General features: G+C 57.8%; 99 protein-coding genes, 1 pseudogene and 1 riboswitch (1 of these 101 running past the window's edge). Of the genes and pseudogenes, 47 read left to right on the plus strand and 53 right to left on the minus strand.

Annotated elements, in window-relative coordinates; genetic code table 11:
- The first annotated feature begins 806 nt into the window (after positions 1–806).
- From dppA to Q1L34_RS01120, 12 genes and pseudogenes are all read left to right on the plus strand, one after another.
- Complete coding sequence (gene dppA / locus Q1L34_RS01065) at positions 807–2,414, plus strand: dipeptide ABC transporter periplasmic-binding protein DppA (protein ID WP_004868766.1); 1,608 nt, start codon at positions 807–809, stop codon at positions 2,412–2,414.
- A 106-nt stretch (positions 2,415–2,520) separates the two neighbouring features.
- Positions 2,521–3,540 carry a dipeptide ABC transporter permease DppB gene (gene dppB / locus Q1L34_RS01070; protein WP_004868763.1) on the plus strand — a complete coding sequence of 340 codons (1,020 nt, stop codon included), beginning with the start codon at positions 2,521–2,523 and terminating at the stop codon, positions 3,538–3,540.
- A 9-nt stretch (positions 3,541–3,549) separates the two neighbouring features.
- On the plus strand, positions 3,550–4,452 hold the full coding sequence (gene dppC / locus Q1L34_RS01075) for a dipeptide ABC transporter permease DppC (RefSeq protein WP_015585547.1): 903 nt from the start codon (positions 3,550–3,552) through the stop codon (positions 4,450–4,452).
- 10 nt (positions 4,453–4,462) lie between these two features.
- Positions 4,463–5,446: a dipeptide ABC transporter ATP-binding protein gene (gene dppD, locus Q1L34_RS01080; RefSeq protein WP_015585548.1), complete on the plus strand. Its 984-nt coding sequence runs from the start codon at positions 4,463–4,465 to the stop codon at positions 5,444–5,446.
- Positions 5,443–6,456, plus strand: a complete 1,014-nt coding sequence (gene dppF / locus Q1L34_RS01085; RefSeq protein WP_004868756.1) for a dipeptide ABC transporter ATP-binding subunit DppF — start codon at positions 5,443–5,445, stop codon at positions 6,454–6,456. The genes dppD and dppF overlap by 4 nt, the downstream gene beginning before the upstream one ends.
- 496 nt (positions 6,457–6,952) lie before the next feature.
- On the plus strand, positions 6,953–7,621 hold the full coding sequence (bcsO, locus tag Q1L34_RS01090; protein ID WP_137056226.1) for a cellulose biosynthesis protein BcsO: 669 nt from the start codon (positions 6,953–6,955) through the stop codon (positions 7,619–7,621).
- 1 nt (position 7,622) lies between these two features.
- Positions 7,623–8,415 (plus strand): annotated as a pseudogene (locus Q1L34_RS01095) (cellulose synthase operon protein YhjQ/BcsQ).
- 19 nt (positions 8,416–8,434) lie between these two features.
- Positions 8,435–10,546, plus strand: a complete 2,112-nt coding sequence (bcsA, locus tag Q1L34_RS01100; RefSeq protein ID WP_004868748.1) for a UDP-forming cellulose synthase catalytic subunit — start codon at positions 8,435–8,437, stop codon at positions 10,544–10,546.
- Entirely contained in the window at positions 10,543–13,026 is a 2,484-nt protein-coding gene (gene bcsB, locus Q1L34_RS01105) for a cellulose biosynthesis cyclic di-GMP-binding regulatory protein BcsB (protein WP_104896407.1), read from the plus strand. Before bcsA (Q1L34_RS01100) ends, bcsB (Q1L34_RS01105) begins: the two co-directional genes overlap by 4 nt.
- Complete coding sequence (locus tag Q1L34_RS01110; protein ID WP_192226477.1) at positions 13,023–17,075, plus strand: cellulose biosynthesis protein BcsC; 4,053 nt, start codon at positions 13,023–13,025, stop codon at positions 17,073–17,075. The genes bcsB (Q1L34_RS01105) and Q1L34_RS01110 overlap by 4 nt, the downstream gene beginning before the upstream one ends.
- Complete coding sequence (bcsD, locus tag Q1L34_RS01115; protein WP_160873410.1) at positions 17,075–17,551, plus strand: cellulose biosynthesis protein BcsD; 477 nt, start codon at positions 17,075–17,077, stop codon at positions 17,549–17,551. The genes Q1L34_RS01110 and bcsD overlap by 1 nt, the downstream gene beginning before the upstream one ends.
- Positions 17,552–17,562: 11 nt before the next feature.
- Positions 17,563–18,555 (plus strand): family 8 glycosyl hydrolase, encoded by a 993-nt coding sequence (locus tag Q1L34_RS01120; RefSeq protein WP_015585553.1) that lies wholly within the window; start codon positions 17,563–17,565, stop codon positions 18,553–18,555.
- Between the two features lie 59 nt (positions 18,556–18,614).
- Here Q1L34_RS01120 and map read toward each other — a convergent pair whose 3' ends face one another.
- From map to bcsE, 5 genes are all read right to left on the minus strand, one after another.
- Entirely contained in the window at positions 18,615–19,394 is a 780-nt protein-coding gene (map, locus tag Q1L34_RS01125; RefSeq protein WP_004868737.1) for a type I methionyl aminopeptidase, read from the minus strand.
- On the minus strand, positions 19,375–19,593 hold the full coding sequence (locus Q1L34_RS01130; protein ID WP_004868736.1) for a ParD-like family protein: 219 nt from the start codon (positions 19,591–19,593) through the stop codon (positions 19,375–19,377). The genes map and Q1L34_RS01130 overlap by 20 nt, the downstream gene beginning before the upstream one ends.
- A gap of 210 nt (positions 19,594–19,803) precedes the next feature.
- Complete coding sequence (bcsG, locus tag Q1L34_RS01135) at positions 19,804–21,474, minus strand: cellulose biosynthesis protein BcsG (RefSeq protein WP_100663192.1); 1,671 nt, start codon at positions 21,472–21,474, stop codon at positions 19,804–19,806.
- On the minus strand, positions 21,471–21,668 hold the full coding sequence (gene bcsF, locus Q1L34_RS01140; protein ID WP_004868733.1) for a cellulose biosynthesis protein BcsF: 198 nt from the start codon (positions 21,666–21,668) through the stop codon (positions 21,471–21,473). The genes bcsG and bcsF overlap by 4 nt, the downstream gene beginning before the upstream one ends.
- Positions 21,665–23,221, minus strand: a complete 1,557-nt coding sequence (bcsE, locus tag Q1L34_RS01145; RefSeq protein WP_048022840.1) for a cellulose biosynthesis protein BcsE — start codon at positions 23,219–23,221, stop codon at positions 21,665–21,667. Before bcsE ends, bcsF begins: the two co-directional genes overlap by 4 nt.
- A 170-nt stretch (positions 23,222–23,391) precedes the next feature.
- Here bcsE and bcsR point away from each other — a divergent pair, with 170 nt between their 5' ends.
- From bcsR to Q1L34_RS01190, 9 genes are all read left to right on the plus strand, one after another.
- Positions 23,392–23,580: a cellulose biosynthesis protein BcsR gene (gene bcsR / locus Q1L34_RS01150; protein WP_004868728.1), complete on the plus strand. Its 189-nt coding sequence runs from the start codon at positions 23,392–23,394 to the stop codon at positions 23,578–23,580.
- A gap of 11 nt (positions 23,581–23,591) precedes the next feature.
- Positions 23,592–24,329 (plus strand): cellulose biosynthesis protein BcsQ, encoded by a 738-nt coding sequence (gene bcsQ / locus Q1L34_RS01155; protein ID WP_004868727.1) that lies wholly within the window; start codon positions 23,592–23,594, stop codon positions 24,327–24,329.
- On the plus strand, positions 24,326–26,944 hold the full coding sequence (gene bcsA / locus Q1L34_RS01160) for a UDP-forming cellulose synthase catalytic subunit (protein WP_004868725.1): 2,619 nt from the start codon (positions 24,326–24,328) through the stop codon (positions 26,942–26,944). The genes bcsQ and bcsA (Q1L34_RS01160) overlap by 4 nt, the downstream gene beginning before the upstream one ends.
- Before the next feature lie 10 nt (positions 26,945–26,954).
- Positions 26,955–29,318 (plus strand): cellulose biosynthesis cyclic di-GMP-binding regulatory protein BcsB, encoded by a 2,364-nt coding sequence (bcsB, locus tag Q1L34_RS01165; protein WP_327204334.1) that lies wholly within the window; start codon positions 26,955–26,957, stop codon positions 29,316–29,318.
- Between the two features lie 3 nt (positions 29,319–29,321).
- Complete coding sequence (gene bcsZ, locus Q1L34_RS01170) at positions 29,322–30,431, plus strand: cellulose synthase complex periplasmic endoglucanase BcsZ (RefSeq protein ID WP_327204335.1); 1,110 nt, start codon at positions 29,322–29,324, stop codon at positions 30,429–30,431.
- Positions 30,413–33,892 (plus strand): cellulose synthase complex outer membrane protein BcsC, encoded by a 3,480-nt coding sequence (bcsC, locus tag Q1L34_RS01175; RefSeq protein WP_032718367.1) that lies wholly within the window; start codon positions 30,413–30,415, stop codon positions 33,890–33,892. Before bcsZ ends, bcsC begins: the two co-directional genes overlap by 19 nt.
- Before the next feature lie 308 nt (positions 33,893–34,200).
- Positions 34,201–36,210 (plus strand): biofilm formation regulator HmsP, encoded by a 2,010-nt coding sequence (hmsP, locus tag Q1L34_RS01180; protein WP_004868715.1) that lies wholly within the window; start codon positions 34,201–34,203, stop codon positions 36,208–36,210.
- 157 nt (positions 36,211–36,367) lie between these two features.
- Positions 36,368–37,654 (plus strand): dicarboxylate/amino acid:cation symporter, encoded by a 1,287-nt coding sequence (locus tag Q1L34_RS01185; RefSeq protein WP_004868713.1) that lies wholly within the window; start codon positions 36,368–36,370, stop codon positions 37,652–37,654.
- 220 nt (positions 37,655–37,874) lie between these two features.
- Positions 37,875–39,368 (plus strand): M16 family metallopeptidase, encoded by a 1,494-nt coding sequence (locus Q1L34_RS01190; protein ID WP_004868711.1) that lies wholly within the window; start codon positions 37,875–37,877, stop codon positions 39,366–39,368.
- Positions 39,369–39,420: 52 nt separating this feature from the next.
- On the opposite strand, the gene kdgK is transcribed toward Q1L34_RS01190, so the two are convergent.
- On the minus strand, positions 39,421–40,350 hold the full coding sequence (gene kdgK / locus Q1L34_RS01195) for a 2-dehydro-3-deoxygluconokinase (RefSeq protein ID WP_015585562.1): 930 nt from the start codon (positions 40,348–40,350) through the stop codon (positions 39,421–39,423).
- 194 nt (positions 40,351–40,544) lie between these two features.
- Between kdgK and Q1L34_RS01200 the strand changes: the two genes are divergently transcribed.
- The gene (locus Q1L34_RS01200; RefSeq protein WP_327204336.1) at positions 40,545–42,596 is read left to right on the plus strand and encodes an AsmA family protein; all 2,052 of its coding nucleotides are present in this window, start codon (positions 40,545–40,547) and stop codon (positions 42,594–42,596) included.
- Between the two features lie 47 nt (positions 42,597–42,643).
- Here Q1L34_RS01200 and Q1L34_RS01205 read toward each other — a convergent pair whose 3' ends face one another.
- The 3 genes from Q1L34_RS01205 to Q1L34_RS01215 all read right to left on the minus strand — a co-directional run bounded on the left by Q1L34_RS01205 (position 42,644) and on the right by Q1L34_RS01215 (position 46,288).
- Positions 42,644–43,966: an MFS transporter gene (locus Q1L34_RS01205; RefSeq protein WP_004868705.1), complete on the minus strand. Its 1,323-nt coding sequence runs from the start codon at positions 43,964–43,966 to the stop codon at positions 42,644–42,646.
- Positions 43,967–44,236: 270 nt separating this feature from the next.
- Positions 44,237–45,268 carry an inner membrane protein YhjD gene (gene yhjD / locus Q1L34_RS01210; RefSeq protein ID WP_004868703.1) on the minus strand — a complete coding sequence of 344 codons (1,032 nt, stop codon included), beginning with the start codon at positions 45,266–45,268 and terminating at the stop codon, positions 44,237–44,239.
- Between the two features lie 120 nt (positions 45,269–45,388).
- The gene (locus Q1L34_RS01215) at positions 45,389–46,288 is read right to left on the minus strand and encodes a LysR family transcriptional regulator (protein WP_327204337.1); all 900 of its coding nucleotides are present in this window, start codon (positions 46,286–46,288) and stop codon (positions 45,389–45,391) included.
- Between the two features lie 119 nt (positions 46,289–46,407).
- On the opposite strand from Q1L34_RS01215, the gene Q1L34_RS01220 reads away from it, so the two are divergent.
- Positions 46,408–47,166 (plus strand): SDR family NAD(P)-dependent oxidoreductase, encoded by a 759-nt coding sequence (locus tag Q1L34_RS01220; protein WP_004868698.1) that lies wholly within the window; start codon positions 46,408–46,410, stop codon positions 47,164–47,166.
- Between the two features lie 42 nt (positions 47,167–47,208).
- On the opposite strand, the gene Q1L34_RS01225 is transcribed toward Q1L34_RS01220, so the two are convergent.
- The 3 genes from Q1L34_RS01225 to Q1L34_RS01235 all read right to left on the minus strand — a co-directional run bounded on the left by Q1L34_RS01225 (position 47,209) and on the right by Q1L34_RS01235 (position 50,866).
- Positions 47,209–47,748: a GNAT family N-acetyltransferase gene (locus Q1L34_RS01225; RefSeq protein WP_004868697.1), complete on the minus strand. Its 540-nt coding sequence runs from the start codon at positions 47,746–47,748 to the stop codon at positions 47,209–47,211.
- A 68-nt stretch (positions 47,749–47,816) separates the two neighbouring features.
- On the minus strand, positions 47,817–49,469 hold the full coding sequence (locus tag Q1L34_RS01230) for an alpha,alpha-trehalase (protein WP_004868695.1): 1,653 nt from the start codon (positions 49,467–49,469) through the stop codon (positions 47,817–47,819).
- A 248-nt stretch (positions 49,470–49,717) separates the two neighbouring features.
- Positions 49,718–50,866, minus strand: a complete 1,149-nt coding sequence (locus tag Q1L34_RS01235; RefSeq protein ID WP_004868693.1) for an iron-containing alcohol dehydrogenase — start codon at positions 50,864–50,866, stop codon at positions 49,718–49,720.
- Positions 50,867–50,988: 122 nt separating this feature from the next.
- Here Q1L34_RS01235 and Q1L34_RS01240 point away from each other — a divergent pair, with 122 nt between their 5' ends.
- Both Q1L34_RS01240 and Q1L34_RS01245 read left to right on the plus strand, forming a co-directional pair.
- Positions 50,989–51,612: a glutathione S-transferase family protein gene (locus Q1L34_RS01240; RefSeq protein ID WP_069476371.1), complete on the plus strand. Its 624-nt coding sequence runs from the start codon at positions 50,989–50,991 to the stop codon at positions 51,610–51,612.
- A 213-nt stretch (positions 51,613–51,825) separates the two neighbouring features.
- Positions 51,826–52,959 (plus strand): serine hydrolase domain-containing protein, encoded by a 1,134-nt coding sequence (locus Q1L34_RS01245; RefSeq protein ID WP_015585565.1) that lies wholly within the window; start codon positions 51,826–51,828, stop codon positions 52,957–52,959.
- Positions 52,960–52,978: 19 nt separating this feature from the next.
- Here Q1L34_RS01245 and gorA read toward each other — a convergent pair whose 3' ends face one another.
- Positions 52,979–54,331, minus strand: a complete 1,353-nt coding sequence (gorA, locus tag Q1L34_RS01250; protein ID WP_004868688.1) for a glutathione-disulfide reductase — start codon at positions 54,329–54,331, stop codon at positions 52,979–52,981.
- A gap of 97 nt (positions 54,332–54,428) precedes the next feature.
- Positions 54,429–55,271 carry a 23S rRNA (adenine(2030)-N(6))-methyltransferase RlmJ gene (locus Q1L34_RS01255; protein WP_004868687.1) on the minus strand — a complete coding sequence of 281 codons (843 nt, stop codon included), beginning with the start codon at positions 55,269–55,271 and terminating at the stop codon, positions 54,429–54,431.
- 193 nt (positions 55,272–55,464) lie between these two features.
- Between Q1L34_RS01255 and Q1L34_RS01260 the strand changes: the two genes are divergently transcribed.
- The 3 genes from Q1L34_RS01260 (at position 55,465) to rsmJ (ending at position 60,065) form a co-directional block, all read left to right on the plus strand.
- On the plus strand, positions 55,465–56,736 hold the full coding sequence (locus tag Q1L34_RS01260) for an acid phosphatase (protein WP_032718363.1): 1,272 nt from the start codon (positions 55,465–55,467) through the stop codon (positions 56,734–56,736).
- A 401-nt stretch (positions 56,737–57,137) separates the two neighbouring features.
- Positions 57,138–59,180: an oligopeptidase A gene (gene prlC / locus Q1L34_RS01265; protein ID WP_004868682.1), complete on the plus strand. Its 2,043-nt coding sequence runs from the start codon at positions 57,138–57,140 to the stop codon at positions 59,178–59,180.
- A 132-nt stretch (positions 59,181–59,312) separates the two neighbouring features.
- Positions 59,313–60,065, plus strand: coding sequence for a 16S rRNA (guanine(1516)-N(2))-methyltransferase RsmJ (gene rsmJ / locus Q1L34_RS01270; protein WP_015585567.1), 753 nt, complete (start codon positions 59,313–59,315; stop codon positions 60,063–60,065).
- Between the two features lie 105 nt (positions 60,066–60,170).
- Here rsmJ and Q1L34_RS01275 read toward each other — a convergent pair whose 3' ends face one another.
- Positions 60,171–61,373, minus strand: a complete 1,203-nt coding sequence (locus Q1L34_RS01275; protein WP_004868678.1) for an NAD(P)/FAD-dependent oxidoreductase — start codon at positions 61,371–61,373, stop codon at positions 60,171–60,173.
- A 232-nt stretch (positions 61,374–61,605) separates the two neighbouring features.
- Between Q1L34_RS01275 and Q1L34_RS01280 the strand changes: the two genes are divergently transcribed.
- Positions 61,606–62,109, plus strand: coding sequence for an RrF2 family transcriptional regulator (locus Q1L34_RS01280; RefSeq protein ID WP_004868676.1), 504 nt, complete (start codon positions 61,606–61,608; stop codon positions 62,107–62,109).
- A gap of 36 nt (positions 62,110–62,145) precedes the next feature.
- On the opposite strand, the gene dtpB is transcribed toward Q1L34_RS01280, so the two are convergent.
- Positions 62,146–63,618: a dipeptide/tripeptide permease DtpB gene (gene dtpB / locus Q1L34_RS01285; protein WP_004868674.1), complete on the minus strand. Its 1,473-nt coding sequence runs from the start codon at positions 63,616–63,618 to the stop codon at positions 62,146–62,148.
- A gap of 320 nt (positions 63,619–63,938) precedes the next feature.
- Positions 63,939–64,376, minus strand: coding sequence for a universal stress protein UspA (gene uspA, locus Q1L34_RS01290; protein WP_004126268.1), 438 nt, complete (start codon positions 64,374–64,376; stop codon positions 63,939–63,941).
- A gap of 379 nt (positions 64,377–64,755) precedes the next feature.
- Here uspA and uspB point away from each other — a divergent pair, with 379 nt between their 5' ends.
- Positions 64,756–65,091: a universal stress protein UspB gene (gene uspB / locus Q1L34_RS01295; RefSeq protein ID WP_004868671.1), complete on the plus strand. Its 336-nt coding sequence runs from the start codon at positions 64,756–64,758 to the stop codon at positions 65,089–65,091.
- Positions 65,092–65,134: 43 nt separating this feature from the next.
- Here the strand turns inward: uspB and Q1L34_RS01300 are convergent, their stop codons facing one another.
- The 3 genes from Q1L34_RS01300 to pitA form a co-directional block, all read right to left on the minus strand.
- The gene (locus Q1L34_RS01300; RefSeq protein WP_327204338.1) at positions 65,135–65,542 is read right to left on the minus strand and encodes a hypothetical protein; all 408 of its coding nucleotides are present in this window, start codon (positions 65,540–65,542) and stop codon (positions 65,135–65,137) included.
- Complete coding sequence (locus Q1L34_RS01305; protein WP_327208712.1) at positions 65,520–65,687, minus strand: RNA-binding protein; 168 nt, start codon at positions 65,685–65,687, stop codon at positions 65,520–65,522. Before Q1L34_RS01305 ends, Q1L34_RS01300 begins: the two co-directional genes overlap by 23 nt.
- A gap of 395 nt (positions 65,688–66,082) precedes the next feature.
- The gene (pitA, locus tag Q1L34_RS01310; RefSeq protein WP_004868665.1) at positions 66,083–67,582 is read right to left on the minus strand and encodes an inorganic phosphate transporter PitA; all 1,500 of its coding nucleotides are present in this window, start codon (positions 67,580–67,582) and stop codon (positions 66,083–66,085) included.
- Positions 67,583–67,812: 230 nt separating this feature from the next.
- Here pitA and Q1L34_RS01315 point away from each other — a divergent pair, with 230 nt between their 5' ends.
- Positions 67,813–69,006 (plus strand): BaiN/RdsA family NAD(P)/FAD-dependent oxidoreductase, encoded by a 1,194-nt coding sequence (locus tag Q1L34_RS01315; RefSeq protein ID WP_015585571.1) that lies wholly within the window; start codon positions 67,813–67,815, stop codon positions 69,004–69,006.
- Between the two features lie 43 nt (positions 69,007–69,049).
- Here the strand turns inward: Q1L34_RS01315 and Q1L34_RS01320 are convergent, their stop codons facing one another.
- The 8 genes from Q1L34_RS01320 to Q1L34_RS01355 all read right to left on the minus strand — a co-directional run bounded on the left by Q1L34_RS01320 (position 69,050) and on the right by Q1L34_RS01355 (position 76,797).
- Positions 69,050–70,063 (minus strand): magnesium transporter, encoded by a 1,014-nt coding sequence (locus Q1L34_RS01320; RefSeq protein ID WP_004868661.1) that lies wholly within the window; start codon positions 70,061–70,063, stop codon positions 69,050–69,052.
- A 56-nt stretch (positions 70,064–70,119) separates the two neighbouring features.
- Positions 70,120–70,303, minus strand: a riboswitch (M-box (ykoK) riboswitch).
- Between the two features lie 139 nt (positions 70,304–70,442).
- On the minus strand, positions 70,443–70,859 hold the full coding sequence (gene nikR, locus Q1L34_RS01325; protein ID WP_004868659.1) for a nickel-responsive transcriptional regulator NikR: 417 nt from the start codon (positions 70,857–70,859) through the stop codon (positions 70,443–70,445).
- Positions 70,847–71,638: a nickel import ATP-binding protein NikE gene (nikE, locus tag Q1L34_RS01330; RefSeq protein WP_032724994.1), complete on the minus strand. Its 792-nt coding sequence runs from the start codon at positions 71,636–71,638 to the stop codon at positions 70,847–70,849. Before nikE ends, nikR begins: the two co-directional genes overlap by 13 nt.
- Positions 71,635–72,399, minus strand: a complete 765-nt coding sequence (gene nikD / locus Q1L34_RS01335; RefSeq protein ID WP_088402330.1) for a nickel import ATP-binding protein NikD — start codon at positions 72,397–72,399, stop codon at positions 71,635–71,637. Before nikD ends, nikE begins: the two co-directional genes overlap by 4 nt.
- Complete coding sequence (gene nikC, locus Q1L34_RS01340; RefSeq protein WP_015585573.1) at positions 72,399–73,232, minus strand: nickel ABC transporter permease subunit NikC; 834 nt, start codon at positions 73,230–73,232, stop codon at positions 72,399–72,401. Before nikC ends, nikD begins: the two co-directional genes overlap by 1 nt.
- Positions 73,229–74,173, minus strand: coding sequence for a nickel ABC transporter permease subunit NikB (gene nikB / locus Q1L34_RS01345; protein WP_004868652.1), 945 nt, complete (start codon positions 74,171–74,173; stop codon positions 73,229–73,231). The genes nikC and nikB overlap by 4 nt, the downstream gene beginning before the upstream one ends.
- Complete coding sequence (nikA, locus tag Q1L34_RS01350) at positions 74,173–75,741, minus strand: nickel ABC transporter substrate-binding protein (RefSeq protein WP_004868650.1); 1,569 nt, start codon at positions 75,739–75,741, stop codon at positions 74,173–74,175. Before nikA ends, nikB begins: the two co-directional genes overlap by 1 nt.
- A 195-nt stretch (positions 75,742–75,936) precedes the next feature.
- Positions 75,937–76,797 carry a LysR family transcriptional regulator gene (locus Q1L34_RS01355; protein WP_327204339.1) on the minus strand — a complete coding sequence of 287 codons (861 nt, stop codon included), beginning with the start codon at positions 76,795–76,797 and terminating at the stop codon, positions 75,937–75,939.
- Positions 76,798–76,894: 97 nt separating this feature from the next.
- Between Q1L34_RS01355 and Q1L34_RS01360 the strand changes: the two genes are divergently transcribed.
- The 8 genes from Q1L34_RS01360 (at position 76,895) to arnF (ending at position 85,171) form a co-directional block, all read left to right on the plus strand.
- Positions 76,895–77,428, plus strand: a complete 534-nt coding sequence (locus Q1L34_RS01360) for a phenolic acid decarboxylase (protein ID WP_160873409.1) — start codon at positions 76,895–76,897, stop codon at positions 77,426–77,428.
- A gap of 367 nt (positions 77,429–77,795) precedes the next feature.
- Positions 77,796–78,935, plus strand: coding sequence for a UDP-4-amino-4-deoxy-L-arabinose aminotransferase (arnB, locus tag Q1L34_RS01365; protein WP_004868647.1), 1,140 nt, complete (start codon positions 77,796–77,798; stop codon positions 78,933–78,935).
- A 1-nt stretch (position 78,936) separates the two neighbouring features.
- Positions 78,937–79,920, plus strand: a complete 984-nt coding sequence (gene arnC, locus Q1L34_RS01370; protein ID WP_100663201.1) for an undecaprenyl-phosphate 4-deoxy-4-formamido-L-arabinose transferase — start codon at positions 78,937–78,939, stop codon at positions 79,918–79,920.
- Positions 79,917–81,902, plus strand: coding sequence for a bifunctional UDP-4-amino-4-deoxy-L-arabinose formyltransferase/UDP-glucuronic acid oxidase ArnA (gene arnA, locus Q1L34_RS01375; RefSeq protein WP_015585575.1), 1,986 nt, complete (start codon positions 79,917–79,919; stop codon positions 81,900–81,902). Before arnC ends, arnA begins: the two co-directional genes overlap by 4 nt.
- Positions 81,899–82,801: a 4-deoxy-4-formamido-L-arabinose-phosphoundecaprenol deformylase gene (gene arnD, locus Q1L34_RS01380; protein ID WP_097357803.1), complete on the plus strand. Its 903-nt coding sequence runs from the start codon at positions 81,899–81,901 to the stop codon at positions 82,799–82,801. The genes arnA and arnD overlap by 4 nt, the downstream gene beginning before the upstream one ends.
- Entirely contained in the window at positions 82,798–84,453 is a 1,656-nt protein-coding gene (arnT, locus tag Q1L34_RS01385; protein WP_004868643.1) for a lipid IV(A) 4-amino-4-deoxy-L-arabinosyltransferase, read from the plus strand. The genes arnD and arnT overlap by 4 nt, the downstream gene beginning before the upstream one ends.
- Positions 84,450–84,788 carry a 4-amino-4-deoxy-L-arabinose-phosphoundecaprenol flippase subunit ArnE gene (arnE, locus tag Q1L34_RS01390; RefSeq protein ID WP_004868642.1) on the plus strand — a complete coding sequence of 113 codons (339 nt, stop codon included), beginning with the start codon at positions 84,450–84,452 and terminating at the stop codon, positions 84,786–84,788. The genes arnT and arnE overlap by 4 nt, the downstream gene beginning before the upstream one ends.
- Positions 84,788–85,171 carry a 4-amino-4-deoxy-L-arabinose-phosphoundecaprenol flippase subunit ArnF gene (gene arnF / locus Q1L34_RS01395; RefSeq protein WP_004868628.1) on the plus strand — a complete coding sequence of 128 codons (384 nt, stop codon included), beginning with the start codon at positions 84,788–84,790 and terminating at the stop codon, positions 85,169–85,171. The genes arnE and arnF overlap by 1 nt, the downstream gene beginning before the upstream one ends.
- 1 nt (position 85,172) lies before the next feature.
- Here arnF and acpT read toward each other — a convergent pair whose 3' ends face one another.
- From acpT to Q1L34_RS01485, 18 genes are all read right to left on the minus strand, one after another.
- Entirely contained in the window at positions 85,173–85,742 is a 570-nt protein-coding gene (gene acpT, locus Q1L34_RS01400) for a 4'-phosphopantetheinyl transferase AcpT (RefSeq protein WP_048022859.1), read from the minus strand.
- 1 nt (position 85,743) lies between these two features.
- Positions 85,744–86,973 carry a beta-ketoacyl-ACP synthase gene (locus Q1L34_RS01405; RefSeq protein ID WP_015585577.1) on the minus strand — a complete coding sequence of 410 codons (1,230 nt, stop codon included), beginning with the start codon at positions 86,971–86,973 and terminating at the stop codon, positions 85,744–85,746.
- Complete coding sequence (locus tag Q1L34_RS01410; RefSeq protein ID WP_004868621.1) at positions 86,970–87,701, minus strand: 3-ketoacyl-ACP reductase FabG2; 732 nt, start codon at positions 87,699–87,701, stop codon at positions 86,970–86,972. The genes Q1L34_RS01405 and Q1L34_RS01410 overlap by 4 nt, the downstream gene beginning before the upstream one ends.
- Complete coding sequence (locus Q1L34_RS01415) at positions 87,698–88,174, minus strand: hotdog family protein (protein ID WP_048022864.1); 477 nt, start codon at positions 88,172–88,174, stop codon at positions 87,698–87,700. The genes Q1L34_RS01410 and Q1L34_RS01415 overlap by 4 nt, the downstream gene beginning before the upstream one ends.
- Entirely contained in the window at positions 88,171–89,340 is a 1,170-nt protein-coding gene (locus tag Q1L34_RS01420; protein ID WP_004868618.1) for a beta-ketoacyl-[acyl-carrier-protein] synthase family protein, read from the minus strand. Before Q1L34_RS01420 ends, Q1L34_RS01415 begins: the two co-directional genes overlap by 4 nt.
- A 1-nt stretch (position 89,341) precedes the next feature.
- Positions 89,342–89,926, minus strand: coding sequence for a DUF3261 domain-containing protein (locus Q1L34_RS01425; protein WP_004868615.1), 585 nt, complete (start codon positions 89,924–89,926; stop codon positions 89,342–89,344).
- Positions 89,923–92,247, minus strand: a complete 2,325-nt coding sequence (locus Q1L34_RS01430) for an MMPL family transporter (RefSeq protein WP_327204340.1) — start codon at positions 92,245–92,247, stop codon at positions 89,923–89,925. The genes Q1L34_RS01425 and Q1L34_RS01430 overlap by 4 nt, the downstream gene beginning before the upstream one ends.
- A complete protein-coding gene (locus tag Q1L34_RS01435) occupies positions 92,216–92,821 on the minus strand; it encodes an outer membrane lipoprotein carrier protein LolA (RefSeq protein ID WP_004868611.1) in 606 nt (201 codons plus the stop codon). Before Q1L34_RS01435 ends, Q1L34_RS01430 begins: the two co-directional genes overlap by 32 nt.
- Positions 92,818–93,240 (minus strand): acyl-CoA thioesterase, encoded by a 423-nt coding sequence (locus tag Q1L34_RS01440; RefSeq protein ID WP_004868610.1) that lies wholly within the window; start codon positions 93,238–93,240, stop codon positions 92,818–92,820. Before Q1L34_RS01440 ends, Q1L34_RS01435 begins: the two co-directional genes overlap by 4 nt.
- Positions 93,241–93,243: 3 nt before the next feature.
- On the minus strand, positions 93,244–94,935 hold the full coding sequence (locus tag Q1L34_RS01445) for a glycosyltransferase family 2 protein (protein WP_069476377.1): 1,692 nt from the start codon (positions 94,933–94,935) through the stop codon (positions 93,244–93,246).
- Complete coding sequence (locus tag Q1L34_RS01450) at positions 94,926–95,279, minus strand: ApeI family dehydratase (protein WP_004868605.1); 354 nt, start codon at positions 95,277–95,279, stop codon at positions 94,926–94,928. Before Q1L34_RS01450 ends, Q1L34_RS01445 begins: the two co-directional genes overlap by 10 nt.
- Positions 95,266–96,624, minus strand: a complete 1,359-nt coding sequence (locus tag Q1L34_RS01455) for an AMP-binding protein (protein ID WP_327204341.1) — start codon at positions 96,622–96,624, stop codon at positions 95,266–95,268. Before Q1L34_RS01455 ends, Q1L34_RS01450 begins: the two co-directional genes overlap by 14 nt.
- On the minus strand, positions 96,621–97,202 hold the full coding sequence (locus Q1L34_RS01460; protein ID WP_004868602.1) for a COG4648 family protein: 582 nt from the start codon (positions 97,200–97,202) through the stop codon (positions 96,621–96,623). The genes Q1L34_RS01455 and Q1L34_RS01460 overlap by 4 nt, the downstream gene beginning before the upstream one ends.
- Positions 97,203–97,207: 5 nt before the next feature.
- Positions 97,208–97,459, minus strand: a complete 252-nt coding sequence (locus Q1L34_RS01465) for an acyl carrier protein (RefSeq protein WP_004868599.1) — start codon at positions 97,457–97,459, stop codon at positions 97,208–97,210.
- Between the two features lie 10 nt (positions 97,460–97,469).
- Positions 97,470–97,727 (minus strand): phosphopantetheine-binding protein, encoded by a 258-nt coding sequence (locus Q1L34_RS01470; RefSeq protein WP_004868598.1) that lies wholly within the window; start codon positions 97,725–97,727, stop codon positions 97,470–97,472.
- Entirely contained in the window at positions 97,708–98,523 is an 816-nt protein-coding gene (locus tag Q1L34_RS01475) for a lysophospholipid acyltransferase family protein (RefSeq protein ID WP_004868595.1), read from the minus strand. The genes Q1L34_RS01470 and Q1L34_RS01475 overlap by 20 nt, the downstream gene beginning before the upstream one ends.
- Entirely contained in the window at positions 98,520–99,242 is a 723-nt protein-coding gene (locus Q1L34_RS01480; protein WP_004868593.1) for a beta-ketoacyl synthase chain length factor, read from the minus strand. Before Q1L34_RS01480 ends, Q1L34_RS01475 begins: the two co-directional genes overlap by 4 nt.
- A 495-nt stretch (positions 99,243–99,737) precedes the next feature.
- Entirely contained in the window at positions 99,738–100,127 is a 390-nt protein-coding gene (locus Q1L34_RS01485; RefSeq protein ID WP_004868592.1) for a hypothetical protein, read from the minus strand.
- 669 nt (positions 100,128–100,796) lie between these two features.
- On the opposite strand from Q1L34_RS01485, the gene Q1L34_RS01490 reads away from it, so the two are divergent.
- On the plus strand, positions 100,797–102,017 hold the full coding sequence (locus tag Q1L34_RS01490) for an MFS transporter (RefSeq protein WP_327204342.1): 1,221 nt from the start codon (positions 100,797–100,799) through the stop codon (positions 102,015–102,017).
- On the opposite strand, the gene Q1L34_RS01495 is transcribed toward Q1L34_RS01490, so the two are convergent.
- Positions 102,018–102,575 (minus strand): DcrB family lipoprotein, encoded by a 558-nt coding sequence (locus Q1L34_RS01495; protein ID WP_004868586.1) that lies wholly within the window; start codon positions 102,573–102,575, stop codon positions 102,018–102,020.
- Between the two features lie 73 nt (positions 102,576–102,648).
- On the minus strand, positions 102,649–103,314 hold the full coding sequence (locus tag Q1L34_RS01500; protein WP_004868583.1) for a 7-cyano-7-deazaguanine/7-aminomethyl-7-deazaguanine transporter: 666 nt from the start codon (positions 103,312–103,314) through the stop codon (positions 102,649–102,651).
- A gap of 211 nt (positions 103,315–103,525) precedes the next feature.
- Between Q1L34_RS01500 and tusA the strand changes: the two genes are divergently transcribed.
- Complete coding sequence (tusA, locus tag Q1L34_RS01505) at positions 103,526–103,771, plus strand: sulfurtransferase TusA (protein WP_004868581.1); 246 nt, start codon at positions 103,526–103,528, stop codon at positions 103,769–103,771.
- Positions 103,772–104,090: 319 nt separating this feature from the next.
- On the opposite strand, the gene zntA is transcribed toward tusA, so the two are convergent.
- On the minus strand, positions 104,091–106,289 hold the full coding sequence (zntA, locus tag Q1L34_RS01510) for a Zn(II)/Cd(II)/Pb(II) translocating P-type ATPase ZntA (RefSeq protein WP_004868578.1): 2,199 nt from the start codon (positions 106,287–106,289) through the stop codon (positions 104,091–104,093).
- A 78-nt stretch (positions 106,290–106,367) separates the two neighbouring features.
- Positions 106,368–106,994: a lysoplasmalogenase gene (locus tag Q1L34_RS01515; RefSeq protein WP_004868576.1), complete on the minus strand. Its 627-nt coding sequence runs from the start codon at positions 106,992–106,994 to the stop codon at positions 106,368–106,370.
- Positions 106,995–107,135: 141 nt separating this feature from the next.
- Here Q1L34_RS01515 and Q1L34_RS01520 point away from each other — a divergent pair, with 141 nt between their 5' ends.
- The gene (locus Q1L34_RS01520; protein WP_088402321.1) at positions 107,136–107,495 is read left to right on the plus strand and encodes a DUF2500 domain-containing protein; all 360 of its coding nucleotides are present in this window, start codon (positions 107,136–107,138) and stop codon (positions 107,493–107,495) included.
- A gap of 10 nt (positions 107,496–107,505) precedes the next feature.
- On the opposite strand, the gene Q1L34_RS01525 is transcribed toward Q1L34_RS01520, so the two are convergent.
- Positions 107,506–107,784: a DUF1145 family protein gene (locus Q1L34_RS01525; protein WP_004868571.1), complete on the minus strand. Its 279-nt coding sequence runs from the start codon at positions 107,782–107,784 to the stop codon at positions 107,506–107,508.
- The gene (rsmD, locus tag Q1L34_RS01530) at positions 107,774–108,370 is read right to left on the minus strand and encodes a 16S rRNA (guanine(966)-N(2))-methyltransferase (RefSeq protein WP_004868569.1); all 597 of its coding nucleotides are present in this window, start codon (positions 108,368–108,370) and stop codon (positions 107,774–107,776) included. The genes Q1L34_RS01525 and rsmD overlap by 11 nt, the downstream gene beginning before the upstream one ends.
- Before the next feature lie 191 nt (positions 108,371–108,561).
- Here rsmD and ftsY point away from each other — a divergent pair, with 191 nt between their 5' ends.
- The 4 genes from ftsY (at position 108,562) to rpoH (ending at position 113,055) form a co-directional block, all read left to right on the plus strand.
- On the plus strand, positions 108,562–110,220 hold the full coding sequence (ftsY, locus tag Q1L34_RS01535) for a signal recognition particle-docking protein FtsY (RefSeq protein WP_044350532.1): 1,659 nt from the start codon (positions 108,562–108,564) through the stop codon (positions 110,218–110,220).
- A gap of 2 nt (positions 110,221–110,222) precedes the next feature.
- Complete coding sequence (gene ftsE, locus Q1L34_RS01540; protein WP_004868565.1) at positions 110,223–110,891, plus strand: cell division ATP-binding protein FtsE; 669 nt, start codon at positions 110,223–110,225, stop codon at positions 110,889–110,891.
- Positions 110,884–111,942 carry a permease-like cell division protein FtsX gene (gene ftsX, locus Q1L34_RS01545; protein WP_004868563.1) on the plus strand — a complete coding sequence of 353 codons (1,059 nt, stop codon included), beginning with the start codon at positions 110,884–110,886 and terminating at the stop codon, positions 111,940–111,942. The genes ftsE and ftsX overlap by 8 nt, the downstream gene beginning before the upstream one ends.
- 258 nt (positions 111,943–112,200) lie before the next feature.
- Positions 112,201–113,055: an RNA polymerase sigma factor RpoH gene (rpoH, locus tag Q1L34_RS01550; protein WP_004868561.1), complete on the plus strand. Its 855-nt coding sequence runs from the start codon at positions 112,201–112,203 to the stop codon at positions 113,053–113,055.
- Between the two features lie 51 nt (positions 113,056–113,106).
- Here the strand turns inward: rpoH and pdxR are convergent, their stop codons facing one another.
- Positions 113,107–114,630, minus strand: a complete 1,524-nt coding sequence (pdxR, locus tag Q1L34_RS01555; RefSeq protein WP_327204343.1) for a MocR-like pyridoxine biosynthesis transcription factor PdxR — start codon at positions 114,628–114,630, stop codon at positions 113,107–113,109.
- 118 nt (positions 114,631–114,748) lie between these two features.
- On the opposite strand from pdxR, the gene Q1L34_RS01560 reads away from it, so the two are divergent.
- Positions 114,749–115,343 carry the 5' portion of a 4-aminobutyrate--2-oxoglutarate transaminase gene (locus tag Q1L34_RS01560; protein WP_004868558.1) on the plus strand. Its footprint extends 671 nt past the window's final position, so 595 of the gene's 1,266 nt are visible here — the first part of the coding sequence; it begins with the start codon at positions 114,749–114,751; its stop codon lies off the right edge, out of view.

A 115,343-nucleotide genomic window follows, 5' to 3' on the forward strand; every position in this document is an offset into this window, starting at 1 on the left:
TGCATCTGAAGCCGGTGAGGATGAGAATCTCCGGGGACAGAGGCTCGACAATGCCTGCGGCCCTGACCGGTCATGTGTACCTCAGCAATTTTTAGCTGGCTTAACGCCCCTCAGGTCTATTTGCCGGTCTCCCTCTGCCGGCAGGAAAAACAGGCCTCTGCCCAAACCACCGTAAAAATGAGATCCCTTGCATCAATGGCGTTGAGCAGCGCGCCGGGCGCCACGATGTCGGAGTGTGATAGTTAACCAAAGTCACAAAAAAAGCACGAATCCTTGTTTCATGTTGTCTGTTAACTATTTTGTGACATCTTCCATTGTATTTTTTTATATATCTAAGGTTCTTTTTTCGCGAAGCTTATGGATAACTGCAGCATTTTCCGCTGTGCGTTTTAACGTTCGCGCTATTAATCGCTCACATATTGGCCACATCGTAATAAATTTTCACCATTTACCAGAATTGCTTATCACTAGCTGTTAAGAAGTATTAAGACATTTATGCTGCCTGCTCGCCGCTAGCATAAATTTCTCTGCTGAAAATAGCGTCTTGAAGTTTTTTTAATCTTTGCCTGCTGATTCTCACCCCGGATGTAAAACCCGGTTGGCTGTATTGACGTTTACGCATTCTGTTGACAGATTGTAGGGCATGAGGGGCATTTCATGGAGAATCCGCACTGCAACTCAGGCGTTTTTGTGAAAGGAATCCCCATCTCTCATCCAGGCCTTCGGGCACCACCGACCAGACCGGGTAAAAAATAAATAAAGGCCTGGCGGATATATGCAAACAACATCACATTTGGAGCAGAATAATGAGTATTTCCTTGAAAAAGTCAGGGATGCTGAAGCTTGGTCTGAGCCTGGTCGCCCTGACCGTTGCAGCAAGCGTTCAGGCTAAGACCCTGGTTTATTGTTCTGAAGGTTCGCCGGAAGGCTTTAACCCACAGCTATTCACTTCTGGTACAACCTATGACGCCAGCTCGGTGCCCATCTATAACCGCCTGGTTGAATTCAAAACCGGTACTACGGAAGTTATTCCGGGGCTGGCGGAAAAATGGGAAGTGAGCGAGGACGGCAAAACCTATACATTCCACCTGCGTCAGGGCGTGAAGTGGCAGGATAATAAAGACTTTAAACCCACTCGCGACCTGAATGCCGACGACGTTGTATTCTCGTTCGATCGCCAGAAAAACGCGCAAAACCCGTACCATAAAGTGTCCGGCGGCAGCTATGAATACTTCGAAGGGATGGGCCTCCCTGACCTGATTAGCGAAGTGAAGAAAGTCGACGATAAAACCGTCCAGTTTGTGCTGACCCGCCCGGAAGCGCCGTTCCTCGCTGATCTGGCTATGGACTTCGCCTCTATTCTGTCCAAAGAGTATGCCGACAATATGCTGAAAGCCGGTTCGCCGGAAAAAGTGGACCTGAACCCAATCGGTACCGGGCCGTTCCAGCTGCTGCAATACCAGAAAGACTCCCGTATTCTCTATAAAGCCTTCCCGGGCTACTGGGGCACCAAGCCGAAGATCGATCGCCTGGTCTTCTCCATTACCCCTGATGCTTCCGTGCGCTATGCCAAACTGCAGAAGAATGAGTGCCAGGTGATGCCGTACCCGAACCCGGCCGACATCGCGCGCATGAAAGAAGATAAGAACATTAACCTGCTGGAACAGCCGGGCCTGAACGTCGGCTATCTCTCCTTCAACACCGAGAAGAAACCGCTGGATAACGTGAAAGTCCGCCAGGCGCTGACCTATGCGGTAAATAAAGAAGCGATTATCAAAGCCGTTTACCAGGGCGCTGGCCAGTCCGCGAAAAACCTGATTCCGCCGACCATGTGGGGCTATAACGACGACGTTAAAGACTACACTTACGATCCGGAAAAAGCGAAAGCGCTGCTGAAAGAAGCCGGCATGGAAAAAGGCTTCTCCATCGATCTGTGGGCAATGCCGGTACAGCGTCCGTACAACCCGAACGCGCGCCGTATGGCTGAGATGATCCAGGCTGACTGGGCCAAAATTGGCGTCCAGGCCAAGATCGTCACCTACGAATGGGGCGAGTATCTGAAGCGTGCGAAAGCAGGCGAGCACCAGACCGTGATGATGGGCTGGACCGGCGACAACGGGGATCCGGATAACTTCTTCGCTACCCTGTTCAGCTGCGCAGCAGCAAAAGACGGCTCGAACTACTCTCGCTGGTGCTACAAGCCGTTTGAAGATCTGATTCAGCCGGCACGTGCCACCGATGACCACAACAAACGTATCGAGCTTTATAAGCAGGCTCAGGTTGTGATGCATGACCAGGCTCCGGCGCTGATCGTCGCTCACTCCACCGTTTATGAGCCGGTGCGTAAGGAAGTCAAAGGCTACGTGGTTGACCCGTTAGGCAAGCACCACTTCGAAAACGTCTCTGTCGAATAATAAACAGTATGTTTCCCCTCTCCCTTAACGGGGAGGGGGGATTTCATTTGTGAGCAATACAGACGTCCTGTCACCAGGCGGGGCGTCACTATAGAGAATCCGGGTTATGTTGCAGTTCATCCTCCGACGTTTGGGACTTGTCATCCCGACATTTATCGGTATTACCCTTCTCACCTTTGCCTTTGTGCATATGATTCCCGGTGACCCGGTGATGATTATGGCGGGCGAACGTGGTATTTCCCCTGAACGTCACGCTCAGCTGCTGGCTGAAATGGGCCTTGATAAGCCGATGTGGCAGCAGTATGCCCACTATATCTGGGGTGTCTTGCATGGGGATTTAGGCATCTCGCTGAAAAGCCGTATTCCCGTGTGGCAGGAGTTCGTGCCGCGCTTTAAAGCCACGATGGAACTGGGCGTGTGCGCGATGATTTTCGCCGTTATCGTCGGTATTCCGGTGGGCGTACTGGCGGCGGTCAAACGCGGCTCTATCTTCGATCACACCTCCGTCGGCCTCGCGCTGACCGGTTATTCCATGCCGATCTTCTGGTGGGGAATGATGCTGATCATGCTGGTTTCAGTCCAGCTCAACCTGACGCCAGTCTCCGGACGTATCAGCGATACCGTGTTCCTTGACGACACCCTGCCGCTGACCGGTTTTATGCTCATCGATACCGCTATCTGGGGCGAGCCGGGCGATTTTATTGATGCCTTAATGCACATGATTCTGCCAGCCGTGGTGCTGGGCACTATTCCGCTGGCCGTTATCGTGCGTATGACCCGCTCCTCGATGCTGGAAGTGCTGGGCGAAGATTATATTCGCACCGCGCGCGCCAAGGGATTGACCCGGATGCGCGTCATCGTGGTCCACGCGCTGCGTAACGCTATGCTGCCGGTGGTCACGGTGATTGGGCTACAGGTAGGGACGCTGCTGGCGGGCGCCATTCTGACCGAAACCATCTTCTCCTGGCCTGGTCTAGGGCGCTGGCTGATCGATGCGCTGCAACGCCGTGATTACCCGGTGGTTCAGGGTGGGGTACTGCTGGTCGCGACGATGATTATCCTCGTCAACCTGCTGGTCGATCTGCTGTACGGCGTGGTGAACCCGCGTATTCGGCATAAGAAGTAAGGGGCCATCATGTCACAAATTACTGAAAATAAAGTTGTCGCCGCACCGGTGCCAATGACCCCTTTGCAGGAGTTCTGGCACTATTTCAAACGCAACAAAGGGGCGGTTGTCGGCCTGGTCTACGTCGCGATTATGATTATTATCGCCGTGTTCGCTAACTTCCTCGCCCCTTATAACCCGGCGGATCAGTTCCGCGACGTGCTGCTGGCGCCGCCGGCCTGGCAGGAGGGGGGAAGCTTTGCGCATCTTCTGGGGACCGATGACGTGGGCCGCGATATTCTGTCGCGACTGATGTACGGCGCGCGCTTGTCGCTGCTGGTTGGCTGTCTGGTCGTGGTGCTGTCGCTGATTCTCGGCGTGGTGCTGGGCCTGATTGCCGGCTACTTCGGCGGGGTGATCGACTCCATCATCATGCGTGTTGTCGATATCATGCTGGCGTTGCCGAGCCTGCTGCTGGCGCTGGTGCTGGTGGCTATCTTCGGCCCCTCGATCGTGAACGCTTCGCTGGCGCTCACCTTTGTCGCCCTGCCGCACTACGTGCGATTGACTCGTGCGGCGGTGCTGGTGGAAGTGAACCGCGACTACGTCACCGCTTCACGGGTGGCAGGCGCGGGGGCAATCCGTCAGATGTTCATCAACATTCTTCCTAACTGCCTTGCTCCGCTGATTGTTCAGGCGTCGCTGGGCTTCTCTAACGCCATTCTCGATATGGCCGCTCTTGGCTTCCTTGGCATGGGTGCGCAGCCGCCGACACCGGAGTGGGGCACGATGCTCTCCGACGTGTTGCAGTTCGCGCAGAGTGCCTGGTGGGTCGTCACCTTCCCGGGTGTCGCGATTCTGCTGACGGTGCTGGCATTTAACCTGATGGGTGACGGTCTGCGTGACGCGCTCGATCCCAAACTGAAGCAGTAAGAGGTTCGAGATGGCGTTATTGAATGTGGATAAATTATCGGTGCACTTCGGCGACGAAGGGACACCGTTTCGCGCGGTAGACCGCGTGAGTTACAGCGTGAACCAGGGTGAAGTGGTTGGCATTGTCGGCGAGTCCGGCTCAGGTAAATCGGTCAGCTCACTGGCGATCATGGGGCTGATTGATTATCCCGGCCGCGTGATGGCGGATAAGCTGGAATTTAATGGCCGCGATCTGAAGCGTATCTCAGAAAAAGAGCGCCGCCAGCTGGTGGGGGCGGAAGTGGCGATGATCTTCCAGGACCCGATGACCAGCCTGAATCCGTGTTACACCGTCGGCTATCAGATTATGGAAGCCATTAAAGTACATCAGGGCGGAAATAAGAAAACCCGTATCCAGCGGGCGATCGATCTGCTGACGCTGGTTGGCATCCCTGACCCGGCATCGCGTCTTGATGTCTATCCGCACCAGCTTTCCGGCGGGATGAGCCAGCGCGTGATGATCGCCATGGCGATTGCCTGCCGGCCCAAGCTGCTGATTGCGGATGAACCGACCACCGCGCTGGATGTGACCATCCAGGCGCAGATCATTGAGCTGCTGCTGGAGCTGCAGCAAAAAGAGAACATGGCGCTGGTCCTGATCACCCACGATCTGGCGCTGGTGGCTGAGGCGGCACACAAAATTATTGTGATGTACGCCGGTCAGGTTGTGGAGACGGGCGATGCGAAGGATATCTTCCGCGCACCGCGCCATCCTTATACTCAGGCGCTGCTGCGCGCGCTGCCGGAGTTTGCCCAGGATAAAGCGCGGCTGGCGTCGCTGCCGGGCGTCGTGCCAGGGAAATATGACCGCCCCAACGGCTGTCTGTTAAACCCGCGCTGCCCCTATGCCACGGATAAGTGCCGCAGCGAGGAGCCTGAGCTGAACCGCGTCGACGGCGCCCGTCAGTCGAAATGCCACTACCCACTGGATGATGCCGGGAGGCCTACGCTATGAGTACCCATGAGGCCACCACGCAACAGTTCTTGTTGCAGGCCATTGATCTGAAAAAATATTACCCGGTGAAGAAGGGGCTGTTTGCGCCGGAAAGGCTGGTTAAGGCGCTGGACGGGGTCTCCTTTACCCTCGAACGCGGGAAAACGCTGGCGGTGGTTGGCGAGTCCGGCTGTGGAAAATCGACGCTGGGCCGTCTGCTGACGATGATTGAGATCCCGACCGGCGGCGAGCTTTACTATCAGGGTCAGGACTTATTAAAGCCAGACGCCACGGCGCAAAAGCTGCGTCGGCAGAAAATCCAGATTGTGTTCCAGAACCCCTACGGCTCGCTGAATCCGCGTAAGAAAGTGGGCCAGATTCTGGAAGAACCGTTGCAGATCAATACGTCGCTGAGCAAAGAACAGCGCCGTGAAAAAGCGCTGGCGATGATGGCGAAGGTCGGGCTGAAAACGGAGCATTACGATCGCTATCCGCACATGTTCTCCGGCGGTCAGCGGCAGCGCATCGCGATTGCCCGTGGTCTGATGCTGGACCCGGATGTGGTGATTGCCGATGAACCTGTCTCCGCGCTGGATGTGTCGGTCCGCGCGCAGGTGCTGAACCTGATGATGGATCTGCAGCAGGATATGGGGCTGTCGTATGTGTTCATCTCCCATGACCTGTCGGTCGTGGAGCACATTGCGGATGAAGTGATGGTGATGTATCTCGGCCGCTGCGTGGAGAAAGGGTCCAAGGATCAGATCTTCAACAATCCGCAGCATCCGTATACTCAGGCTCTGCTGTCGGCCACGCCACGCCTGAATCCGGACGATCGCCGCGAACGTATTAAGCTGACCGGCGAACTGCCGAGCCCGTTGAATCCGCCGCCGGGCTGCGCGTTTAACGCCCGCTGCCGCCGTCGTTTCGGCCCGTGTACCCAGCTACAGCCGCAGTTGAAAGATTACCGGGGTCAGCTGGTCGCCTGTTTTGCCGTTGACCAGGATGAAAATCAGCAAAAACAGCTCGCCTGATGTTCCCTGCTGCTGTCGAAGGCGTCAAAACTTTCGGCAGCAGCCGCTTATTATGCCCGGAGAAGAATCAGGCTTGAGAAAGTACCTGACTGCTGTTTTTCGACTTAAATAATTAATTTGACCTATTTATACAACGATATAAAAAGTCTAAAATATATTCCATCACGCATCATAGTTATTTTGTTCTGCGCATTATCTAAAGATCAATTAGAGAAAAACCTGGTTATTTTAAGGGGGCGCTGAGCTCAGGTTTGGTGGGATCACAGGACCTCCTAAAAAATGGAGCTATCATTTCTTATAAGAAATGATAGGGTAACCGCAAAATTATCAGTGATTTACGCCACCTTGAACGATACTCCTCTACAACGTCATTGTATTGTTGGTCATTCTGACCAACTTAAGTTGATGAAAAACAATAAAATAAACTATGCTCTAAAGGCGTAGTATCAAAATAAAAACAGCTAAAATATTATTTATTAGAATCATGAGGTTATCCATGAACCATTATGATGATTTGCAGCGCTTCAAGGAAAAGACTCGTACGCAAAGTCTGGATTTCAAGGACCTTTCATCACACGCAGCCGCCAGAGAACAGGGAGATTGGGTTATTCTCAATCAGCTCTCTCCTGGGGAAGAAAAAGAATCCTCGCTGGCCATGGGAGGATCGGTATCGTTACCGATACCGCAGCCGGTGCCGACGGATATGTTTCATTGGGTCGAGGCAGAATCCGCGCACACGCCGCAACCAACGTCACCTACAGCCCCGGCTCCGGTCATGCCACCCCCTGTCTCCGTTTCAGCGCCACATGACCCCCTTTCGGTTGCAGAACATACGTGGGCAGCAGAATCTGTGCCGGCAATGGCCGTACCCCATACGCCTGCTCCCGCTCCAGCCGCTGCTCCCGCTCCAGCCGCTGCGCCCGCTCCAGCCGCTGCGCCCGCTCCAGCCGTTGCGCCTGCTCCAGCCGTTGCGCCCGCACCAGCCGTTGCGCCTGCACCAGCCGTTGCGCCTGCACCACCGGTAGCGGTTCGCCCGGTCGTGCCGTCTGCACAGGCGGCGGAAGGCTATGCTCATTTATTTGCGGCAAAAGCCGTTGAACCGGTGGCGAAAAATAAAGATCAGCCGCTGAAATCACTTTTAGAAAGGATTGCGACATGCCGTTGATCTGCGTGTGTTCTCCCAAAGGCGGCGTAGGAAAAACGACCCTCGCGGCAAATCTGGCCTATTCATTAGCTCGCGCAGGCAGCAAAGTCCTGGCGATCGATTTTGACGTGCAAAATGCGCTGCGTCTGCATTTTGGCGTCCCTCTTAGCGATGAGCGCGGCTATGTTGCGAAAGCGCTGGAGCTTCATGACTGGAGCCAGTGCGTACTGAGCGCGGGCAGCAATATTTTTGTCCTGCCGTATGGCGACGTCAGCGAGGCGCAGCATCAGGCTTTTGATGAACACCTTGCCACGGACGCCCATTTCCTCACCCGCGGGCTGGCGGCATTATTGAATTATCCCGGATTAATTATCATCGCCGACCTGCCACCCGGCCCTTCACCGGCGCTGACGGCCTTAACGCCGCTGGCCGATCTGCACCTGGTGCCGCTGCTGGCGGACACCGCCTCGATGTCGACCCTGTCGCACGTCGAAAAGCAGCGTTTAACCGGCGGTAAGCTAAACCACAAACTTGGGCACTTTTTCGTGCTGAATCAGAGTGATAACCGCCGTCAGGTCAGCCGTGACGTCACCGCTCTGATGGAGGATAAACTGGGCGATCGTCTGTTGGGTATTATCCATCGTGATGAGAGCGTCGTTGAAGCGAATGCTTCCCAGAAGTCGATTCTCGACTTTAGCTCTTCCTCTGCAGCCGCCTTTGATATTGAAATTATGGCAAAAAAAATCTCTGCGCTGTTGGGTATTAAAATTGGCGACGGCACGGTGCACAGCCAGCCTCGTATGTCAGGGCTTTAACTTATTGCAGGGCTGCTGAATGAAAAAGTCTCTTTTCTGGTTGCTGGCACTGGTGCTGTCGCCGATTGCCGTTCTGGTCATTATTACGCCGATGGACAGCCAAAAGCAGTATCTTTTTGGTCTGTTAAGTATCGGTATTCTGTTCTTAATGGGATTTAGCAAAAAGCGCAGTATTTCGGTCATTATGGTCGTGACTTCGCTGCTGATGTCTACCCGCTATATGTATTTTCGCCTGACGCAGACCCTGCATTTTAACTCCACCATTGAGACGGTGCTGGGGATGGGGCTGTTTCTGGCGGAAGTCTATATCTGGGTAATGCTGCTGCTGAACTACCTGCAAACGGTCTGGCCGCTGAAGCGAGAAATCGTCCCGCTGCCCGATGATATGAGCACGTGGCCGACGGTCGATATTTATATTCCCAGCTATAACGAACCGCTGGAAGTCGTGCGCGATACCGTGTTGGCTGCGCAGTGTATCGATTACCCGGCGGATAAAATGAAAATCTATCTGCTGGACGACGGGAAACGTAGCGAATTTGCGGTGTTCGCCGCCGATGTCGGCGTCGGCTATATCACCCGTAATGATAATAAACACGCCAAAGCGGGTAACCTGAACCACGCGATGACCCTGACTCAGGGAGAGCTGATTTGCGTCTTCGACTGTGACCACGTGGCGACCCGCGTGTTCCTGCAGGCGACGGTTGGCGGCTTCCTCAAAGACCCGATGCTGGCGCTGGTGCAGACCCCGCACTATTTCTATTCGCCGGACCCGTTTGAACGCAACCTCTCCGTCGGCCGCAACATCCCCAATGAAGGGATGCTGTTCTATGGCCCGATTCAGCAGGGCAACGATAACTGGAATGCGACCTTCTTCTGCGGCTCCTGCGCCGTGATTCGCCGTAAAGCGCTGGATGATATCGGTGGTTTTGCGGTGGAAACCGTGACCGAAGATGCGCACACCGCGCTTAAATTTCAGCGCCTGGGCTGGAAATCGTCGTTTCTCGATATTCCGCTGGCAGCGGGTTTAGCCACCGAGCGTTTAGTCGTGCACGTCATTCAGCGGACCCGCTGGGCGCGTGGGATGACGCAAATCTTCCGCCTCGATAACCCGCTCCTGGGCCGCGGGCTGACCTTCCAGCAGCGCCTGTGTTACCTCAGCGCCATGCTCTACTATCAGTTCGCCCTGCCACGGGTCGTGTTTGTCACCGCACCGTTAGCTTATCTGTTGTTTAACCTGAATATTATCTACTCCTCAGCGAGCCTGATTGTCTCGTATGCGCTCCCGCATCTGTTCCTTGCGATTTATGTCGGCTCGCGGATGAACGGCCGCTATCGCTACAGCTTCTGGGGGGAAATCTATGACATCGTGCTGGCATTCCATCTGGTGCTGCCGACGCTGGTGACGATGATTTTCCCCAAACGCGGTAAATTCAACGTGACCGACAAAGGGGGGCTGCTGGATGTGGGCTACTTCGACTTTACCGTCGTCAGGCCGCATCTGGTGGTGGCGTGTTTGCTCGCGGTTGGCGTGATTGTCGGTATTGTCAGGGCCATTGGCCATGACTATTTCGGCTCGGATCCTAACGTTATCGCGCTGAACGTTGGCTGGGGGCTGTACAGCCTGATCTTCCTGCTGGCGGCGATTGCTGTCGCGCGGGAAACCCGCCAGGTGCGGAAAACGATCCGTATCGACGTCAATATTCCGGTGTTGATTCACTACGCCAGCGGCATCGTGTCGCGTAGCCACACCGCAGACCTGTCGATGGGCGGATGCCGCATCGCGGTCCCGGACGATCGCCATCTGCAGGATGATATCGAAGAGATTGAGCTGATCCTGCAATCTGGTGCGATTTGTATTCCCGCCGAACAGGTGACCGCGGATGAAAACTTTATTCGCCTCAAGTTTGATGAAAATATTCCCCTCTCGCTGCGCCGTGAACTGGTGCGAGTGGTGCTGGCGCGCGCCGATGCATGGATTAACCCGCCGCGTCCGCAGGACAACCCGTTCCGGTCATTTTTCACCATCTTACGCTGCGTGTTTGAACTGTTCTGGCTGAGCTGGAAAACACGACGCGGCCGTCGCCAGCAGAAACCTGTCGCCAGTACCGCGCAGGAGGATGGCCAATTATGAAGCGATTAACCACGCTTGCGCTGCTGGCCGGCATGTTTTCCATACCGGCGCTGCACGGTGAAGAGGCGCCGGCCGATCGTTCTGCGCCGCTGAATTTCCCGTTACCGGGCGCGACCACGGGCGGCCTTCCCGCCGATGAGTCGGCGTCGACCGCCGCAGCGGAGTCGTCGGCCGCAGCGGAGGTTCCGGTGAACTCAGAACCCGCTGTCGCGTCCGAGTCGTCGATCGCATCGACACCCGCGACAGCAGAACCCGCGGCGGCGGATCCGGCCGCCTCGCTCCCCGTCATGCCACCGCCGACTCATACGGCAATGCCGGATGTGGCGCCGTTAACGCCGGTGGTCGGGGGCAGTCTTAATCTGGCTCAAATGGGGATGCCGGATGGCATTATCCTCAGCGGCGGCCAACAGCAGGGCGGCGCGGGGTTTACGCTGCCTTCAGACCAGGTGGTGACCCATGCCGAGCTGATGCTGGATGTTCAGGTCTCGCCGGATATGGCCACCCGCAACGCCACGCTGCAATTGATGCTCAACGGCCAGCCTTTAGGCACGGTGCCGCTGGGCACCGACGGGGCGGACATTTCTCACTATCAGCTGGATATTCCGGCGGCGCTAATGGTCTCCAGCAACAACCTGAGCTTTAAGGTGAATGATGGCGACAACATGCAGTGCCAGCTCAACATGCATGACACGTCGGGCGTCACGATTTTACCGGCTTCGCGTTTTAACTGGGAAAGCCAGCCGCTGAATCTCAGCAACGATTTGAGTCACTTCCCGCGTCCATTCTTCGACAGCATGCAGATGACCCCGGCGGACATCGCGGTGGCCTACCCGGAGAAATCGGGAGCGGATATCTTCAGCGCCGCAGCGCTGCTCTCGTCGTGGCTGGGTATTCAGGCGGATTATCGCGGGATTGCTTTTAGCGCGCTGCGCGACCGTTTACCGGAGCGTCACGGTATTATTATCGGCCATCCGGGTGACCAGGTCGGCGGGCTGACGCTGCCGCAAACCGATAAACCGCTGCTGCAGATTGTCGATAACCCGGGTAACCCCACCTACAAACTGCTGCTGATCGTCGGGCAGAATGATGCGGCGCTGCGTGCGGCAGCCTGGCGGCTGACCCGCGGTAATATTGCCGCGCAGACCGCGAGCCTGAGCGTGGATCCGCAGGCGATCCCGATCGGCAAGCCGTATGATGCCCCGCGCTGGATCCCAACCGATCGGCCGGTAAAAATCAGCGAGCTGCTGCGTAAAGATCAGAGTATGACCGTAAACGGCGTCTGGCATGAACCGCTGCGCGTGGCTTTCCGCGCGGCGCCGGACCTCTATCTGTGGGACGGAGAAACCATTCCCTTGCAGATTGGCTACCGTTTCCCGTCGGAAAACTGGATTAATGAGGAGCAGTCGTTATTAAGCGTGACGCTCAATAACACTTTCCTGCACAACCTGCCGCTGAACAAGCAGGGGCCGCTGGAGAAATTATGGCGTCATCTGGGCGGCGACGTGCGTCAGGAGCGGTTTACCATTCCGCTGGCGCCGTATCTGATTTACGGGGATAACCAGCTGTCGCTCTATTTCAACGTGGTGCCGAAACAAAACGCCCCCTGTTCGGTGGTGCTTAATAACAATATCAAGAGCCGGATTACCGATGATTCGTGGATTGATTTGAGCAATACGCGACACTTCTCGCTGCTGCCGAATCTCTCCTATTTCGTCGGCGCTTCGTTCCCGTTCTCGCGGCTGGCGGACTATTCACAAACCACGCTGCTGCTGGCGGAAAAACCGTCGGAAACGCAGGTCGCTACGCTGTTAAACCTCGCCGCCCGATCGGGTAATGCCACCGGCACGGCGCTGGCGAACAACCGCGTTGTTTTAGGCATCCCCAGCGGTGGCGCCGGCCTTCAGTACCTGCACAATCGCGATGTGCTGGCGGTCAGCGCCCTCGATCAGAAAACGTTTAACCAGCGCTTGTTAGAAGATTCTCCTTATTATCAGGCGGATAATCAGCTGGGCGTACGCGAGTCGGGACTGAGTTCAAAAGTACAGCGGTGGCTGGCCGGCGACTGGACATCCGCCAGCCTGGATGCCGATCGCTATCTCTCTTCCAGCAGCGCCTGGCGCGGCTTTATCAGCTACCGTTCACCGTGGAATCCACAGCGCACGGTGGTGGTGGCGATGGCCAGCAACGATGATCAGCTGACGAAGCTGAAAAGCGACCTTGATTCACCGCGAATCAACGCCGGTATCCGCGGCGATACGGCGGTTATCACCAGCGATAATGGGGTTCGCAGCTTCCAGGTGAGTACGCCATTCCCGAGCGGGCAGATGCCGTGGTACATGATGGCCGTTTGGTATGCCAACCAGCACTCCGGTCTGCTTGCGCTGCTGGGACTGCTTGCGACAACGATCATCGGCCTGGCGCTTACCGCCATGTTTAAACGCCATGCACGCAAGCGCCTGAGTTCGGGGGATAGCCAATGAAACGAGCCATTAAAATGAACAGCAGGGCGACCCGCAGATTATCCACGTTTTGCCTGTCCGGCGCGCTGACCCTCGGCACCCTCGGTGATGCCATGGCTGCGGGGAATGATGCCGCATTGCAGGCGCTGTTTGCCCAGGCGAACTACTGGCACGAAAAATCGCACGATGAGCTGGCGATGGAATCGCTGCAGAAAGTTCTGTTGGTTGATGCCAATAACACGCAGGCCATGTATCTGATGGCGCTGTGGGCACAGCAGGGCGGCGACCTTCAGGCGGCGGCCCAGTGGCGGGCGCGGTTGGCGAAAGTGTCGCCAGAGAGCCCAAACCTGCAGGAGCTGGATAATGCCAAAAAAATGGCGCAGGTGCCGCAGGGGCAGCTGAGTCTGGCCAGACAGCAGGCGCGCAGCGGCAATATTCCGGCTGCGCTGACGACCTGGCGCAGCATGTTCAACGGCAACACCCCGCCACCGGGGCTGGCCGGTGAGTACTACATGACCATGGCCAGCGACAAAGCGCTCTATCCCCAGGCGGTCAGCGAACTGCGTCAGTACGTGGCGCGGTATCCGCAGGAAAACGCCCCGCGCGTGGCTTTAGGTAAGGCGTTGACCTGGCGGGAAGATACCCGGCGGGAAGGGATTTCAATGCTGGAATCGATGGCCAGCGGCAGTAAAGATGCCGACAGCGGTCTACGCCAGGCGCTGCTGTGGCTGGGGCCGCAGGAGGGCGATCGGGCGTTTTACGATACCTGGATGCAGCGTCACCCGCAGGATACCGAAGTACAGAATTACTATCGTCAGCGGATAAGCGGCCAGGCGCGCGGTCAGGGGTTCGTTAACCTGAATAGCGGCAATACCGCGGCGGCGAAGCAGCAGTTTGAACAAGTGCTGCAAACCAACCCGCAGGATGCGGACGCGCTGGCCGGGATGGGATATATCGCCCAGCGCAACGGTGACTTCCAGGCCGCATCGCAATATTTAAGCCGGGCGGCGGATCTCGGCGGTAATGATTCAGCGGCGCGCCGTCAGCAGGCGGCGGACGCGCTATTCTATGGGCAGCTGGCCCAGGCTCAGCAGGCGTACAAGCAGGGCAATATTAGCCAGGCGCTGGCGCTCTCTGCTCCGCTGGCTCAGCAGAGCGGGACGCGCGGCACATCGGCCAAACTGTTCCGTGCCGATGTATTGCGTCATAACAAAGATCTCCCTCAGGCCGAACAAACGCTGCGCTCGCTGCTCAGCGAGCAGCCGCAAAATGGCCCGGCGCGCGAGAACCTTTACTACATCCTGCGCGAGCAAAATAAAACGGCGGAAGCGCAGGCGATGTTACGCACGCTGCCGGAGAGTTTGCAGCAAAAACTGCAGCCGCGCATCGTGACCGGTATGCCGGGAGATTCGCTTCGTCGCCAGGCGCAGGAGCAGGCCAACAGCGGCAACGTCAGCGGCGCTATCGCGACATTGCGCCAGGGGGTCTCCCGCTATCCGGATGACGCCTGGATGCGCCTCGACTTAGCCCGGCTACTGCAAAAATCCGGCAATGACAGCGAGGCCGCGTCAACGATGGCCGCCGCCTATCGTCCCGGCGCCAGCAGTAACGCCCTCTATGCCGCCGCGCTGTTTGCCAGTGAGAACGGCGGCTGGCAGCAGGCGCAGACGCTGCTGGGGCGGATTCCCGCCGCCAGCCAGACCAGCCAGATGCGCGACCTGCGTCAGCGGGTAAACTACAACCTGCAGCTGACCACCGCGCAAGATTATCTCGCCCAGGGCAATACGGTGGCGGCGTCCAATACCCTGAAAGCGATGTCGGCCACGCCGCCAAAATCACCGGCTGACGTGGGGAAACTGGCGCGATTGCTGGCGCAGAGCGGCGATGTTTCCACGGCGGTAACGCTGGTGCGCAACAATATCAGCGGCGGAATCACGGGGAACGCCGGCGACTATGCCGATCAGGTGGCGGTCCTCAACCAGGCGGGGCTGACCAATGAAGCGCAGACGCTGCTGTCGAACCCGCAGCTGCAGGCTGGCAGCACGCCAACGCAGCTGGCGAGTATCCGCAACGGCTATGTGATCAACGAAGCCGATCGACTGCGGGAGCAGGGCAACTACGCCGCGGCGTATGACAAGCTGATGGGGGCGATGCAAAGCGATCCGCAGAATACCGATCTGATGTTCGCGATGGCGCGCCTCTACCAGAGCGGCAAAATGAACAAAGAAGCCGGGGTGGTCTATGACTACCTGATGACCCGCGATACGCCGGATCAGGCGGCGCGATCCGGCGCTATCGATGTTGCGCTGTCGTCCGGCGATAACGACCGGGCGGAACAGCTGGCCGGCGGATTGCGTCAGGACAATACACCGGATCGCCTGCTGCTGCTGGCGCGCGTCGCGGAAGCGCAGGGACATCATCAGCAGGCGATGACGTATCTGCGCAGCGCGCGCGGCAAACTGTTGGGGCTGCAGAGCAGCAACAGCGCACAAACGCCCACCGTTGGCGGCGTGCTGGCGGCGGATAACCCCTTTGTGGGCGTCTCCCGCACGCCGTCCACGACGCGAACGGCATCGGCTTACGGCCAGTATATGCCATGGCAGGTTGCCCAGGTGTCAACTGGCAGCGGAACCACGCTGCCCGGCATCCAACGTCCCGATCTTCCGGTGGAGACCGCGCAAACCCGCATGCTGCGTCAGGTCGATACCATGATGGAGTCGTTGCAGGAGAAAACCGGCACCTGGCTCCAGGGGGGAATGGAGGTGCGTGGGCGCGACGGTGAATCCGGGACCAGTAAGCTGACCGAGATGAAAACGCCGCTGACCTGGTCTTCATCGCCGTTTGGCGACTCGCGTTTTGACTTTACCGTGACGCCGATTTCGCTGAATGCCGGCACCGCCAGCGGCGACGCCTGGCGGCGCTACGGCGCGAATCCGCTCTCCAATGCGGTGTCCAACATGATTTCCACTGCCACCAGCGAACAGGCGGCGATTGCGGCGATGACGGATACGGAGCGCACGGCGTACTTTGCCAGCAATCCGGGGGCCGAAGCCTTAAGTTCGCTGGGGACGCTGAATGCGGCAGACTTTAACGCCACGACCAGCAGCGGGATGGAGAATCTGGCGAAACTTGGCGCCTATGACTCCGGACAGGTCGCCAGCTATCTGGCCTCTTCCAGCCAGAAACCGAATGTCGATCAGACCAGCGGTTCGACGGATTCGCAGAAGGCGAATGGCGTCGAATTAGCCCTGGCGCTGAGCGGCGATGATTATCGCGTGGATATCGGCAGCACGCCGTTGGGCCAGGATCTCAACACCGTGGTCGGGGGGGTGAAATGGTCGCCGAAACTCACCAACTACCTGTCATTGATCTTCACCGGTGAGCGCCGTTCGTTGACCGACAGCCTGCTCTCTTACGTGGGGCTGAAAGATAGCTACTCCGGGAAAACCTGGGGGCAGGTGACGAAAAACGGCGGCACCCTGCAGCTCAGCTACGATGATGGCGACGCCGGTTTCTACGTCGGCGGCGGGGGCTACAGCTACATTGGCAGCGACGTGGCCAGCAACACCAGTGTCAACGCCAATGCCGGGGTCTATCTGCGGCCTTATCATGATGAATATCGCCAGCTGCAGGCCGGTTTGAGTATGAGCTACATGGATTACTCGAAGAACCTGAGCTACTTCACCTATGGTCAGGGGGGCTACTTCAGCCCGCAAAACTACGTGAGCGTTTCGCTGCCGGTTAACCTGACCGAGAAGTATGACAACTGGACCATGAAGCTCGGTGGCTCGGTGGGGTATCAATCCTATAGTCAGGATAAGAGCGCCTACTTCCCGACCAATTCCGAATGGCAGCAGACCCTGGAGACCGCGGTAGCCAACGGTTTTGCCAAAGAGGCGTACTATTCAGCGACCTCGAAGAGCGGCATCGGCTACACGCTGCGCGCCGGGGCGGATTACAAGGTGAACAAACAGATGACGCTGGGCGGCCAGATTGGCTACGACACCTTCGGTGATTACAACGAGAGTACCGCCGGTCTCTATATCCGCTATATGTTGGGAGATAACTGATCATGACGGACAAAAACAACGCGGAAGTCATGGCCTGGTTTCAACAGCAGCAAACCCCCGCGGGATGGTTTGATCTGCTGCTCATTATGATTGACGGGATGCTGAACAATGCCGGCGAGCTGGAGAGCCAGCCATTTTTACGTCAGATGGGTGAAGCCCTGGCCGATCGCTACCCGCTGCCCGAGTCAGAAACCGTCGGTCAGCTGGAGGCCAATATCAACCAGCTGCTCAGCCGCTTTCAGTGGGGCGTCGTCAGCGTGGATGTGGGCGATGACGGCCTGCGCTTACGTCATCGCGCGCTGCCGGTGAGTCGTGACGATGCGCGCCGCGTGCGCTGGTGCAATGCATTTTGTGCCATACTCGAGGGGCTTTATTCTCGCTGGCTACAGGGACAAGGGGGCGGTGCACATGTGGTGTTACAGCGTGAGCGGTTGTTCTCGGTGTCTGATGTTCAGTTCCTCTACTTCCATCCATAACGGGTGAACATATGTCTTTGCGTGTTGTAATCGCAGTCATGGTGACGATGGTGCTGCTGCCCCGCGCGTGGGCAGACACCGCCTGGGAAAGCTATAAATCGCGTTTTATGATGGCTGACGGGCGCATTGTGGATACGGGCAACGGTAACGTTTCGCATACCGAGGGGCAGGGATTCGCGATGCTGCTGGCGGTGGCGAAAAACGATCGGCCGGCCTTCGACAAGCTATGGCAATGGACCGATAAAACGCTACGCAATAAAGACAACGGGCTCTTTTACTGGCGCTATAACCCTGTGGCGCCGGACCCTATTGCCGATAAGAACGATGCCACCGACGGCGATACCCTGATTGCATGGGCGCTGCTGCGCGCACAGCAGCAGTGGGGGGACAAATCCTACGGTAACGCGTCTGATGCCATTACCGCATCGCTGCTGAAAAATACGGTGGTGACCTTTGCCGGCTATCAGGTCATGCTGCCTGGCGCCAAAGGCTTCAACCGCAACGACCATCTCAATCTTAACCCCTCCTACTTTATCTTCCCGGCATGGCAGGCGTTTGCCGCGCGCACGCATCTGATCGCCTGGCGTAAGCTGCAAAGCGACGCTCAGGCGCTGCTGGGCAAAATGGCATGGGGCAAAACCCAGCTCCCTACCGACTGGGTTGCGCTGAAAGCTGACGGTAAGATGGAGCCGGCGAAAGAGTGGCCGCCGCGGATGAGCTATGACGCGATTCGTATCCCGCTGTATCTCACCTGGGCCAATCCACAGAGCCCGCTGCTGACGCCGTGGAAAAACTGGTTCCAGAGCTATCCGCGGCTGCAAACGCCGGCGTGGATTAACGTCAGCACCAATAACGTCTCTCCGTGGTTTATGACCGGCGGCCTGCTGGCGGTGCGCGATCTGACCATGGGCGAGACGCCGGAGGATCCGCAAATTACCGCCCAGGATGATTACTACTCCGCCAGCCTGAAACTGCTGGTCTGGCTGGCAGGGCGCGATCGGTAATTTTAGCGCCTTCGCCAGGCGCTATGGCTTGCTGAAGGCGATATCGACAGCGGAACGGCTCAGAACGGGATAATTTCGTCCTGGCGTAGCGTCAGGACTTCTACGCCGTCGGCGGTAACGGCGACGGTGTGTTCCCACTGCGCCGAGAGCTTCTTATCGCGGGTCACTACGGTCCAGCCATCCTTCTTGATTTTTGTCCGGCTATCGCCCTGATTGACCATCGGTTCGATGGTAAAAACCATCCCCTCTCGCAGCACGGCGCCTTCACCCGGCTTGCCGTAGTGCAGCACCTGGGGCTCTTCGTGCATCTCCTGCCCGACACCGTGACCGCAATACTCCCGCACGACGCTGTAGCCGTTGCTTTCGACATAGCTCTGAATCGCATGGCCGATATCACCCAGCGTGGCGCCGGGCCTGACCACCTTGATACCTTTCCACATCGCTTCGTACGTTTTCTTCACCAGTCTACGGGCCAGCGGCGAAACGTCGCCGATTAAGTACATTTTGCTGGAGTCCGCAATCAGGCCATCTTTTTCCAGCGTAATGTCGACGTTGACGATCGCGCCTGATTTCAGATGCTCCGTTTCTTTTGGCATGCCGTGGCACACCACTTCATTCACCGACGTATTTAAGACGAAAGGATAATCATATTGCCCTTTGCTGGCCGGTCGGGAATGGAGCTGGTTGACGATAAAATCTTCCGCCAGGTTGTTGATTTCCATGGTGGTTATGCCGGGCTGAATATGTTTATCCAGCATGTCGAACACCGAGGCCAGCAGCGCGCCTGCCCGGCGCTGTCGGGCTAATTCGTCCGCCGTTTTAATGGGAATTGATGGCATTGATCACCTCCAGTAAACGATCGGATCCCGATTTAAGCATCATCATCTTGATTTGCTGGTGGTTAAGCTCCGGGTAGAGTTCGCTCATCATCCCCAGCCGAATCCAGTATTCCGCCTGAGCATTCACTGAGCGTGACATGGCCTTGCTGGCGTCGCGGATGTCGTCATGCAGCAGGTCGGAGATTTTTACGATTCCCATATATATGTTCCGTAATGATTCATATATATATCGTATATCCCCGGGCGGACGCTGTCACGGCGTTTTTGCCGGCGGCGGTCGTCCGGAGTGCGCCATCAGAGATAGCGACCCTGGGTGGTGATTGGAGTTTTCAGCGGGGAATTCGCGAGGGGCAGTTGACCTGCTGGCGTATCATAGCCGCAGGGAACGCCCCTGCGGCCATTGGCGGGATTACTGCGGGTACGGTACCCAGCTTCCGCCGTTCAGCTGAACGTAAGGTTTCCCCTGGTACTGCACAACGATGGCGTTGGCGTTTTCCGATACCGCGGCGCTTTGCGGCAGGTTGGCGGTGTACTGCTGCCAGTCCACGTTATCTTCGGTAAACATCTTGCCGTCCAGCGCGCGAACCACCAGCTCCGACACGGCCAGGTAACTGGTCGGCTGGTCGATAATCAGCGGGGCCCCCTGATGCGGTGCCTTCATCCCGAAGAATTTCACCGCCGTCGGCACGTCGGTAATGGACGGGCTCGGGATATCGCGCAGGCCAGAAACCTGCATTTTGTCGCCCTTCAGCGCGCCGCCGTGCTCCGGTACGACCACGACCATCACTTTACGGCCCGATTTTTCCAGCTCGGTAAAGAAGTTATCCAGCTCGTCGAAGAGTTTCTGCGCGCGAACTTTATAATCCGCCGTTTTGCTCTGGCCCGGGAAGTGGTTGCCGTCGTGCAGCGGCAGGATGTTGTAGAAGGTGGCGTTGCGGGCGTTACCCTGTTTATTTTCGGTTTCCAGCCAGCGGTTGAGGGTCGCTAAGTCGTCATAGACCGGCGAGCCATCAAAAGCCTGCAGGCTGACCGGCAGCCCCGTTTGATCCATCAGCGGACTTTGCATCCCGCCTAAGCTACGCAGCTCTTTCAGGAAGTCGCCGAACTGACCGTTATGGCCGAGCATCAGCTGTTGGGTAAAGCCGAGTTTGGCCAGATTTTCGAACAGGTAACAGTCGTTGCCCGACGGTTGATAGAGGTTCGAATGCGACAGCTGGCCGCAGCTTGCGCGCAGCAGCCGTACCGCCGCCGGGCCGCTGTAGGAGGTCGCCGAGTTAAAGTTTTTGAACACAATATCAAAATGCTTCCACAGCGGATGATCCATCAGCCCGGCGGCTTCGATATCGGACCACGACAGCGAGCAAATGTTGATAACCAGCAGGTCAAACGGCTGGGCATCGGCCGGAAGCCGATCCGGGAACGGCGTTTTGCGCTTCTGCTCTGCGGCGTAAAACGCGTTCAGCCAGTTGGTCAAATTCGCCGAGGTGGGCGGTTCGGTCTGTGCCGGAATATCGCTGCTGGCGGCAGAGGTGCCCGCCGGGGCCGCCGTCGTGGTCGTGGTCTTCACGGTGGTCGCCGCTGCCGTCGGCTGGCCCGCAGGCCATAACGTAAAGGCCGGAAGCAGTGGGCTGACCGCCAGCCACACCATAATGGCGGAGACCACTACCGTGACGCGCAGCCACTGGCTGATGAACATCCACAGAACCAGCAGCAGGAAGAAGGCGCCGACCATATTCCAGTTAATAAAGCGGGTGACCAGGTCCCAGATATAAGTGGCGCTGAAGCCAGCAAGCTGCGAACCCTGGCTGAAAATACTTTCCGGCCCCGGTAGCCAGGTATCATGCCAGAACAATCCGATGCCGATCGGAATAGCAATCCAGTGCCGCAGACGGTGCAGTTTATATTTCGGCAGCGGGACCAGTAAAAACGCGAGAAAGACCAGGTTGAGCATGGGATGAAAATTAAGATATCCCGCCCAAAGCAGCGCAAACTTCACCAGGAAGTAAAAATTCCAACCGGCCAGGCCACGCCAGTATTGCCAAAGCGGCAGCGGCGTCGCATTTGTTTTTGGATTCGTCATTTATTCAGTTTGCCTTGCTGAGTTGTTGCTTCCCGGCGTAATACGCCAGCCGGTTTGACATAACGAGGTTTAAAGAACATTAAGCGTAAGGTGGTGCGAATTCGACGCTGATAATGGCGCGTCAGGTATCCCAGCGGAAAAAACAGCAGGGCACAGAGTACGATCAGCTGAAGAATATCACTGATGGACATCATGACGTTTTCTCCCTGTCGGTAGACAAACGATGCGGCTGCGGAATGCGTCGCCAGCTGCGTCCGTCATGGGCCGCGTTAATGGGGTTGTTTTTCTCCATCGTAATAGGCAGCGGCGTGTTCCACTGCGCCGGCGAAATACCCCGCATCAGCCCAATTTCCGCCGTGATTTGTTTATCTTCAAACCAGACCATGCGGTTGGAAAAAATATCGCCGGTGGGCAACGGGAAAATATGGTTTAGCGCGGTGTCCAGGTCATTGACGCGACAAAACGACAGGAACAGTACTAATCGGTTGTTACCGATCGTCATGATATCGCCCATACGGTTCGGCCGGCACAGGGTCAGCGCTTGCTCGACGCGCAGCCCCGGAGCCGGGCGCAGCGCCACCATCACGCCCTTGCTGTCCGCAGGCAGCATGGTGTTGGCCATAATGTTATGTACCGCGGCGCAGAAATCCCCCCACTTTTGGTAGCCGCGTAGTTTGAGCGGCTGACTCCAGGTCAGCAGGGTGGCGAACTCTTCCGGAATATGGCGGGTGAACTTTTGTTTTTGCACGCTTTCCACTAGCGTCAGGCAGCGGGAAAGCGGTGCGCTGAAGGGGATCACCATATTCGCGCCGCTGCTGAGCAGCAGTCGCTCATCGGTGGTACGCAGGCTGGGGAGCTGTTCGCGCACCACAATTTTCAACGCGCTGCCGCGTTGCCGGCGCAGGGTGTGAATATAGCGACCCAGCTGCTCAATCTGTTCGTTCTGGGTCACGGAAAATAACAACGTTGCCGCCTGCGCGGTGCGGGCGGCATTAAACACGCCGTCATTGGTATCAAACAGCGTCCAGTATTCAGACAGGGCAGGCGCGCCTTCGAGGACTCGCAGGTTACTCAGGATAACCTTCTCATCGCTGCGCGGCTGCACCGTGGCCTCTTCTTCTTCTGCCAGTCGCCAGCCGTCGTCATCCTGGATTACCGTCAGCTGCTGCTGTGCGCTCATTCCTTTTTCGCTGCCCCACCAGGCAATATCAAACAGAAAACTATCGCCCTGATAACGAATGCTCGCCAGCCCGGAAAGGGCGCGGTACTCGTGTAATAATGGCGAAAGCTGCTTGTCTATATCATTATCGGAATTAAGAATTAATAACGAACACTTATGATATTTAGCCCATTGGTGAGATTTTTCAACCCATGCGCTTATTTTCTCACTTTTTATGTTTTTCCATGCATTTTCGGCACACAGCAAAATAAAAAAGTAATTGGCCGGATCGACCGAGCAGAGTAAATCACGATGCATTTCTTCCAGCCCTGCCGTCAGGTCAGGCATGCTGAATAATGCCACTTTTTCCGGGCCGCAATCTTTTTTTAATGATATGATTTTATTTGGTTTCTCACCCATGACGATGGCGGCGACTTTGCACTCTTTATCCTGGGCCACCAGGGTTTGATTGAGCAGGCTTACCGCGTCAGGATAGCGATCGACGTTAAGCCACCACACGCCCCCGACGGGCATATGACAGACCTCGTCCCATAATGATGAAATACCTAAAGTATAAACGATATTCACGTCGTTCCTCGTCAGCCCTGATTCATACTGGATCAGTTTACTAGCGAAAGCGTCAGAGTAAACCTAACATTGAATTTAAAGGGTATCAGTTTTAGCATATATAGGTGAGTTAAGACTGAGCCTATTATACATCGGGTTTTATTTATGTGTTTTTTTGAATGGACAGCGAAATGCCGGGAAAAGAGCCTTCAGTACCCTCAGATGCAACGCTGGGTTATACCTTTCAAAATGATTTCCTGGCGTTAAGCCGGGCATTTTCCCTGCCCGAAATTGATTACCACGACATTTCCCGGCGCGAGCAGTTAGCCGCGGCGCTGAAACGCTGGCCACTATTGGCGGAACTCGCAGAGAAAAAGTAAGGACGCCGTCGATGGCTATTCTTGGATTACAGGGTATCCGCGGTGGCGTGGGCACCACGTCGATTACCGCCGCGCTCGCCTGGGCATTACAGCTCCTCGGGGAAACGGTTCTGGCGATCGACGCCAGCCCGGATAATATGCTGCGCTATTTTTTCAACGTTGATGCGACGCATCGCGACGGTTGGGCACGTTCGTTAATTGACGGAGGCGACTGGCGCGACGCCGGCATCCGTTATACCTCGCATATTGATATTTTGCCTTTTGGTCTGCTTTCGCCCGGTGAAAGAGAGAACGTTGATAAGCTCTATCCAATGCTGGAATCTTTTGTCGGCATGGTGGAGAAGCTGGAGCAGCAGGGCGATCATCGCTGGCTGCTGCTGGATTTACCGGAAGGTTATTCCCCGCTGACGCGTTCACTGCTTAGCGCCTGCGATCGCACGCTGGTGGTGGTGCATCCGGACGGCAACAGCCATATTCGCCTGCATCAACAGGCGCTGCCGGCAAAAGGCGATATTCTGATTAACGATCTGCGCGTCGGTAGCCAGCTACAGGAAGATTTATACCAGCTGTGGCTGGAGAGCCAGCGCCGTATTTTGCCGGTCACGGTCCATCGTGATGAGGCGATGGCGGAGTGTCTGGCGGCGAAGCAGCCGCTCGGGGAATATCGTTCTGATTCGCTGGCCGCCGAAGAGATCCTGACCCTCGCCAACTGGTGTTTGCTGCACTATTCCGGCAAGGGGGCGCAATGATGCGCCTGAGTACCCTGCTACTGGCGCCGCCGGTCGCGGAACGTCTGAGCGAACGCTACAGCGATTATCGCCGCCACGGCGCATCGTGGCTGTCCGCATCGCTGGGCTGCCTGTGGGCGTCATTGGTCTGGGCGCTGATGCCGCTGGAAACACCGCGCTGGCAGGCGATTCTGAACAACCATCATGACTACTTCCCGCATATTAATCCCCATCGCCCGCGGCTGCTGGATCCGCTGCGCTATCTACTGCAGTCCCTGTGGCTGCTGGTGACGCATGTACCCGGGGCGGATAAAAAGGCGAACTGGCGTTCGTTTGCCGCCATCAAAGGGGTTCACGGGCGCTATACCCAGTGGCTGGATACGCTTCCCGAACGGACGAACAGCCGCACAGCCCATCTGAATAAACACAAAGAGCTGGCGCACGTCAGTCCGAAACTGCGCAAGGCGATTCTTGGCGTGGTCGTCACTTTCTCGCTGGTGCTGTCGCTGCTGTGTATTACCCAGCCCTTTAACCCGCTTTCACAGTTTATTTTCCTGATGTTGCTGTGGGGCGTGGCGCTGCTGGTACGCCGTATTCCCGGCCGTTTTTCGGCCCTGATGCTGATTGTCCTCTCGCTGACCGTCTCCTGCCGCTACATCTGGTGGCGCTATACCTCGACGCTGAACTGGGACGATCCTGTCAGCCTGGTGTGCGGCATTGTGCTGCTGTTTGCTGAAACCTATGCCTGGCTGGTGCTGGTGCTGGGCTATTTCCAGGTGATATGGCCATTGAATCGCCAGCCGGTTCCGTTACCTAAAGATATGGCCGAGTGGCCGACGGTGGATATTTTCGTTCCCACCTACAACGAAGATCTTAACGTGGTGAAAAACACCATTTATGCCTCGCAAGGTATCGACTGGCCGAAAGATAAGCTCAATATCTGGATCCTCGATGACGGCGGGCGCGAAGAGTTTCGTCAGTTCGCCAAAGACGTCGGCGTGCATTACATCGCCCGCACCACCCACGAGCATGCCAAAGCCGGGAATATCAACAACGCGCTGAAGTACGCCAAAGGCGAATTTGTGTCGATCTTCGACTGCGACCACGTGCCGACACGCTCCTTCCTGCAGATGACCATGGGGTGGTTCCTGAAAGAGAAAGAGCTGGCGATGATGCAGACGCCGCACCATTTCTTCTCGCCCGACCCGTTTGAACGCAACCTGGGACGTTTCAGGAAAACGCCGAACGAGGGGACCCTGTTTTACGGTCTGGTGCAGGATGGTAACGATATGTGGGACGCCACCTTCTTCTGCGGATCCTGCGCGGTCATTCGTCGTGCCCCGCTGGATGAGATTGGCGGTATCGCTGTGGAAACGGTGACCGAGGATGCCCACACCTCCCTGCGTCTGCACCGTCGCGGCTACACGTCCGCCTATATGCGTATTCCGCAGGCCGCGGGCCTGGCGACCGAAAGCCTTTCGGCGCATATTGGCCAGCGTATTCGCTGGGCGCGTGGCATGGTGCAGATATTCCGCCTCGATAACCCCTTGTTTGGTAAAGGGCTTAAGTTTGCGCAGCGGCTCTGTTACGTCAATGCGATGATGCACTTTTTATCCGGCATTCCCCGGCTGATTTTCCTCGTCGCGCCGTTGGCATTTTTACTGCTGCACGCCTATATCATCTATGCGCCGGCGCTGATGATCGCGCTCTTCGTCTTGCCGCATATGATTCATGCGAGCCTGACGAACTCGAAGATTCAGGGCAAATATCGCCACTCTTTCTGGAGCGAAATCTACGAAACGACGCTGGCCTGGTATATCGCGCCACCGACCTTTGTCGCGCTGATTAACCCGCATAAAGGGAAGTTCAACGTGACGGCGAAAGGGGGGCTGGTGGAAGACGAATATGTCGACTGGGTCATTTCCCGTCCCTATATCTATCTGGTGCTGCTGAACCTGGTGGGCGTGGCGGCGGGGATCTGGCGTCACCTCTACGGCCCGGAAAATGAGATCCTGACCGTTTGGGTCAGCATCGTCTGGGTGTTCTATAACCTGATTATCCTTGGCGGCGCGGTGGCGGTGTCGGTGGAAAGTAAACAGGTCCGTCGCTCGCATCGCGTCGAAATGAGCATGCCGGCGGCAATTGCGCGCGAAGATGGCCACCTGTTCTCCTGTACCGTACATGACTATTCCGATGGCGGGCTGGGGATCAAAATTCACGGTAAGGCGCAGGTGCTGGAAGGGCAAAAGGTGAATCTGCTGCTCAAACGCGGACAGCAGGAATATGCCTTCCCGGTCCGGGTTGCGCGCGTGAATGGCAGCGAAGTCGGTTTGCAGCTGATGCCGTTGACCAATCAACAACATATTGATTTTGTACAGTGTACGTTTGCCCGTGCTGATACGTGGGCGCTTTGGCAGGATAGCTTCCCGGAAGATAAACCGATGGAAAGCCTGCTGGATATCCTGAAGCTGGGGTTCCGTGGATATCGTCACCTGGCGGAGTTCTCGCCGCCGTCGGTGAAGGTTATTTTCCGCTCGCTCACCATGCTGGTTGCCTGGATAGTCTCGTTTGTTCCCCGTCGGCCTGAACGTGCCGCGGCGATACTCTCTTCAGAACCAGAAATGGCTCAACAATGATGATAATGCGATGAAAAGAAAACTCTCCTTGATTTGTGCAGTGGCAGTGGGAATGGCTGGTTGGTCATCCTTCGCCTCTTTTGCGGCGCCGGCGACAGCCGTGGCTGCGGCGCCAGCGCCTGCGGCGACGGACCCGCTAGCCGGGGGCCTGACGGCTCCGGCCCCGGTCATTGCCGACAGCCAGCCGACGGCAACCCTTGCCGCGCCGCCGGCGCCTGCGGTGGTCATGGAGAATGTTCCGTCCCGCGACGTGAAGCTCTCTTTCGCCAGTATCGCCCCGGCTCCGGGCAGTATGATACTGCGCGGGGCGCATCCCGACGGCTCGGTGGAGTTTGGTATGCGCAGCGATGAGGTCGTGACGAAAGCCCTGCTGAATCTCGACTATACGCCGTCCCCTTCGCTGCTGCCGGTGCAGTCGCAGCTGAAGGTGTACCTCAATGATGAGCTGATGGGCGTCCTGCCGGTTACCAAAGAGCAGCTGGGTAAAAAAGTCAGCGCGCAGATCCCTATCGATCCCCTGTATATCACCGACTTTAACCGCGTGCGTCTGGTGTTCGTCGGCCATTATCGCGATGTGTGTGAGAACCCGGCCAGCAGTACGTTATGGCTGGACGTCGGGCGTGACAGTAACCTGGACCTGACCTATCAGGCGCTGGTGGTGCGTAACGATCTGTCCCATTTCCCGGTGCCGTTCTACGATCCCCGGGACAACCGTTCGCTGACGCTGCCGATGGTTTTCGCCTCCTCACCGGATGCGCAGCAGCAGCAGGCGGCGGCGATTGTGGCCTCCTGGTTCGGCAGCAAAGCCGGCTGGCGCGGCCAGGCGTTCCCGGTACTGTTTAACAAACTGCCGGATCGCAACGCCATCGTGTTTGCGACCAACGATAAGCGCCCGGACTTCCTGCGTGAACATCCGCCGGTGAAGGCGCCGACCATCGAAATGATTAACCATCCGGACAACCCTTACGTCAAGCTGCTGGTGGTCTTTGGGCGCGATGACAAAGACCTGCTGCTGGCCGCGAGGGGGATTGCGCAGGGCAATATTCTGTTCCGCGGCAGCAGCGTCGTGGTCGACGATGTCAAAGAGCTGCAGGCGCGCAAACCGTATGACGCGCCGAACTGGGTGCGTACCGATCGTGAAGTCACCTTCGGCGAATTGAAAACCTACGAACAGCAGCTGCAGTCCAGCGGTCTGGTGCCGGATTCCATTAACGTGGCGCTGAGTCTGCCGCCGGATCTCTATTTGCTGCGTGCCAACGGCATCGACATGAGGCTGAACTATCGCTACACCATGCCGCCGATCAAAGACAGTTCGCGCATGGATATCAGCCTCAACGACCAGTTCCTGCAATCCTTCAGCCTGAACAGCTCTCAGGACGTGAATAAATTGATATTGCGTCTGCCGGTGCTGCAGGGGCTGCTGGATGGTAAGACGAACGTCAGTATCCCGGCGCTGCGCCTCGGGGCGATGAACCAGCTGCGTTTTGATTTCCAGTACATGAACCCGATGCCGGGCGGCTCTATCGATAACTGTATTACCTTCCAGCCGGTACAGAACCACGTGGTGATTGGTGACGATTCAACCATCGACTTCTCGAAGTATTACCACTTTATTGCCATGCCGGATCTGCGCGTGTTTGCCAATGCGGGCTTCCCGTATAGCCGGATGGCCGATCTTGCTGACACGCTGATTGTGGTGCCACCCGCACCGACTGAGGGTCAGGTGGCGACGCTGCTGGAATCCGTTGGCGGTATCGGCGCGCAGACTGGTCTGGCGGCTATCAATGTGCAGGTCACCGATGATGGCAGCAAAATTAAGGATAAAGACGCCGACCTGCTGTTGATTGGCGCGATTCCGCCAGCGCTGAAAGATGAGACCAAAATTAGCCTGCTGGTCGATGCGACAAAGAGCTGGGTGAAGATGCCGATGCGCCATTACGATCTGCCGAGCATCTATCCGGATGATGAGGCCAGAACGCCCAATACGCGCACGGATATCACCTCCTCCGGGCCAATGGCGGCCATTATCAGCTTCCAGTCGCCGTATTACGATCAACGCAGCGTCGTGGCGCTGCTGGCGGACAGCCCACGCGGTAACGAGCTGTTGAACGGTGCGCTGAACGACAGCGGCAAGCGGGCGGCGATGTTTGGCTCCGCTGCGGTGATTCGTGAATCCGGAGTGAACAGCCTGCGGGTGGGCGACGTCTATTATGTCGGACATCTGCCGTGGTTTGAGCGAATCTGGTTTGCGCTGTCCAGCCACCCGGTGCTGCTGGCCATTCTGGCTGCGGTGAGCATTGTGCTTCTGGCCTGGGTGCTGTGGCGCATGCTGCGTATTGTCAGCCGTCGTCGTCTCCACCTTGATGATGAGTAAGCGATGATGAACCCGATTCGCGGAGTCATCCTGTCGGTTCTGATGCTGGCGGCGGCACAGGTAAGCGCCGCCTGCCAGTGGCCGGCCTGGGAGCAATTTAAAAAAGAGTATGTGAGTACCGAAGGGCGGGTGGTTGATCCCGCCGATTCGCGAAAAATCACCACCTCCGAAGGGCAAAGCTACGCCTTGTTCTTCGCGCTGGCGGCAAACGATCGCGACGCTTTCGGCAAGCTGTTCCAGTGGACCCAGAACAACCTGGCGGCGGGCGATCTGCGTGCGCACCTGCCGGGCTGGCTGTGGGGCAAAAAGAGCGATGAGGAGTGGACGCTGCTGGACAGCAACTCCGCGTCCGACTCCGATTTATGGATAGCCTGGTCGCTGCTGGAAGCCGGGCGGTTGTGGCAGATGCCGCAGTACACCGAGGTGGGCAAGGCGCTCTTGTCACGTATCGCCGATGAAGAAGTGACGGATGTGCCGGGTTTCGGACCGATGGTGCTCCCCGGTAAAGTTGGCTTTGTCGACGATAAAGGCTGGCGCTTTAACCCCAGCTACCTTCCGCCACAGCTTGCCAGCTACTTCAGCCGGTTTGGCGCCCCGTGGCCGAAACTGCGCGACAGCAACCTGCGTTTTCTGCTGGAGACGGCGCCCAAAGGTTTTTCTCCTGACTGGGTGCGTTACGAAAAAGGACAAGGCTGGCAGCTGAATGCGGACAAACCGATAATCGGCAGCTACGACGCGATTCGCGTCTATCTGTGGGTCGGGATGCTGGATGATGGGGATAAACAGAAAGCGCGACTGCTGGCGCGTTTTAAACCGATGGAAGCGCAGACGATTCGCCAGGGCGTACCGCCGGAAAAAGCGAATATCGCAACCGGGAAAACGACCGGCAACGGCCCGGTCGGATTGTCAGCGTCGATGCTGCCGTTTTTACAAAATGACGACGCCCGGGCGATACAGCGCCAGCGCGTCGCAGACCACTATCCGGGCGCCGATGCCTACTATAGTGCGGTCCTGACGCTTTTTGGCCAGGGATGGGATCAACATCGTTTTCGTTTCACTGCGGGTGGCGAATTACGACCTGACTGGGACCAGGAATGCGTAAGTTCAGATTAAGTATTATCACCTTGTCTCTCGGGATCGCCCTGCTGCCGCTGGCGCAGGCGGCGACAACCCCTGCCCAGGAGCATCTGCTGGAGCAGGTCCGGCTGGGCGAAGCGAGCCATCGTGAAGATCTGGTTAAGCAATCCCTCTATCGCCTGGAGCTGATTGACCCGAATAATCCGCAATTAATTGCCGCGCGAATGCGTTACCTGCTGCGCCAGGGCGACACCGACGGCGCCAAAAAACAGCTCGACAGGCTGGCAAAACTGGCCCCCGATTCCGCAGAACTGAAATCCTCCCGTAGCGAAATGAACCTCAACACCGGCGACGGGAGGCAGGAGCTGCAGCAGGCGCGCCTGCTGGGAGTGTCGGGACGTGTAGAAGAGGGGGTGGCCGCCTTTGAAAAATTGTTCGGCGGCGTGCCGCCCGATCAGACCCTCGCGATTGAATACTGGGCGCTGGTGGCGCGCCTCCCGGCGCGACATAAAGAAGCCGTTGCTCAGCTGAAGAAGCTGGATGCCAGCTCCCCGGGCAATGCCGACCTGCAGGCGGCGTTGGCCAAACAGATGTTTGCTGACGATAAACCGGCGGAAGGGTTTGCCTATTTAGAACAAATGTCGCGTTCGGCCGCCGGTCGCGGCGCTGCGGCCGATATGTGGCTTAGCGAAATCAAAGATATGCCGGTCAGCCGGGCCAGCGTGCAGCAACTGCAGCGTTTTCTGGTCCTGTTCACCACCGGTGAATCGGCAGCGAATGCCCGCGTGTTGCTGGCTCAGCAGCAGGCGCAACTTCAGGATCCGGCATTTCGCGTGCGTTCCGAAGGACTGGCGGCGGTCAAAAATGACAACCCCGCCCAGGCCGTGGCCAATTTACAGCAGGCCGTGCGGGCCGATGCCAGGGACAGCGATGCCGTGGGCGCGCTGGGCCAGGCCTATTCGCAGCGTGGCGACAGAGCCCGTGCCGTCGCACAGCTGAACAAAGCGATCGCGATGGATCCGAAAAGCCCGAATCGCGATAAATGGGACAGCCTGCTACAGACGAACCGCTACTGGTTGTTGATCAAGCAGGGCGATAATGCGCTGAAGGCCGGCGAGCTGGATCGGGCACAAAACTATTATGCGCAGGCTCAGCGGGTCGACAGTAGCGATAGCTATGCGGTGCTTGGGCTGGGGGATGTGGCGGCAGCGCGCAAAGATAATGCGGCAGCGGAGCGCTATTATCAGCGTACCCTGCGGATGGATCGCGGCAACAACCTGGCGGTTCGCGGGTTAGCTAATCTTTATCGTGCGCAATCGCCGGAAAAAGCCAGCGCCTATATCGCCAGTCTGTCGCCTGCCCAGCGGCGCAGCATTGATGATATCGAGCGCAGCCTGACCAATGAACGACTGGAAAAACAGGCCGAAGCGCTGGAGAGCCAAAGCAACTGGGCGCAGGCGGCGGAGGTCCAGCGTCGGCGCCTGGCGCTTGACCCGGATAGCGTGTGGATTACCTATCGTTTATCCCGTGATTTAGTCAGCGCAGGCGAACAGGCGGAGGCCGATACGCTGATGCGTAATATGGTCAGCCGTAAGCCGGGGGATGCCGAGCGGGTTTATGCCTGGGGTCTCTATTTATCCGGCAATAATCAGGACGATCTGGCGCTGGCGCAGCTCGCTACTCTGCCGCGCGGCCAGTGGACGGATAACATTCGTGAGCTGGATGCGCGCTTACAGAGTGATAAGGTGATACGCCAGGCTAACCAGCTGCGCGACAGCGGCCGGGAAACACAGGCTATCGCCCTCATTCAACAGCAGCCGCCGTTGGTTCGCTACCAGCTTACGCTTGCGGACTGGGCGCAGCAGCGCGGCGATAGCCAGACGGCGATTGCGCAGTACAACGCGGTGCTGAGTCAGGAGGCCGACAACGGTGATGCCCGTCTGGGACTGGCGGAAGTCTATCTTGCCGAAGGCGATAAAAATGCCGCGCGCGCGCAGGTCAGCCAGCTGAAAGGCGGAGAGACCGATTCCATCAATATGCAGCGGCGGGTGGCCCTGGCGAATGCGGGGTTTGGCGATACAGCCCAGGCACAGCAGATTTTTAACCGTATTATCCCGCAGGCGAAAGCGCAGCCTCCGTCAATGGAAAGTGCGCTGGTGCTGCGCGATGCGGCCCGGTTCCAGACCCAGAACGGCCAGCCGCAGATGGCGCTGGAGAGTTATAAAGATGCCATGGTGGCTTCTGGCGTGACCCCGGTCCGCCCGCAGGATAACGATGCCTTTACCCGCCTGACCCGCAACGACAGCAGCGATGACTGGCTGAAGCGCGGGATCCGCAGCGACGCCGCGGATCTCTATCGCCAGCAGGATCTTAACGTCACCCTGGAGCATGATTTCTGGGGATCCAGCGGCACCGGCGGTTATTCCGATCTCAAAGCGCACACCACGATGCTGCATGTGGATGCGCCGCTCGCCGACGGACGCATGTTCTTCCGTACCGACCTGGTCAATATGGATGCCGGCAGCTTCTCAACGAACAGCGACGGTAGCTATTCGCCAAACTGGGGGACCTGCGGTGAAATTGCCTGCACCAGCGGTAGCAAAAACCAGACCGACGGTGGCGCCAGCGTTGCGGTGGGCTGGAAGAACGAGACCTGGAGCGCGGATATCGGTACCACTCCGATGGGCTTTAACGTGGTGGATGTGGTAGGCGGCCTGAGCTACAGCAACGATCTCGGGCCGATCGGCTACACCCTCAATATGCATCGCCGGCCGATTTCCAGCTCGCTGCTTGCCTTTGGCGGACAGAAAGACAGCAGCAGCCATACCGGGACAACCTGGGGCGGCGTCCGGGCTGACGGCGGCGGCGTGAGCATGAGCTACGATAAGGGCGAGGCCAACGGCGTCTGGTCTTCGTTGGGCGTCGATCAACTCACGGGAAAAAACGTGGCCGACAACTGGCGCGTGCGCTGGATGACCGGTTACTACTATAAAGTCATCAATGAAGATAACCGCCGCGTCACGGTGGGCCTGAACAATATGCTCTGGCACTATGACAAAGACCTGAGCGGCTATACCCTCGGCCAGGGCGGCTACTATAGCCCGCAGGAGTATATCTCGTTCGCGGTACCGGTCACCTGGCGGCAGCGGACGGAAAACTGGTCATGGGAACTGGGGGGATCCGTCTCCTGGTCGCACTCGCGTACCAAAACCATGCCGCGCTACCCGCTGCTGAATTTGATTCCCTCAGACTATCGGGCCGATGCCAGTCAGTTGACGGAACAAGGCAGCAGCAGTCAGGGCTTTGGTTACACCGCCCGGGCGCTGGTTGAGCGACGAGTTACCGGCAACTGGTTCGTGGGGGCGGCGGTGGATATTCAACAGGCGAAGGATTATACCCCGAGCCATGCGCTGCTCTACGTGCGCTATTCGGCCGCCGGCTGGCAGGGTGATATGGATATGCCGCCACAGCCGCTGGTACCCTACGCGGACTGGTAGCAGAATAGCCTGAATTACGCGATCGGGCGTCACTCCAGCCGCCGGTTCGCGTATACTCGTCAAACTTCGCCCGTCTTTGTTCATTCTGGCCGTCTTTCCCTCGGTGGCGCTACGCTTACCGGGGAGAGAGACCCATGCTGTCGCCTGGCTCCGGTAAGGGGGCAGCGGCAATCCGGGAAAATAACCCGCAGACGTCACGTCACCCCTTGCGGACGTGGGCGAAGGATTTAAGTATATAATCAGCCTGAAAACGACCGGTTTTGATGGAATGAAACCGGGTAGGTGTTAAGTATCAGTGGAGAACCCAGTTGCGCGTCAGCCGCTCACTTACAATTAAACAGATGGCGATGGTCGCGGGCGTGTCCATGGCGTTTGTATTGGTATTTTGTTCTATTTTGCTGTTTCACTTTGTGCAACAGAGTCGCTTCATTACGGCCACGCAATTAGAAAGTATCGCTCGTTCCGTTCGCGAACCCCTGTCGGCGGCTATCCTGAAAGCGGATATCCCCGAGGCGGAAGCCATTCTGGGGCGTATCCAGCCTGCTGGTATTGTCAGCCGGGCGGATGTGGTGTTGCCCAATCAATTTCAGGCGCTGCGGATGCGGTTTATCCCGGAGCGTCCGGTACCGGTGATGGTGACCCGCGTTTTCGAACTCCCGGTACAGATCTCCCTGCCGATTTACTCCCTGGAGAGGCCAGCCAACCCGCAGCCGATAGCCTATCTGGTGCTGCAGGCCGACTCCTGGCAGACCTACAAATTCGTCATGAGCGTACTTTCTACGTTAGTGACTGCTTACTTCTTGCTGGTGCTTATTCTGACGGTGGCTATCACATGGTGTATCAACCGTCTGATCGTCCGTCCGCTGCGTAAGCTGGCTCGTGAGCTCAATGATGTTGCGCCGCAGGACCGGCTCGGGCACCAGCTGACGCTGCCGCGTCTGCACCATGATGATGAAATCGGCCTGCTGGTGCGCAGCTATAACCGAAACCAGCAGACCCTGCTGCGTCAGCACGATGAGCTGACCTTACAGTCCACCCGCTTCCCGGTATCCGAGCTGCCGAATAAGGCCTTTTTGATGGCCCTGCTGGAGCAGACCGTCGCCCGGCCGCAAAGCTCAGCTTTGCTGGTTATCGCCTGCGAAACATTGCAGGACACCGCGGGAGTACTGAAAGAGACCCAGCGCGAGATCCTGCTGCTGACGCTGGTGGAGAAGCTGCGGGGGATCATCCCGCCGCGGATGGTGCTGGCTCAGATTAGCGGCTATGACTTCGCCATTCTGGCCCACGGAATGAGCGAGCCGTGGCACGCGGTGACATTAAGTAAGCAAGTGCTCACTGTCATAAATGAACGGCTGCCGCTGCAGGGTATTCAACTGCGCCCCTGCGCCAGCGTGGGTATTGCGATGTTTAACGGCGAACTGAGCGCGGAACAGCTCTATCGTCGGGCATTTTCTGCCGCCATCGCCGCGCGGCATAAAGGTAAAAACCAGATTGAATTCTTCGATCCGGCCCAGATGGAAAAAGCCCAGCGTCGGCTGATGGAAGAACACGACATCCTTACCGCGCTGGATAATCATCAGTTCGCTATCTGGCTCCAGCCACAGGTTGATGCCGCCAGCGGTGAGGTCTGCGGAGCGGAAGTGCTGCTGCGACAACGCCAGCCCGACGGAAGCTGGTCGCTCCCTACGGATCTGATTGAACGCATTGAAGCCTGTGGGCTGATGGTGCCGGTGGGTTACTGGGTGATGGAAGAAGCCTGCCGCCAGCTGGCCGCATGGCAAAGCCTGGGCATCATGTTGCCGCTGTCGGTGAACGTTTCGCTGCTGCAGCTACTGCACCACGATCGCGGTACCGAGATGCTGACATTACTGGATCGCTATCGCATCGCGCCTGGGACGCTGGTGCTGGAGATTACGGAAAGCCGTCATCTGGACGACCCGCAGACGGTGGTGTCGCTGCTGCGTCCGCTGCGTGAGGCGGGCGTGCGGATTGCGCTGGATGATTTCGGGATGGGCTACGCCGGGCTGCGTCAGCTCCAGCATATGAAATCGCTGCCGGTCGATATCCTGAAAATCGATAAAGCCTTTATCGATATGTTGCCCGAGGATACCAGCATGGTTCCGGCGATTATCCAGCTGGCACGCGGCCTTAATCTGCGCATCGTGGCGGAAGGAGTTGAAAAAGAAGCGCAGTATCACTGGTTGCAGGCGGCCGGTGTGGATGTTGTTCAGGGGTTCCTGTTTGGTTGCGCTTTGTCGCAGGAGGCCTTTATGACGCAGTTCTTGCGCGGCAAGAATGAAGGGGGTGCAAGCTTGTAACGCGGGTGGTGAACTTGTGCGTGTCAGCTCAAAGTTTTTAACAATTCCGTTGCATTTTTGCGGTTAGTTATTTCTGAAATGTTTCCCTGGTGTTACTTTTAAGCCACAGACAGCCTATACCCCTTCAAGGTCTGTGGTTTTACCCAAAGGACACCCTATGAAAACCTCTCTCTTCAAAAGCCTCTATGTGCAGGTTTTGTCGGCCATTGCGATCGGTATTCTGCTGGGCCATTTCTACCCGGAACTGGGCGCGCAGATGAAACCTCTCGGCGATGCCTTCGTTAAACTGATAAAAATGGTTATCGCGCCGGTTATTTTCTGTACGGTTGTGACCGGCATTGCCGGGATGGAAAGTATGAAAGCCGTCGGCCGTACCGGTGCGGTGGCGCTACTCTATTTCGAAGTGGTCAGTACCGCTGCGCTGATTATCGGCCTGATTATTGTTAACGTGGTGCAACCCGGCGCCGGAATGAACGTCGACCCGGCGACCCTGGATGCCCATGCGGTAGCGGTCTACGCCGAGCAGGCGAAAGAACAGGGCATTGTCGCCTTCCTGCTGGATATTATCCCCGGCAGCGTCATCGGCGCCTTTGCCAGCGGCAATATCCTTCAGGTACTGATGTTTGCCGTGCTGTTTGGCTTTGCGCTGCATCGTCTCGGGAGCAAAGGCCAGCTCATTTTTAACGTCATCGAAAGTTTCTCGCAGGTGATCTTCGGCATCATCAATATGATTATGCGCCTTGCGCCAATCGGTGCTTTCGGGGCCATGGCCTTCACCATCGGGAAATACGGTGTCGGCACCCTGGTGCAACTGGGCCAGCTGATCGTCTGTTTCTATATCACCTGTATCCTGTTCGTGGTGGTGGTACTGGGTTCGATTGCCCGCGTGACCGGGTTTAGCATTTTCAAGTTCATCCGCTACATCCGTGAAGAGCTGCTGATTGTCCTTGGGACCTCTTCGTCCGAATCGGCGCTGCCGCGTATGCTGGACAAGATGGAGAAGCTGGGCTGTCGTAAATCGGTCGTGGGGCTGGTGATTCCAACCGGCTACTCTTTTAACCTCGACGGGACCTCGATCTATCTGACGATGGCGGCGGTGTTTATTGCCCAGGCGACGAACAGCCATATGGATATTTTCCACCAGATTACCCTGCTGGTCGTGCTGTTGCTCTCCTCAAAAGGAGCGGCGGGGGTGACCGGGAGCGGCTTTATCGTTCTGGCGGCAACGATTTCTGCGGTCGGGCATTTACCGGTCGCCGGTCTGGCGCTAATCCTCGGGATTGACCGCTTTATGTCTGAAGCACGCGCGTTGACCAACCTGGTGGGCAACGGTGTGGCGACTATCGTGGTGGCAAAATGGGTGAAAGAACTGGACAGCAAGCAGCTGGATGATGTCCTGAATAATCGCGAGCCGACCAACAAATCGCACGAATTATCCTCTTAAATCCTTCTGTTAGGCCCGTTGTCCTTGCTGGACTCCGGGCTCCTGCGCATAATTAGGTATCATTCCCCGCCGCAGGGGAATGATACGAAATGATTATTTTACGTCTCCGTGCGACATTTTCATCTCCGCGTGGTCTAACCGACGTACTTCGTTCACCATATTTTTTGGCAGCCCGTGCGCGGGTTGCTTTTGTAACCAGGAATGTTCATCAGGGGTTCACATGCAGGGCACAAAAATTCGACTGTTAACGGGTGGTTTGCTGATGATGGCAGCAGCCGGTTATGTGCAAGCAGAAGCGCTCCAGCCGGACCCGGCCTGGCAACAGGGGACTCTCGCTAATGGACTTCAGTGGCAGGTTTTAGCCACGCCGCAGCGCCCTAGCGATCGTATTGAAGTCCGTCTGTTCGTAAATATTGGCTCGCTGAGCGAAAGCACTCAGCAGAGCGGCTTTAGCCACTTTATTCCTCGTCTGGCGCTGACGCAGAGCGGCAGTCTGCCGACAATGCAGGCGCGTTCGCTATGGCAGCAAAGCATTGACCCCAATCGTCCGATGCCGCCCGCGCTTGTCTCGTATAACTACACCATGTTTAATCTCAGCCTGCCGAATAACCGCAACGATCTGCTGAAAGAGGCGTTGAGCTGGCTGTCGGATGCCAGCGGAAAGCTGGTCGTGACGCCAGAGTCGGTGAATCATGCCCTGCAGGGAGATGACATGGTGGCGACCTGGCCGCTGGACACGAAAGATGGCTGGTGGCGCTATCGCCTGAAAGGTTCCACGATGCTGGGACATGATCCAGGCGCCCCGCTGAAAAAACCGGTCGATATTGCCCAGCTGAAGGCGTTCTATCAGAAATGGTATACCCCGGATGCCATGACGCTGATCGTGGTGGGGAACGTCGATAGCCGCAGCGTGGCGGAGCAGATCAACAAGACCTTTGGCGAGCTGAAGGGCAAACGCGAAACGCCGGCGGCGGTGCCGACGCTGGCGCCGCTCCCGACGACACCGGTGAGCATCATGACCAGGACGGTGCGTCAGGATAAGCTGTCGATCATGTGGGATTCCCCGTGGCAGCCGATTCGCGACTCGGTGGCTCTGCAGCGCTACTGGCGTGACGATCTGGCGCGTGAAGCGCTGTTCTGGCATGTGCAACAGAGCCTGAGCAGGAGCAACGCGAAAGACGTTAACCTCGGCTTTGACTGCCGGGTGCTGTATCAGCGTGCTCAGTGCGCCATTAATATTGAATCACCGGGCAACAAACTCAACGCAAACCTGACCGCCGTCTCCCGCGAACTGGCGAAGGTACGCGATAACGGCTTGCCGGAAGAAGAGTTTGATGCGCTGATTGCGCAGAAAAATCTGGAGCTGCAAAAGCTGTTCGCCACCTACGCGCGCACCGATACCGATATTCTGATTAGCCAGCGTATCCGTTCGTTGCAAAACCAGGTGGTGGACATCGCGCCGGAGCAGTATCAGAAGCTGCGTCAGGAGTTTCTGGACTCTCTGACCGTGGATATGCTGAACCAGTATCTGCGCCAGCAGCTGTCGCAGGATATGGCGCTGGTACTGCAGCAACCGCAGGGTGAGCCGGAATACAATATGAAGGATCTGAAGGCGACATGGGAAAGGCTGATGATGCCAGCCCCGGCTGCGGCAACCAGCGGCGGCGCGGCTGACGTGCATAACGATGCCTCGGATATCCCCTCAGCGCAGTAATGCAGCCACAGCCCGGGAGTTCCCGGGCTGAAGCGTAACGCTCTTTCCGGGATTACTGCGGCATCGCGTCGCGCGGGATAATCGCCCCACGATACTGAATGACCGTGCTGGCCGTCAGGTGGCCGCGTCTGGCGGCAGACTCCGCATCACCGCCGGTCAGACGCACCGCCAGATAGCCGGCGCTAAACGAATCGCCTGCCGCGGTGGTATCCACTACGCACTCTTTTGCCAGTTTCACGGCCGGTACGTCCAGCAGCGGCTGGCCGGCGATCGCCACCAGGCATGAATCCGCGCCGCGCTTCACCACCACCTCTTGCACGCCTGCGGCATGAGTACGGGCAATCACTTCATCGACCGGCTTTTCACCCCACAGCGCATCTTCGTCATCCAGCGTCAGGAAGGCGATATCGGTGCAGGCCAGCATTTGTTGATAGACCTCGCGAGTCTCTTCCTGGCTGCCCCACAGGCGCGGGCGGTAGTTATTATCAAAAATGACCTTCCCGCCGTTAGCGCGGCATTCGCGCAGCAGCGTCAGCAGCTTGTCGCGGCTGGTCGGGCTGAGGATGGCCAGGCTGATTCCGCTGAGATAGAGATAGTCAAAGGTGGCCAGCTCTTCGCAGATTGCGGCTGCCTGCCCGCTCTCCAGCCAGAATTTTGCCGCCGCCTCGTTACGCCAGTAATAAAAGGTGCGCTCGCCGGTATCGTCGGTTTCGATGTAGTACAGCCCGGGTAAGCGGTCGGCCATACGCTGAATCAGGTTGGTGTGGACATTCTCCTGCTGCCAGGCGTCCAGCATCTGCTGACTGAATCCATCCGTACCGAGCGCGGTAACGTAGTGGACGGCAAGTGCGCTGGCATCGGTCTGGCGCGCAATATAGACGGAAGTGTTTAAGGTATCGCCGCCAAATCCGCGGTTTACCGCCGCGTTTTTCTCTGACAGCTCAATCATACATTCGCCAATGACGGCAATTTTTTTAGACATAATCATGACCTGAGATGGAATCGAATGCGCGCCAGTGTGCGCCGCGCCGTTTTTATGGTCAATTATATTAAAACAATGTTCCATTATTTTTTTGACCTGACGCGTGGAATGTGACGAAAAGCGCATTTGTCAGAGAAAGATGTGCTTTTCAACTATATTCAGGACTGACGAGACGCAAAAGGAGCGGAGAGGGGATGACCAGAACCCGTAAAACGATTGCCATTATCTCGGGAACGATACTCGTAGCGATCGTTCTGTTTTTCATCGTGCTGGCGACCTTTGACTGGAATCGCCTGAAACCGACGATCAACCAGAAGGTCTCAGCCGAGCTGAATCGTCCGTTTGCGATTCGCGGCGACCTCGGCGTTGTCTGGGAGCGCCAGCCTGGCGAGCGCGGCTGGCGGCGCTGGATCCCCTGGCCGCACGTCCATGCCGAAGATATTGTTCTCGGCAACCCGCCGGCGATCCCTCAGGTCACTATGGTGCATCTGCCGCGAGTTGAAGCCACCCTGGCGCCGCTGGCGCTGCTTGCCAGAACCGTTTATCTGCCGTGGATTAAGCTGGAACAGCCCGATGCCCGCCTGATTCGGCTGTCGGAAAAAAATAATAACTGGACCTTTACGCTGGCCTCCGACGCCGCGTCTACCGAGCACTCCGCCTCTTCCGGCTGGTCTTTCCGCCTGGATAATATTCTGTTCGATCGCGGACGGATCGCCATTGATGACAAGGTGACGCGCGCGGATATCACGATCCTGGTCGATCCCCTCGGCAAGCCGCTGCCCTTCAGCGAGGTGAGCGGCGAGAAGGGCAAAGAGGGGGCGGAAAAAGCCGGAGACTATATTTTTGGTCTGCAGGCGAAGGGGACCTATAACGGGCAGCCGCTGCAGGGCAGCGGTAAAATCGGCGGCATGCTGGCGCTGCGCAGCGAGGGGGAGCCGTTCCCGCTGCAGGGGGACTTTCGCTCCGGAAATACCCGGGTCGCCTTTAGCGGCACGGTCAGCGATCCCCTCAATCTCGGGGGCGTGGATCTGCGCCTGAAGTTCTCCGGGGCGTCGCTGCGGGACCTGTACGACCTGACCGGCGTCGTGCTCCCGGATACGCCGGCCTTCTCGACCGACGGTCATCTGCGGGCCACTTTTCAGGATCCGCAAGGCGCACGTTTCGCCTATCGTGATTTTAACGGGCGGATTGGCGAGAGTGATATCCACGGTTCCTTGACCTACAGCACCGGCAAACCGCGGCCGAAGCTGGAGGGCGATGTTGCTTCACGACAGCTACGGCTGGCGGATCTCGGCCCGCTCATTGGCGTGAATGCGAGCACAAAAGCCGCCGGAGGCGAGCAACGTAAAGGCACGGCCTCAGCGCAGCCTGCCGGGAAAGTGCTGCCCTACGATCGCTTTGACACCGATAAATGGCAGCTGATGGACGCCGATGTGCGCTTTAAAGGCGGGCGAATTGAGCACGGCGGCAGCTTGCCGATTAGCGACCTTTCTACCCATGTGATCCTGCAACGAGGTGACCTGCGTCTGCAGCCGCTGCGCTTTGGTCTGGCGAACGGCACCATTGCCGGCAGCCTCCATCTGCAGGGCAATAAGAAACCGCTGCAGGGGGAAGCCAACCTGCAGGCGCGGCGTCTGAAGCTGAAGGCCCTGATGCCGAAAGTCGAGATGATGCAGAAGACGCTCGGGGAGATGAATGGCGACGTACAGCTACGCGGGAGCGGTAATTCGGTGGCGGCGCTGTTGGGCAACAGCAACGGGAATCTCAAGCTGCTGATGAACGACGGTCTGATTAGCCGCAACCTGATGGAAATCCTCGGCCTGAACGTGGGTAACTACGTTATCGGGCAGATATTTGGTGATGATGAGGTCCGGGTGAACTGCGCGGCGGCAAACATCAATGTAACTAACGGCGTGGCGCGGCCGCAGATTTTTGCCTTTGATACCGAAAATGCGCTGATTAACGTGACCGGTACCGCCAGCTTTGCTTCGGAACAGCTCGATCTGACCATTGATCCGGAGAGTAAGGGGCTGCGTATTATTACCCTACGTTCTCCGCTGTACGTGCGCGGGACCTTTCAATCGCCGAATGCCGGGGTGAAGGCGGGGCCGTTGATTGCGCGCGGCGCGGTAGCGGCGGCGCTGGCGACATTAGTCACGCCGGCGGCGGCCCTGCTGGCGCTGGTATCGCCTGCGGAAGGGGATGCCAATCAGTGCCGGGCGATTTTATCGCAGATGAAAAAGTAAGCGGACGGAGGACGCGTGCCCGGCGCGGCGCGCCGGGCAGTAAGGGATTACAGCGACTGATGGCGCGTTTCGTGGGTCAACAGCAGCGCAATCAGCGTCAGCCCGGCCATGGCCGCGAGGTAGAGGCCGACCGCCATCAGACCATAGTTGCCCTGTAGCCAGGCGGCAATATACGGTGCGACGGAGGCGCCGAGAATCGACGAAACGTTATACGAGAACGAGGCGCCGGTGTAGCGAACTTCCGTCGGAAACAGCTCCGGCAGCAGCGCCCCCATCGGGCCGAAGGTCAGCCCCATCAGGCTCAGGCCCAACAGCAGGAAGGCAAAGACGAGCACCGGCTGACCGGAGCCCAGCAGTGGTTTGAAAGCAAACAGCGCGAAGAGGATGATCATCGAGGTAATCACGATCATGCTCTTACGACGACCAAACGCGTCGGCCAGCAGGCCCGCCACCGGCACCATCACGCCGAAGCCAATCACCGCCATCATCAGCATCCACAGCACTTCGTTCCGCGGCAGGCCGAGACCCACCGGCGCGGCGCCGGTACTGAACGTCATGGAGTAGACGGTCATGATATAGAACAGGGTATAGGTCGCCAGCATGATAAAGGTGCCCAGAACGGTGACGCGCACATGCCTGGTCAGCAGAGTTCCCAGCGGAATTTTAACCTGTTTCTTCGCGGCGGCGATTTTGGCGAACACCGGCGTCTCGTGCAGCGACACACGCACATACAGCCCGATAATCACCAGCACAGCGGAGAAGATAAACGGTACGCGCCAGCCCCATGCCATAAACTGCTGGTCGGTCAGCAGCCAGGAGAGCAGCAGGAAGGTGCCGTTGGCGAAGAAGAAGCCGATAGGCGCACCGAGCTGCGGGAAAGAGCCGTACAGCGCGCGTTTGCGCGGAGGGGCGTTTTCAGTCGCCAGCAGCGCCGCACCGCCCCATTCGCCGCCCAGTCCCAGACCCTGGCCGAAGCGCGCCAGCGCCAGCAGCATCGGTGCAAGAATACCAATGCTCTCGTAGCCGGGCAGCAGGCCGATAACCACCGTGGAGATCCCCATGGTCAGCAGCGAAGCGACCAGCGTGACCTTACGGCCAACGCGATCGCCGAAGTGGCCAAATAGCGCAGAGCCAATCGGACGGGCGATAAAGGCAATGGCAAACGTCGCCAGCGACTGTAGCGTAGCTGCGGCCGGGTCACCTTGCGGGAAGAAAATATGCGGGAAGACGATCACCGCGGCGGTGGCATAGATATAAAAGTCGAAGAACTCAATGGCGGTGCCGATGAGGGAGGCGACGACGACTTTATTGCGCGAGTTAACCGGAGCGGTTTCCTGCGGCTTGTCGAGTGTGGTGGCTGTGGCTTGCATAGATCTTTCTTATTTTTTAGCGAACGAAAGGTCATATAGCCACAGCAAAAGGGACATTTCAATCTGTAACAGAGGGCGCTGTCGGTGAAAAAATGGCCAAAAAGCGGATAATTTGTGTGCCGGAAAAATAACTTCTATGAAATGCTTCACATAAATAAAACAATAGTAGATAAAACCAGTTTTGAGTTAAATAAAAGTTACACGTTGGATTTATCTGCTGAAATGATGATTCGGGCTGAATTTTGTACCTCTCTTCAGCCCGAAACGGCGTCAATCGTGGGCTTTGCCCGGCATCCGACGGTCATCTTTGTAGTCGGCCGTGGCGATCCACGCCGCACAGAACAGCGTCAGGCGGGCGAAGAAATAGAAGAAGGCCATCAGGCCTAATACGGAGCCAAAGGCGGCGCCGGAAGGCGATTTCACCAGCGCGGGCAGCGTCCAGGTCATGATCATTTTTATGATTTCAAAACCGATAGCCGCAATCAGGGTGCCGCGAATCAGCGCCTTGCGCCGCGGGCGGTGGCGCGGCAGACGCCAGAAGATCCAGAAAAACAGCAAATAGTTGGCGAAGATGGAGATAGCAAGGCCGATCAGCCGCCAGGCCGGTTTTAACCACTCAATATTATCGAGATAGAGCGCGGAGATGATCATCTGCTGCGCGGAACCGGCGACGGAGGTTATCGATAACGTCACCACCAGCGCCACCAGCAGGCCGATCAACGAGATAAAATCGCGGAAGTATTTCATCCAGATCTTTTCCTGGTCCTGCGGCGCTCGCTCCCAGACGTCGCGCGACTGGGCGCGAATCGCCTCCCGCAGGTTGCCCATCCAGTTAATACCGGAATAGAGCGCGACCAGCAGACCGACCAGGCCAACGGCGGTGCGTTGCTGGATGGCGGTATTAATGGTGTTTTTCAGCGTGGCGGCCAGCGTGGGGTCGCTGACATTCAGCAGGATTTTATCGAAAATATCCTGCAGCAGCGTCGGGTGCCAGGCCAGCACAAAACCGGCGGCGGCGAAGGAGACCATCAGAATCGGGATCATCGACAGAAATGAGAAGTAGGTGATGGCGGCGCCGAACTGGTTTCCCATTCTGTCGTTAAAACGTTCGGTTGCGCGCAGCAGGTGCGCAATAATCGGGTTTCTCTGAACTTTTTCTGCTGTTCCGGTGACGGTTTTTAACGCCTGATTCGCCTTCTGCGCCACGGCAGAGTCGTTGATGGCGGCCAGCGGGCTTTTACTTTTTTCCGGCGGCTGGCCCGGATCCTGGGTCGGGCGTTTCGCGTCGTTTTCCGATGTCATGAGTGATTTCTTCCTTTATTTACAGCGAGATTCTTCAAAATTATATACGTAAAATCCTTCATCGACCTGTGAAGCGTCCGCACGACAACCTGGGACCCGGCGGATAAAGGGCGGCGTCGCCTAATCGACGTACTCTTTCATCACGCTCCCCAGCCACTCCATAAACAGATGTACCCGGCGGGAAAGGTTGCGTCGGTGCGGATAGATTAACGATACCGGCAGCGGTTCCGCGCGATACTGCGGCAGGATGTCAATCAGCTCGCCGGTGCGCAGCGCTTCGCGGACGCCGGTACGTGGAACCTGGATAATCCCCAGTCCGGCCAGGCAGGCGGCCTGATAAGTTTCCGTACTGTTGACGGTAAGCGTGCCGCCGGTTTTCACCCACTGGACGACGCCATCGCTCATCACCTCAAACCCCAACGGGCGGGCGCCGGGGGCGCTGGCATAGTGGATCAGGGCATGACCGGCCAGATCGTCGAGCGTGGTCGGGTAGCCGAAGCGTGATAAATACTGCGGGCTGGCACAGTTAATTTGCGTCAGCTTACCCAGCGGACGGGCGATCAGGCCGGAGTCTTTCAGCGTGCCGACGCGCACCACGCAGTCAAATCCCTCGCGAATCACATCCACCAGCCGGTCGCTACTGCTCAGCTCCAGTTCAATCCCCGGGTACTGCTGTAAAAAAGCCGGCAGGCGCGGAATGATCAGTTTCCTGGCCAGCCCGACCGGCATATCCACCCGCAGGCGGCCGCTGATGGTGGCCGGATCGTGCTGAAACATGCCGTCCAGCTCATCGAGATTGCTGAGCAGATCTCTGGCGCGTTCGTAATAGACCATCCCGTCCTGGGTGAGCTGAACCCGGCGCGTGGTGCGGTGCAGCAGGCGCACCCCCAGATGGTTTTCCAGCGCCTGAATCTGGCGCGAGACGCTCCCTTTAGGCAGGCTTAAGGTTTCGGCGGCGCGGGAAAAACTCTCCAGCTCAGCGACGCGGATGAACAGCTGCATTGCGTGAATTTTATCCATACCGAAACCCTATTGTTGTTAATACTGGAACAGTAAAACGTAATTTAGCGCATTTATTGTTTCGCTGGCAGCTAATAAGCTCTTTCACCAGACAAACGCAACTGAGAAGGGGTTTTCTGATGACACAACGTATCGCTTTAGTGACCGGCGGCAGCCGTGGACTGGGAAAAAATGCAGCGCTGAAGCTGGCAGAGAAGGGAACCGATATTATTCTCACCTGGCATAGCAACCCGCAGGCTGCCCAGGACGTCGTGGATGAAATTGAGCAAAAAGGGGTGAAAGCCGCGGCATTGGCATTGAACGTCGGTGATACGGCGAGCTTTGACACTTTCGCTCAGAATGTGGCTCAGCTGCTGCAACAGCGCTGGCAGCGCGATACCTTTGATTATTTATTAAACAATGCCGGGATCGGTTTAAACGTCCCCTTTGCAGAGACCAGCGAAGCACAATTTGATGAGCTGATGAATATCCAGTTTAAAGGACCGTTCTTCCTGACCCAGCGCCTGCTGCCGCTGCTGGCGGATAAGGGACGTATCCTCAACGTGTCGAGCGGGCTGGCCCGCTTCGCGCTGCCGGGCTATGCCGCCTATGCGGCGATGAAAGGGGCGATGGAGGTGCTGACGCGCTACCAGGCCAAGGAGCTGGGAGGGCGCGGGATTTCCGTTAATATTATCGCGCCAGGAGCGATAGAAACCGATTTTGGTGGTGGGGTGGTACGGGATAATGCTCAGGTTAATCAGCATATTGCGGCGCAAACGGCGCTGGGTCGGGTAGGGCTGCCAGATGACATCGGCGATGCGATCGCGGCATTGTTGAGCGATGACCTTAGATGGATGAACGCGCAGCGCGTGGAAGTTTCCGGCGGCATGTTCCTGTAATCGTAATCGCCTCTCCGTCTGCGGAGAGGCGCCGCGTTCAGCTTATATCTTCAGCGTGTGATAATCGCGACGCAGCAGGCCAAACAGCCAGTCATTATGCCAGCGTCCGTTCAGCCAGTAGCATTCGCGCAGCTCACCCTCCTGCAGGAAACCGGTTTTCTGCAGCAGATTTCGCGAGGCTATATTTCCGGCGGTGACCGTGGCGGTCAGCCGACGTACGCCTCCGGCGCTGAAGGCAAAATCACAGAGCGCACGCAGGGACTCATAACCATAGCCGCGCCCCTGCGCGGCCGGGGTAAATAAAAAGCCCACTTCGGCGCAGCCGCCTTCATGGTGCAGGTAGCCGGTCAGACCCAGCGGTATGCGGGTTTCCCTGTCGCGCACGACCAGGCACAGCCACTGTTTTGCCCCTGGCGACCACGGTGAAATACGCGAATCGAAGGCCTCGCGTATTTCAGACAGCGGACGTGAATCGGCTATATAAAGCATCACCTGCGGATCTCTCTGCAGAGCGAGAAAAAAAGACCAGTCCTCCTGCTTCAGCTGTGAACAGTGCAGCCGTGGCGTAAGCAATTCGGTCATGAAAACAATTCCTGCGGAATGAGATGCTATGACCATAGCAGGACATGAATTGTCGGAACAGCACCTGGTTATAAGGGTTCGCCGTACAGCCCTATCAGCCGGCGCACCACGCCGTTGGTCCAGCCGAAGCCATCCTGTAACGGGTATTCACCGCCACCGCCTTCGTGGGCAACACCGCCGGCGATGTGGTACTTCTCAATCAGCTTATGGTGCTGCTTGTAGAAATGGTTCACCGTTTGCAGCCAGCTGTGGGCAATTTCGTCGCCGAGCGGGTCCTGGCCGTACAGTTTAAAGCCCTGGATCGCCATCCACTGTAGCGGCGCCCAGCCGTTGGGCTTATCCCATTGTTCGCCGCTGTCATATTCGGTGGCCATGATGCCGCCGGGGGTCAGCAGACGAGCGCGTACCGCATCGGCGAGCCGTTCTGCCTGTTGGTGCGTGGCCATGCCGACATACAGCGCTACGATGCTGGCGGCGGAGAAGAGCGCCTGCTGTTCGCGTCGCCAGTCGTAATCACGAAAACAACCGCCCTCTTCATCCCATAAATAGCGGTTTACCGCTGACCGGCGATCGCTGGCCTTCTGGCGAAAAGCCGCTTCCGTTTCCCGGTCGCCTTTCAGGCCGGAAAGATTGGCGATGGTGTTTTCCAGTTTGAATAAAAAGGCGTTTAAATCGATCGGAATAAACTGGGTGGTACGGATGCTCGCCAGCCGGGTGATATCACGCAGCCAGCGGCTGGAATAGTCCCAGCCGGAGGCCGCACCGGCGCGCAGGTCCCGGTAGACTTCGTTGGCCGGGCGGCCCGAGTGTCTTGCCGTTTCCACATCTTCCCGCCACGATTCATCCCGCGGCGTATCGCGGTCGTCCCAGTAGCGATTGAGTAACGACCCGTCCGGCATACGTACCGTGTGGCGATAGGCCTGATTGGGAATTAATGAATCCGCGCCGTCCATCCAGAACTGGTACTCCAGCTTCAGATGATCGAGGTAGCGCCGCGCACCGCGCACGCCATCCTCTTCAAACAGCTCTACCATCAGGGCAAACACCGGCGGCTGCGAGCGGCTGAGATAGTAGGTGCGGTTACCGTTAGGAATATGGCCGTAGGTCTCAATCATCCACGCGAAGTTATCCGCCATACATTTCAGCAGGTCTTCGCGGCCACTTTCCGCCAGCCCCAGCATAGTAAAGTAGGAGTCCCAGTAGTAGGTTTCGCTAAAGCGCCCGCCGGGCACGATATACGACTGCGGCAGCGCCAGCAGCGATGACCAGGGAATATGATCCTGCGGCTCGCGGGTGAGAACCGGCCAGAGGTGATCGATATGCTCTTTCAGCGATCGCCGGGGATCTGACACGTAGTCGTCAGTGCGGTTGTCCGGCATCCAGAAGTGCTCTTCAACAAACTGGCGCAGGTCGAATCCAGGCTGGTGCTTCACCCGCCGATAGTGGATCAAGATATCCAGCGGGTCTTGCTTTGGCGCGCAGTCGGGGAAGGTTTTGCTGTCGGCAAAGATGCGTGATTTCTGCACATGCGTAAAGAGTTCCAGATAGCGGTCGGCGGGCGTCAGGGCATCAGAGGCCGGCAGGCCTTCGATGATCTCCGGCTCCGGTTCGGCATCGAACATTTCATCCAGTTTTAACTCATACGGATCGGCTTCATAGCACAGATCGCGCCCGATCTTCGGTTCATCGCCATTATCGTTGCGTAGTGTCTGGCTGGACATAGTGATACGGACCTCCGGTTCGCGTCAGTTCAGGGCGCCGGGCCTCTCCCGGCCTGACTATTAAGCTTAGTCATTCGCTTCGGTGTCCGGAAGAAAACTGTGCGTCAGGTCACGATTTTTAGCGATGTACTGACGCAGGGATGTTGTTAATTTATTGATTTTTTAAATTAAATTTCCACGAGTTGAAAACGGAAATTCGGAGCAATCGATTTGCAACAAAATCTAATTATGCCGGATAAGACCTGACCTCACTCCCACGCCGCTTCCAGCATCTCCAGCAACTGCTCGCTATCCAGCTGCACCGGATTCGCTTTCATTGATGAGGAGCTGCTGGCTGCCAGCGCCGCAGACTCCAGGGCCTCGTGCGGTACGCCCAGTTCGCGTAGATTCCCCAGTCCGGCGCCGCGGCTCCATTCGCGCAGGCTATCCCAGGCGGTCTCCGGCTCGACGTCCAGCCCGTCGGCCAGCCACTGGCGGACCTGGTCAAAGCGCCCGCGGATAGCCCTGTTGCTGATCTGCGACTCATTGAGCGCCAGGCCGTAAGGCAGCAGGCTGCCGCAGAGTGCGCCGTGGGAAGCATTGCTCAGTCCCCCCAGCGGGCCGGCAAGTCCATGAATGACGCCAAGACCGGCATTGGCCAGCGCCAGTCCGCCGCACAGGCTAACCCAGGCCATCTCATCGCGGCTGTCCGGGCACTCTTTTTCCATCAACGTGCGGAGCGCTTTGATTCCGCGCGGAATAGCAGCCAGGCAAAGTGCATCGCTAAAAGGATTGGCGCGGGTACAAAGCCAGGGCTCAATGAGCTGGGTAATCGCGTCAAGGCCGGAGCCGAGCGTTACCGCGCGCGGGGCGTTATCGGTCAGCGCCGGGTCGACGATGGCCAGGTCCGGCAGCATACGATCGTCGCGCAAGCTGACTTTTCGCTGCTGCTGCGTGACGTTAATCACCGCATTTTTCGTGACCTCAGCGCCGGTACCGGCGGTAGTCGGGATAGCGACAAACGGCAGCGGAGGCCCTTCTAATAGCCGCCCGTTGCCCACGACTTCCAGATATTCCATCACCGGACCCGAGGCCGGCACCAGCGCGGCAATCGCTTTTCCAGCGTCGATAACCGCGCCGCCGCCGAGGCTGACCACCGCCCCGATGCCGTGTTCCCGCGCCAGATGCACTCCCTGTTCGATATCTTCCAGGCAGGGCTCATGGGCAACGGATAGCGTAGTCACGTCAAGATGATGGGCGTGCAGCCCGGCGAGTAAAAAACCGGCCCGCTGCGGGCTGGCGCCGTGGACCAGCAGCACCTTCGCGGTACGCTGGGCCAGCCAGGGGGCAGCGCTCCCGGCAAGACCTCGGCCAAAACGAATATTGCCCGGAGTGAAAACAGTAAACGGAGTCAGCATGGCGGGTTCCCTGTGTCAGCAAAAAAGGCTGAAATCAACTATACACATTATCCGGCAGGCTGCCTCTTTGTCGCCGGATAGAGTAGGGTGGAAGTCACGTTCCTTTGCTTAAGGATGTCACGATGCTAAAAATACTGGGCAAACGCTCATCAATTAACGTTCGTAAAGTGCTATGGACCTGCGATGAAGTCGGTCTGACTTATCAGCAGGAGGATTACGGCAGCGGTTTCCAGCCGGTCGATACCGCCGAATTTCGCGCCCTGAACCCAAATGGCCTGGTGCCGGTGCTGCTTGATGATGATTTTGTGCTGTGGGAGTCAAACAGCATCTGTCGCTATTTGACGCGCAAAACCGGGCGTGAGGATTTGCTACCGGTTACGCCTCAGGGCGCAGCGGATGTCGAGCGCTGGATGGACTGGCAGGCCACGGAGTTTAACAATGCCTGGCGCTATGCCTTTATGGGGCTGGTGCGTAAAGACCCGCGTTTTCAGGATCCGGTGGCGATAAAGGAGAGCATTGCGGCCTGGACCCGCTGCGTGCAGATCGTGGAATCACAGCTGCAGCGCACCGGCGGATGGATCGCCGGCCCTCAGTTTACGCTGGCGGACATCGTACTGGGTCTGTCGGTACACCGCTGGAAAATGACGCCTTTTGCCCATCCGGAGCTGCCGGCGGTAGAGCGCTGGTATATGACGCTTAATCAGCGACCGGCGTTTATGCGCCATGGCAATAATGGTACCGCCTGAGGACACAGGAAAAGACGGCCAGGCTGGCATCATTGCGCCGATCATTTCAGCCTGTTCGCTTTGCAATGATCGTTGACAGTCGCTACGATCCCGGCGTCTTTAATTCCCCTCATTGGTTTCAGCACGGCAGGAAGGTATGGTTTGAACAGGCAGTTGAGCCCTGTGCTATTGGCGTCACTGCTGCTTGTAGGATGCTCCGGAACGCTCTCGCAAATGAGCGCCCCCTCTGAGGCAACCGCGCTGGTCGGGCAAAATGGCCGTGCGTTGCCCATCGATACCCTTGTCGGCCGTTATATGCAGCAGAAACAGGTCAGCGGCGTGGTGGTGGCGATCATCCAGCGTAATGGCCCGGCGGAGTTTCACTGCTACGGTGTGACCGATGCCAAAAACCGCTACCCCATCACCCCGGATACGCTCTTTGCGCTGGGTTCCCTGAGCAAAGGAACCACCGCTGAAGCGATCGCGTTACTGGTCAACGAAGGGCGGCTGCACTGGGACGACACGCTACTCACGCTGCTTCCGCCGGGGACACCGCTTAGCGACGATGCAAAGAAAATCACGCTGCTGCAACTGGTGACGCACACGTCGGGTCTGCCGCGTCAGCCGATGAACCTGCTGTCGCTTGAACATTTGCTGGTCTATCTGAGCGATGGTGAAAACTTCTATCACGAGCTCGATAGCGACAACGTGCTGGGCTACCTGAGCACCTTTGACGCGCCGCTCACCCGCGAGCCGAAATACTCCAATCTTGGCTACGCGATTCTGGGTTACCTCCTCACCTATCAGACCGGGGAGTCGATAGAAAGTCTGGCGTGGCGAAAGATTTTTCAGCCGCTGGCGATGCAAAGTACCAGCTATCGGCCGCAAACGCTGCGCGGTTTTTCCCGGCGGGCGCTCGGCCATGCGGGTGATCAGCCCAGGTTTAAACCTCGCGGCGCGCTGACTCCTGACTGGCAGTTCAGCAACAACATGGTGGGCGCGGCAAGTCTGTACAGTAACGCCCGCGACCTGATTGAATATGCCCGCGCTCATTTTTCTCCGACCCATCATGCCGCGCTGGATAAGGCTTTTGCCGACGTCAGCGTTGATTACTATCCACGGGAAAAAGAGGCGGCCAATATCGCCTGGGTGACCGATACGCTCGGCGGGCAAAGAATCACCTATCAGGTGGGCTATATCGGCGGCTATTCCAGCTATATCGGTTTTGATAAGGCTAATCAGAATGCGGTGGTGGTGCTGCAAAACAGCTTTAACTGGAGTAACTACATCGGGCAGGCGATTTTGCAAAATCAGGTCGCAAAACCGTCCTATACGGCAGGCGATGAGCGCATAAAAAAAGCCCCGTGAGAACACGGGGCTGAAGAGATTAACGCATGGTCACGAACTCTTCCGCGGCGGTCGGGTGAATCGCCACGGTATTGTCGAAGTCCTTCTTGGTTGCGCCCATTTTCAGCGCCACTGCAAATCCCTGCAGCATTTCATCCATGCCGAAGCCGATACCGTGAATGCCGACAATCTTCTCTTCCGGGCCGACGCATACCAGCTTCATGCGACACGGCTGGCGGTGCGAAGTCACGGCGGTATACATCGCGGTAAAGGACGATTTATAGACCTTCACGGCGTCATCGCCATACTGCTCTCGCGCCTGCGGCTCGGTTAAACCGACGGTGCCGATCGGCGGATGGCTGAAGACCACGGTCGGGATATTGCTGTAATCCAGATGCTCTTCCGGCTTGTTGTTGAACAGGCGTTCGGACAGGCGACGGCCCGCGGCTACCGCGACCGGCGTCAGCTCCACCGCCCCGGTGTTATCACCCACGGCATAGATCCCCGGCACGTTGGTGTTCTGGAATTTATCCACCACGATATAGCCTTTGTCGTTGGTTTTTACGCCAGCGGCTGCGAGGTTGAAATTATCGGTCTCCGGCTCACGACCAATGGCCCAGATCAGGCAATCCACGGTCTGACTCCGGCCATCTTCCAGCTGAAGCGTCAGGCTGCCGTCCGCGTTTTTCACTACCGCTTGCGGAATGGCGTGAGTGTGCAGCTGCGGCCCTTCGGTGTTCATCACTTCGACCAGGGTATCAACGATCAGCGGATCGAAGCTGCGCAGCGGCGCATGTTTACGCACGAACAGGTGCGTTTCGGCGCCGAGGCCGTTAATGACGCCAGCCAGCTCAACGGCAATATAGCCTGCGCCCACCACCGCGACGCGCTTCGGCAGGGCCGGCAGCTCGAAGAAGCCGTTAGAGTCGATGCCATACTCAACGCCCGGAATAGACGGATGGCTCGGACGGCCGCCGGTGGCGATCAGGATATGATCGGCGGTGATCGTTTCGCCATTCACTTCCACGGTTTTGGCATCCACAAAACGGGCGAAGCCTTTGATGACATCCACCTTATTTTTGCCTAACACGTTGTCATAGGAGGTGTGGATACGGTCGATATATGCGCTGCGGCTGGCTACCAGTTTGTCCCAGTCGAAGTGATTAATCGTGGTATCGAAACCGTAGTCCGGGCCATACAGATGAATCGCTTCGCGAATTTGCGCCGCATGCCACATGATTTTCTTCGGTACGCAGCCGACGTTGACGCAGGTGCCGCCCAGATCTTTAGCTTCAATCAGCGCGCACTTCTGGCCATACATTGCCGCACGGTTGATGGAGGCGATGCCGCCGCTGCCGCCGCCGATAGCGATGTAATCATAATGTTTGCTCATAGCCTGTATCCTTAGAAGACCTATCCTGGTAGGCCCTTAATCGTTGAATGACCGCGATTGTAGCGCGAGGCGTAAAAGGTTCCACCGATGGCTGTGATTACTCCGGTACGATCCAGCCGACGGTGGCATGTCCGATGCCGGTCGGCGAGAGCTTCTTATGCAGCCACGGCAGGACGTTGTTCATCTGCTGTTCCAGCTTCCACGGTGGGTTAATGACGATCATCCCGGAAGCGGTCATGCCGCGCTGATCGCTGTCCGGACGCACGGCAAGTTCAATCTGCATGATTTTGCGAATGCCGGTCGCTTCCAGATCTCTGATCATGCGCTTAATCTGCGCGCGCAGTACCACCGGATACCACAGCGCATAGGTGCCGGTGGCAAAGCGTTTGTAACCTTCGTGGATACCGGCCACGACCGCCTGGTAGTCGCTTTTAATCTCGTACGGCGGATCGATAAGAATCAGGCCGCGACGGGATACCGGCGGCAGCTTCGCTTTCAGCTGCAGGTAGCCATCGGCTTTTTCCACGCGGGCACGGGCATCTTTTTGAAATTCCGAACGCAGCAGCGGAAAATCGCTCGGGTGCAGTTCGGTCATGTGCAGGCTGTCCTGCTCGCGCAGCAGCTGGCGAGCGATCAGCGGAGAACCCGGGTAGTAGCGCAGTTGGCCGCTACGGTTGAAATGCTGGATGACGGAAATGTAGGCTTCCATCTCGGCCGGCAGGTCGTCCTGCTGCCAGATACGGGAAATGCCTTCCAGGTATTCACCCGTACGTTCGGCGTGCTCGCCGCTCAGCTGATAGCGGCCCGCGCCGGCGTGAGTGTCCAGATAGAGAAACGGTTTTTCTTTCTCTTTCAGCGATTCAATGATCAAACTCTGAACGGTGTGTTTAAGGACGTCGGCGTGGTTGCCTGCGTGAAAGCTGTGGCGATAACTGAGCATGGATGCAGAGATTCCGGGAATTAAACAAGATGACCGATAGTTTACCGCAGATCCGTACAGATTACCGCTGTAGCACCGCGCTGTTTCAATGAGGTCAAAAGCGTTGCAAAACATGACCGCGTCATAAAAACGTCAAATATCAGCGCTAGCGTCGCGTGAAGGCAAGGTAATTGTTTGAATAAAAGGAAAAATAATGAAATTGCAAATCACACTCCTGACCTCAGCGTTAATCCTGGCGCTGCCGGCTCTGGCGAAAGAGGTTCCGCTGAACCAGGCGGCGGCGATCGCCGGTAGCGTGACGCCAGCGGCGGCCAGCCAGGCGTTTGACGGTCTCGAAGGTCAGGCGCTGACGCAGCTGCGCGCTGCGCTGAAGGGCGATGCCGCCACGCTCAGCCGCGGCCAGCTCGCGCACGCAAAACAGAGTAAAACCCAGGCGGATAAGGCCTGGCTGAAGGCCAGCGGCTACGATTTTGAGGAGAAAGCGAATCAGCAGGCGGGTATCGCGCTGCTGGCCGCCTTCAGCAAGCTCCCGGATTCGGTGGTGAAGGATAACCTGGCGACGGTGACCGCGATCAACCGCGATGCAACGCAGGCTACCCGCCATCAGGCGCTGGCGGATGCGGAAGGGATTAGCTATCTCTATTTCCTCAGCGATGCGCTGGGCCCGCGGCTCGGCAAAGCCTTCCTCACGGCCTACGACAAAGGCGAGCTGGGTAAAGCCGCGGCGCTGATTAAGGCCAGTGAAGTCAGTACGGGGGCGGCGAAAAAGCATTATAACAACCCGCGACCGTTCCTGATTCAGGGCAATACCATTCATCTGGTGCCGGACGATGTGGTGATAAAGGACAACCAGCCTTACACCGCTGACGGAGGTTCCTTCCCCAGCGGACACACCAACACCGGTTACACCGATGCGCTGCTGATGGCTGAAATGATCCCGGAGCGCTTTGATGCGCTGGTGACCCGCGGCGCGCGCTACGGCTATTCCCGCATTGTGCTTGGCGTCCATTACCCGCTGGATGTGATGGGGTCGCGGATGGTGGCGCAGCGTAACGTCGCGCATTACCTCAACGACGCGAAGTATCGTGCGCTGTTCAATGAAGCGCGCGATCAGCTGCGAACGGCGCTGGAAAAAGAGTGCGCGACTTCACTGGCCGAGTGCGCGAAGCCGGCCGGAAAAGACGACCCGTACCGCGATCCGGCGATGAACGCATTTTACGCGTTCACCATGACCTACAACCTGCCGCAGCAGAAGGGGGAAAAGTCAGCGCTGACGGTGCCGGAAGGGGCAGAGGTTCTGCTGGAGACCGCGCTACCTCATCTGTCCGCCGCCCAGCGCCGGGCGCTGATGGTGAAAACCGCGCTTCCGGCGGGCTATCCGCTGTCGGGCGAGACCGCCGACCAGCAGTTCTGGCAGCGGGTGAATCTGCCGGCGGCATATCAGATGGCGCTGAAAGCACATTAATCCACCCCGTCCGGTTTGTCGGATGACCATATCCCCGGCCCACATAGCCGGGGAAAACCGGCGCCAGTCAGGCAACCACTGAGGATCTGTCTTATCAGGACTCTTGTGCTTGCCAGTTTGAAGCCGGGCGGTGCTCATAACGATATATCTTTGAACGCCCTTCAGGGTGACCCGAAGGGTGAGCGAAGCGAATCAAATCCTCATGTACCAGGCGTAAGCTCCGGTTTCTCCGCGCTGTGCGGGTTCAAACTGCCTGCGCCAATAACGCCCACTTATTGCAGCAATACCCGGCGTCTGGCACGGTGTGACATTGAAATTCCCGTCACGATCCCCCATTCTAGATCTCATGCTAAAGCGCCGGAACGCGCGCTTCATTCACCCTTTTCAACAGGACTGCGCATATGACCAATCCATTATTGACGCCTTTTTCATTGCCGCCTTTTTCTGCGATCAAGCCGGAACACGTCGTCCCTGCGGTTACCAAAGCGCTGGACGACTGTCGGGCCGCGGTAGAAAGCGTGGTCGCGCAAGGCGCGCCGTACAGCTGGGAAACGCTCTGCCAGCCGCTGGCTGAAGTGGATGATGTGCTGGGACGCATCTTCTCGCCGGTCAGTCATCTGAACTCGGTCAAGAACAGCCCCGAGCTGCGCGAAGCCTATGAACAAACGCTGCCGCTGTTGTCGGAATACAGCACCTGGGTCGGTCAACATGAAGGGTTGTATCAAGCCTATCGCGATCTGCGCGACGGTGACCATTACGCCACGCTGAACACCGCGCAGAAAAAAGCGGTGGATAACGCGCTGCGCGATTTTGAACTGTCGGGGATTGGCCTGGCGAAAGAGCAGCAGAAACGCTACGGCGAGATTGCCGCACGCCTGTCTGAGCTCGGCAACCAGTACAGCAACAACGTGCTCGACGCCACCATGGGCTGGAGCAAGCTGGTCACTGACGTCGCTGAGCTGTCCGGGATGCCGGAAAGCGCGCTGGCGGCAGCCCAGGCTCAGGCCCAGGCGAAAGAGCAGGAAGGCTATCTGCTGACGCTGGATATTCCGAGCTATCTGCCGGTGATGACCTACTGCGACAACCAGGGGCTGCGTGAGGAGCTGTATCGCGCCTACTCCACCCGCGCGTCGGACCAGGGGCCGAATGCCGGCAAATGGGACAACAGCCCGGTGATGGCAGAAATTCTCGCGCTGCGCCACGAGCTGGCCCAGCTGCTGGGCTTTGACAGCTATGCCTCCAAATCGCTGTCGACCAAAATGGCGGAGAACCCGCAGCAGGTGCTCGACTTCCTGACCGACCTGGCGAAACGCGCTCGTCCGCAGGGCGAGAAAGAGCTGGCTCAGCTGCGCGCCTTCGCAAAAGCGGAGTTCGGCGTCGACGAGCTGCAGCCGTGGGATATCGCGTACTACAGTGAAAAACAGAAGCAGCATCTCTACAGCATCAGCGATGAGCAGCTGCGCCCCTATTTCCCGGAAAACAAAGCCGTTAACGGCCTGTTTGAAGTGGTGAACCGCATTTACGGGATTAGCGCCAAAGAGCGTACCGATGTGGATGTCTGGCACCCGGAAGTGCGTTTCTTCGAGCTGTATGATGAGAACAACGAACTGCGCGGCAGCTTCTATCTCGATCTGTATGCTCGCGAGCACAAACGCGGCGGGGCGTGGATGGATGACTGCGTCGGGCAGATGCGCAAACTCGACGGCTCGTTGCAAAAGCCGGTGGCCTACCTGACCTGCAACTTTAACCGCCCGGTGAACGGCAAACCGGCGCTGTTTACTCACGATGAAGTGATCACGCTGTTCCACGAGTTTGGTCACGGTCTGCACCATATGCTGACCCGTATCGATACCGCCGGCGTCTCCGGCATCAGCGGGGTGCCGTGGGATGCGGTCGAGTTGCCGAGCCAGTTTATGGAAAACTGGTGCTGGGAGCCGGAAGCGCTGGCATTTATCTCCGGCCACTATGAAACCGGTGAACCGCTGCCGCAGGCGCTGCTGGAAAAAATGCTGGCGGCGAAAAACTATCAGGCCGCGCTGTTCATTCTGCGTCAGCTGGAGTTCGGCCTGTTCGACTTCCGTCTGCATGCGGAGTACCAGCCGGAGCAAGGGGCGAAAATCCTCGAAACGCTGGCGGAAATCAAAAAGCAGGTCGCCGTGGTGCCAGGGCCGTCCTGGGGTCGTTTCCCACATGCCTTCAGCCATATTTTTGCCGGGGGCTATGCGGCAGGCTATTACAGCTATCTGTGGGCCGATGTCCTGGCGGCGGATGCTTTCTCGCGCTTTGAAGAAGAGGGGATTTTCAACCGTGAAACCGGCCAGTCGTTCCTCGATAACATCCTGAGCCGCGGCGGTTCCGAAGAGCCGATGGTGCTGTTCAAACGCTTCCGTGGACGCGAACCGCAGCTCGACGCGATGCTGGAGCATTACGGGATTAAGGGCTAATTTCCCCGTCATTCCTCAGGCTGCCTCTTTGGCAACGGTACTCACTCGCCCTGGCCGCATACTCTGTGCGTGGCCAGGGATTCGTTCTTTTGTTGTCTTGATGCAACGCGCATTCTTTAGGGTAAAGTGGACGTGAAAATCTGCTTAATTGATGAAACGGGCGCCGGAGACGGCGCCTTATCTGTTCTTGCCGCTCGCTGGGGCCTGACGCAGGATGATGACAACCTGATGGCGCTGGTTATGACCCGCGAACATCTGGAGCTGCGTAAACGCGATGAGCCAAAGCTCGGCGGGATCTTCGTTGATTTCGTCGGCGGGGCGATGGCCCACCGACGTAAATTTGGCGGCGGTCGCGGCGAGGCGGTAGCGAAAGCGGTGGGCGTTAAAGGCGACTATTTGCCGGATGTGGTGGATGCGACGGCAGGACTGGGTCGCGATGCCTTCGTGCTGGCCTCGGTGGGCTGCCGGGTGCGCATGCTGGAACGTAACCCGGTAGTGGCGGCCCTGCTTGATGACGGGCTGGCTCGTGGCTACGCTGACCCGGAAATCGGCCCGTGGCTTCGGGAGCGTTTACAGCTGATTCACGCCTCCAGCCTGACGGCGCTGACGGACATTACGCCACGCCCGCAGGTGGTCTATCTTGACCCGATGTTCCCGCATAAGCAGAAAAGCGCGCTGGTGAAGAAAGAGATGCGCGTATTTCAGTCGCTGGTGGGGCCGGATCTGGATGCTGACGGACTGCTGGAGCCAGCGCGTCAGCTGGCGACCAAACGGGTGGTGGTGAAACGTCCGGATTACGCCCCGCCGCTGGCGGATGTCGCCACGCCGAACGCGGTGGTCACCAAAGGCCACCGCTTTGATATTTACGCCGGGACGCCCGAGTAACGCTTCAGTCACCATCGTTCCCCCGGATGGCGGCATACCTGCCTTATATCCGGGCGACCGTTCATCGCTCCGGTAAGCGCAGCGCAACCGGGGCGTTTCCTGGGTTCAGACAAACGGCGCCAGCGGGTCAGCAATCTCAAAGGCTACCGCTTTCTCAGCCTTCGGCGGATAGATAAGCTCGCTGACGATCGACACCTTCAGCTTTTTCGCTTCCTCCCGGGTCAGCTTCACCTGCTGATCCCACCCTTCGGTATAGACTGCACCCCAGGCGCCGAGATCGAGGCAGGTGACGTAGTTTTCCTGGCGATACGGCAACGGCGCGACATCCAGCAGACTTGCCGCTGCGTTGTTACCGGCAAATTTACCCAGCAAAATAGCGTGCTGACAGGTCATTAACGCATGGTTTCCCTTGTCATCGGTCGCCGCGTAGGCCACGTCGCCGGTGGCATAGATATCGTCATAGCCGACCACCTGAAGCGCCGTGTTCACATGCAGACGACCCAGGCGATCGCGAGGCGCTTCAATTTGTGCCGTCAGGCCGTTTGCCTGCACGCCAACCGTCCAGATAACGGTGCGGGATGCGATCTTCTGCCCGTCTTTAAGCATGACGCCATCGGCATCAATCCGCTCAACTTCAGTATTGACCCGCCATTCAACACCGAGCTCTGCGGAGGCCTGGACGATAACGTCGCGTAGCGCTTCGCTGTAACGCGATCCCGGCAGCGGACCGCGTTCAACTACGACTACTCTGGTCTTAGCATTCTCACCCAGAATCTCGCGCAGCCTGCCGGGTAACTCCATGGCCATCTCAATGCCGGTGAAGCCACCGCCGCAGACAACAACGGTATTGCGTGGCTCGCTATCGGCTTCGTGAGCCAGTGATTGCAGGTGCTGTTCCAGAACGCTGGCGCTCTCCAGCTGGTCGAGATCGAAGGCATAAGCATCGGCGCCGGCCACTAACGAACGGTTCACATGGCTGCCGCTGGCCAGGATTAACCGGTCGTAGCGCTTCTGCTGTGTTTCACCGTTGGTATCCGTCCAGACGACGGCTTTGCTGGCCGGAAGGAGCTGTGAAACGGTGCCGCGCAGGAAGTGCACGCCGGTAGCATCAAACAAAGGTTGCAGCGGCGCAACCAGCGTTGGTACCGCTTTCTCATAGAAGCGTGGACGCACGCGCAGCTCTGGCTGCGGCGCAATGACGGTGATATCCACGGCCTGATGTTGATATTGATCGGCCAGGCGGGCGGCGCTAAGCGCAGCCCACATTCCCGAAAAGCCGGCACCGACAACCAGAATTTGTTTACGCATGATGGTTTCACTCATTGTTAACGACGATATTTTTACTCGGATTTTATTTGTCGTAGTATGAGTTTGCAATGTGATTTGTGCTGCGGTCTGGGTTTTATCCCTTGATTTGCATTCATCACGTTGATAAAAAACAAGTTTAAATTTTTCATCTTAACTTGTTATTTTATCCTTCTGGCACGGTTGGGGCGAAAAAGCTACAATAACTCAGATTCTTTTTGGCTGAGATTAGAGCATGGCATTTTACAGTTCCGGAGTTGAATACGGCATCCATAGCCTGATGTGTATGGTGGATAGCAAAGGTGATGCCCGCGAGATGAGCGTGCGGGAAATTGCCGATCTGCAAAGCGTGCCCTACGACTATCTGGCCAAAATCTTCACCCGCCTGTCTAAAGCCGGTCTGGTGCGCAGCATTGAGGGTAAGGGCGGCGGGTTTCAGCTGGCAAAACCCGCCGAACAGATAACGGTCCTGGATGTGGTCAACGCCATCGATGGTGATAAGCGTATCTTTGAATGTCGTGAAATTCGCCAGCGGCTGGCGGTGTTTGACGCACAGCCGCCGGAATGGGCCTGCGAAGGGATCTGCGGCGTGCGATCGGTGATGGATATGGCGCAGCAGCGGATGGAAGAGGCGCTAGGGCAACATACTATTCTGGACCTGGCGCGTAAGATGTATCGCAAAGCGCCGGACGAGTTTGTCATAGAAGTGCGGGACTGGATTGCCGCGCGGAAAGGGTAACCTCAGCGACACCCGCCGCTGAGGTTAAGCAGGTTATTATTTGTCGCTCGACGGCGTATTAATCATCCGGTTGAGCCACGGTACCAGCATCGCCATCACCAGGGTCACACCCAGCGTCACCAGACCAATCTTGCTAAACACGCCGGTATAAACCGGCAGGGTTTGCAGCGGGTCGGTGATATTGTCCGGCACGGCGGTGAAGGTGGCGACGTATCCCCCCATCAGGAAGGCGGCTGCCTGAGTCAGAAACCACATGCCCAGAATAAAGCCCATCAGATGCTGCGGCACCAGCGCGGCGACCATTGCCAGCCCCAGCGCGCTGATCAGCAGCTCTCCCAGACTCTGGAACAGATAAACCAGCACGATAAACCACGGCGACGTCAGCCCCTGAGCATCGGCAAACCAGATTCCCGCAGCGGCGGCGGTCAGGAAGCCCAGCGAACATAAAAACATGCCGAGGGTAAATTTCATCGGCATGGTGAGGTCTTTGCCTTTGTTGCCAAGGCGGGTATAAATCGCCGCCAGCACCGGACTGGCCACCACCACCCAGAACGGGTTCAGGGCCTGGAAGCTGACCGGGTTAATGGTCATGCCGAGGATCTCGTGGTGAACGTTATTGATGGCGAAGAAGTTTAGCGATGTCGGCATCTGCGCGTACAGAATGTAGAACAGCACCGCTTCCAGCATCAGGATAAAGGCGACAAACATTTTGTTGCGCCCGGTTTTATCCAGTCTGAAGGCTTCGCGGAAGAAGAAAATAATCACGATGACAGAGAGGACAATCAGCACCAGGTTAGCGATTTTGACGTTATGCATCAGCCAGGCGCAAAGGAACACCATTGCCACCGTGCCGACCAGCACGTACAGCAGATTGCGCACAACAAGCGGCCGATGATCCGGCTCTGAACCGATATCTTTCACCATTCCACGGCAGGCGAAATAGACCAGCAGGGCGATAATCAGCCCCACGCCGCACAGGTTATAGGTTACGGCATAGCCAAATTTTTCCGCGATCACCGGCGCCAGAGAGAGCGACAGCAGCGAGCCGATATTAATCGACATATAAAACAGGGTGAATGCGCCGTCGAGACGGGCATCTTTGGGTGGATAGCACTTTGACAGCAGGCTGGCGGGATTGGCTTTAAATAGCCCGTTACCGACGGCAATCGTCCCGAGGGCGATAAAAATCAGGTCGGGTTTAAGTAGCGACAGCCCGGTCATGAAGTAGCCCAGCGCCAGCACCACGGCCCCAAGAACCAGCGTGCGTTTGGTGCCGAGCAGGTGGTCGCCAACATAGCCGCCGATGGAGATCAGCCCATAAACCAGCGCGGCAAAGGCGCCAAAGGTAATAAACGCTTGTTCCTGAGAAAATCCAAGTTGTTTAACAAAAAAGACCGCCAGGATCCCCTGGACGCCGTAATAACCAAATCGCTCCCATAATTCCACAAAAAAAATCATGAAGAACGGACGAGGTTGCTGCAACAGCCCCGTAGGTGCAGTAGTTTTCATATTCCTTCGCCTTGTAGTGCAATCCCAAAAAAGTATGAACGCGTATGCCAGAACGCGCTGAAAAAGTATGATGAAGCGCAATGATGCGGCTATTGGCTTTGGGAGTAGATTATTATATAGATTATTTTTCTAATAATTGGTTGATCACACTAATCGTTAATAAATATTCGGTTTGATATCCTGGCGGTAAAGGCGGGTTAGTTATATTTGCATCGGCCAATGGACGCAGGCAATGGGCGCTGGCAAATAGGCCCTTCGTAAAAAACGACAACGCCCGCAAAGGCGGGCGCTGGCATTCTGATGGTTAACCGCGCGAACGGTTATTCGTCTTCTTCATCGCGCAGCGGCACAATCAGCATATCGACGTGAACGGTGTTGATGAGCTGACGTGCGGAAGACATCAGCTTGCTCCAGAAATCCTGATGGTGACCGCAGACCACCAGGTCCATATCGTATTTTTTAATTGCATCAACCAGCACCTGGCCGAGATCGCCGCTGCCGCTCAGGGTTTCGGTAATCGGATAGCCCGCATTGGTAGACAGCTCGCTCAGCGCGTGGTGCGTCTCTTCGGAAATCCGTTTCTGCATGTCGCCCAGGTTGACATCGATCAGACCGGTGTACAGGTCAGAGTAATTAACATCCACGTGAATCAGAGAGACTTTGGCATTATAAGGACGCGCCATAGAAACGGCTTTCTCTACCAGAACCTTGCTTTCCGGGGAGAGGTCTACTGCAATAAGAATATGTTTGTAAGCCATAGTGTTACTCCTTCCATAAGTTGTCGATGACCATTGGACCAGACAGCTGGTGCTGCCGCTTCGCCCGCGTCCTGCGTGCTAATCCGCGGGGGTTCAGCCCTTTAAGGACTTAATTGTAGAAGATATTTCTACCTTATAGCGCCCCTCGCGCTCCGTCAATGCACCTGGTTCACCAAAAGTTAAACAAATATATTCATCTTACGTATTGATAACGATTAACCTTGTGGTAAAAAAATTGACTGATCTCCTACACTATTTAATGAGCCGATCGGATAAATAAACGTGATCGGAATCGCACTCTCATATTGTATGTTGGGTTGGGTATTGGGAAGCGCTAGCTCCGGAGATGTCTCCGAGGGCGGGTCGCCGGGGAGGACGTATGATCAGCACTATTGCGCTGTTTTGGGCCCTGTGTATCGTTTGTGTGGTGAATATGGCACGCTACTTCTCATCATTGCGTGCATTATTGGTTGTGCTACGTGGTTGCGATCCCTTGCTTTATCAATATGTTGATGGCGGAGGCTTTTTTACTTCGCATGGGCAGCCGGGCAAACAGGTGCGCCTGGTCTGGTACATTTATGCCCAACGTTATCGCGATCATCACGATGATGAGTTTATTCGTCGCTGCGAGCGGGTACGGCGGCAGTTTATTCTGACCAGCGCCCTGTGTGGTCTGGTGGTGGTGAGTCTGATCGCATTGATGATTTGGCACTGAGCATAAGAAAGGCGAGGCGAGTCTCGCCTTCTTTGCATCGGGGTCAGGGCTTAACTGAGAATCTGAGGTCTGAGATATTGTCCTGGAGTGAGATAACCTTCCCGCTGTAAGAGAGGTTCACTTCCCCGTTTTTATCTATGCCGGCACTCGTAAGACTCCCTGTCCCCTCAATCACCGGGCTCTTCTGCGTAAGCTGCTGGATAATTTCTGTATTGTTCCCTGCTATCTCATGCGACAGATAGCAACGATAGATTGTAGGCACCGTTGCGTCACCTCGGTTGTTAACGGTCATGTAGAGCCAAACGCCGTCAGACAATTTATAAACACGCTGGAGCTCATCGCTATTTCGCGGATCGAGATGGTGGTTGAGCCACACAAATCCGACGATCAGGGCCAGAAGTGCCAGCGTAACAAGCCGATGGAGCCATCTAATAGCCGTTCTGAATGGCATAATCTATCCCTTCTCTGATATTGCGCTGATCCGTAGGGGCATCTCCATAGGGAGGTTTTTCATACCATTTCCCCCATTCGGGTTTTGAGGTTCCCGCACGACCCTGCGCCCAACCTGCGCCCATAAGAAGGATGTTCGCAGGAATACCTGCGGCAGTGCCGGTAGCCCCAAAATTGAAATTACCGAACGCGGCGAAATACGGGGCGAATTTTTTATCATCCCACGGGCCGCCATTTCTGACTTTTTGATAAAACCAGTAGTACGTTCATGGGGTAGCCATATTACGTGACACTCCTTGACGGCGTGCTTCGCGCATATTGCTCGCTATAACGATTGAACCAGGTCCTGGGATGGGGACAGAAGCCATACATTCTCCGCTGTGAGGTATTTTATCCTGGCCGGGATGATATTTTTTTTCCTCCATGTTTTTGAACAAAAAATGTTCAGATTTTCCTCATGCCAGAAAAAGATTAAGTAAAACAACGGATATAAAAAAAGCGGGTCAGTTTCCTGACCCGCTTTTTTGTCGCTTTCAGCTTCTTAGATAATCTTCAGCGCTATCCAGTACAGCCCGCCGGACAGCAGAATCGCCGCCGGGAGAGTAAGCACCCACGCCATCAGAATACTGGTGACGGTCTTTCTCTGCAGGCCGCCGCCATCGACGAGCATCGTCCCCGCTACGGAGGAGGAGAGCACGTGGGTGGTGGAAACCGGCATACCGGTGTAACTCGCCAGACCAATCGAAACCGCCGCGGTCATCTGGGCAGACATACCTTGTGCGTAGGTCATACCTTTCTTACCGATCTTTTCACCGATAGTGGTCGCCACGCGACGCCAGCCGATCATCGTGCCGATACCCAGCGCCAGCGCCACGGCCATAATGATCCAGATTGGCGCGTACTCGATGGTGCTCAGCATATCGGTTTTCAGTTTCTTCAGCAGGCGCTGATCGTCAGCATTCACTTCCGGTAACTTCGCGACTTTATCGGTGGTGTCGGAAATGCACAGCATGATGCGACGCAGCTGACTACGCTGATCAATGGAGAGCGAGTCGTAGCTTTCAATACCGGTCAGCGCCGTCTTCACGCGATTCAGCGCGTTGATGGTATTCGCCGGATGGCAATGGAACTCACCGCCGCTGGCGGCCGTCCCGGCCTCCGGAGACGGAATCAGCTGGTCAACGCCGGTGGCCTTTTTCAACAGCTCAGGGCGCTGTTCGAAGAAGGTTTCCACGTTGTTCACCGCATCGCGGGTCCGGGTTATTTCATAGCCGGAGGCATTCATGTTAACCACGAAACCAGCCGGCGCCACGCCGATCAGCACCAGCATGACCAGACCAATGCCTTTCTGGCCGTCGTTAGCACCGTGCGAGAACGATACGCCAATGGCGGACAGAATCAGGGCAATACGGGTCCAGAACGGCGGCTTTTTCTTACCGTCTTTCTTTTCACGTTCTGCAGGCGTCAGGTGAATACGGGCGCGTTTTTTGGTACCGCTCCAGTAACGACGCAAAATGAAAATCAGGCCGCCAGCGACCACCAGACCAACAATCGGTGAGATGATAAGTGAGCCAAAAATACCGATGACTTTCGGGATATTCAACGCGTCGACCACGGACGTGCCGGTCATCAGCGCATTGGTTAAACCAATACCGATGATAGCGCCGATCAGCGTGTGCGAGCTGGAGGCCGGAAGGCCAAAATACCAGGTACCGAGGTTCCAGATAATCGCTGCCAGCAGCATAGAGAACACCATGGCGAGGCCATGTGCGGAACCCATGTTAAGCAGCAGGTCGGTCGGCAGCATATGCACGATGGCATAAGCGACGCTGAGACCACCCAACAGAACGCCGAAGAAGTTGAAGAGGGCCGCCATCGCAACCGCAAGTTGTGACCGCATTGCGCGTGTGTAAATCACAGTAGCAACAGCGTTTGCGGTATCATGAAAACCGTTAATCGCTTCGTAAAACAGCACGAAAGCTAAAGCAAGCAATAGTAATAGCCCGGTATGTAAATCCAGACCGGCAAATAAATGTAGCATAGGACGTTACGCCATTTTGAGGACATGAACGCGGCGCATTATCAGTGACTTTAGCGGCGCGGGCAAAGTGAAATATAGACTTTTTTTGATTTTCTTCCTGTCTGGATTTTACCTGCTTGAGAGTAATCCTATATCTTTCAATGATGTACATGAATACATCGATTTTCGTGCTGGTGCGACCAGCGTGAAAAATTTACAATTCCCGACAATCGGGATATGAGGAAAGTTGTGTGGAAAGGTTTGATGCCATTGTAATTGGCGCCGGAGCGGCGGGAATGTTTTGTGCAGCGCAGGCGGGCCAGGCGGGGCTGCGCGTGCTGTTGCTGGATAATGGCAAAAAGCCAGGCCGTAAAATCCTGATGTCCGGCGGCGGTCGCTGCAACTTTACCAATATGTATATTGAACCGGCCGCTTATCTCAGCCTGAACCCGCATTTTTGCAAATCTGCGCTGGCGCGTTATACCCAGTGGGATTTTATCGAACTGGTGGGCAAACACGGTATTGCCTGGCATGAGAAGACCCTCGGCCAGCTGTTTTGTGATGATTCCGCAGAGCAAATCGTCAACCTGCTGCTGGCGGAATGTGACAAGGGCGGCGTGCAAATTCGCCTGCGTAGCGAAATTATCAGCGTAGAACGCGACGATGAAGGCTACAGACTGCAACTTAATGGCGACGAGGTGGCGGCGAAAAAACTGGTGGTCGCCTCCGGCGGCCTGTCGATGCCCGGACTGGGGGCATCGCCGTTCGGCTATAAACTTGCCGAGCAGTTTGGTCTCAAGGTGCTGCCGACCCGTGCGGGGCTGGTGCCCTTTACTCTGCATAAACCGCTGCTTGAGCAGCTGCAGGTGCTCTCGGGCGTTTCGGTGCCATCAACCATTACCGCACAGGACGGCACGGTGTTCCGCGAGAATCTGCTGTTTACCCACCGCGGGCTCTCCGGGCCGGCGGTACTGCAGATTTCCAGCTACTGGCAGCCGGGCGAGTTTGTCACCATCAACCTGCTGCCTGATTGCCATCTTGATGATTTCCTTAACGAGCAGCGGAGCGAACATCCGAATCAAAGCCTGAAAAACACCCTCGCTATGCAGCTGCCGAAGCGGCTGGTGGAGTGCCTGCAGCAGCTGGGGCAAATTCCGGACGTCACGCTAAAACAGCTCAACGTGCGCGAGCAGGAAATGCTGGTGGAGACGCTGACCGCCTGGCGCGTGCAGCCCAACGGCACCGAAGGCTACCGTACGGCGGAGGTGACCCTCGGCGGCGTAGATACGCACGAACTGTCGTCGCGAACCATGGAAGCACGCAAGGTGCCGGGGCTCTATTTTATCGGTGAAGTGATGGATGTGACCGGCTGGCTGGGAGGGTACAACTTCCAGTGGGCATGGTCTTCTGCCTGGGCCTGCGCCCAGGCGCTGGTAGAAGCGTAAGACAGGGGCAGCTTCTCTGCTACGGGAAGCTGCCCTCGGTTTATCAGTTCAGACCAAGAAAGTGCTGGGCGATTTTGAAGTAGATAATCAGCCCGGTGCCATCAATCAGCGTGGCGATAAACGGCGCGGAAACGACCGCCGGGTCGATGCCCACGCGTTTAAGCGTCAGAGGGATCACTGACGAGACCACCGCGCTCCACAGCGTAATGCAGACCAGCGTCAGGCTGACAATCAGAGTGATCTCCATGCCGATGCCCATCATCCAGGCGCGCAGGCAGCCCGCCAGACCGAGAGTGAGGGCAATCAGCAGCGACGTCGTCATCTCTTTACGAATCACCCGGCCCATATCGCGCAGGCGTACTTCCCCGAGCGCCATGGAACGGACCAGCGTGGAGGTGATCTGCGTACCGCTGTTACCGCCGGTGCCGATCAGCAACGGAATAAAGAAGGCCAGCGCAATGGCGGATTCCAGCGCCTCTTCAAAATGTTGAATGACGCTGCTGGTGTAGGCTTCTGCCACGAACAGCAGCAATAACCACACCGAACGTTTCTTCCACAGCGTCCACGGGCTGATCTCCAGATAGGGCTTCTCCAGCGGGAGCGTTGCGCCCTGGCGATGCACATCTTCGGTGACGTCGTCCTCCAGCAGATGGGCAATCTCTTTCTCCATCAGGCAGCCAACCAGCTCACCTTTTTCAACCACCGGCACCAGGTCGAGTCCGCGTTCGCTCAGTTCGGCGACCACCTCCTGACGCTCATCATCGGGTTTCACGCGGAACAGGCAGCTGTCCATCAGATAGCGAATGGATTGCGCCGTATCGCTCTCCTGAAGCAGCTTTTTAATGGATAAACTGCCGCGCAGCTTCTTTCCGGCCACCACAAAGACCTGGCCCGGAATATCATCGCTGGTGAGTTGCGAGACAAAGAGCTCCCGCGCTTCATAGACGCTGAGGTGCTCGGGCAGAGTGATAAAATCGGTACGCATGTACTGGGCGATCGCATCGCCGTCGAAGGCGGAAGTGGCCAGGTGCGCGGCGCAGTGTTGCATTGAAGACATGGTGTAATTCCCTATAAAAAATCACTCATAGGGGCGAACAAGACAGGATGAGCACAGGCAGATCCCTACGTCCTGGTTTTAGCACTGCACAACGTATCTGTCCGGCATGAACGCCGTCAGAAGTTACCTTGGCAACACCTTGATTCGATGGATGCCTGTATTTCCCTGAGTGGTCTCTCTCGATACCAGCAGGGCGGTAACTTGTATTTGTGCAGGAGCCTCGCCATAACGAGATCGTTAAATGAGCGGCCATTATAGGAAGGTAGACAAGTTGTGAAAGCGTATAATTTACGTGGTTTATCAACGGTTGATAAACCACGTAAAATTGGTCGGTTTTCCGGGCTATACGTCGAATGGCATTGCCGCCATTATCGGCGGGTCAGTCGTGCGAACCCTCGTCTTGCGCGGTTAAGCAGTGCAGATGCCCGTGACGTACGCCGCGCTGGGCAATCACCTCATCGGCAAAATGCCGCACCTCGCCCATTTCACCTTTAAGGACGGCAATCTCCAGACAGTCATCATGGCTGATATGCACGTGCAGCGTCGCAACGGACAGATCGTGATGGTGATGCTGCGTGGCGATCAGTCGGCTTGCCAGCTCGCGTTTTTCATGTTCATAGACATAGGAAAGCACCGCGTAACCGCGCTGTTCGGGCTGTTGCGCATGCTCATGCATCAACGAATTGCGCAAGATATCGCGCACCGCCTCCGAACGGTTGTGGTACCCGCGCTGGGCGCTCAGCGCGTCCAGGGTCGCCAGAAGATCGTCATCAAGAGTCAGGGTTACGCGCTGCATGGTCGTTTCTCTATGGCAAGGGAAGGTGGAAAAGCGGGAAGGACCGCACGCTGGAGTGTCCGGCCCGCCATTGACTGAAGACGCAGCGGTGTGTTGACCGCCGTGGTTTCCAGAATCTGCCCGCTCTCCATCACCATCACCCGCTGACAAAAGCGCTCGACCAGCCGCAGATCGTGGGTGATAAACAGGCAGGCGGTAGAAAACTGTACCTGCAGACGCTTCAGCAGCGCAACGATCTCCGCCTGTAAAACGAGATCAAGATTCGAAACGGCCTCATCGAGGATCAGTAAGGGGGGACGCACAACCAGCGCCCGGGCCAGGCAGACCCGCTGCAGCTGCCCGCCGCTGAGCTGGTGCGGGCGTTTGTCGAGCAGGTGTGGAGAAAGGTCCACCGCCTGCATCATCGCTTCGACCCGCGCCTGGCGCTCATCGCGCGCGAAGCGGAACAGATGGCGCAGCGGCTCGCTGATGATCTCATTCACCGTTTTGCGCGGGTTCACCGCGCTTTGTGCATCCTGGAAAACCAGCTGGATATCGCGACGAAATGCCCGCTGCGCGTCGCCTTTTAACGTCTGAATCGGCGTTCCGCGCCAGGTTATCTCGCCGTGATCCGGTGTTTCAAGGCCGACCAGCATCCTCGCCAGGGTGCTTTTACCGCAACCGCTGCGTCCGAGCAGCGCCACCGTTTCACCCGCCTGGATACTCAGGCTGACGTCGCGCAGCACGCCCGGATGGTGCGGGTAATCGTGGCTGACGTCGGTCACGTTCAGTAGGTTCATCCTGCAAACTCCATTCCGTACAGCGCCAGGTGTGCCGCCAGCAGCCGTTGACTGACCGGATGTCGGGGAGCGCTAAACAGGGTGTTGACGTCGCAACGCTCGACGATGCGCCCGTGGTCCATCACCGCGACCTCATGCGCCAGCCGCGCCACCACGCCCATGTCGTGAGTGACCAGCAGCAGGCCCTGGCCGCGGCTGGAGACAATCTCTTCCAGCAGATCCAGAATGCGCCCCTGCGCCACGGCATCGAGGTCGGTGGTAGGTTCATCGGCGAAGATAAAGGGGGCTTTACTCAGCAGGGCGAGGGCGATCATCATTCGCTGCAACATCCCGCCGCTCATCTCGAAGGGATAGCGTTTCAGGAGCTGAGACGGGTTTTCCAGACCGACGGCGGTCATGGCGGCAATAAGCGCCGCCTCATCCGCGGGCTGGCCGGTGGCGCGGCAGGTTTCCCGCGCGTGAGTTGCCATCGTATACAGCGGATTAAAGGCGCTGCGCGGATTCTGCATAATCGTGGCGACGGTACCGCCCCGCAGCTGTTCGCCGTGCACCGGAATGCCGTCCAGCAGCAGACGCCCGGCGGTTTGCCGGACACCGGGAGGCAGAACGCCAAGCGCTGCGGCGCAGGTCAGCGATTTTCCGCAACCGCTGCTACCCAGCAGGGCCAGCACCTGCCCGCGACGCAGGGTCAGCGACAGCGCCGTCACCAGCGGGCGGCCGGCGCACAGCGTCAATTGTTCTAACTGGATCTTTTGCGGCATCAGTGGCTGTGCTCCGCGATTAGGTGAGGATCGAGACGATCGCGCAGCGCGTCGCCCACCAGGTTAAAGGCCATCACGCTGATAAACAGCGCCAGGCCGGGCCACAGCATCTGTAGCGGCTGGGTCCAGATAAACTGCCGCGCATCGTTAATCATTACCCCCCATTCCGCCGTGGGGGCGCTGACGCCAAGACCGAGGAACGACATCCCGGCGACGTGCAGCATCATATGACCGATATCGAGGGTGGCGAGAACCAGCAGCGAGGGCACCACCGCGCCGGCCAGGTGATCGAGGAAAAGCCGCCAGCGATTTGCGCCGCTCAGCCGCGCGGCGAGAATAAACTCGCGCTGGCGCAGGGATACCACCAGGCTACGAACCATGCGCGCGTACCAGGCCCAGTGAGACAGGGCGATAGCGATAATCACGTTGGTCAACCCGGTCCCCAGCACGCCGACCATAAAAAACGACAGAATGGAGGTAGGAAAGGTCATAAACATATCGGCCACCCGCATGGTGAGCTGATCGACGCGCCCGCCCATGAGTCCGGCACAGCCGCCAACGAGAAGCCCCAGCGCCAGAACCAGCAGTAAACAGGCCATCACCGCCCCCAGTGACACCCGGGTCGCCGCCAGCAGACGGGAGAAAATATCGCGGCCAAGATGGTCGGTCCCCAGCCAGTGCTGGCCGTCAGGTGGCAGCAGACGGGAAGGTAAATCAATGGCCTGCGGATCGTACGGTAGCCACCACTGGCTGGTGAGCGCCACCAGCATCAGCAGAACGATAATGACCAGCGCCGCGCGCACCGAACCGCGCGCTGAGAAGAAAAAGCTCATGAGTGCGCTCCTTCATGACGACGAATACGCGGGTCCAGCGCGGCATTGACCAGATCGACCGCCAGATTGCACAGGGCGAATACCACCACCATGATAAGCGTAAAGCATTGAATCACAGGATAATCACGGTTAAAAATGGCCGAAACGGCATAGCGCCCGACGCCCGGCCAGGCAAAGATATTTTCGATGATCATCGTCCCGCCGATCAGTTCGCCAATGTGCATTCCTACGGCGGTAATCATCGGTAGCGAGGCGTTGCGCAGAATGTGACGACGTTCGATTTGCCTGGCATTCAGGCCGCGCAGGCGAGCCCAGGTGACATGGCGCTGTCCGGCGACTTCCAGCATGCTGGCGCGCAGGAGGCGGGCGTTAATCGCCAGCGACATAAACGCAATCGACACGGCCGGCAGGACGATATGCTGCCAGCTGCCGTAGCCCAGAGCTGGCAGCCACTGTAAATAGACCGAGAAGAACAGCACCAGCAAAAAGGCGAGCCAGAAGTTAGGCATCGACACGCCAAGAAAGGCGATGAGCCGCACGATGAAATCCGGCAAATGCTCGCGGTGACGCGCGGCCCAGATACCCAGCGGTACGGAGGTCAGCAGGATCAGCACCAGCGCCGCGCCCGCCAGCTGCAGCGTTGCGGGCAGGAAGCGCAGCACATCGTCAAGCACCGGACGCTGGGTGGCAAATGATACGCCAAAATCGAGATGTAGCGCCCGCCAGAGCCAGCGGCCGTACTGGACGACGAGCGGCTGATCCAATCCGAGCATCGTCCGCGTAGAGGCCACCATATCCGGCGTGGGCGGCAGGTTTGAAAGCCGCAGATAGTCGAGCGCCGGGTCACCGGTGCCGAGGCGAAGCATCAGGAAGATAATCACCGAGGCGGCAAAAATCATCGGAACCATCAGCAGTATGCGTCGCAGCAGATAACGTTGCATCAGGGATTCACCGGCTGGATCTGTTCGAACGGAATTTCAGCGGTAACCGCTGCGTAAGGAATCGCTCCCAGCTCGGGTTTCGCCACCACCATCATTGAGATATAGCTGACGGGCAGATAGACCGCGTCGTTGTGCAGACGGGTGAGAATATCGCGATACAGCGCCTGACGTTGCGCATCGTCGCTGGTGGTCAGAACCTGGCCAATCTCTTTATCAATCAGCTGCTTGTCCGCTAGCCCTTGCTGCGCCTGGTAATCGGCATGCGAGGGGACGCGCATTGAGCTCATAAAAGCGTGCGGGTCGTACGGCGCGCCCCAGGTACGGTTAAAAATCATGCCAAAGCGGCCGTCGCGCTGGCGGGCGTAAATGCTGCTCTCCTCTTCGCCAACCAGCGCCACATCCACCCCGACCTGGCGCATATCCGCCTGGATTATCTCCGCCATCGACTTACTCAGGGCATCGGTACCGATAAACGACAGTTCGATGTGCAGCGGCTGGCCATTCTTCTCGCGAATCGCTTTGCCCGCGGGCCTGACCCAACCGGCCTTTTCCAGCATGGCGTTGGCCTGCTGTGGGTCGTAGTGGCGCGGTTTCAGGCCAATATTGGCGTATGGCACGGAAGGGGCGAAAAGCGTGTCGGCCACCTGCTGTGTACCGTACAGCGCATTGTCGATCAGCGATTTTTTGTTCACCGCGTAATTCAGCGCTTCACGCACCGCCAGTTCGTTCGTGGGAGCTCTGGCGGAGTTCAGGGCCAGCATCACCGTTTCGACAGGCTGAGAGAGCTGGGTACGCCAGGCCGGGTTATGGCTGAAACGAGCGAAGGTATCCAGCGGCAGCAGGCCTTCGTTGCCGTAAAGCAGATCGATATCGCCGGTTTCAAAAGCGACGGCGCGGGTCATCGGGTCCGGAATCACTTTCACGGTCACCTGGCGGATCGCCGGTTTGTCACCCCAGTAGCGGTCGTTACGTACCAGCACATCATACTGGTTGAGCTGAGAGGTTTTCAGCACCCAGGGGCCGGTGCCGATCGGCGCTTTGATACCGTGCTGTGTTCCCCCTTCAACAAATTGCGAAGGGGCGATAAAACGGAACGGGCGCGGCAGCGCCAGCTCCTGCAAGAAAGGGTAGTAGGCGCTTTTGAGCGTAATCTGCAGCTGCGTATCGCTGAGCGCCCGTACGTCGGTAATCTGGTTGGTCAGCTCCAGCCAGGCATGGCGCTGCCGGTTAGCCAGCACCGCCTGGAAGTTGGCGACCGCGGCCTGCGCATTGAACGGCTCGCCGTTAGAAAACTGCACATCGTTACGCAGGGTAAAGAGCCACACTTTCCCGTCCGCAGAGTGGCTCCAGCTGCTCGCCAACCACGGCTTGACCGAACCATCCTGCTGATATTTGACCAGCGGCTCGTAGACCATGCTTTGGGCAAACATTTGGTTGGGGGTATACAGATGCGGATTCAGCGGACCCACGTTCACCGGCCAGGCGGTGGTGATGTCGTATGAAGCGGCGGCGGTCAGCAGAGGTGCGCAGGCGAGAAGCGCCAGCAGCGTGGTGCGGAAAATAGACAAGGTCTTTATCTCAACAGGAAGGAAAGTATGATGATTTTAATAATTCATCATACTTCAGGCCTAACCTGGATCAATCTCAGGACGGAAAGTATAAGAATTTCATATACCCACTTCGTCCGTCAGGTTGTCTGCCGGTCAGCCAGGTCGAGACAACGTAAAGGATTCGTGGCCCGAAGGCTCGCGCAAGCGGGCGATTCAGGGCGCCCGGAACAGCGCCAGCAGCGTGGCGAGCTGCTCATCAATGGGCGCCAGATCGCGTTTGACGATCAGGTGCAGCGGCGTGGCGCGTCGGGCGCCGTGGCTGAGCGGCAATATTTTCAACAGACCCTGATCCAACCGGGAGCGGATGCGCTCTTCCGGGAGCCAGCCGAAGCCAACCTGATAGAGCACCGCATCGATAGCGGCATCAATGGTGGAAAATGTCCACGCATCGCGCCCTGTCTGCGGGTCGTCGCTGCGATCGGCGATACGCACCAGCGGCCAGGAGGCCAGCGCACTGTCGTCGAGGGGGCCGCTCAGTCTGGCAAGCGGATGGTCCCGGTGGGCAACGGCAACAAAATCAATGTTCATCAGCCATTCGCCGCGTCCGGTAATATCCTGGCGGCGGGTGAGTACCATCACGTCGGCTTCGCTGCGGGCCTCCTGCTCATCTTTCATGTTTTCGAGGACTTCGGTCAGCCTCACCTGAGTCTGCGGATGGCGTTGCTGAAACTGGCGCAGAATGGCGAACAGCCGTTCGCGAGGGAAAATACTGTCCACAACCAGGTCCAGACGGGTTCGTGCGCCGTTGTGCAGGGTCGCCGCGCGGGTTTCAACGTATGAAAATGCCTGCAGGAGCGGTTTTACCTGGCTTAGCAGCAGCTCCCCGGCCGGAGTGAGTACCGCGCGGCGGCCAGAGGGGTGCAGCAGCGCGACACCCAGTCTTTCCTGCAGCAGGGCGAGGTTATAGCTCACCGAGGACTGGCTGCGATGAGTCTCTTCTGCTGCTTTTGCGAAGCTACCCAGCTCGATGACTTTTTCCAGCAAGGCCCACTGTTCCAGCGTCGTTTTTTGCATGATTTATCGAAAAAGTGAATGAATTTCATCAAAACATAGCGTTATTAATCCATTTTTTAAAGCAGTATGCTTGTTCTCAACACATAGAGGAGAACAGATTATGAGCACATTTGACCAACATGACCTGAGCGGTTTTATCGGCAAACATCTGGTTTATACCTACGATAACGGCTGGAATTACGAAATTTACGTGAAAAACGCCCACACCCTGGATTACCGCATTCACAGCGGTATCGTCGCGAATCGTTGGGTGAAAGATCAGCAGGCTTACATCGTTCGCGTCGGCGAAAGCATCTACAAAATTTCCTGGACTGAACCGACCGGCACTGATGTGAGTCTGATCGTAAACCTCGGCGACAAACTGTTTCACGGCACCATCTTCTTCCCGCGCTGGGTGATGAATAATCCGGAAAAAACCGTCTGCTTCCAGAACGATCATATCCCGCTGATGGTTTCTTACCGTGAAGCCGGACCGGCTTACCCGACGGAAGTGATTGACGAGTTCGCCACCATCACCTTTATACGTGATTGCGGCGCGGATAATAACAGCGTCATTAATTGCCCGGCTAATCAATTACCGGCTGACTTTCCTGCAAATTTGTCATCTACCGGAAATGATTTTGTGAGCTAAGATGTGTTTTTGAAATTCAGATTGCAGAATAAAATTCTATTTATTGTTTAACTGTTTAATGTCTGTTTACTTTACTACATCGTGCTCCTGTTTTGCCCATAAACGGGAGCCGGTTTCCCACTCTTCCCCCGCGTTGTCATTTGTAAATTCCATTTAAAAACAATTGATTATTGTCTATTCGGCAAATTATATTAATTTCTTAATATTATCCTAAGCAACCCCGTCTAAATTTAATAACGTCAAATACCCTGGAATGAAAAGTGGCATTGAAGAGATTCCATTTTCATTTTGTTTAAGTCCGCTGGCGCAGGATATTTTTTCTATCGACCCGCAACCCTGAAAGGGTCATATACAGAACAGGAAAATGATGAGCGAATTTTTGCCGTTTTCGCGCCCGTCGATGGGCGACGCAGAGCTGGCTGCGCTGCGTGAAGTTTTGCAATCGGGCTGGATTACTACCGGACCGAAAAACCAGGCGTTGGAAGAGGCATTCTGCACGCTGACCGGCAACCGTCACGCCGTGGCGGTGAGTTCGGCGACCGGTGGCATGCACGTCACGCTGATGGCGTTGGGCATTGGCCCGGGCGATGAAGTCATCACGCCATCCCAGACCTGGGTTTCCACGCTGAACATGATCTGTCTGCTGGGCGCGACACCGGTGATGATCGATGTCGATCGCGACAATCTGATGATTACCGCCGAGGCGGTTGAAGCGGCGATTACCCCCAACACCAAAGCGATTATTCCCGTGCACTACGCGGGCGCGCCTGCGGATATCGACGCGATTCGCGCCGTGGCAGAACGTCACGGTATCCCGGTGATTGAAGATGCCGCGCACGCGGCGGGAACGTATTACAAGGGCAAACATGTGGGCGGTCGCGGCTGCGCGATCTTCTCATTTCACGCCATTAAAAATATGACCTGCGCCGAAGGCGGACTGATCGTGACCGATGACGATGCGCTGGCATCGCGCATTCGTAGCCTGAAATTCCACGGTCTTGGCGTCGATGCCTATGACCGTCAGACGCATGGTCGGGCGCCGCAGGCGGAGGTGATTTCGCCGGGCTTCAAATACAATCTGGCCGATATCAACGCCGCGCTGGCGCTGGTACAGCTGGATAAACTGGCCCATGCCAACCAGCGTCGTAGCGAGATTGCCCAACGCTATCTGCGCGAGCTGGCGGATACGCCGTTTAAGCCGCTGGCGATACCGGAATGGGAACACCAGCACGCCTGGCACCTGTTTATTATTCGCGTGGATGAAGCGACCTGCGGAATCAGCCGCGATGCGTTGATGGAAAAACTGAAAGCCATGGGCATCGGCACCGGCCTGCACTTCCGTGCGGCCCACACGCAAAAATATTACCGCGAGCGTTTCCCGACGCTTTCCTTACCGAATACGGAATGGAACAGCGCGCGTATCTGTTCACTCCCTTTGTTCCCGGATATGACCGACGATGACGTCACTCGGGTCATTTCCGCGCTGCACCAGCTGTCAGGATGTTGATATGTTTACTTACCCACCCGTGAAAAAAGTCTCGGTCGTTATTCCGGTTTATAACGAACAGGAGAGCCTGCCTGAGCTGATTCGCCGTACGGATGCCGCCTGCGCGACGCTGGGCCGCCAGTATGAGATTCTGCTGGTCGACGATGGCAGCAGCGATGATTCTGCCCGCATGCTGACCGAGGCTGCTGAATCCGAAGGCAGCCATGTGGTCGCGGTGTTGCTTAACCGCAACTATGGCCAGCACTCGGCCATTATGGCGGGATTCAGCCATGTGACCGGCGATCTGATTATTACCCTTGATGCCGACCTGCAAAACCCACCGGAAGAGATCCCGCGCCTGGTGGCGAAGGCGGACGAAGGTTACGACGTGGTCGGTACCGTTCGGCAGAACCGCCAGGACACCTTCTTCCGTAAAAGCGCGTCGAAGATGATCAACCGCCTGATTCAGCGCACCACCGGTAAAGCGATGGGGGACTACGGCTGCATGCTGCGCGCCTATCGCCGCCACATTATCGACGCGATGCTCAATTGCCATGAACGCAGTACGTTTATCCCGATTCTGGCAAATACCTTCGCGCGCCGGGCGGTCGAAATCCCGGTGATGCACGCGGAGCGTGAATTTGGCGATTCCAAATACAGCTTTATGCGCCTGATTAATCTGATGTACGACCTGGTGACCTGTTTGACCACCACGCCGCTGCGTCTGCTGAGCGTCTTCGGCAGCGTGATTGCCCTGCTGGGCTTCGCTTTCGCCTTCCTGCTGGTGTTCCTGCGACTGGTATTTGGCCCGCAGTGGGCGGCGGAAGGGGTGTTCATGCTGTTTGCCGTACTGTTCATGTTCATCGGTGCCCAGTTTGTCGGCATGGGGCTGCTCGGGGAGTATATCGGACGCATCTATAACGATGTCCGCGCCCGTCCCCGCTACTTTATTCAACGTGTTGTTCGTCAGCCGGAAACGGCGTCTCAAGAGGAAGATCGTTCATGAAAGCTGTAGTCTTCGCTTATCACGATATGGGTTGTGCTGGCATTCAGTCTCTGCTGGATTCCGGGTATGAAATCGCCGCTATTTTCACCCATCCGGATAACCCTGGCGAAAACCATTTCTTTGGCTCGGTTGCGCGTATTGCTGCTGAACAAGGTATCCCGGTGTGGGCACCTGAAGATGTTAACCACCCGCTGTGGATTGAACGCATTCGCGACATGAAGCCGGACGTCCTGTTCTCTTTCTACTATCGCAACATGCTGGGCGACGATATCCTCAGCCTTGCACCAAAAGGCGGCTTTAACCTGCACGGTTCTCTGCTGCCGCAATATCGCGGCCGCGCGCCGCTGAACTGGGTGCTGGTTAACGGTGAAACGGAAACCGGCGTGACTCTGCATCGCATGGTCAGCCGTGCGGATGCCGGCGCTATCGTGGCGCAGCAGACGGTTGCTATCGGCGCGGATGATGTCGCGCTGACCCTGCATCGCAAGCTGTGCGCCGCGGCGTCAGAGCTGCTGAACCAGGCCCTGCCGGCGATTCGTGAAGATAAAATCCAGGATCGTGCGCAGGATGAAAGCCAGGCCACCTACGTTGGTCGCCGTACGCCGGAAGATGGCCGTCTCGACTGGGACAAACCTGCGCTGACGCTGCATAACCTGGTCCGCGCCGTTTCCGATCCGTGGCCGGGCGCGTTTGGCTATGTTGGTGCGAATAAATTTATCGTCTGGAAATCCCGCGTGCGCCAGGACCTGGCCGCGGCGAAGCCTGGAACGGTGATGTCGACCTCTCCGCTGGTGATCGCTTGCCAGGATGGCGCGCTGGAGATCGTAACCGGTCAAACCGAGCGCGGCGTTTACATGCAGGGTACGCAGCTGGCGCAGGCGCTGGGGCTGGTATCCGGTGCGGTACTGAGCAGCAAGCCGGTTGTGGCGATTAAACGCCGTACCCGCGTGCTGATCCTTGGCGTGAACGGTTTTATCGGTAACCACCTGACCGAGCGTCTGCTCGCCGACGACAACTATGAAATCTATGGTCTGGATATCGGGTCGGACGCGATCGGTCGTTTCCTGGGCAACCCGCGCTTCCACTTCGTTGAAGGCGATATCAGCATTCACTCCGAGTGGATCGAATACCACATTAAGAAATGCGACGTGGTACTGCCGCTGGTGGCCATCGCGACGCCAATCGAATATACCCGCAACCCGCTGCGCGTGTTCGAGCTGGACTTCGAAGAGAACCTGAAGATCATCCGCGACTGTGTGAAATACGATAAGCGCATTATCTTCCCGTCGACCTCCGAAGTGTACGGCATGTGCACCGACAAAAACTTCGACGAAGACACCTCAAACCTGGTGGTGGGCCCGATCAACAAACAGCGCTGGATTTACTCGGTATCGAAGCAGCTGCTCGACCGCGTTATCTGGGCCTATGGCGACAAGTCCGGCCTGCGCTTCACCCTGTTCCGTCCGTTTAACTGGATGGGACCGCGTCTGGATAACCTGAATGCCGCACGTATCGGCAGCTCTCGTGCGATTACTCAGCTGATCCTGAACCTGGTTGAAGGTTCGCCGATCAAGCTTATCGAAGGCGGTAAACAAAAACGCTGCTTCACCGATATTAGCGATGGTATTGAAGCGCTGTTCCGCATTATCGAGAACAAAGACGGCCGCTGCGACGGGCAGATTATCAACATCGGTAACCCGGAAAACGAAGCCAGTATTAAAGAGCTGGCGGAGATGCTGCTGGCGTGCTTCGAGCGTCATCCGCTGCGCAATAACTTCCCGCCGTTCGCCGGTTTCCGCGACGTCGAGAGCAGCGATTACTACGGTAAAGGCTATCAGGACGTGGAGCATCGTAAGCCGAGCATTCGTAACGCGAAGCGCTGTCTGAACTGGACGCCGACGGTTCCGATGGAAGAAACCGTGGAGCATACGCTCGACTTCTTCCTGCGTACGGTTGAGCTGGTGGACGACAAGACATCATGAAACAGGTCGGCTTACGCATAGATGTCGATACCTTTCGCGGTACCCGGGACGGGGTACCGCGTCTGCTGAGCCTGTTGGGCCAGCACGGGGTTCAGGCAAGCTTCTTCTTCAGCGTTGGGCCGGACAATATGGGGCGCCATTTATGGCGCCTGATAAAACCGAAGTTTCTGTGGAAGATGCTGCGCTCAAACGCCGCTTCGCTGTACGGCTGGGATATTTTGCTGGCCGGCACCGCATGGCCTGGGCGACGGATTGGCGCGGGTAATGAAGAGGTTATCCGTGCGACGGCGCAGGCGCATGAAGTGGGTCTGCATGCCTGGGATCATTACAGCTGGCAGGCATGGAGCGGCGTCTGGCCACAGGAACGGCTGGCGCTGGAGGTCGAACGCGGCCTGCTCGAGCTGGAGCGGATCATCGGCCGGTCGGTCACCTGTTCCGCGGTGGCGGGCTGGCGCGCGGATCAGCGGGTGATTAAAGCCAAAGAGTCCTTCAATTTCCTCTACAACAGCGACTGCCGGGGCTCGCGCCCCTTCCTGCCGTTGCTGGGCGATAAGGTGACAGGTACGGTGCAGATCCCCGTTACGCTGCCTACCTGGGATGAAGTGGTCGGCAGTCGCGTCGATGCCGGGGGCTTCAATCGCTATCTGCTGGATTGTATTCACCGGGATAGCGGTACGCCGGTCTACACCATTCATGCTGAAGTGGAAGGCATTGCCTTCGCGCAGCAGTTTGATGAACTGCTGACGATGGTCGCACAGGAAGAAATCCAGTTTTGCCCGCTGAGCCAACTGCTGCCCGCAGATTTTAGCGAGCTGCCGCTGGGTAAAGTGGTTCGCGGTGAATTGGCCGGCCGGGAAGGCTGGCTTGGGCGTGAACAATTATTGAGTCAGGACGTATGAAAAGCATTCGTTATAGCGTCTCTTTAGTGGTGTTATTTGCGCTGTATTATCTACTTCCGTTGAATTTCCGACTGCTCTGGCAGCCTGATGAAACGCGCTATGCGGAGATCAGCCGCGAGATGCTGGCGTCCGGTGACTGGGTGGTGCCGCATTTTCTCGGGCTGCGCTATTTTGAAAAACCAATTGCCGGATACTGGATTAACAGCATCGGGCAGTGGTTGTTTGGCCACAATAACTTTGCCGTGCGCTTTGGCTCGGTCTTCTCCATTAGCGTCACCGCGCTGCTGATTGCGTGGCTGGCATGGCGCATCTGGCAGGACAAACGGGTGGCGATTCTGTCCGCCGTGATCTTCCTGACCGCACTGCTGGTCTACGGTATTGGCACCTATGCGGTGCTGGACCCGATGATCACCCTGTGGATGGCGCTGGCGATGTGCAGTTTCTGGGGCGCCGCTCAGGCGCAGACCCGAAACGGTAAAATCATCGGCTACGCGCTGCTGGGGGCGGCCTGTGGAATGGGGGTGATGACCAAAGGCTTCCTGGCGCTGGCGGTGCCGGTTGTCGGGGTTCTGCCGTGGGTGATTGCCCAGAAGCGCTGGCGTGAAGTGCTGACCTACGGCTGGCTGGCGGTGGGGGTCTGTATCCTGACGGTGCTGCCCTGGGGCCTGGCTATCGCCAAACGCGAACCGGACTTCTGGCGCTATTTCTTCTGGGTGGAGCATATTCAACGCTTTGCCGAGAAAGATGCCCAACACAAGGCGCCGTTCTGGTATTACATCCCGTTCCTGTTCGCCGGAAGTCTGCCGTGGCTGGCGCTGCTGCCCGGGGCGCTGAAGCGCGGCTGGAGCGAGCGCGATGACGTGCGCGGCGCGCTGTATCTGCTTGGCTGGGTGGCGATGCCGTTCCTGTTTTTCAGTATCGCCAAAGGGAAACTGCCGACCTACATTCTGCCGTGCTTCGGGCCGCTGTCGATTCTGATGGCTCGCTATGGGCTGGATGCGGCGAAGGCGGGAGCGAAGGCGCTGCGTATTAACGGCCTCATCAACCTGGTCTTTGGCCTGGTGGGTCTGATTGCCGTGCTGGTGGTGTCGCCGTGGGGCGTGATGCATAAACCGGTCTGGACGCAGATTGAGCTGTATAAATGTCTGCTGGCGGCGATTGCGTTTGCCGTCTGGGCGCTGATGGGCTGGCTGGCGATGAAAGATAACGGCCGTCGCTGGACATTAGCCGCCTGCTGTCCCCTGGGGCTGGCGCTGCTGATTGGCTTTGCCATTCCTGACCGGGTGATTGATAGTAAGCAGCCGCAGTTCATGGTAGATATCATTGGTGAATCGCTGGCGCCAAGCCGCTATGTGCTGAGCAACAACGTCGGCATTGCCGCCGGTCTGGCGTGGGAACTCAAGCGTAACGATATCATCATGTATGACAAGCAGGGCGAACTGAAGTACGGTTTAGACTGGCCGGATGCGAAGAATGGCTTTGTGAGCCAGAGTGAGTTTGCCAGCTGGCTGGCAGCGCATCGCCAGGAAGGACCGGTATCGCTGGTGCTGCTGATGGACAAAGGAGAAAACATGGCCGATTTACCTCTACCGAAACCTGACAACACCTACGTGTTGGAGCGGGTTGTGTTTCTCCAGTATCTGCCGCAATGAGTACCTGGATCTGCCTGGCGCTGGCGAGCCTGTTAAGCTGCGCCGGGCAGCTGTGCCAGAAGCAGGCGACGCGCCCGTCTAAATCACGGCGGCGCGGCCGCCATATTCTCGGCTGGCTGGGCCTTGCGCTGCTGGCGCTCGGCGGCGGTATGCTGCTGTGGCTGAGCGTGCTGCAATCCATTCCGGTGAGCGTGGCCTATCCCATGCTGAGCCTCAATTTTGTCTGGGTGACGTTAGCGGCCTGGGGGATCTGGCGAGAGCCGGTAGCCCGGCGGCACTGGGTCGGCGTCGGGCTGATTGTGGTCGGCATCGTGGTGCTCGGGAGTAGCGTCTGATGGGCTTAATCTGGGCGTTATTCAGCGTCGGGCTGGTCAGCGCCGCACAGCTTCTGCTGCGCGGGGCGATGGTTGAGCTGCCGCCGCTGAGTGACCTGTTCGCGTTTCTCAATCATCTTTTCCATCTGCGTGCCGGAACTATCGGCCTGGGGCTGGGACTGAGCGGCTACCTGCTGTCGATGGTCTGCTGGTACTTTGCGCTGCATCAGCTGCCGCTGGCCAAAGCCTACGCGCTACTCAGTCTGAGCTATATTCTGGTCTGGGCCGCCGCTATCTGGCTGCCCGGCTGGCATGAACCTTTCCACTGGCGCTCCCTGCTGGGGGTGCTGATTATCATCGCCGGCGTGCTGACAATCTTCTGGCCGGCGAAGCGCAAAACCTGAGTCAGCGGATCCTGTCGGCCTTCAACGCAAACGGCGTTGGTGTGCAGACCGCCAGACTCAGATTGGCAAGCTGGATCTGACTGACCGGGAACGCCGCGCCGCGCGTGCTGTCGACGCTGGCAATCTGCCAGGCGCTGCCGCCGCGCTGCTTAACCATCGCTTCTTTGCGCGTCCAGATACGCCAGAAGGCGTCGAGCTGCCGCTCCGGATGCTCCGCTTCTACTTCCGCATGCTCCCCAGGACTGAAAATGGCGTTAGCCAGCCTGCGCCAGTTCGGGCGAGGGCGAATCACTTCGATATCGCAGCCGACCTCGCCTTCATCGCTGAGCAGCAGGGCGATATCATCGCCGCTGTGGCTGAGGTTAAACCAGAGTCCCGTCTCGCCGGAGAACCCCGGTTTACCGTGTTCAGCGTAAATAATCTCAGGCAGCGGCGACACCGCCTGCGCTAACAGGACCCGGCCCGCCAGCCAGCTTGCGCGACGACTGCCCTGCGGCGCCTGAGCCGCGAGCTTATGCGGCAGAGGCCGGGTGCTTAACGTCGAGATTTTTCCCAGGAAAAGTCGATACATATCAGGGCCAGCGCTGAATAATGATGGACGTATTGATCCCGCCGAAGGCGAAGTTATTACTCTGGATAAATTCGCAATCAATCCGGCGGCTCTCGCCCATAATGTAATCCAGCTCGCCGCACTGCGGGTCCGGCCGGCGCAGGTTGAGCGTAGGGGCAAACCAGCCCTCCCGCATCATTTGCAGGCTCATCCAGGCTTCCAGCGCCCCGCAGGCGCCCAGGGTATGGCCAAAATAGCTTTTTAGCGAAGAGATCGGAACGCGGTCGCCAAACACGGCGGCGCTGGCCTGGCTCTCGGCAATATCACCGCGATCGGTCGCCGTGCCGTGCGCCGAAATATAGCCAATATCCTGGGCGCTTAAACCGGCCATTCTGAGCGATTGCTCCATGCAAATTTGCATGGTTTCCCGCTGCGGCTGGGTAATATGCGCCGCGTCGCAGTTGGTGGCGAAGCCAATGATTTCACCGTAAATCGTCGCTCCCCGGGCTTTGGCATGTTCCAGCTCTTCCAGCACAAAGGTACCGGCGCCTTCGCCAATCACCAGACCGTCACGGGCTTCATCGAACGGCGATGGTGTGGTTTTCGGCTCATCGTTGCGCTGGCTGGTCGCGAACAACGTATCGAAAATAGCCGCTTCCGACGGACACAGCTCTTCAGCGCCGCCGGCCACCATGATGGTCTGATAGCCGTGACGAATCGCCTCCCAGGCATAGCCAATCGCCTGGCTGCCGGAGGTGCAGGCGCTGGAGGTGGGAATGACCCGCCCGCGCAGGCCGAAGAACAGGCCGGTGTTCACTGCGGTTGTGTGCGGCATCATCTGGACGTAGGTCGTGCCGGTGATGTTATTGGTATGCTTTTCCGTCAGCATGGTCGCGAATTCGCTGACCGGACCGGTGCTACCGGTAGAGGAGCCGTAGGCAATACCGGTTTCGCCATTGGTGAGAACCGCCTCGCCAGTCAGTCCGGCCTGCTCCAGCGCCAGCTCGCTGGCGCGGGTGGACATCAGCGAGACGCGGCCCATGGCGCGAATGCGCTTGCGCGTATAGTGCTCCGGCAGGGTGAAATCGTCGATGGGGGCGCCGAGTAGCGTATGCAGACCATCATAGATTTGCCACTCCGGCATTGTGCGCACGGCGTTCTCGTAGGCCTGTAGCCTGGCGGATACCGCCTGCCAGCTTTCGCCGAAGGCGGTGACGCCGCCCATACCGGTAATGACGACGCGACGAGTCATAGCATACCTCCATTGATGGAAATCACCTGACGCGTCACATAGCCCGCAATATCCGACATTAAATAGCTGGCGAGTCCGGCGACTTCTTCGGCCTGACCCATGCGTTTCATCGGAACGAGCGACATCGCCTCTTTGAGGGCGGCCTCTTCCATGGCGATCATCCCGGTATCAATCAGCCCTGGGGCAATGCAGTTGACGGTGATCTTGCGTTTTGCCAGCTCAATGGCCAGCGCTTTGGTCGCGCCGATAATGCCCGCTTTGGCGGCACTGTAGTTAACCTGCCCGCGGTTGCCCATGACGCCTGACACCGAAGAGAGCGTGATAATCCGTCCGCCCTGGCGGGCGCCGATCATCGGCATGATGCATGGCTGAATGACGTTATAAAAACTGTCGAGATTGGTGTGGATCACCGCATCCCAGTCGCTGTCGCTGAGCGCCGGGAAGGCGCCATCCCGGGTAATGCCGGCATTGCTCACCACACCGTACCACGGCCCATGAGTCGCGATATCCTGCTCCAGCACCTCGCGGCACTGCTCACGGTTGGCGACATCAAAACTCAATGTCCGGCCCGCTCCCCCGGCGGCGCGGATGCTCTTCAGCGTCTCCTGCGCACCCTCTGCGTCACGATGATAATGGACGCCGACAATAAAGCCATCGGCCGCCAGCTGGCAGGCGATGGCACGCCCGATACCCTTGCTGGCACCGGTCACTAATACGGAACGACTCATGGTTTCTCTCCCTGATTAAAAAGCGTCGTTAACTCTTCCTGGGTGGGCTGGAAGGTGTTGATGCGGCCCGTTGCCAGCGTGTCATTCCCGCAGCAGATCGTGCAGTCGAAGCTACCGAAACGTTCATCCTGCATTAATAAGCTGACCGCGATGGTCAGCGTTTGCCCGGCGGGCAGAACGCCGGCGGCGCACACCAGTTCTCTGGCTCCCAGCACCATACCGAGGGCGATGTTGCCCAGGTTTTTCTGATGACGATGCCAGCCGGACCAGACGCCAATGGTCTGCGCCATCAGCTCCAGCGCAAACCAGCCCGGCAGATCGCCGTTGGCATCAAGAAACGGCGTCAGTACGCCCCCGGAGGCGACGGTCACGCGGCAGGTGGCCGTTTCCTCGGACACCTCCAGCACCTCTTCGAGCAGCAGCATCGGGGCATCGTGCGGCAGATAGGCGCCGGGCGCCAGGTAATGGCTCATGAAAGTCTCCCGAGCAAAATGCTGGCGTTGTTGCCGCCAAAAGCAAATGAGTTGGACAAAATCAGCGGGCGTTCCAGAGGCTGCGACGTCGCGATGATACCGCACTCCGCCAGCGCCGGGTCGCGCGGCGAGAGGCTGAAATCCTGCGCCGGCAGTGGCAAATGACGCTGCAAAATCAGCATACCTATTGCCGCTTCGGTGATCCCGGCGGCGCCGAGAGTATGTCCGGTGAGGTGTTTGGTTGAGCTGCACGGCACGGTGTCGCCAAACAGCTGCTGCACGACCTGCGACTCCACCCGATCGTTAAGCGGCGTGGCGGTGCCGTGCAGGTTGATATAGCCCACCGCCCCGGCGGTGATGCCGGCATCGTCAAGCGCCTGGGTAATGGCGCGGATGGCGCCTTCGCCCTGCGGATGCGGGGCCGAAATATGGTGCGCATCGCTTGATTCGCCGACGCCCAGCAGCGCGATCGGCTGCGGCTCGCGCGTCAGCAGCATCAGCGCCGCCCCTTCACCGATGGTGATCCCGCAGCGGTCGCGGGCAAAGGGCTGGCATCGCGTCACCGAAAGGGACTCCAGACTATGAAAACCGTTCACCGGCATCCGGCTCAGCGTATCGGCGCCGCCGACAATAGCCACGTCGGCGAGGTCGGCTTCAATCAGCCGTCGCCCGCTGATAATGGCCCTGGCGCTGGAGGAGCAGGCGGTGGAGAGGGTGAACGCCGGGCCGTCCAGCGCCAGCCAGTGGCTCAGAAAGCGCGACGGATCGCCCAGCTCCTGCTGCGGATATTGCCAGCCGGCGCTGGTCCCGCCGTTCAGCGTGGCAGCCACGTGAATATCGCCCTCGTCGAGGCCGGAGGTGCTGGTGCCGAGCACCACCGCGACGCGGTCGCTTCCGAAGCGCGCGATGGCCTCGTCGACCTGGGGACGGATCTGGGTTAGCGCCGCCAGCAGCAGCTGGTTATTACGCGATCGGTGGGCCGCAAAATCATCGGCAATGGCAGGCAGGACGGCATCCACGCCGCCGAGTACCGCTGCGGGCTGTCCCTCTAGCCAGCCCGGACGCGGGCGCATACCGGGGGCAATGCCGCGCGTCAGATTCGCGGCGATTTCATCGCAGTTGTCACCCAGCGCATTGATCATGCCGACAGCAGAAATGTAGATCATCTCAGTCACCCAGATATTGAATGGTGATGTGGTATTTAAAGGCCCGCTGCTCAATGCCGATCGGCTCGCGCTTACCCTGCCGGTTGAGGTAGGCGATCGCCGTCACCAGCTGCCCGCGGGCGTTGCGTAGCTCGCGGCGGTCGCCGGTGTCGATCAGGGTCCAGCCCTCCGGCAGCTGCGGTTGCCAGGCGGCGACAGGCCAGTGGCTGAGCATCACATCGGCCAGCACCTGACTTGCCGGCGGCAGCTGCGGAGCGACGATAGACTGCTCGGTGTGCAGCCCCTTTTCATCATAGGTCACAAGAAACAGGCGGATCCCCATCGATGAGAGACCGGCGAGAGTGACTTTTTGCTCATCCGCGTTGAGCATCACCAGCAGCGACTGAGTCTGGCCGTGAAAACGCCCGGTAAGCAGCTGCTGGGCATTCAGCGGCGGGGTGATGCCTGGCGCCGGTAACGTCACGCGGGTTCCCGGCTCCAGCCATGCCTGCGGTCGCCCTTGCCCGGGGCTGGACGAGTGGCTGCACCCGGCGAGGATGAAGGTGGCGGCCAGCGCCGCGGCGCACCAGAGTCTGTGTTTGATCATCGTCTTTTTTTCTCTTTTTTACCGGGCATCGCCAGCGGGGAGAGCAGGAAAGCGGTGAAAATACCGCTGACCAGCACAATGCCAAAACTGCTGATGGCCTGGGTGGCGCTGAAGACCAGCATGCCGAGGGTCAACAGGGTGGTCATCATGGCGAGGATGATGGCCAGCAGCGACGTCAGCGGCGTTCCGCGCGGGTTGCTGAAAAACAGGGTGTAGTTGATACCAATCCCCAGCACCAGCACCAGCGCCAGCAGTGAAAACAGGTTCACCGGGTGGCCGCTGAAGGCGAGGGCTGCCAGCCCGCAGCCTAACGACAGCACGGAGGGCACCAGGCCGATCGACCCTTTGCGCCAGCCGAGACGCAATATGGCGCCACAGGCGATGACCGCCAGCGCAACGACCAGCAGTCCCGTCAAAATATGGCGATAGAGAGTAAACAGTTCGTCAAAGGCACTTTTTCTGTCTACCCACGCGACGCCGGGCTGCTTTTCACTCAGGGCCCGTAGCGCCGCGCTTGTTTTCACGCCGTCAACCGGAACCAGCACGCCGCTCTCGCCCGCTGGCAGCGTCAGCCACAGCAGGCGCCAGCCTTCGCTGGCCGGGCTGGCAAGCCAGTCATCGACCGTGACCGGCATGGCCGACAGATCCGCATCGACTGTTTTGAGCCCGGCGTTTTGCAGCGCGGCGGTGACCGCCGGTGCTGCCGCGTTGAGCAGCGCCAGATCCTGGCGTTGACGGGCCAGCGAATTGAGCGGAAGCGTGCGATAACCGCTGAGCATCCCCTGACGTTTCGCCTCGGCAAGGGCAGGTGCAAAGGCCTCCAGCCGCTCCAGCGTCTGCTGCGGCGTCGCACCGTAGACCACGAACCATTTCTGATCAACGCTCTGGCCGGTCAGGGCGACGATCGCTTTTTCTTCGGCCAGAAGATGCTGCGGCAGCGCCTGGAGCTGTGAAATATCGTCATCGACCCGCAGGGTGGCGATACCGGCCAGCGAGAAGAGCGCCAGCGTCAGCGGCAGGCCAATATACAGTTTTTTGTTGCGTCGCCATGCCGCCAGCCAGCGAAGCATGAGCCCCATCGCCGGCACCGGGCGAACCGGCAGACCGCGGGACAGCAGCGGATGCCAGAAAATCACCGTCAGGCAGGAGGCGCTCAGTCCGACGGCGGCGAACACCGACATCTGGCGAATACCGGGGAAGGGGGCGAGCATCATGATGAGATAGGCCACCACGGCCGTCAGCAGCGCCAGCAGCAACGTGCGGCGGACTTTGGCAAGGCTTTGCCACGGCGTGGCATCATGCCCGTGGACCATACGTTCCGTGAGATAGTACAGCGTATAGTCGGCGGAGATACCGATAATGCTCATGCTCATCACCAGCGTCATCAGATGCAGTTCGCCAAACAGCAGCAGCGTGGCGACGGTGCCCGCCAGCCCGCCAATGCCGACGGAAATCACGCACAGCAGCAGCGGCCGAAGCGAACGGAAGGTCACGACGATAAGCAGGATCACCCCAAGCAGCGTGGCGATGCCGAGGGTGGAGATATCCTGCTTCGCCTGCTGGCTGGCGTAGTCGCTGTAAAACACCGTCCCGCGGGTGAGCACCTGTGCCTGCGGGTAGCGCGCTTTTAATTGCTCTTCCAGCTCCGCGAGGGTCGTCACGACGCGGTGCGTCTGCTGCATATCGAATGAGGAACCTGCCAGCTCGCCGTGGATCAGATACCAGTCATTTCCCTGCTTATCCAGGGTTACCAGCCAGCCGTCTTTGAGCTGCAAACGCTGGCCGTTTTGCGCCATCGCCAGCTGCGAGCCGCGCATCAGCATCAGCGGATCGTTTTGCAGCTCTTTGCCGCTGACGCCGGAAAAGGCGGAGTAGAGCTGGGAGAGGACCCACTGCGCCTGCGCCGCGCCGCCGTTTTGCAGGCGAGCGCGGGTGGCATCATCGATAAGCCCGTTGCGGTGCTGCCAGAAAAAGGTTCCCCACGCCTGCTGGCTGGCGGCATCCATTGGGCCTTTCACGTCCGCGAGAGCGTTCGATTGCTGAAGGAGAGTGAGCCATTCGCCTGCCGCCTGAGGACCGGCCTGCTTGCCGGGGCTCACCAGCCAGACTATCTGCCGGTCCAGCCGCTGCATAAAGCCATCGTTCAGGGCCGGGGGAATAGCGCCAAGGGTCTGCTTCGGCAACATCGCCAGCACGCTGCTGTTGACCCGCGATTGCGGCAGCAGCGTCAGCAGAACGCCCAGCATCAGCAGGCAGACGCAGCCCCACAGCAGCGCGATGCTCCGGCGGTTACGGTGCAGCAAATCGTTGTCGTTCGTCATCGGTCAGTTGCGCGGGCGTCAGTTGATGTTGAGAGAGGACGATATCGGTACGATCGCCTTGTTTATCATTGAGTTGAATATTTTCCAGGTTGCGCTGGCCCGCCAGGTCGATGGTGGCGAAGATTTTATCCAGCGGTGTGGTTTTCGGCGTCAGGCGCAGGGTCCATCGCCCTTCGCCGGTATCGGCAAACTCGACGCGGAAGTTCTGCTCCAGCACCTGACGGTCGGCCTGAAACAGCGCGCGCAGCAAATGGTTGAACTGGAACATCTGCGGGTTGTTCTCGGCGGTGATCGTCTGCGGCGGCTGGCCGCCGATCGCCTGTACCATCCGTTTATCATCCAGCAGGAGCTGCATCGGGAACGGGGCGGTCTGATCCCACAGCAGCCCCTGGTCGCGGGCGATCAGCATCTGGCCCTGGGATCGCAGCGGCTGCGGCAGATCCTTAATGGTACGGGTTTGATCGAAGTGGGCGCGGATCACCGGCTGTTCGGTCAAGCGCTGCTGCAGATCGTCAAGCGTCAGGGCGCTGAGCAACGGGCTAATCAGCAGCGCCAGCAGGGGCCACCATCTCATGGCTTCACCCCCATGCGCTCAAACAGGATGTCCGGGCTGACGAAGCTCATCTCACGGCTTTTCTCCTCCACGGCGACCTGGATGGTATAGCCGGTGGTGGTGCGTTTTCCGCTGTCGGCGGCGAAAATTTCATAGCCGATGCGCAGCCGGTTTTCGTACTCTTCTATCCGGGCGCGCACGCGAAAACGTTGTTCAAAGGTCAGCACGTCGCGATATTTCACCCGGGTATCCACCACCGGCCACAGATAGCCGGATTCTTTCATCTGGCGGTAGCCATAGTTGAACTGATTGAGCAGCGCCTCGCGGGCAATCTCAAAGTAGCGAAAGTAGTTGCCATGCCACACCACGCCCATCATATCGACGTCGTGAAACGGTACGGTCAGCTCTACCTCGGCAGTAAAACGGGGATCGTTAAGCACCCTTTACTCCTTCTCTTTGGCATCCGGCAGCTGCCAGAAATCGAAAAAATTGAACCAGTCCAGCGGCGACTGCAGCGCGTAGTGCTCAAGGCGCTGTGCATAGCGGTCAATGGCATGCTGTAACGCCGCCTGGCGTTCTGCGCGAGGCAGCGTCAGCGGGTCGGCGAAGGGTTCGCAATGAATATGCAGTTTGCCCTGCTGGCGCAGCGCAAAAATCAGCTGCACCGGACAGCGCAGGATCGACGCCAGAATAAACGGCCCCTGCGGGAAAGGCGCGGGTTGTCCCATGAACTCACTCCAGCAGACGCGCCATTCGCCGCCGCGCTGGGGCGTCACGGCGATGCGGTCGCCGACGATAGCCACCCATTCGTTCCGCTCCAGCTTCTCTTTGAGCAGCATCGCGGTCTCCGGGCCGATATCGGTCACCGGCATCAGGTTGATCCCGGCCTGCGGCGCCATCTCCTCCATGATCTGTTTAAAGCGGCGGGCGTTATCGCTAAACACCAGTGCGTTAATGACCTGACCGCCCTGCAATTGCGCCAGCGCCCGGCAGGCCTCGACATCGCCGAGATGGGAGGCCAGCAATAGCTTGCCGCCGGGAGTCCTGTTGCTGAGCGCTTCTTCCGCTCCGGGAGCGAAAACCACATCGCGTCCGAAGCGTAATTCGCCGCGCCAGCCGGCGATTTTGTCGAGCATCGCCTCGCCAAAGCGCAGAAAATGGCGATAGCTGTTGAGGTGCGCGGGCAGCGGCTGCTGACGGGCGGTAAGCTGCACGCGCACGCGCGACAGCCAGTTTTGCGAGGCCTGACGGGCGCGGTGCGCGATCAGCCAATAGACGGCCACCACCGGGTAGAGCAGCCACGAAAACGCCCTACGCCCCAGCAGTCGCCAGACCAGCAGCATCAGACGCATTCCCCACAGCCCTTTGACCTCCTGCTGCTGCGCCCAGTGGATTGTCCGACGGCGAAACAGCAGGGAAGGGATACGCGGCAGCATGCCGAGGAACAGGCGAGTGTGCATCCACGAGATGCGACAGTTGTCCTTAAGCGCATCAAAATGAGACAGCCCGTCCGCGGGATAGGTCACGCGGGTCGCAACAAAATGGCTGTCATTACCCTGCCAGTAGAGACGCACCATAACTTCGGTATCGAAATCCATCCGTTTACCCAGCGCCACGCGCTGCGCCAGCTGTAGCGTTGGCGCAATCGGGTAGACGCGAAAGCCGCACATACTGTCTTTCAACTGGAGCGAGAGCGTTTCTATCCACACCCAGATGTGGGTAATCCAGCGGCCATAGAGGCGTGAGCGGGGGATCGTGTTGTCGTAAACGGGACGCCCGGAGATCAGCGCGGTCGGGTGCGCTTGCGCGAGGGTCAGCAGTTGTGGAATATCCTCAATGGCGTGCTGCCCGTCGGCATCCACCTGCACGGCGTGGCTGAAACCCGCCGCGGCTGCGGCCTGCAGACCGCGGATCACCGCCGCGCCTTTGCCGGCATTTTCCGTCAGGCGAATCAGCGTCAACCCGGGATCCTGCGCCGCCAGTTGTTCCAGCACCCGGCGCGTCGGCGCGTCGCTGCCATCGTCGACCACAATGCACGGCAGATTGCAGGGCCGTAAACGGGCCAGTACCCGGGGCATCATCGCGCCGTGGTTGTAGCAAGGGATCACCACACAGGGCGCGAAGGTTACTGACATAGACGGATTTTCCCGCTGCTGGCGATATGTCGCGCTTCGCCATCGTGGCGCTGATAGTTGAAGGTGAGTATCTGGCGCGCTTCCTGCCAGTGCAGGGTGAGCGTGACGGTCGCATCCGGCAGGAGCGGCGCCTGGAATTTGACGTTCTGAATGCTGTGGAACCGCCAGCCTGGCGCCAGCAGCGTGGTGGCGTAATGCATGACCCAGTCCAGCTGGGCAACGCCGGGCAGCAGCGGCTGTACGGCAAAATGGCCGCTAAACCAGAAAAGGCCCGGATCGAGGTACAAGACAATCTCAACCTGCTGCTGATGCGCCTGATTCCCTTCAATTTCATGGGGTTTCATGAAATAACTCCTGTAATTGCGCATATACGCGCTTGTTCATGCTGTTCACCGGGATCTCGTCGATAATGCGCCAGTAGCGGGGAATGGCGACCGACTCAAGCTTTGGCCGAAGCGCTCGTCGCCACGCCTGCTCAAGGGGTTTATTGGCGGATTGCCACTTCTGACGGGTATGGTCATTGAGCACCAGCAGGACACCGATGGCCTGGCGGCCACCGCGGCTGACGGGTAAAGCCACCGCGTCCTGAATTCCCTCCAGTTCCAGCAGGCGCTGTTCAATTTCGCTGAGTGAAATCCGCTTTTCTTCAATTTTAACCACCCGTCCCCGGCGTCCGGCCAGACGAAACTGTCCGTCATCGGTGAATTGCAGGGTATCGTCGAGTAGCAGGCCATCTTGATGGGCAATCAGCGGCGAAAATACGCGAAACGCTTCGCCTTCGGGGAGAAAGCTGACCCCGGGGAAAGGCCGCCAGTCGCCTTGCTCCTGCTCGCGGCAGCGCCAGGCAAGGATGCCGGTTTCGGTACTGCCGTAAATCTCATCCGGCCTGCATTTAAGCCAGTCGTTCGCCCCGGTCACCTGCTCCCAGGGCAGTACTCCGCCGGCAGAGAACAAGATCGCCACCGGCGGCGGATTCAGTCTGGGGTCAAGGCGCTTCAAAAAGGCCGGACTGCTGATAAACGCATAGCGATGCCGGGGATCCAGCGCGCTGAGTTGCTCGGCATAATTCAGCATTGCCGCGTCTAGCGGCAGGCCGAGCGCCATGGGCAGGAAAATGCGAAAGGTCAGGCCGTAAAGATGCTGGGGTGCTACCGACGCGACAATACGACAGCCGGCCAGCCGGTCGGCAAAGTGCGTGGCCAGCAGTTCAGCCTCGTGGTCGAGAACGGCCAGCGATTTGATAATTCGCTTCGGTTGCCCCGTCGAACCTGAGGTGAACAGCTCAATGGCGGCGTCATCAGCCAGCGGGTGAAAGGTGACCGTCTGCGTGGGAGAGCGTCGGGAACGGCTGATGACCCATGTCGGGCCGCTCCAGCCAAGGGGCTTTTCACTGAGCACGCCATCGAACAGCGCGCGTTGCTCTTCCAGCTGAGAGAGGCGGCTGTGCCCCGGGATCACCGGCGTTTTGTGGGCATGCAGCGTGGCCAGCAGCGCGACCAGAAACAGATAGCTGTCGTCAAAACAGAGCGCCCAGCGTTGACCCTGGTGCTGCTGCAGCCGCTCCACGCAGCGCGCAACGTCATTGCGCAGATGACCCAATGTCCAGAACTGGTCTCCCCGCCAGGCCACGAGGGTGTCGGCCGAACGCGGGGCACTCAGCCAGCGGACCACAGAAAGAGGCGGCATCATAAGGATTCTCGCTTCATCACCCGACGGCGTACCAGCCACTCTCCGGCCATCAGGGCGCCGATCAGCAGATAGGCGATCATGCCGTTCCACGCGGTCCAGAGCGCCATATCACCGTACAGCGCCGTCAAGAGGGCGATACTGCCATTGACGATAAAAAACAGGCACCAGATCTGCGTGACCCGACGGGTATAGCGCACGGCGGCGGCGGGGAGGTGAGGCTCTCGTATGCGGGCCAGGCGTTCCACCAGCGGCATGGTTGTCCACAGCGAACCGCCGAACGCAGCCAGCATCACGGCGTTGACCACCAGCGGGTAAAACAGCAGCAGCTGGTGCGTTTTCAGCAGTGTGCTGGCCACGCAGAGGGCGATCCCCGCCAGCGCGACCACCTGGGTGACGATGCGCAGCGGACCCGCCTGCCGCCGGGTCTGGCGCAGGCGTAAATAGAGCAGCAGCGCCATTAAAGGGAGCAGCCAGCGCAGGCTGTTATGCGCGAGGCCCAGCCAGATGACGCCAGGCCAGGCCAGCAGGAGCAGGCTTGTCAGCAGCAGAATACCCTTGCGTGGAAGTGCCCCCGACATGCGGATCAGGCTTCCCGGGACAGGCGTTCGAGGGCATCAACCACATCCTGCACGGTACGCACGGCTTTAAATTCTTCTGCTTTGATTTTCTTGCTGGTTTTCTTCTGCAGGTGGACGATCATATCGACCGCGTCGATGCTATCCAGCTCCAGGTCTTCGTACAGCCGCGCTTCCGGTTTGATGTCTTCAGGATCGATCTCGAACAGCTTAACCAGCAGTGCCGAGACGTCGGCATAAATATCATGTGATTCAGTCATGGGGCGAGCCTCAGGTACGTTGAGCGTCGATAAACGCGGCCAGGGTGGCAACGGAGAAGAAATGCTGGCGCATCTCGTCGCTTTCGGCGGAGAGCACCACGCCGTAGCGGTTTTTTACCGCCAGCCCCAGCTCCAGGGCGTCGATGGAATCCAGACCCAGGCCATCGCCAAAGAGTGCCGCATCGGTGTCAATGTCGTCAGCCGACAGTTCTTCCAGATTCAACGTAGTAATTATGAGATTTTTAATTTCAAGATAGAGCGCTTGCATCATTAATTCCTGAAGTAGGCGTAGTACCTGATTGTAATTGAAGCAAAAGATGCCGATTTAGCTGCCGTGCCGCCAGCGATGGCGTCTGTGAGCTGGCATCGAAAAACTGGTTGATACGTATCCGCTCCCGCACCTCAATCGTAAACAGAGGTTTGGTGGGCGGCGCATCGTACCATTTGCACTGCTTGCCAAGCATGTGCTCGCTGCAGCGGATTGTCACGACCCGTAAATCGCTGGCGCAGCGCACGGCAATATTGGCCGCGCCGCGCTGTAACGTCATCTGTTCACCGGGGCGCGTCCGCGTGCCTTCGGGGAAAATCAAAATGGTATCCCCCTGCTGAAGGCGGCTCAGACTGGCGGGCAGCAGCGAATCCGCCTGGTCATTAAGCAGATAATCCGCTGCGCGAATCACGCCGCTGACGAACGGGTTCTTCAGCAGGCTGCTTTTTACCATGCAGTCGGTTTCCGGCATGATCGAAGCCAGCATCACGTAGTCGATCAGGCTGGGATGGTTGGCCACCACCAGACAGCCTCGCTCCTGGCGTAGAATATCACCGCCTTCAATGCGGTAATCCAGCACGCCGACGGCTCTGACCACCGCCAAAAAGAGGCGGAAACTGGCGGCAATGCTGCGCCGCGCCAGGCGACGGCGACGGGGTTTGTTCCTGATAACGATCAGCAGCAGGTTGAACCAGATGAGGGACAGCAGCAGTCCACCAAGACCGAACAAGGCGAAACAGACGCCGGTCATGGCTCCCCGCCAGACCCGGTTCAGACGTGCCAGGATAGGGTTCATGCGCGGCTCCATTGCCACTGCACGCGCTCGCCGGGCAGGGTAAAGGTGGGGCTGTCCTGCAAATAGTGTTGTAAAAATAACAGGCTTTGCGGTAGCGCGGTCTCTGCGGACGTTTCGCCGCGACGGGTGACACAGCGCAGCGCCGTCCCGGCTTCAATCACCAGCGCCAGCGCATAGGGCCAGGTCGGCATTTCTGGCGATAGCTGCGGATGATAAAACTCGGGCAGGTAGCCGTCGAAATCCACCATTAATACCCGCTGATAACCTGCCTGCAGCAGGCACATGACTTCGCATAGCCCTTGCTGGAAGGTATCCCGCCCGGCCGACAGAGAGGAGGAAACGATCGGCCGCTGTGCGGCAATCGTCAGATTGCCCACCGCCGAATTATGGACGGAGAGGGCAAAGTCGGTCGGGGAGATGGCCTGCTGCGTCGCCAGGGCGTGGAGAATACGATAATTGCGTTCAAGTTCGCCGTGGCGACTGGTGTACAGTATGGCGTCGATTTGATGACGGCGCAGCATTGCCAGCCCGCACTCAACGGCGAGTTTACTGCCGGAGCTAAGACGTCTGGCGGTCATCATCGGTAATTCGGTTAATTTTGCCTGCGGGGCTGAGGGATCGAAGGCGTGCGGATGCCGTGACCATTGCTGCCACTGTGTCGCTTCGCTCATTCCCGGGGCTCTGCCCTGCCAGTCAACTATGTTTAGTGCAAATTTCATCAACGCGTATCCGCGATAAATCGGTGATCTTAGTGCCATTTTTAACGGCACTTTTTATTTTTGTTGTGGCACGCGTATACAGTATGGCTAACGCCTGGACCAACGATGTATTACCGGCCTGGATTGTTTACCGTTCCGCTTTTGGCCGACCGGATATCCGGCCTCAGAATGAGACTGAGGACATATCGGCAAGCGTATTCACCGTATGGCAATTTATGCGGCGAAGTCAGGGCGTATTTTCGATATTTTCACATGCCAGCGCAATTTATTATGGTAACTATTCGCGCCTGAGAGAGATATTCTGTTATTCCATCAACAGGTCTGTGACCTGACTCTGACATTTCCGCCACATATTCTACCGGGTGGCAAACGAATACATAGGATAATGCCGAAACCGGTCTCGCATCAGAATAGTCTCTGATCCTGTTCCTCTTCAGGAGTCAGCATTTGCGCGCTGACTCCTGAATCAATGATGGGCTGAGATGACGTGGACAATCACAGGCTCGAACCAGCGGCTAAATTTACCTGAATATCTTTATCCAGATTGTGGACCCAGCGGTTATAGTTTTTATGGATTTTCCCACCGGAGGCCATCATATTGCTGCTGCTGACGTAGTGAATAGAATAACCGCTGGCGGAGTAATTAATACGGACCTCAACGACATGGTCGCGAGCCTGCTGACGCGCGGCGATCGCGCCAGGCGCGGTTTGCGACATGATCCACTGGCGCTGCACGCCGGCCCGCAGAATGGCCTGTTTCACCTGATCCTCAGTATGACCGGCGCTCACGGCGGTCTGGATTTGCTCCACCGGCGCGGTGCGCGCACAGCCGGCCAACGCGCCTGCAACCGCAATAGCGGCGAACCACTGCACATACTTTTTCATGAACACTCCCTGTCAAATTACCGGTAATACAATGAAATGGCTGACGTTAAAAATGAATGTCAGTCGCCATATCGTTCCGGATAAATATCCGGTATGGATTTCCGTGTTGTCTTAAGATGAGACGGTTTTCATCATAAAGGATAGCGAGCGAGGCCACCAGCAGTTATGAGTGATAATGAATGGTTTGATGAGGTTGAATTTTAACGGCATGGCGGGAATTCCCGAAGCTTATACCCTTGACATTATTATTCGCCAGACCGTTAATTCGCGGGGGATATTCAGGTATATCGCTGACGGTATTTAAATAAATATGTCGTAGATTGCCAGTGGCATGTGTGTTGGCGACGTCCGTTCACTCCGCTGACCGGGTTATCGGTGTTCCCGGGCGAGTTTTGCTCCTCACCCGACGCCGCCTTCGGCTATTCACATTTGCTCCTGACGAATGGGGCTCTCTTGCCGGCCTGTTCCGGCTAGCGACAAAAACATTCATCCCGTGGCGGAGCGAAAATGACCGTCAGTTATCCTCTGGCAGCACTTGCTGGCAGACGCTGTACTCGATGCTGAGATTGACCGTGCGGCCCGTCGAGCGCGAATTTCTGCGCCGCGGGCTGCTTTTGAGCAGACGACGTGGTAATAGTGAAACATTGTTGTAAAAGTCTGGTGGACCCAATGCCCGAACCCGTTGACGAACCGGCGCTCAATGGAGTGCGCCTTAATCTGCGGATTGTCTCCGTGGTGATGTTTAATTTTGCCAGCTACCTGACAATTGGCCTGCCGTTGGCCGTTCTGCCGGGCTATGTCCATGATGTGATGGGATTTAGCGCGTTCTGGACCGGCCTGGTCATTAGCCTGCAATATTTTGCCACTCTCCTCAGCCGCCCTCATGCCGGACGCTACGCCGATCTCCTTGGGCCGAAAAAGATCGTGATCTTCGGGCTGTGCGGCTGTTTTCTCAGCGGTTTGAGCTATCTGCTGGCGGCCGTCGGCAGCGGCTGGCCGATCCTTAGCCTGGCTCTGCTGTGCCTCGGCCGGGTGATTCTCGGTATCGGGCAAAGCTTTGCCGGTACTGGTTCAACGCTATGGGGAGTGGGGGTGGTGGGCTCGCTGCATATCGGGCGGGTGATTTCGTGGAACGGAATCGTGACTTACGGGGCGATGGCGATGGGGGCGCCGCTCGGCGTGCTCTGTTACTCCCTTGTCGGGCTGCCGGGGCTGGCGTGGGCGATTATGGCCGTGGCGCTGGTCGCTATTCTGTGCGCGCTGCCGAGGGCGGCGGTCAGAGCGACGAAGGGCAAAGCGATGACGTTTCGCGCCGTGCTGGGCCGGGTCTGGCCGTATGGGATGGCGCTGGCATTGGCTTCCGCCGGGTTTGGCACGATCGCGACGTTTATTACCCTGTTTTACGACGCCAAAGGCTGGGACGGCGCGGCGTTTGCGCTGACGCTATTTAGCTGCGCGTTTGTTGGCACGCGTCTGCTGTTCCCCAATGGCATTAATCGTCTGGGGGGACTGAACGTCGCGATGCTGTGCTTTAGTGTTGAGATTGTCGGACTTCTGCTGGTGGGGTTGGCTGAGACTTCAACGATCGCCAAAGTCGGGACCTTCTTTGCTGGCGCCGGTTTTTCACTGGTCTTCCCTGCGCTGGGGGTGGTGGCGGTGAAGGCGGTGCCGCAGCAGAATCAGGGCTCGGCGCTGGCGACCTATACGGTATTTATGGATCTGTCTTTAGGCATTACCGGGCCGCTGGCCGGGCTGCTGATGGCATGGGCCGGGATTTCCACCATTTATCTGGCGGCGGCGGGGCTGGTGGCGGTGGCGCTGTTGCTGAGCTGGCGGTTAAAAAAACGGCCCCCGGCGGTGTCACCGGAGGCCGCTACGTCAGGCCAGTAGTTACTGGATGACGAGGGTATTGATGATGTTTTCAGCTGCGCTTTGCGCCTGCTGCTGATTGTCTGCCGGCAGCGTGATCTGCAGGGTCAGCAGCTTATCGTCAACCTTGCCGAGAATGACGGAAGACCAGGCGGTCTGGCCTTTGGCGGAGATGATGCTGTCCAGCTGCTGCAGCGTGTGGCCTTTGATATCAATCGATTTATTGGTGACAACCTGCAGCTGTGGATCGCGGCTGCGCTGCTGATCTTCCAGGCGTTGAGCCAGCACGCTCAATTCTTCATTGGTGCTGTCACCAACAATCACGATCACCGCTTTCTGTCCGGTGGCGTCAGAATAGACGTGCATGTTATTGGCCTGGGTACCCAGCTTGCCGCTCTGATCGGTCATTCCTGCTGGCAGGGAAAAACTCAGCTTGCCATCCAGCAGGCTGATATTTTGTCCGCTGGCATTGCTTTCCGCAGCAGCCCCGGCAGTCGGCGTTTTTGTGTCGCTGTTATCACAGGCCGCAAGCCCCATAACCAGCAGGCCAATACCGACATATTTAACCAAATTGCGCATTGACATCTTCCTTTCGATAAACGGCCATTAACGGCTCATTCGCTTATCTTATCACATCAACCTGCGAGTACTCTTAACCTGGCTGCAATGCGGATAAATCAGATTTATCTGCCAGTTTTTTCAGCAGCATATTCAACAACATGCCATACATCGGCAGGAAGAAAACAATGCTAATCAGTACCTTGAAGCTGTAGTCGACAATCGCGATTTCTCCCCAGTTCGCCGCCATAAACGGGTCCGGACTACGCCAGAAAGCGATGAAGAAAAAGGCCAGGGTATCGCTGACGTTGCCGAACAGGGTCGAGGCGGTCGGCGCCAGCCACCAGCGGCGGTTTTGACGCAGGCGGTTAAAGACGTGGACATCGAGGATCTGGCCCAGCGCGTAGGCCATGAAACTGGCGGCGGCGATACGGGCGACGAACAGGTTAAAGTGGGTCAGCGCGGCAAAGCCTTGCCATTCGCCCATATAAAACAGGGACGAGATGCCATAGGAGATCAGCAGCGCCGGGACCATCACCGCCAGGATAATGCGTCGTGCCAGCGGCGCGCCGAAAATCCGCACCGTCAGATCGGTGGCGAGGAAGATAAACGGAAAGCTGAACGCGCCCCAGGTGGTATGAAAACCAAAAATGGAGATCGGGAGCTGCACCAGATAGTTGCTGGAGGTGATAACCAGCAAATGAAAAAGAGAAAGCCAGACCAGCGCTTTTTGACGCTGTGACGTTGTAAATGGACTCATATTGTGACCTTTTTAGTGATTGGGGTGAGGGAACCCAATAAATCAATACTCGTGCCGTGTTTTGCCAACCCACGAGTACCAGTTTGAAGCGGCAGAATGATACTGCGTTGAGCGGGTATTGCAATGGTTGTTTTTCGCGCAAACGTTAACCTGACTTGCGTAGCGGAAAAGTGGGGGTAAACTAGGGCCGTTTTGTTGATGTGAGATGAAAATGACCGAACTTTTCTCCAGCCCTGACCACACTCTGGATGCTCAGGGCCTGCGTTGCCCGGAGCCGGTAATGATGGTGCGTAAGACCGTACGTACAATGCCGGTGGGCGAAACGCTGCTGATTATCGCCGACGATCCGGCGACAACCCGTGATATTCCGGGTTTTTGCCGCTTTATGGAGCATGAGCTGCTGGCGCAAGAAACCGCGGCGCTGCCCTATCGCTATCTGATTCGTAAAAGCCATTAAGCACGGGTTTGCGTGCCTCTCCCGGAGGCGGGGCAATGCCCCTGTCCGGGCTACAAAATCCAAAGACCGCACGCTCCCGTAGCCCCGGTAAGCAGCGCGCCACCGGGGGTAAACGGTGCGATTGCCGCAGGCCGTCTTCCCGGAGGCGGGGCTATAAAGTCCAAAAACCGCACGCTTCCGTAGCCCCGGTAAGCAGCGCGCCACCGGGGGTAAACGGTGCGATTGCTGCAGACCGTCTTCCCGGAAGTGGAGCTACCAAATCCAAATATCGCACGCTTCCGTAGCCCCGGTAAGCAACACGCCACCGGGGTCTTTCCGCTTACTTCTTACGTAACAGTCGCAGGGCGTTAGCGGTCACCAGCACCGTTGCCCCCGTATCGGCCAGCACCGCCAGCCACAGCCCGGTCAGTCCGAGCAGCGTAGTGATAAGAAAAATTCCCTTTAAGCCAAGCGCAATCGCAATGTTCTGCCGAATATTGGCGTGGGTGGCGCGGGCCAGGGAAATCATCTGTGCCAGACCGGTTAAGCGGTTATGCGTCAGGGCGGCATCGGCGGTTTCCAGCGCCACGTCGGTTCCGCTGCCCATGGCGATACCAATGGTGGCGGCCTTCATTGCCGGCGCGTCATTAATCCCGTCACCGACCATCGCCAGCGGCGCAGCGGCATTGAGCGCCGTGACCGCCTCCACTTTATCGGCCGGCAGCAGCCCGGCACGGAATTCCAGCCCCAGTTCCCCGGCAATGGCGGCAGCCGCCCGCGGGTTATCGCCGGTCAGAATTACGCCCTGCACCCCCAGACGATGCAGATCGTCGACCGCCTGACGGGCGTCGTCTCGCAGCGTATCCTGCAGCGCCAGAATGCCGAGCAGAGACTGTTCGCGCAATACCAGCACAACCGTCTGACCCGCGCTCTCCAGCTGCTGAATCTGCGCCTCATGCTCTGCGGCGGCGTCGTTGCCTGCCGCGCAAATCAGTATCTGACGACCGTCGACCTCGGCTTCAATGCCCGAACCCGCCAGTGCGCGCTGACCGCGGGCAGACGGAATCGTCAGCTGGCGCTGCTGGGCTTCGCGCACGATGGCCTGCGCCAGCGGGTGGCTGGAGCCTTGTTCCACTGCCGCCGCCAGCGCCAGCAGGTCATTTTCATCCACGTCATTCAGGGCGATGGCGGCGGTGACGCGCGGTTGGCCGACGGTTAGCGTCCCGGTCTTATCAAAAGCCACCTGACGTATGCGACCCAGTTGCTCAAGCGCTGCGCCGCCTTTAATCAGGGCACCGCGACGCGACGCCACCGCCAGCCCGGAAGTAATGGCCGCCGGAGTGGAAATGACCAGCGCACAAGGACAGCCGATCAGCAGCAGCGTCAGACCTTTGTAGATCCACGGTAGCCAGGCGGCGGCAAAGAACAGCGGCGGTACGATGGCGACCAGCAGGGCGACGACCATAATGGCCGGTGTGTAAATCCGGCTGAAACGATCGATAAAGCGTTCAATCGGCGCCCGACGTTCCTCCGCTTCTTCAATCAGCTTCAGAATGCGGTCAATGGCGCTGTCGCCCGGCTCAGAAATCACCGTCAGTTGCACCAGGCGGTCGACGCTGGTGGCGCCTGCCGCCACGCGTTCTCCGGAGCGGCGCTCGACCGGCACCGACTCACCGGTTAAGGCACTTTCATCGAAGCTGGCGAACGGCGTGCGCAGCTGACCATCGGCGGGCAGGCGACCACCTGCTGCGACTTCAATTACGTCTCCAGGGCGGAGATCGCGCTGGGCGACGGTTTCCCGCACGCCGTCACGCAGGCGAGTGGCGGTATCGGGTTTTAACGCCATCAGCGCGCTTACCCCCTGGCGGGCACGGCTGGCCGCCCAGCCTTCAAGGCGCTCGCCAACCATAAACAGCAGCAGCACCATCGCGGCTTCGGCCGTTGCGCCGATAAACAGTGCCCCGATGGCGGCGACGCTCATCAGTGTTTCAATGGCAAACCAGCTACCGCTGCGGATCAGGCGCAAAGCCTGACGAGCGACGGGCCACAGACCCACAAGCGTGGTGGCAATGAATGCCAGCTCGCCGAAGGGGTGGTTGAGCTGCTCCAGACCCCAGCTCAGCGCCATCAGTAGTACCAGCGTTATCAGCGGCAGGTTCTCGCGCAGAGGTGAGGTTTCCGGCGGCGGGGCGCTTTCATCGCGCAGCGTATAGCCCGCGGCACGTACCGCGCTTTCGACGGCAGTGCGAATATCGGCATCGGCGTTGACCAGCAGTTTTTCGGTGGCAAACAGAACCTGCACCTGGTTGACGCCGGGTACCTGGCGCACCGCCGTTTCGACTTTACGGGCGCAGGCGGCGCAGTCCATGCCTTCAACCAGCCAGCGATAGCGCGCCTCGTTTAACCCCTCGCTGTCGGCGGCGTTATCGGCGGCACAGCCAGATTCCGTGCAGCAGCTGTCAGCCTGGGCGACAACCGGCTTTAATTTGAATGACGAGAACTGTGGGACTTTTTTATCCTGCGTTTCTGGAGTCGACATGGGACCCTCCCGGTAATGATAATTTTCTCATTACCAGAAGGATACACTCTGGAGTCGACTCCAGAGTCAAGCGCAAAATTACAGATACAGCGCGCGGACGATCAGAAAGTGGCCGGCAAAGTAGAAGGCGGCGGCGATGGCGTTATCGGCGCGGAAGCGACGGCGATAGTGGCTGATCAGCCAGACAATATTACTCAACAGCAGGAATGTCGCACCGGCGAAGCCTGAGAATGCGGTATCCGTCGGGCGGAAGAACCACAGCTCACCGGCCAGCCAGACCATCACCAGGGTCATGCCGATAAAGGTGAAAACCGGCATGCGCAGATCTTCCAGCCGGCTCCAGATGACCGCAAGCAGCAGCGCGCCGATAACCAGCAGCACCAGCGGCAGCGGCCAGAAAAACGACATCGTCATCTGGCTGGCAAACCAGATCGTGTACAGCAGATGCGACAGGAAAAAGGCCCCCACCGCATACATCACCCGCTGGCGCGGCAGCAGCGTTAATGCATCGCCCAGCAGCGAAGCGCACAGCCCGGCGAGTACCAGGTAGCTGATAGCGTTGAACATTGGCGCCTGCCAGGCCAGCAGCAGCAGCAGGATCAGCGTGACGGGTTTAAAAACCCAGCGCTGCCACGTGGGGCCGCGATAGGACGCATCGACGAAAAGCCATGCGGAGAAACAGACAGCAATAAACGACCAAAGCATAGTAAGTCCTTGTATCTGTTATTATTAAGTGAGTGGTGTATTGGCAGTACTGAAACTTAGTGTAGTGGTTCGGGCGGGCAGATGACAACGTTAATCAAGGCGCGGTATGCTTATTCCTGAGAATTCTTATGGGTGAGATGAATGAGCAAGGTTCCCCTGTTTTTTATTATCGTCGTCGCCATTATTGTGGTGGCCGCATCGGTCCGCTATGTACAGCAACGACGGGAAAATATGGCTAACGACGCCGCGCCGCTGCTACAAAAGCGGGTGGTGGTGAGTAACAAACGGGAGAAGGTGATCAACGATCGCCGGTCGCGCCAGCAAACCGTAGCCCCCGCCGGCAGCGATATGCGCTATGACGTGAGCTTCAGGCCGGAAACCGGTGGCCTGGAAGTCAGTTTTCGGCTTGAGGCGGCGCAATATCATGCGCTCAGCGTCGGTGACCGGGGAACGCTGAGCTACAAAGGCTCAAGGTTTGTCGCGTTTACGCCAGAACCTTGAGCCCACGAGGTTACTTCTTACGCAGCGTGGCCTTGAGTTTTTTCTGCCAGGCCACCAGTTCAAACACGCCAAAGATAAAAATACGGACCTGTTCAAAACGGCCCAGCGGCGGGGCATCTTTCGGCTGAGTGGCCTTCAGCAGCGTCAGCTGCAGACCGTGCATCAGGATCATAAAGATCAGAGCAACGTTAACGAAGATGTTCAGCGGCTTCGGGAAAGGCTGAAACAGGTTTAATAATAAAAATGCCCAGACGCACAGCATCAACACGCGGCCAAAATTAATCAGCATGATTTTCTCCTTTTGCCTCACGTTGATAGAGACGGTAGGCGACCTGTCCGGCCACTTTCTCACGATACAGATGCCAGCATGCCGGCACCGGCGGTAAGCCATTTTCGACTTCGCTCTCAACGTAGATGAGCGCTTCATCGGCGAGCCAGCCGTTATTTTCCAGCAGACGCAGCGTCTCTTCCAGCAGACCTTTGCGGAAAGGCGGATCGACAAACACGATATGGTGCGGCGTGCCTGGCTGATTAAGGTAGCTGAGCGTATTGGTATTGACCACCTTGCCATGGCTGGCTTTCAGGGTCGCCAGGTTTTTTTGCAACTGTTGAGCGACGCCGCGCTCCATTTCCAGCAGCGTGGTGCTGCCCGCATAGCGCGACAGCGCTTCCAGCCCGAGGGCGCCGCTGCCGGCAAAGCAATCGAGGCAGTGCGCATCGACCATGACAGGCGCCAGCCAGTTAAAAAGGGTTTCACGGACCCGGTCGGTAGTCGGGCGCAGGCCCGGGCTCTCGGGCACCGGTAATTTCCGCCCCCGCCATTGCCCACCAATAATACGGATCTGGCCGCTGCCCGTGTGGTTTGGTTTCTTCATCTCGTTGCTCAGGTCTCCACTTTCAGCCCGCTATTCTAGCGATCGAACGCGGATGACGAAACCTTAATCCGGGGGCGGTGATGCGAGTTAAGTTAAGTGATAGACTATCCGACTAATTTCATCATTTTTCAGCTTCCGCTATTGTTATGCCGAAGCTGTGCCATGAATAAACAGCGGGAGTGTCGTCGCAAATGGCAAAAGAGAAAAAACGTGGCTTCTTTTCCTGGCTGGGCTTTGGACAAAAAGAACAGGCGCAGGAAACCGAGACCGAACAGAAAGTAGAAGGGCAAACCGACGTTGCCGAACAGCATTCGGCTACAGCGTTGCCTGCTGAGACGGTGGCGGCACCAGAAGCGGATACGGTAAGCGCTTCTACGGTGGAGAAAGAGGACGCGGAAGCTTTTGCGGCCGATGTCGTTGAGGTGACTGAACAGGTTGTTGAGAGCGAATTACCGCACTCTGAGCCGGTGACGCCTGCGGTTGAAGCCCCGGCCGAAGTCGAAGCGATCCCTCAGCCGCACGCTGCTATTGACGAAGCGCCAGCCGCCAGTACGTGGGTCGAAGAGGCTGCCGTTGAACAGGTTGTGGCTGAGACCGCTGCTGAAGAGACGGTTGCTGAAAAGCTGCCGGCGGAAGACCTCGCTGCTCCGGAGTCGCTGGTCGAAGATGCGATCGCTCAGCCGGTTGTCGCGGAAGCGGTAGCAGGGCAGACGCCGGAAGCGGTGACGGATGAGCCGCAAGTCGCTGCCGTGGACGACGCGGTGAGTGATGAGCCGCGCGGTGAGGAGCAGCCTGAATCTGCTCTGTCTGATGAAGAGCTTGAAGCTCTGGCGCTCTCCACTCAACCTATTGATGATAAAGAGGTTGTTGAAGCGGAAGAACAGAGTCAGCCGGATGATTCCGCTCAGCAGGAGCAGGAAAAACCGACGAAAGAGGGCTTTTTCGCCCGTCTGAAACGCAGCCTGATTAAAACCAAACAGAACCTCGGTTCCGGATTTATCAGTCTGTTCCGCGGCAAAAAAATCGACGATGATCTGTTTGAAGAGCTGGAAGAGCAGCTGCTGATTGCTGACGTCGGCGTGGAAACGACCCGTAAGATCATTACCAATCTTACCGAAGGCGCCAGCCGTAAGCAGCTACGTGATGCGGAAGCGCTGTATGGCCTGCTGAAAGAAGAGATGGGCGATATCCTTGCGAAAGTGGATGAGCCGCTGAATGTTGAAGGGAAAACGCCATTTGTTATTCTGATGGTGGGCGTGAACGGCGTGGGTAAAACCACCACTATCGGTAAGCTGGCGCGTCAGTTCGAACAGCAGGGTAAATCGGTGATGCTGGCGGCCGGGGACACCTTCCGTGCCGCGGCGGTAGAACAGCTGCAGGTCTGGGGTCAGCGCAACAACATTCCGGTGATTGCTCAGCATACCGGCGCGGACTCGGCATCAGTGATCTTCGATGCTATTCAGGCCGCGAAGGCGCGAAATGTTGACGTGCTGATCGCCGATACCGCGGGTCGTCTGCAGAATAAATCGCACCTGATGGAAGAGCTGAAGAAAATTGTCCGGGTGATGAAAAAACTGGATGAAGATGCGCCGCATGAGGTCATGCTGACCATCGATGCCAGCACCGGGCAAAACGCGATTAGCCAGGCCAAACTGTTCCATGAAGCCGTTGGCTTGACCGGCATCACGTTGACTAAGCTGGACGGTACCGCGAAAGGTGGGGTTATCTTCTCGGTCGCCGACCAGTTCGGTATTCCGATTCGCTACATTGGCGTCGGTGAACGTATTGAGGATCTGCGTCCGTTTAATGCGGGCGACTTTATTGAGGCACTTTTTGCCCGAGAGGATTAATCATGATTCGCTTTGAACAAGTCAGCAAAGCCTATCTCGGTGGGAGACAAGCGCTGCAGGGGGTGAATTTCCACCTGCAGTCGGGCGAGATGGCATTTCTGACCGGCCACTCCGGCGCGGGGAAAAGTACCCTGCTTAAGCTTATCTGCGGTATTGAACGGCCGAGCGCCGGGAAAATCTTATTCGGCGGCCACGATATTAGCCGCCTGAAAAGCCGTGAGGTGCCGTTTTTGCGCCGTCAGATCGGCATGATTTTCCAGGACCACCACCTGCTGATGGACCGTACGGTGTTTGATAATGTCGCTATTCCGCTGATTATTGCCGGCGCCAGCGGCGATGATATTCGTCGCCGTGTGTCGGCGGCGCTGGACAAGGTCGGGCTGCTGGACAAAGCGAAAAACCTCCCTATTCAACTCTCCGGCGGCGAACAGCAGCGCGTGGGGATTGCCCGCGCGGTGGTCAATAAGCCTGCGGTGTTGTTGGCGGATGAACCTACCGGTAACCTCGACGAGGCGCTCTCGGAAGGGATTTTACGCCTGTTTGAGGAGTTTAACCGCGTAGGCGTAACGGTTCTGATGGCGACGCACGACCTGGGGCTGATTTCCAGCCGCTCGTATCGCATGCTGACCCTGAGCGACGGTCATATGCATGGAGGCCATTGGGGTGAATAAGCGCGACGCAATAAACCAGATTCGCCAGTTCGGTAGCAGGCTCGATCGCCTCCGCAATGGCGCAGGCGCGGGCGGCGGCGGTGGGCGTAATGCGCCGAAGCGGCCAAAAGCAGCGCCGGGCCCGGCTTCCCGTAAGAGCAACGTCTTTAACGAACAGGTTCGCTATGCCTGGCATGGCGCGGTCCAGGATTTAAAAAGTACGCCGCTGGCTACCTTCCTGACCATTATGGTTATCGCCATTTCGCTGACGCTGCCAAGCGTGTGCTACATGGTGTACAAGAACGTCAACAGCGCGGCGGCGCAGTACTACCCGTCGCCGCAGATCACCGTTTATCTTGAGAAAACGCTGGACGATGACGCGGCGGCGCGAGTGGTTGGCCAGCTCCAGGCAGAACAAGGCGTAGAGAAGGTGAACTATCTGTCGCGGGATGAAGCGCTTGGCGAGTTCCGCAACTGGTCTGGCTTTGGTGGCGCGCTGGATATGCTGGAAGAGAACCCCCTTCCGGCCGTCGCGATTGTCGTGCCGAAGCTGGATTTCCAGAGCACCAATGCGCTGAATACGCTGCGCGATCGCGTGACGCACATTCAGGGCGTGGACGAAGTGCGTATGGATGACAGCTGGTTTGCCCGCCTCTCCTCGTTGACCGGGCTGGTGGGCCGGGTGTCGGCGCTGATTGGCGTGCTGATGGTGGCGGCTGTGTTCCTCGTTATCGGCAACAGCGTACGCCTGAGCATTTTTGCTCGTCGCGATACCATTAACGTGCAAAAACTGATTGGCGCGACCGACGGCTTCATCCTGCGTCCGTTCCTGTATGGCGGTGCGCTGCTGGGCTTCTGCGGTGCCTTTTTGTCGCTGATTTTGTCGGAAATTATGGTGATGCGCCTGTCGTCCGCGGTGACGGAAGTCGCGCAGGTGTTTGGAACTAAGTTTGAACTCAGCGGGTTAGGCTTCGACGAGTGTCTGCTGATGCTGATTGTCTGCTCGATGATTGGCTGGGTGGCGGCCTGGCTGGCTACCGTGCAACATTTACGTCACTTTACCCCCGATTAAAAAAAGTCTGATATAATCTTTCCCTGCACTGATGAATGTCTCTCTGCAGGGAAAGAGTCCCTGTTGTCTCTTCCCTACGTTTCATTTCCATGTCACATTTTGTGCGTAATCTATTCACATCGTTGCATGGAACTTGTGGATAAAATCACTGTCTGATACTAATGTGGGTGATATTCTCGTTGCTCATAAACGCTGGCATGTTTGTTGCTCATCTCATGGGAACCATCACGTCAGACGATATCGATTGAGAGGATTTGAATGACCAAAGATATGCAAACTTTAGCTTTAGCCCCCGTTGGTAACCTGGAATCGTATATCCGGGCTGCGAACAGCTGGCCGATGTTATCGGCTGATGAAGAGCGGGAGCTTGCTGAAAAGCTGCATTACCAGGGCGATCTGGAAGCAGCGAAAAGGCTGATCCTGTCTCACCTGCGCTTTGTTGTTCATATTGCTCGTAATTACTCGGGCTATGGCCTGCCGCAGGCGGATCTGATTCAGGAAGGCAACATTGGCCTGATGAAAGCCGTGCGTCGTTTCAACCCGGAAGTGGGCGTGCGTCTGGTTTCCTTCGCCGTACACTGGATTAAGGCTGAAATTCACGAATACGTTCTGCGTAACTGGCGTATTGTGAAAGTCGCGACCACCAAAGCGCAGCGTAAGCTGTTCTTTAACCTGCGTAAAACTAAGCAGCGTCTGGGCTGGTTTAACCAGGATGAAGTCGAGATGGTGGCCCGTGAGCTGGGCGTGTCGAGCAAAGACGTACGTGAAATGGAATCCCGTATGGCGGCGCAGGACATGACCTTCGACATGTCGTCGGACGACGAGTCCGATAGCCAGCCGATGGCACCGGTGCTCTACCTGCAGGATAAAACGTCTAACTTTGCCGATGGCATTGAAGATGATAACTGGGAAGAGCAGGCGGCCAACAAGCTGACCGACGCGATGCAAGGTCTGGACGAGCGTAGCCAGGACATTATCCGCGCCCGCTGGCTGGACGAAGACAATAAGTCGACGCTGCAGGAACTGGCGGATCGCTATGGCGTGTCGGCTGAGCGCGTGCGCCAGCTGGAAAAGAACGCGATGAAGAAACTGCGTACTGCCATCGAAGCATAACGCAACAGCGTACATACTCGCCTCTGTGCAGGCACCCGATAACGCCCCACATTACGTTGGGGCGTTTTGTTTTTCTGCGTCTGCTTTTTCGGCCAGCACCTGCGGGCATAGCGTCTGCAGACATGCCAGCAGGATACGGAAGGCCGGCTCCATTTGCGCTTCTGCCAGGCTGGCAAAGCCCATCAATAGCCCCTTCTTACGTTCTTCCGTCAGATAGTAGCGCGAGAGCGGACGCACCAGAATATTGTGGGCATTGGCCTGTCTGGCGATCGCGACATCGTCCGCGTCGTCTGGCAAGTTGAGGATCAGATGCAGACCGGCGTTATCGCTGAAATCTGACAGCGCCTGCGGGCTGCAATAGCGCTGAATCAGCTCGGTCAGGCAGGCGCGACGGCGGCTGTACAGCAGGCGCATTCGTCGGATATGGGCGGAGTAATGGCCCGCGTTAATGAATTCCGCCAGCGCCATCTGAATCAGCGAGTGGCCGCCGCGATAGAGTTCGGCATGGGCGCTTTTCAGATCGCCAATCAGCGGACGCGGCAGCACGACATACCCCAACCGCAGCCCCGGGTAGAGAGTCTTACTGAATGTTCCGATATAGACGACCGGCGCGTCGGCAATCAGTCCCTGCAGCGCCGGAATCGGCTGGCCGGAAAAGCGAAATTCGCTGTCGTAATCATCCTCGACGATCCAGCTGCCGTGCTGGCGCGCCAGAGCCAACAGGCGCTGACGGCGCTCCAGGCTCATCACCGCCCCCAGCGGATACTGATGCGATGGGGTGACAAAAATCAGGTGCGGCGCCGCCTCAACTGTCTCCGGCGGGCACAGGCCGTTGGCATCGACGGTAATGGGATTGACCCGCACATCATTCATCGCCAGCACGTGACGGATCCCCCAGTAGGAGGGCTCCTCGACCCACGCCAGATCGCCACTATCGCAGAGCATACGCGTCACCAGATCGATTGCCTGATGGATCCCTTCCGTAATAAGAATTTGATCTGCCTGGCAGTGAACGCCTCGGGACACGCGCAGGTAATCCACTAACGCCTGCTGCAGTTCCGGCGTACCGCCGTTACAGCTGTAGCTCAGTCGCTCGGGTTTCGGGCGGCGGCTGATACGGGCCTGAATCTTGCCAAATAGCGGGTGGGGGAAAGCATTGACGTCCGGTACGCCAGGGATAAACGCTCCCCACTGGCGCGGGCTGGCGCTGACGTGGCTGAGCAGCTGTTGCCCGCGGCGCGACAAAAAGGGGGTTGCCGTCAAGTCGCTGCTGTTTTCGGCGATGCTGCCAGTAGAAAGAGAAATATCCGGCCCGGTTTTCGCGACGAATGTGCCGCTTCCGCGGCGGGAAACCACATATCCTTCCGCCTGCAATTGTTCATAAGTTGTTAATATGGTGTTTCTTGAAACGCCGAGCTCCCCGGCCAGATCTCGCGAGGGGGGCAGGCGGCTATGGGGCGCTAAAGAACCGTCCAGAATCGAGCGACGAACCGCATTGTATAAGCGTTTATGCAGCAGCGGGTCTGTCTCCTCCTGCAATCTGACCAGCACAAGGTCACCGACGAGTGAGCGCAATTGGATCCCTCAGATAATCTAAATTGGTACTCGATTATAGGGCCAACTCCTGTGTAAATAAACGACATAGTTTCGAGATTGTTGCGATAACGTGACACACATGACAGGAGATTCGAGGGTGAAAAGTTCAGAACTGAATCAACGTCGCCAGCAGGCGACGCCGCGCGGCGTAGGCGTAATGTGCAATTACTTTGTTGAGAAGGCGGAGAATGCCACGCTGTGGGATGTGGAAGGTAACGAGGTGATTGATTTTGCTGCGGGAATCGCCGTGCTCAATACCGGCCATCGCCACCCGAAAATTGTTGCCGCCGTCGCGCAGCAGCTGGAGGCCTTTACCCATACGGCGTATCAGATTGTCCCTTACGAAAGCTATGTTTCGCTGGCGGAGCGCATTAACGCGCTGGCGCCGGTCGATGGCCCGGCCAAAACCGCTTTCTTCACCACCGGTGCGGAAGCCGTGGAAAATGCGGTGAAGATTGCCCGCGCTTATACCGGCCGTCCGGGACTGATTACTTTTGGCGGCGGCTTTCACGGGCGTACCTTTATGACCATGGCGCTGACCGGTAAAGTCGCGCCTTACAAAATCGGTTTTGGACCGTTCCCTGGTTCGGTTTATCACGGGGTATACCCGAATGCTGCCCACGGCATCACCACCGATGAGGCGATGAAAAGCCTTGAGCGTATCTTTAAAGCCGATATTGCCCCGGACCAGG

This window comes from Klebsiella ornithinolytica (assembly GCF_030505655.1).
GTDB classification, from domain to species: domain Bacteria; phylum Pseudomonadota; class Gammaproteobacteria; order Enterobacterales; family Enterobacteriaceae; genus Klebsiella; species Klebsiella ornithinolytica.

Bases quoted from the DNA above. Each gene is read 5' to 3' on its own strand.
- dppA (WP_004868766.1), top strand. From the start codon at position 807: ATGAGTATTTCCTTGAAAAAGTCAGGGATGCTGAAGCTTGGTCTGAGC.
- dppB (WP_004868763.1), top strand. From the start codon at position 2,521: ATGTTGCAGTTCATCCTCCGACGTTTGGGACTTGTCATCCCGACATTT.
- dppC (WP_015585547.1), top strand. From the start codon at position 3,550: ATGTCACAAATTACTGAAAATAAAGTTGTCGCCGCACCGGTGCCAATG.
- dppD (WP_015585548.1), top strand. From the start codon at position 4,463: ATGGCGTTATTGAATGTGGATAAATTATCGGTGCACTTCGGCGACGAA.
- dppF (WP_004868756.1), top strand. From the start codon at position 5,443: ATGAGTACCCATGAGGCCACCACGCAACAGTTCTTGTTGCAGGCCATT.
- bcsO (WP_137056226.1), top strand. From the start codon at position 6,953: ATGAACCATTATGATGATTTGCAGCGCTTCAAGGAAAAGACTCGTACG.
- bcsA (WP_004868748.1), top strand. From the start codon at position 8,435: ATGAAAAAGTCTCTTTTCTGGTTGCTGGCACTGGTGCTGTCGCCGATT.
- bcsB (WP_104896407.1), top strand. From the start codon at position 10,543: ATGAAGCGATTAACCACGCTTGCGCTGCTGGCCGGCATGTTTTCCATA.
- Q1L34_RS01110 (WP_192226477.1), top strand. From the start codon at position 13,023: ATGAAACGAGCCATTAAAATGAACAGCAGGGCGACCCGCAGATTATCC.
- Q1L34_RS01120 (WP_015585553.1), top strand. From the start codon at position 17,563: ATGTCTTTGCGTGTTGTAATCGCAGTCATGGTGACGATGGTGCTGCTG.
- map (WP_004868737.1), bottom strand. From the start codon at position 19,394: ATGCCATCAATTCCCATTAAAACGGCGGACGAATTAGCCCGACAGCGC.
- Q1L34_RS01130 (WP_004868736.1), bottom strand. From the start codon at position 19,593: ATGGGAATCGTAAAAATCTCCGACCTGCTGCATGACGACATCCGCGAC.
- bcsG (WP_100663192.1), bottom strand. From the start codon at position 21,474: ATGACGAATCCAAAAACAAATGCGACGCCGCTGCCGCTTTGGCAATAC.
- bcsF (WP_004868733.1), bottom strand. From the start codon at position 21,668: ATGATGTCCATCAGTGATATTCTTCAGCTGATCGTACTCTGTGCCCTG.
- bcsR (WP_004868728.1), top strand. From the start codon at position 23,392: ATGCCGGGAAAAGAGCCTTCAGTACCCTCAGATGCAACGCTGGGTTAT.
- bcsQ (WP_004868727.1), top strand. From the start codon at position 23,592: ATGGCTATTCTTGGATTACAGGGTATCCGCGGTGGCGTGGGCACCACG.
- bcsA (WP_004868725.1), top strand. From the start codon at position 24,326: ATGATGCGCCTGAGTACCCTGCTACTGGCGCCGCCGGTCGCGGAACGT.
- bcsB (WP_327204334.1), top strand. From the start codon at position 26,955: ATGAAAAGAAAACTCTCCTTGATTTGTGCAGTGGCAGTGGGAATGGCT.
- bcsZ (WP_327204335.1), top strand. From the start codon at position 29,322: ATGATGAACCCGATTCGCGGAGTCATCCTGTCGGTTCTGATGCTGGCG.
- bcsC (WP_032718367.1), top strand. From the start codon at position 30,413: ATGCGTAAGTTCAGATTAAGTATTATCACCTTGTCTCTCGGGATCGCC.
- Q1L34_RS01185 (WP_004868713.1), top strand. From the start codon at position 36,368: ATGAAAACCTCTCTCTTCAAAAGCCTCTATGTGCAGGTTTTGTCGGCC.
- Q1L34_RS01190 (WP_004868711.1), top strand. From the start codon at position 37,875: ATGCAGGGCACAAAAATTCGACTGTTAACGGGTGGTTTGCTGATGATG.
- kdgK (WP_015585562.1), bottom strand. From the start codon at position 40,350: ATGTCTAAAAAAATTGCCGTCATTGGCGAATGTATGATTGAGCTGTCA.
- Q1L34_RS01200 (WP_327204336.1), top strand. From the start codon at position 40,545: ATGACCAGAACCCGTAAAACGATTGCCATTATCTCGGGAACGATACTC.
- Q1L34_RS01205 (WP_004868705.1), bottom strand. From the start codon at position 43,966: ATGCAAGCCACAGCCACCACACTCGACAAGCCGCAGGAAACCGCTCCG.
- yhjD (WP_004868703.1), bottom strand. From the start codon at position 45,268: ATGACATCGGAAAACGACGCGAAACGCCCGACCCAGGATCCGGGCCAG.
- Q1L34_RS01215 (WP_327204337.1), bottom strand. From the start codon at position 46,288: ATGGATAAAATTCACGCAATGCAGCTGTTCATCCGCGTCGCTGAGCTG.
- Q1L34_RS01220 (WP_004868698.1), top strand. From the start codon at position 46,408: ATGACACAACGTATCGCTTTAGTGACCGGCGGCAGCCGTGGACTGGGA.
- Q1L34_RS01225 (WP_004868697.1), bottom strand. From the start codon at position 47,748: ATGACCGAATTGCTTACGCCACGGCTGCACTGTTCACAGCTGAAGCAG.
- Q1L34_RS01230 (WP_004868695.1), bottom strand. From the start codon at position 49,469: ATGTCCAGCCAGACACTACGCAACGATAATGGCGATGAACCGAAGATC.
- Q1L34_RS01235 (WP_004868693.1), bottom strand. From the start codon at position 50,866: ATGCTGACTCCGTTTACTGTTTTCACTCCGGGCAATATTCGTTTTGGC.
- Q1L34_RS01240 (WP_069476371.1), top strand. From the start codon at position 50,989: ATGCTAAAAATACTGGGCAAACGCTCATCAATTAACGTTCGTAAAGTG.
- Q1L34_RS01245 (WP_015585565.1), top strand. From the start codon at position 51,826: ATGAGCGCCCCCTCTGAGGCAACCGCGCTGGTCGGGCAAAATGGCCGT.
- gorA (WP_004868688.1), bottom strand. From the start codon at position 54,331: ATGAGCAAACATTATGATTACATCGCTATCGGCGGCGGCAGCGGCGGC.
- Q1L34_RS01255 (WP_004868687.1), bottom strand. From the start codon at position 55,271: ATGCTCAGTTATCGCCACAGCTTTCACGCAGGCAACCACGCCGACGTC.
- Q1L34_RS01260 (WP_032718363.1), top strand. From the start codon at position 55,465: ATGAAATTGCAAATCACACTCCTGACCTCAGCGTTAATCCTGGCGCTG.
- prlC (WP_004868682.1), top strand. From the start codon at position 57,138: ATGACCAATCCATTATTGACGCCTTTTTCATTGCCGCCTTTTTCTGCG.
- Q1L34_RS01275 (WP_004868678.1), bottom strand. From the start codon at position 61,373: ATGCGTAAACAAATTCTGGTTGTCGGTGCCGGCTTTTCGGGAATGTGG.
- Q1L34_RS01280 (WP_004868676.1), top strand. From the start codon at position 61,606: ATGGCATTTTACAGTTCCGGAGTTGAATACGGCATCCATAGCCTGATG.
- dtpB (WP_004868674.1), bottom strand. From the start codon at position 63,618: ATGAAAACTACTGCACCTACGGGGCTGTTGCAGCAACCTCGTCCGTTC.
- uspA (WP_004126268.1), bottom strand. From the start codon at position 64,376: ATGGCTTACAAACATATTCTTATTGCAGTAGACCTCTCCCCGGAAAGC.
- uspB (WP_004868671.1), top strand. From the start codon at position 64,756: ATGATCAGCACTATTGCGCTGTTTTGGGCCCTGTGTATCGTTTGTGTG.
- Q1L34_RS01300 (WP_327204338.1), bottom strand. From the start codon at position 65,542: ATGCCATTCAGAACGGCTATTAGATGGCTCCATCGGCTTGTTACGCTG.
- pitA (WP_004868665.1), bottom strand. From the start codon at position 67,582: ATGCTACATTTATTTGCCGGTCTGGATTTACATACCGGGCTATTACTA.
- Q1L34_RS01320 (WP_004868661.1), bottom strand. From the start codon at position 70,063: ATGTCTTCAATGCAACACTGCGCCGCGCACCTGGCCACTTCCGCCTTC.
- nikR (WP_004868659.1), bottom strand. From the start codon at position 70,859: ATGCAGCGCGTAACCCTGACTCTTGATGACGATCTTCTGGCGACCCTG.
- nikE (WP_032724994.1), bottom strand. From the start codon at position 71,638: ATGAACCTACTGAACGTGACCGACGTCAGCCACGATTACCCGCACCAT.
- nikD (WP_088402330.1), bottom strand. From the start codon at position 72,399: ATGCCGCAAAAGATCCAGTTAGAACAATTGACGCTGTGCGCCGGCCGC.
- nikC (WP_015585573.1), bottom strand. From the start codon at position 73,232: ATGAGCTTTTTCTTCTCAGCGCGCGGTTCGGTGCGCGCGGCGCTGGTC.
- nikB (WP_004868652.1), bottom strand. From the start codon at position 74,173: ATGCAACGTTATCTGCTGCGACGCATACTGCTGATGGTTCCGATGATT.
- Q1L34_RS01355 (WP_327204339.1), bottom strand. From the start codon at position 76,797: ATGCAAAAAACGACGCTGGAACAGTGGGCCTTGCTGGAAAAAGTCATC.
- arnB (WP_004868647.1), top strand. From the start codon at position 77,796: ATGAGCGAATTTTTGCCGTTTTCGCGCCCGTCGATGGGCGACGCAGAG.
- arnC (WP_100663201.1), top strand. From the start codon at position 78,937: ATGTTTACTTACCCACCCGTGAAAAAAGTCTCGGTCGTTATTCCGGTT.
- arnA (WP_015585575.1), top strand. From the start codon at position 79,917: ATGAAAGCTGTAGTCTTCGCTTATCACGATATGGGTTGTGCTGGCATT.
- arnD (WP_097357803.1), top strand. From the start codon at position 81,899: ATGAAACAGGTCGGCTTACGCATAGATGTCGATACCTTTCGCGGTACC.
- arnT (WP_004868643.1), top strand. From the start codon at position 82,798: ATGAAAAGCATTCGTTATAGCGTCTCTTTAGTGGTGTTATTTGCGCTG.
- arnE (WP_004868642.1), top strand. From the start codon at position 84,450: ATGAGTACCTGGATCTGCCTGGCGCTGGCGAGCCTGTTAAGCTGCGCC.
- arnF (WP_004868628.1), top strand. From the start codon at position 84,788: ATGGGCTTAATCTGGGCGTTATTCAGCGTCGGGCTGGTCAGCGCCGCA.
- acpT (WP_048022859.1), bottom strand. From the start codon at position 85,742: ATGTATCGACTTTTCCTGGGAAAAATCTCGACGTTAAGCACCCGGCCT.
- Q1L34_RS01405 (WP_015585577.1), bottom strand. From the start codon at position 86,973: ATGACTCGTCGCGTCGTCATTACCGGTATGGGCGGCGTCACCGCCTTC.
- Q1L34_RS01410 (WP_004868621.1), bottom strand. From the start codon at position 87,701: ATGAGTCGTTCCGTATTAGTGACCGGTGCCAGCAAGGGTATCGGGCGT.
- Q1L34_RS01415 (WP_048022864.1), bottom strand. From the start codon at position 88,174: ATGAGCCATTACCTGGCGCCCGGCGCCTATCTGCCGCACGATGCCCCG.
- Q1L34_RS01420 (WP_004868618.1), bottom strand. From the start codon at position 89,340: ATGATCTACATTTCTGCTGTCGGCATGATCAATGCGCTGGGTGACAAC.
- Q1L34_RS01425 (WP_004868615.1), bottom strand. From the start codon at position 89,926: ATGATCAAACACAGACTCTGGTGCGCCGCGGCGCTGGCCGCCACCTTC.
- Q1L34_RS01430 (WP_327204340.1), bottom strand. From the start codon at position 92,247: ATGACGAACGACAACGATTTGCTGCACCGTAACCGCCGGAGCATCGCG.
- Q1L34_RS01435 (WP_004868611.1), bottom strand. From the start codon at position 92,821: ATGAGATGGTGGCCCCTGCTGGCGCTGCTGATTAGCCCGTTGCTCAGC.
- Q1L34_RS01445 (WP_069476377.1), bottom strand. From the start codon at position 94,935: ATGTCAGTAACCTTCGCGCCCTGTGTGGTGATCCCTTGCTACAACCAC.
- Q1L34_RS01450 (WP_004868605.1), bottom strand. From the start codon at position 95,279: ATGAAACCCCATGAAATTGAAGGGAATCAGGCGCATCAGCAGCAGGTT.
- Q1L34_RS01455 (WP_327204341.1), bottom strand. From the start codon at position 96,624: ATGATGCCGCCTCTTTCTGTGGTCCGCTGGCTGAGTGCCCCGCGTTCG.
- Q1L34_RS01460 (WP_004868602.1), bottom strand. From the start codon at position 97,202: ATGTCGGGGGCACTTCCACGCAAGGGTATTCTGCTGCTGACAAGCCTG.
- Q1L34_RS01465 (WP_004868599.1), bottom strand. From the start codon at position 97,459: ATGACTGAATCACATGATATTTATGCCGACGTCTCGGCACTGCTGGTT.
- Q1L34_RS01470 (WP_004868598.1), bottom strand. From the start codon at position 97,727: ATGCAAGCGCTCTATCTTGAAATTAAAAATCTCATAATTACTACGTTG.
- Q1L34_RS01475 (WP_004868595.1), bottom strand. From the start codon at position 98,523: ATGAACCCTATCCTGGCACGTCTGAACCGGGTCTGGCGGGGAGCCATG.
- Q1L34_RS01480 (WP_004868593.1), bottom strand. From the start codon at position 99,242: ATGAAATTTGCACTAAACATAGTTGACTGGCAGGGCAGAGCCCCGGGA.
- Q1L34_RS01485 (WP_004868592.1), bottom strand. From the start codon at position 100,127: ATGAAAAAGTATGTGCAGTGGTTCGCCGCTATTGCGGTTGCAGGCGCG.
- Q1L34_RS01490 (WP_327204342.1), top strand. From the start codon at position 100,797: ATGCCCGAACCCGTTGACGAACCGGCGCTCAATGGAGTGCGCCTTAAT.
- Q1L34_RS01495 (WP_004868586.1), bottom strand. From the start codon at position 102,575: ATGCGCAATTTGGTTAAATATGTCGGTATTGGCCTGCTGGTTATGGGG.
- Q1L34_RS01500 (WP_004868583.1), bottom strand. From the start codon at position 103,314: ATGAGTCCATTTACAACGTCACAGCGTCAAAAAGCGCTGGTCTGGCTT.
- tusA (WP_004868581.1), top strand. From the start codon at position 103,526: ATGACCGAACTTTTCTCCAGCCCTGACCACACTCTGGATGCTCAGGGC.
- zntA (WP_004868578.1), bottom strand. From the start codon at position 106,289: ATGTCGACTCCAGAAACGCAGGATAAAAAAGTCCCACAGTTCTCGTCA.
- Q1L34_RS01515 (WP_004868576.1), bottom strand. From the start codon at position 106,994: ATGCTTTGGTCGTTTATTGCTGTCTGTTTCTCCGCATGGCTTTTCGTC.
- Q1L34_RS01520 (WP_088402321.1), top strand. From the start codon at position 107,136: ATGAGCAAGGTTCCCCTGTTTTTTATTATCGTCGTCGCCATTATTGTG.
- Q1L34_RS01525 (WP_004868571.1), bottom strand. From the start codon at position 107,784: ATGCTGATTAATTTTGGCCGCGTGTTGATGCTGTGCGTCTGGGCATTT.
- rsmD (WP_004868569.1), bottom strand. From the start codon at position 108,370: ATGAAGAAACCAAACCACACGGGCAGCGGCCAGATCCGTATTATTGGT.
- ftsY (WP_044350532.1), top strand. From the start codon at position 108,562: ATGGCAAAAGAGAAAAAACGTGGCTTCTTTTCCTGGCTGGGCTTTGGA.
- ftsE (WP_004868565.1), top strand. From the start codon at position 110,223: ATGATTCGCTTTGAACAAGTCAGCAAAGCCTATCTCGGTGGGAGACAA.
- rpoH (WP_004868561.1), top strand. From the start codon at position 112,201: ATGACCAAAGATATGCAAACTTTAGCTTTAGCCCCCGTTGGTAACCTG.